Annotated in this window: 67 protein-coding genes, 7 tRNA genes and 3 pseudogenes (1 of these 77 cut by a window edge); 37 read left to right on the top strand and 40 right to left on the bottom strand. The window is 57.9% G+C overall.

Translation table 11 applies throughout. The features are described 5' to 3' along the window. Positions 1 to 118: 118 nt before the first annotated feature. The 7 genes and pseudogenes from ACESTR_RS09245 to ACESTR_RS09215 form a co-directional block, all read right to left on the bottom strand. On the bottom strand, positions 119 to 916 hold the full coding sequence (locus ACESTR_RS09245) for a S1/P1 nuclease (RefSeq protein WP_022043879.1): 798 nt from the start codon (positions 914 to 916) through the stop codon (positions 119 to 121). Between the two features lie 92 nt (positions 917 to 1,008). Then, positions 1,009 to 2,826, bottom strand: coding sequence for a RagB/SusD family nutrient uptake outer membrane protein (locus ACESTR_RS09240; protein ID WP_373179147.1), 1,818 nt, complete (start codon positions 2,824 to 2,826; stop codon positions 1,009 to 1,011). Positions 2,827 to 2,856: 30 nt separating this feature from the next. Continuing rightward, the gene (locus tag ACESTR_RS09235) at positions 2,857 to 6,408 is read right to left on the bottom strand and encodes a TonB-dependent receptor (protein ID WP_009596383.1); all 3,552 of its coding nucleotides are present in this window, start codon (positions 6,406 to 6,408) and stop codon (positions 2,857 to 2,859) included. Between the two features lie 44 nt (positions 6,409 to 6,452). Next, complete coding sequence (locus tag ACESTR_RS09230) at positions 6,453 to 7,454, bottom strand: FecR family protein (protein ID WP_373179145.1); 1,002 nt, start codon at positions 7,452 to 7,454, stop codon at positions 6,453 to 6,455. Positions 7,455 to 7,664: 210 nt separating this feature from the next. Next, a pseudogene (locus ACESTR_RS09225) lies at positions 7,665 to 7,964 on the bottom strand (sigma factor-like helix-turn-helix DNA-binding protein); the annotation flags it as partial. Continuing rightward, positions 7,942 to 8,043, bottom strand: a pseudogene (locus ACESTR_RS09220) (RNA polymerase sigma-70 factor); the annotation flags it as partial. The pseudogenes ACESTR_RS09225 and ACESTR_RS09220, both read right to left, overlap by 23 nt. A gap of 383 nt (positions 8,044 to 8,426) precedes the next feature. After that, positions 8,427 to 9,056 (bottom strand): HD domain-containing protein, encoded by a 630-nt coding sequence (locus ACESTR_RS09215; RefSeq protein WP_237958892.1) that lies wholly within the window; start codon positions 9,054 to 9,056, stop codon positions 8,427 to 8,429. A 107-nt stretch (positions 9,057 to 9,163) separates the two neighbouring features. Here ACESTR_RS09215 and ACESTR_RS09210 point away from each other — a divergent pair, with 107 nt between their 5' ends. From ACESTR_RS09210 to ACESTR_RS09200, 3 genes are read left to right on the top strand one after another with little or no spacing between them, the layout of a single operon-like run. Beyond that, entirely contained in the window at positions 9,164 to 9,931 is a 768-nt protein-coding gene (locus ACESTR_RS09210; protein ID WP_237958891.1) for a threonine/serine exporter ThrE family protein, read from the top strand. Beyond that, positions 9,928 to 10,425 carry a threonine/serine exporter family protein gene (locus ACESTR_RS09205; RefSeq protein WP_147620881.1) on the top strand — a complete coding sequence of 166 codons (498 nt, stop codon included), beginning with the start codon at positions 9,928 to 9,930 and terminating at the stop codon, positions 10,423 to 10,425. The genes ACESTR_RS09210 and ACESTR_RS09205 overlap by 4 nt, the downstream gene beginning before the upstream one ends. A 2-nt stretch (positions 10,426 to 10,427) precedes the next feature. Then, entirely contained in the window at positions 10,428 to 11,159 is a 732-nt protein-coding gene (locus ACESTR_RS09200) for a DUF6064 family protein (protein ID WP_337491201.1), read from the top strand. Between the two features lie 117 nt (positions 11,160 to 11,276). Here the strand turns inward: ACESTR_RS09200 and rny are convergent, their stop codons facing one another. The 9 genes from rny to ftsY form a co-directional block, all read right to left on the bottom strand. Then, a complete protein-coding gene (rny, locus tag ACESTR_RS09195; RefSeq protein ID WP_217729393.1) occupies positions 11,277 to 12,824 on the bottom strand; it encodes a ribonuclease Y in 1,548 nt (515 codons plus the stop codon). Positions 12,825 to 13,146: 322 nt separating this feature from the next. Then, positions 13,147 to 13,446, bottom strand: coding sequence for a cell division protein ZapA (locus ACESTR_RS09190; RefSeq protein ID WP_022043872.1), 300 nt, complete (start codon positions 13,444 to 13,446; stop codon positions 13,147 to 13,149). Positions 13,447 to 13,541: 95 nt separating this feature from the next. Further along, on the bottom strand, positions 13,542 to 13,835 hold the full coding sequence (locus ACESTR_RS09185) for a hypothetical protein (RefSeq protein WP_022043871.1): 294 nt from the start codon (positions 13,833 to 13,835) through the stop codon (positions 13,542 to 13,544). A gap of 64 nt (positions 13,836 to 13,899) precedes the next feature. After that, positions 13,900 to 15,198, bottom strand: a complete 1,299-nt coding sequence (rimO, locus tag ACESTR_RS09180; protein ID WP_244076842.1) for a 30S ribosomal protein S12 methylthiotransferase RimO — start codon at positions 15,196 to 15,198, stop codon at positions 13,900 to 13,902. Positions 15,199 to 15,301: 103 nt separating this feature from the next. Continuing rightward, complete coding sequence (locus tag ACESTR_RS09175; protein ID WP_373179141.1) at positions 15,302 to 16,147, bottom strand: hypothetical protein; 846 nt, start codon at positions 16,145 to 16,147, stop codon at positions 15,302 to 15,304. A gap of 31 nt (positions 16,148 to 16,178) precedes the next feature. Next, the gene (locus ACESTR_RS09170; protein WP_009596465.1) at positions 16,179 to 17,003 is read right to left on the bottom strand and encodes an endonuclease/exonuclease/phosphatase family protein; all 825 of its coding nucleotides are present in this window, start codon (positions 17,001 to 17,003) and stop codon (positions 16,179 to 16,181) included. A gap of 25 nt (positions 17,004 to 17,028) precedes the next feature. Continuing rightward, complete coding sequence (locus ACESTR_RS09165; protein ID WP_130062496.1) at positions 17,029 to 18,660, bottom strand: RagB/SusD family nutrient uptake outer membrane protein; 1,632 nt, start codon at positions 18,658 to 18,660, stop codon at positions 17,029 to 17,031. Positions 18,661 to 18,671: 11 nt separating this feature from the next. Next, the gene (locus tag ACESTR_RS09160) at positions 18,672 to 21,890 is read right to left on the bottom strand and encodes a SusC/RagA family TonB-linked outer membrane protein (RefSeq protein ID WP_014775703.1); all 3,219 of its coding nucleotides are present in this window, start codon (positions 21,888 to 21,890) and stop codon (positions 18,672 to 18,674) included. Positions 21,891 to 22,246: 356 nt separating this feature from the next. Then, a complete protein-coding gene (gene ftsY, locus ACESTR_RS09155; protein ID WP_009596472.1) occupies positions 22,247 to 23,257 on the bottom strand; it encodes a signal recognition particle-docking protein FtsY in 1,011 nt (336 codons plus the stop codon). Between the two features lie 85 nt (positions 23,258 to 23,342). Between ftsY and ACESTR_RS09150 the strand changes: the two genes are divergently transcribed. After that, on the top strand, positions 23,343 to 24,233 hold the full coding sequence (locus ACESTR_RS09150; protein WP_227042419.1) for a hypothetical protein: 891 nt from the start codon (positions 23,343 to 23,345) through the stop codon (positions 24,231 to 24,233). Positions 24,234 to 24,313: 80 nt separating this feature from the next. On the opposite strand, the gene ACESTR_RS09145 is transcribed toward ACESTR_RS09150, so the two are convergent. From ACESTR_RS09145 to ACESTR_RS09100, 10 genes are all read right to left on the bottom strand, one after another. After that, positions 24,314 to 26,323 carry a glycosyltransferase gene (locus ACESTR_RS09145; RefSeq protein WP_227042418.1) on the bottom strand — a complete coding sequence of 670 codons (2,010 nt, stop codon included), beginning with the start codon at positions 26,321 to 26,323 and terminating at the stop codon, positions 24,314 to 24,316. Positions 26,324 to 26,565: 242 nt separating this feature from the next. Beyond that, positions 26,566 to 26,724, bottom strand: a complete 159-nt coding sequence (locus tag ACESTR_RS09140; protein WP_009596369.1) for a DUF4295 domain-containing protein — start codon at positions 26,722 to 26,724, stop codon at positions 26,566 to 26,568. Between the two features lie 12 nt (positions 26,725 to 26,736). Further along, positions 26,737 to 26,919: a 50S ribosomal protein L33 gene (gene rpmG / locus ACESTR_RS09135; RefSeq protein WP_009596501.1), complete on the bottom strand. Its 183-nt coding sequence runs from the start codon at positions 26,917 to 26,919 to the stop codon at positions 26,737 to 26,739. A 16-nt stretch (positions 26,920 to 26,935) separates the two neighbouring features. Next, positions 26,936 to 27,169, bottom strand: coding sequence for a 50S ribosomal protein L28 (rpmB, locus tag ACESTR_RS09130; protein ID WP_009596398.1), 234 nt, complete (start codon positions 27,167 to 27,169; stop codon positions 26,936 to 26,938). A gap of 127 nt (positions 27,170 to 27,296) precedes the next feature. Beyond that, positions 27,297 to 28,841 (bottom strand): sensor histidine kinase, encoded by a 1,545-nt coding sequence (locus ACESTR_RS09125; RefSeq protein ID WP_373179151.1) that lies wholly within the window; start codon positions 28,839 to 28,841, stop codon positions 27,297 to 27,299. Next, positions 28,748 to 29,233 (bottom strand): hypothetical protein, encoded by a 486-nt coding sequence (locus tag ACESTR_RS09120; RefSeq protein WP_279064598.1) that lies wholly within the window; start codon positions 29,231 to 29,233, stop codon positions 28,748 to 28,750. The genes ACESTR_RS09125 and ACESTR_RS09120 overlap by 94 nt, the downstream gene beginning before the upstream one ends. Before the next feature lie 50 nt (positions 29,234 to 29,283). Then, complete coding sequence (locus ACESTR_RS09115) at positions 29,284 to 29,832, bottom strand: CinA family protein (protein WP_009596515.1); 549 nt, start codon at positions 29,830 to 29,832, stop codon at positions 29,284 to 29,286. Positions 29,833 to 29,844: 12 nt separating this feature from the next. Continuing rightward, on the bottom strand, positions 29,845 to 31,086 hold the full coding sequence (locus tag ACESTR_RS09110; RefSeq protein WP_130062493.1) for a competence/damage-inducible protein A: 1,242 nt from the start codon (positions 31,084 to 31,086) through the stop codon (positions 29,845 to 29,847). 16 nt (positions 31,087 to 31,102) lie between these two features. Then, a complete protein-coding gene (locus ACESTR_RS09105; RefSeq protein WP_279183164.1) occupies positions 31,103 to 32,392 on the bottom strand; it encodes a quinone-dependent dihydroorotate dehydrogenase in 1,290 nt (429 codons plus the stop codon). Positions 32,393 to 32,450: 58 nt separating this feature from the next. After that, a complete protein-coding gene (locus tag ACESTR_RS09100) occupies positions 32,451 to 33,446 on the bottom strand; it encodes a 4-phosphoerythronate dehydrogenase (protein WP_279066700.1) in 996 nt (331 codons plus the stop codon). Between the two features lie 94 nt (positions 33,447 to 33,540). Here ACESTR_RS09100 and ACESTR_RS09095 point away from each other — a divergent pair, with 94 nt between their 5' ends. From ACESTR_RS09095 to ACESTR_RS09080, 4 genes are all read left to right on the top strand, one after another. Next, on the top strand, positions 33,541 to 34,581 hold the full coding sequence (locus tag ACESTR_RS09095) for an agmatinase family protein (RefSeq protein ID WP_278714086.1): 1,041 nt from the start codon (positions 33,541 to 33,543) through the stop codon (positions 34,579 to 34,581). Next, positions 34,582 to 35,961, top strand: a complete 1,380-nt coding sequence (nhaA, locus tag ACESTR_RS09090) for a Na+/H+ antiporter NhaA (RefSeq protein ID WP_237958884.1) — start codon at positions 34,582 to 34,584, stop codon at positions 35,959 to 35,961. Position 35,962: 1 nt separating this feature from the next. Continuing rightward, positions 35,963 to 36,676: an FKBP-type peptidyl-prolyl cis-trans isomerase gene (locus ACESTR_RS09085; RefSeq protein ID WP_014775714.1), complete on the top strand. Its 714-nt coding sequence runs from the start codon at positions 35,963 to 35,965 to the stop codon at positions 36,674 to 36,676. 90 nt (positions 36,677 to 36,766) lie between these two features. After that, positions 36,767 to 37,900, top strand: coding sequence for an FKBP-type peptidyl-prolyl cis-trans isomerase N-terminal domain-containing protein (locus ACESTR_RS09080; RefSeq protein ID WP_237958882.1), 1,134 nt, complete (start codon positions 36,767 to 36,769; stop codon positions 37,898 to 37,900). A gap of 99 nt (positions 37,901 to 37,999) precedes the next feature. On the opposite strand, the gene ACESTR_RS09075 is transcribed toward ACESTR_RS09080, so the two are convergent. From ACESTR_RS09075 to ACESTR_RS09060, 4 genes are all read right to left on the bottom strand, one after another. Then, the gene (locus tag ACESTR_RS09075; protein ID WP_279183166.1) at positions 38,000 to 38,497 is read right to left on the bottom strand and encodes a GNAT family N-acetyltransferase; all 498 of its coding nucleotides are present in this window, start codon (positions 38,495 to 38,497) and stop codon (positions 38,000 to 38,002) included. 66 nt (positions 38,498 to 38,563) lie between these two features. Further along, the gene (locus ACESTR_RS09070; protein WP_276721790.1) at positions 38,564 to 38,932 is read right to left on the bottom strand and encodes a DUF3127 domain-containing protein; all 369 of its coding nucleotides are present in this window, start codon (positions 38,930 to 38,932) and stop codon (positions 38,564 to 38,566) included. 297 nt (positions 38,933 to 39,229) lie between these two features. Further along, a tRNA-Ile gene (locus ACESTR_RS09065) sits at positions 39,230 to 39,303 on the bottom strand. Between the two features lie 107 nt (positions 39,304 to 39,410). Continuing rightward, entirely contained in the window at positions 39,411 to 40,238 is an 828-nt protein-coding gene (locus ACESTR_RS09060; RefSeq protein WP_195289990.1) for a S1/P1 nuclease, read from the bottom strand. Positions 40,239 to 40,554: 316 nt separating this feature from the next. On the opposite strand from ACESTR_RS09060, the gene ACESTR_RS09055 reads away from it, so the two are divergent. From ACESTR_RS09055 to ACESTR_RS09045, 3 genes are all read left to right on the top strand, one after another. Beyond that, positions 40,555 to 40,821 carry a type B 50S ribosomal protein L31 gene (locus ACESTR_RS09055; protein WP_009596455.1) on the top strand — a complete coding sequence of 89 codons (267 nt, stop codon included), beginning with the start codon at positions 40,555 to 40,557 and terminating at the stop codon, positions 40,819 to 40,821. 306 nt (positions 40,822 to 41,127) lie between these two features. Then, the gene (locus ACESTR_RS09050; protein WP_279183729.1) at positions 41,128 to 41,985 is read left to right on the top strand and encodes a hypothetical protein; all 858 of its coding nucleotides are present in this window, start codon (positions 41,128 to 41,130) and stop codon (positions 41,983 to 41,985) included. Positions 41,986 to 42,455: 470 nt separating this feature from the next. Then, positions 42,456 to 43,184, top strand: a complete 729-nt coding sequence (locus ACESTR_RS09045) for a helix-turn-helix domain-containing protein (protein ID WP_039939562.1) — start codon at positions 42,456 to 42,458, stop codon at positions 43,182 to 43,184. A gap of 107 nt (positions 43,185 to 43,291) precedes the next feature. On the opposite strand, the gene ACESTR_RS09040 is transcribed toward ACESTR_RS09045, so the two are convergent. Beyond that, positions 43,292 to 43,813, bottom strand: a complete 522-nt coding sequence (locus ACESTR_RS09040) for a GNAT family N-acetyltransferase (RefSeq protein WP_227042416.1) — start codon at positions 43,811 to 43,813, stop codon at positions 43,292 to 43,294. A 338-nt stretch (positions 43,814 to 44,151) separates the two neighbouring features. On the opposite strand from ACESTR_RS09040, the gene ACESTR_RS09035 reads away from it, so the two are divergent. The 13 genes from ACESTR_RS09035 to rpoC all read left to right on the top strand — a co-directional run bounded on the left by ACESTR_RS09035 (position 44,152) and on the right by rpoC (position 57,363). Beyond that, positions 44,152 to 44,225: transfer RNA gene (locus ACESTR_RS09035), tRNA-Thr, on the top strand. A 125-nt stretch (positions 44,226 to 44,350) separates the two neighbouring features. Next, positions 44,351 to 44,433: transfer RNA gene (locus ACESTR_RS09030), tRNA-Tyr, on the top strand. 97 nt (positions 44,434 to 44,530) lie between these two features. Beyond that, positions 44,531 to 44,603 (top strand) — tRNA-Gly (locus ACESTR_RS09025). 132 nt (positions 44,604 to 44,735) lie between these two features. Next, positions 44,736 to 45,923, top strand: coding sequence for an elongation factor Tu (gene tuf, locus ACESTR_RS09020; protein ID WP_009596396.1), 1,188 nt, complete (start codon positions 44,736 to 44,738; stop codon positions 45,921 to 45,923). A 48-nt stretch (positions 45,924 to 45,971) separates the two neighbouring features. Beyond that, positions 45,972 to 46,045, top strand: a tRNA-Trp gene (locus ACESTR_RS09015). A 21-nt stretch (positions 46,046 to 46,066) separates the two neighbouring features. After that, the gene (secE, locus tag ACESTR_RS09010) at positions 46,067 to 46,264 is read left to right on the top strand and encodes a preprotein translocase subunit SecE (RefSeq protein WP_009596332.1); all 198 of its coding nucleotides are present in this window, start codon (positions 46,067 to 46,069) and stop codon (positions 46,262 to 46,264) included. A 14-nt stretch (positions 46,265 to 46,278) separates the two neighbouring features. Then, positions 46,279 to 46,839 carry a transcription termination/antitermination protein NusG gene (gene nusG / locus ACESTR_RS09005; protein ID WP_009596421.1) on the top strand — a complete coding sequence of 187 codons (561 nt, stop codon included), beginning with the start codon at positions 46,279 to 46,281 and terminating at the stop codon, positions 46,837 to 46,839. 16 nt (positions 46,840 to 46,855) lie between these two features. Then, complete coding sequence (gene rplK, locus ACESTR_RS09000; protein ID WP_009596474.1) at positions 46,856 to 47,296, top strand: 50S ribosomal protein L11; 441 nt, start codon at positions 46,856 to 46,858, stop codon at positions 47,294 to 47,296. A gap of 6 nt (positions 47,297 to 47,302) precedes the next feature. Next, positions 47,303 to 48,001: a 50S ribosomal protein L1 gene (gene rplA, locus ACESTR_RS08995; protein ID WP_195289993.1), complete on the top strand. Its 699-nt coding sequence runs from the start codon at positions 47,303 to 47,305 to the stop codon at positions 47,999 to 48,001. 17 nt (positions 48,002 to 48,018) lie between these two features. Then, entirely contained in the window at positions 48,019 to 48,543 is a 525-nt protein-coding gene (gene rplJ, locus ACESTR_RS08990; protein ID WP_009596430.1) for a 50S ribosomal protein L10, read from the top strand. A 41-nt stretch (positions 48,544 to 48,584) separates the two neighbouring features. Next, positions 48,585 to 48,962, top strand: a complete 378-nt coding sequence (rplL, locus tag ACESTR_RS08985) for a 50S ribosomal protein L7/L12 (protein WP_009596324.1) — start codon at positions 48,585 to 48,587, stop codon at positions 48,960 to 48,962. A gap of 244 nt (positions 48,963 to 49,206) precedes the next feature. After that, positions 49,207 to 53,067: a DNA-directed RNA polymerase subunit beta gene (rpoB, locus tag ACESTR_RS08980; protein WP_195559517.1), complete on the top strand. Its 3,861-nt coding sequence runs from the start codon at positions 49,207 to 49,209 to the stop codon at positions 53,065 to 53,067. Between the two features lie 36 nt (positions 53,068 to 53,103). Continuing rightward, the gene (rpoC, locus tag ACESTR_RS08975; protein WP_195559518.1) at positions 53,104 to 57,363 is read left to right on the top strand and encodes a DNA-directed RNA polymerase subunit beta'; all 4,260 of its coding nucleotides are present in this window, start codon (positions 53,104 to 53,106) and stop codon (positions 57,361 to 57,363) included. Between the two features lie 517 nt (positions 57,364 to 57,880). Here rpoC and ACESTR_RS08970 read toward each other — a convergent pair. The 5 genes and pseudogenes from ACESTR_RS08970 to ACESTR_RS08950 form a co-directional block, all read right to left on the bottom strand. Continuing rightward, entirely contained in the window at positions 57,881 to 59,086 is a 1,206-nt protein-coding gene (locus tag ACESTR_RS08970; protein WP_130062488.1) for an L-serine ammonia-lyase, iron-sulfur-dependent, subunit alpha, read from the bottom strand. A 296-nt stretch (positions 59,087 to 59,382) separates the two neighbouring features. After that, positions 59,383 to 59,454 (bottom strand) — tRNA-Arg (locus tag ACESTR_RS08965). A gap of 176 nt (positions 59,455 to 59,630) precedes the next feature. After that, positions 59,631 to 61,097 (bottom strand): OmpP1/FadL family transporter, encoded by a 1,467-nt coding sequence (locus ACESTR_RS08960; RefSeq protein WP_022043431.1) that lies wholly within the window; start codon positions 61,095 to 61,097, stop codon positions 59,631 to 59,633. 226 nt (positions 61,098 to 61,323) lie between these two features. After that, positions 61,324 to 62,520 carry a pyridoxal phosphate-dependent aminotransferase gene (locus ACESTR_RS08955; protein WP_009596435.1) on the bottom strand — a complete coding sequence of 399 codons (1,197 nt, stop codon included), beginning with the start codon at positions 62,518 to 62,520 and terminating at the stop codon, positions 61,324 to 61,326. Between the two features lie 31 nt (positions 62,521 to 62,551). Continuing rightward, a pseudogene (locus ACESTR_RS08950) lies at positions 62,552 to 62,821 on the bottom strand (HU family DNA-binding protein); the annotation flags it as partial. A 158-nt stretch (positions 62,822 to 62,979) separates the two neighbouring features. Here ACESTR_RS08950 and ACESTR_RS08945 point away from each other — a divergent pair. After that, positions 62,980 to 63,067 (top strand) — tRNA-Ser (locus ACESTR_RS08945). Between the two features lie 102 nt (positions 63,068 to 63,169). Here ACESTR_RS08945 and ACESTR_RS08940 read toward each other — a convergent pair. After that, positions 63,170 to 65,131 carry a DEAD/DEAH box helicase gene (locus tag ACESTR_RS08940; RefSeq protein ID WP_302576093.1) on the bottom strand — a complete coding sequence of 654 codons (1,962 nt, stop codon included), beginning with the start codon at positions 65,129 to 65,131 and terminating at the stop codon, positions 63,170 to 63,172. Between the two features lie 191 nt (positions 65,132 to 65,322). Here ACESTR_RS08940 and ACESTR_RS08935 point away from each other — a divergent pair, with 191 nt between their 5' ends. Next, positions 65,323 to 66,192 carry an enoyl-ACP reductase gene (locus ACESTR_RS08935; protein WP_309458739.1) on the top strand — a complete coding sequence of 290 codons (870 nt, stop codon included), beginning with the start codon at positions 65,323 to 65,325 and terminating at the stop codon, positions 66,190 to 66,192. Positions 66,193 to 66,253: 61 nt separating this feature from the next. On the opposite strand, the gene ACESTR_RS08930 is transcribed toward ACESTR_RS08935, so the two are convergent. Genes ACESTR_RS08930 through ACESTR_RS08920 form a run of 3 tightly spaced genes read right to left on the bottom strand, consistent with a single transcriptional unit; the run spans position 66,254 to position 69,206 of the window. Continuing rightward, the gene (locus ACESTR_RS08930) at positions 66,254 to 67,405 is read right to left on the bottom strand and encodes a cytochrome d ubiquinol oxidase subunit II (RefSeq protein ID WP_288298870.1); all 1,152 of its coding nucleotides are present in this window, start codon (positions 67,403 to 67,405) and stop codon (positions 66,254 to 66,256) included. 6 nt (positions 67,406 to 67,411) lie between these two features. After that, the gene (locus ACESTR_RS08925) at positions 67,412 to 68,983 is read right to left on the bottom strand and encodes a cytochrome ubiquinol oxidase subunit I (RefSeq protein WP_244076789.1); all 1,572 of its coding nucleotides are present in this window, start codon (positions 68,981 to 68,983) and stop codon (positions 67,412 to 67,414) included. Between the two features lie 10 nt (positions 68,984 to 68,993). After that, a complete protein-coding gene (locus ACESTR_RS08920) occupies positions 68,994 to 69,206 on the bottom strand; it encodes a DUF4492 domain-containing protein (protein WP_022043570.1) in 213 nt (70 codons plus the stop codon). 457 nt (positions 69,207 to 69,663) lie between these two features. Between ACESTR_RS08920 and ACESTR_RS08915 the strand changes: the two genes are divergently transcribed. The 11 genes from ACESTR_RS08915 to ACESTR_RS08865 all read left to right on the top strand — a co-directional run. Next, positions 69,664 to 70,692 (top strand): phosphodiester glycosidase family protein, encoded by a 1,029-nt coding sequence (locus tag ACESTR_RS08915; RefSeq protein ID WP_022043571.1) that lies wholly within the window; start codon positions 69,664 to 69,666, stop codon positions 70,690 to 70,692. Between the two features lie 15 nt (positions 70,693 to 70,707). Beyond that, positions 70,708 to 72,018, top strand: a complete 1,311-nt coding sequence (locus ACESTR_RS08910) for an alpha amylase family protein (RefSeq protein ID WP_130062484.1) — start codon at positions 70,708 to 70,710, stop codon at positions 72,016 to 72,018. Positions 72,019 to 72,066: 48 nt separating this feature from the next. Beyond that, entirely contained in the window at positions 72,067 to 72,375 is a 309-nt protein-coding gene (locus ACESTR_RS08905; protein WP_244264961.1) for a carboxypeptidase-like regulatory domain-containing protein, read from the top strand. A 7-nt stretch (positions 72,376 to 72,382) separates the two neighbouring features. Then, positions 72,383 to 75,259 carry a SusC/RagA family TonB-linked outer membrane protein gene (locus tag ACESTR_RS08900; RefSeq protein WP_373179127.1) on the top strand — a complete coding sequence of 959 codons (2,877 nt, stop codon included), beginning with the start codon at positions 72,383 to 72,385 and terminating at the stop codon, positions 75,257 to 75,259. An 18-nt stretch (positions 75,260 to 75,277) separates the two neighbouring features. Next, entirely contained in the window at positions 75,278 to 76,942 is a 1,665-nt protein-coding gene (locus ACESTR_RS08895) for a RagB/SusD family nutrient uptake outer membrane protein (protein WP_373179125.1), read from the top strand. Positions 76,943 to 76,963: 21 nt separating this feature from the next. Then, positions 76,964 to 78,625, top strand: a complete 1,662-nt coding sequence (locus ACESTR_RS08890) for a DUF5018 domain-containing protein (protein ID WP_009596496.1) — start codon at positions 76,964 to 76,966, stop codon at positions 78,623 to 78,625. Between the two features lie 64 nt (positions 78,626 to 78,689). After that, a complete protein-coding gene (locus tag ACESTR_RS08885) occupies positions 78,690 to 80,075 on the top strand; it encodes an alpha amylase family protein (RefSeq protein ID WP_014775729.1) in 1,386 nt (461 codons plus the stop codon). Positions 80,076 to 80,077: 2 nt separating this feature from the next. Continuing rightward, on the top strand, positions 80,078 to 80,743 hold the full coding sequence (locus tag ACESTR_RS08880; protein ID WP_227042410.1) for a GDSL-type esterase/lipase family protein: 666 nt from the start codon (positions 80,078 to 80,080) through the stop codon (positions 80,741 to 80,743). A 12-nt stretch (positions 80,744 to 80,755) separates the two neighbouring features. Beyond that, complete coding sequence (locus tag ACESTR_RS08875) at positions 80,756 to 82,156, top strand: DUF5009 domain-containing protein (RefSeq protein WP_302575019.1); 1,401 nt, start codon at positions 80,756 to 80,758, stop codon at positions 82,154 to 82,156. 23 nt (positions 82,157 to 82,179) lie between these two features. Further along, positions 82,180 to 83,115, top strand: a complete 936-nt coding sequence (locus ACESTR_RS08870; protein ID WP_227042408.1) for a DUF4434 domain-containing protein — start codon at positions 82,180 to 82,182, stop codon at positions 83,113 to 83,115. A gap of 6 nt (positions 83,116 to 83,121) precedes the next feature. After that, positions 83,122 to 84,176, top strand: partial view of a DUF4434 domain-containing protein gene (locus ACESTR_RS08865; protein WP_227042407.1) — the 5' portion only. The gene runs 43 nt beyond the window's last position; only the first 1,055 of its 1,098 coding nucleotides appear in the window; it begins with the start codon at positions 83,122 to 83,124; its stop codon lies beyond the right edge, outside the window.

The raw sequence follows: 84,176 nt of genomic DNA, 5'->3' as shown, positions 1-84,176 counted from the left end.
TTCTAAATCATTACCTCATAAAAAAGCAATGCCGTAACTCATTCAGTTACAGCATTGCTTTGTAAATCCCCGGAAACCGCTGCGAGTGACGGCTCTTTTATTCGCTGCTCCGGCCGCGTCAGTCGAAAAGCTCGTTCAGGACGGCCGCCAGCCGGTAACCGGCATTGCGGATCTGGTGTTCGACCAGCGGCAGGGCCTTGTTCAGGAAGTCCTGTCCCAGCCGCTCGTCGGGCTTGGCCCACTCGAACTGCACTTCGCAGGTCACGGCGCTGTCGTGCAGCCAGTCGCGCGGCGTACCGGCCTGCACGGCGGCCTTCTCCCGTTTCGATGCGCGGTCCAGCTCGTCGGCCCACTCGGTGACGGACCAGATACGGGTCGTGGTGATGATCTCGTTGTCCCAGACGTGGTGGACGTAATACTTGTGGGGCTTGTGGTACTTGTCTTCGAACAGCACGTCGTACTTCGTGTTGTGGGTCGTGTATTTGATATGCGCAGGGCAGTGCATGTCGCCGACCAGATGGATGACGTATTTCAGATTGACCGCTACGGCCGAGTCGGTCAGGCTGCGGTAATCCCTGAGGTTGCGGATCGCCAGCTCAAGCCCGTAAACGGCGTTGCCCTTTCCCGGCTTGAGCAGTTCGTCGCCGTAGCGCAGGTCCGCACCCACGGGCGCCGTGTGCCAGTCGTTGGTGAAGGCGTATTCGGGCGTCTGGCGGTATTCGTCCATCCATTTGGCGTAGTAGACGACGGAGTGCCCGCCGAGATACTTCTCGATCCGTTTCTTGGCCCGTTTGGTGAGGTTGCGTTCGGCGATCTTGGCGATCGTTTCGTGGCCTTCGCGGCCCCACGCCCGCGCAGGTTCGGAAGCGGAGAGGGAGAGAGCTGCCGCAAAGAGCAGCAAAAGCAGTTTTTTCATGGTCTCGATGGTTTTGGTGAGTCTGTTTTTTCGAAGAAGAGGTATCCCGGTCACCGGAATACCTCTTCTTTGTGTCGCGGAGCAAAGGGGCGTCAGAAGCTCAGTCCGTCTTCGTAGCCCGGATTCTGGCTCAGTGCGCCGCCCGTGGCCACGCGCTGGTCGGTCGGAATCGGCCACAGATAGTCGCGGCCCTCCTCCCATTTGTAGGTGCGGCCCCGGAAGCAGACGATATAGCCGCTCGTGCCGTCGGTCAGCTGGGCGTCCTTGCCTTCGCCGATTTCGAGCATCGCGTCGCAGGTCGTGGCGGGCTTGGTGCCGCTCCAGAGGCAGAGGTCCATCTTGCCGTCGCCGTTCATGTCGTATTCGCCCAGCGAGGGGAAGTAGCAGCCGAGGAAGCCATCGAGTCCGTTCGACGAGGGAACCAGCTGGGCGCCCTCCTTCCAGCGGAGCATATCCCACTGGCGCAGGCCTTCGCAGGGAAGTTCGACGGTGCGTTCGCGGCGGATTTCGAGGATCACGCCTTTGTTCGCTCCGGAATTGACGTTGGGGTAGTAGCTGGCCATCAGGGGATCGGGATTGTTGTTGGCGGCCGCCATGTCGAGGACCGGCATGCCCACGCGGTCGCGGACGACGTCCACGGTCAGGGCGATGTCTTCCGGGGTCAGCGTGCCCAGCTCGGCCTTGGCCTCGGCGTAGGTGAGCAGGATTTCCGGATAGCGGAATACCGGCCAGTCGGTGGTCGAGGTGGTGGCGCCGTTATGCGTGTCGTCGCTCACGAACTTGATGAAGCGGTAACCCGTCATGTCGTAGCTCTTGCAGTCCTCGATCACCTCGTCGATGCCGTTCAGGTCCACGTATCCCGGAGCCATGAGCGTCTGCGCCATGCGCGGGTCGCGGTTCTGGAACTGCTGGTTGTAGGTCATGGTCTCGTATCCGGGCTGGTCCTGAATCTTCGAGCCGTCGGCCATCAGGTAGTGGTTCACCAGCCGCTGCGTGGCGCTGTGGCGCATGTTGCGGAACGTGAATTGGATGCCGTGGCGTACGAGGATGTCGGCGTTGAAGCGCATCGAGAGGATCGTCTCCTTGGCGTCGCCGTCTTCGAGGATGAAATATTCGCGGTAGGGGGCGTCGAGTTTGAGCGTATTGCCTTTGTAGAGCGAATATTTGTTCTGCTCCATGACGGCCCATGCGGCGTCGGCGGCCAGTTGGAGGAAATAGTCGGCCGAGATGGTCACCCCGTCGATCGTCTCGTCGGCGATGCCGTGGTATTTGCGGAAGGTGCCTTCGTAGAGCGCGGCGCGGGCCTTCATGGCGCGGGCGGCGTTTTTGCTCAGGCGGTAGAGCGCGTCGCTCGGCCAGTTGTCGGGCAGGTCCGTGATGGCGCGGTCGAGGTCCTCCATGACCTTCTTCATCACGAATCCGCGGCTGTCGCGCGGCCGTTTGAGCGAAGCCCAGTCGTTCGACGGAATCACGAAGTCGTAATAGGGGATGTCGCCGTATTTGCGCACCTTTTCGAAGTAGAACAGCGCGCGGAAGAAATAGGCCACGCCGTCGTAGCGCTGGCGGATCGTCTCGTCGGGGCAGTTGCCCGAACGTTCGAGGTAGTAGTTGATGTAACGCAGGTAGGCCCATGCGCTTGTGCCCCAGTTTTCGGTGGCCGGGGAGCGCGTGCCCTGCTGTACGGAGCTGAGGTTCTTGGCGATCTGGATGTCGGAGACCTGAATGGCATCGGTGTCGGGACCTGCGAAGAGACTGTAGAAGCGGTTGGTCCAAAGCTCCAGCTCCGCTTCGCTCGAAAAGAACGTATTGGGCGAAAGGTTCGTTTCCGGCTCCTTGGTCAGGAAGTCGTCGCAGCCCGACAGCGCCAGACTCATCGAAACGAATATCAATATTTTGCTGATAGTTTTCATGGTTGATCGAAATAATGCTTTCCGGTTAGTTTAGAAGGTGATGTCCACGCCTACGGAGAAGGTCCGCGAATAGGGATACAGACAGTCGTTGGTGGCGCTGGTCGTGGCTACTTCGGGATCGACCGTCTTGCTGTAGCGCTTCAGGGGCGACCAGTAGGCGAGGTTCTCGCCCGATACGTATACGCGGACCTTTTCGAGGATGCGCTTGTTGATCGGGATGGTGTAACCCAGCGTGATGTTCTTCAGGCGGATGTACGAGGCGTCCTGCAGGTAGCGGTCGGTTTTGACGTTCATCGAACCTGCGCTCGAAGTCTGGTAGCTGCGCCGGCGGGGGAAGTAGGTGTTGCGGTTGTCCTCGCTCCACGCCAGCCGCTCGAAGTCCTTGGCGATGAACGTGGTGGTCGGGAAGCTGTAGGGTCCCCAGAAGTAGTAGCAGTTGGCGCTGGGCATCCAGTCGATCTTGCCGACGCCTTGGAAGAAGACCGCGAAGTCGAAGCCGTTCCAGTTCAAGTCGCCGCGGATCGAGTAGGTGTAACGCGGCAGGCTGTTGCCGATGACGCGCATGTCGCCCGGATTCTTGACCGTACCGTCGCCGTTGTTGATGATGTTGTTGCCGTCGAGGTCGCGGAAACGGACGTCGCCCGCCATGAGGTGCGCCGCCGAAGCGTCGGAGCTGGTGTAGACGCGGTTGTTGACCGCCTTGTCGTTGATCTGCGCCTGATAGCGTGCCGCCTCCTCGTCGGTCTTGAACAGTCCGTCGGTGCGGTAGCCCCAGAGTTCGCCGAGCGTCTCGCCCACGTAATGGTCGGTGAGCAGCATGTCGTCGTTCTTATACTTGGTGATCTTGGACTTGTAGTCGCCCAGCGATGCCGAAATGCCGTAGGAGAAGGGTTTGCCGGCCACCATGTGGCGGTCGCGCCAGCTGACGGTGATTTCGTAGCCCTTGGTGCGCAGGTCGGCGCAGTTCTCCTTGGGCGAGGGCGCTCCGAAGACGTCGGGCAGCGTGAGCGACGTGGTGAGCATGTCCTTCGTGTCGCGGATGTAGAGGTCGGCCGTGACGTTGAGGCGGTTTTTGAGGAAGCCCAGATCGAAACCGAGGTTGTAGGTTACGACCGTCTCCCACGTAAGTCCGTCGCTGATGGGGTTCGACGCCGAGGCGTAATTGGCCTTTTCCGTGCCGTTGAAGGTGTAGCCCAGCTGGCCGGTCGAGATCGTTTCGATGTAGTAGTAGTTCGACACCTGCTGGTTGCCGAGCGAGCCGTACGAGAAGCGCACCTTGGCGTTGTCCCACCAGTTGCGCATCGGCTCCCAGAATTTCTCCTCCGAGATGCGCCATCCGGCCGATGCCGAGGGGAAGAAGCCCCAGCGGTCGTTGGCGGCGAAGCGCGACGAACCGTCGTAGCGTGCCGACACTTCGAAAAGGTACTTGCCGGCGTAGTCGTAGTTCGCACGGGCGAAATAACCCAGCGTCCGGTAGGCCGTATTCGACTCGACGCAGCGTTCGATCTCGCCCTGCGCCATGTTGATGAAGCTCAGCTTCTCGCTCAGCGACCCTTTCTGGCGGACGCTCAGTTTCGACGAGCGGAAGTCCTCGAAGTTGCCGCCGGCTACGGCCGAGAAGTTGTGTTTGCCCCACGAGTGGCCGTAATCGAGGTAGGCGTTGACCACATGGCCGTTATAGTAGTAGCGGTCCTCCTGATAGAAGTCGTAGATCGAACCGTTGGTGAAATCGACCACGGCGGTCTGCGTCGCGTTCCATGTGTTGGCCGTCGGATAGGAGCGGTAGGCTCCGAGGTTGTCGCGGCGGCGGTAGGTGTAGTCGGCGTTGAGTTTCAGATCCTTGTTGCGCGTGAGGTCGAACGTCACCCGGTTGGTGATGATGTAGTAGTTGTTCTTGCGCGAGTTCTTGTTGCGTCCGTCGGCGAATACGCCGCCGCGTCCGCTGGCGATCGGCGAGTTGGCGAACTGGATGCCGTTGGAATAAACGAACGTGGTGCCGTCGGGGTTGACCGGAACGAACGTCGGGCTGATGTTGTTGGCCACGTTGAAGAGGATGCCGTTGGAGTTGAGCTCTTCGGAACCGTCCTGCTCCCAGTAACCGCCGTATTTGTAGTCGGTCACCTCCATGCTGATGTTGTTCGAGTAGTGCATCCACGGCGTTACTTCGGCGGCGATCTTCGTGCGGAACGAGTAGCCGTTGTAGATATCCTCGGCGCCATGGTTGAACAGGCCTTCACGGTAGAGGTAGCGGCCGCTGACGTAGTAGTTGATCTTGTCGTTGCCGCCCGTGAGCGAAATGTTGTGCTCGGTTTCGGGACGGCTGCGCTTGAACATGTAGTCGTACCAGTCGAAGTTGCCCAGATAGCGGTATTTGCCGTTGCTGTCGGTGATGACCCACGGGCGGTCGGGATGCTCGGTCTTGTCGTTGCGGCGGTCGTAGAGCATCTGCATCTCCTCGTCCGTGTAGTTCCAGCCCACATAGCCTTTCGATGGGTAGCAGAATTCGTTGGTGAGTTTCACGTAGTCGTATCCCGACGTGATGAAGTCGGTCGAGGTGGTGTTCCACGACACGCCGTAGCGGCCGTTGTAATTGACTTTCAGCGTGCCGGCCTTACCGCTCTTGGTGGTGATGAGCACCACGCCGGCCGAAGCCTTGGCGCCGTAGATCGAGCAGGCCGAAGCGTCCTTGAGCACCGATACCGATTCGATGTCGTTGGGGTTGACCTGCGCCAGCGACGCTTCGATGCCGTCGACGAGCACCAGCGGGCTGCCACTGTTGAGCGATACTGCGCCGCGGATCTTGACGTCGTAGTTCTTGCCTTCGATCGAGCCGCTGCCGAGCGTCAGCAGCAGCGACGGATCGGCGCCCTGCAGGGCTGCGGCCGTATTGGTCACGGGACGGTTGTTGAGGTCCTTGCCGCTGATGGTGCCCACGGCGCCCGTGACGTTCACGCGCTTCTGCTGGCCGTAGCCGACCACGACCACCTCGTCGATGGCCGCCGAGCTTTCCACGAGGGTAATGTCGATGGCGGCGTAGGAGTTGACTTCGACCGTCCGGGGCTGGTAGCCGATGAACGAGATGACGAGCTTCGCCGGAAGCTTGACGTTCTCCAGCGAGAAGTCGCCGTTGCTCATCGTGGTGGTGCCGTTGTTGGTGCCGTCCACGATGATCGTGGCACCCGGAACGGGCAGCCCCAGATTGTCTTTCACCACGCCTTTGAGCTGGTTCTTATCCGCGGCGAGGCTCTTCGGAGCTGCCTTGGTTACGGAGATGCTTTTGCCCGTAATCGTGTAGGTGATGTCCTGATCGGCGAAGATCTGGGCCAGAACCTCGTCGATCGACGCGTTCTGCGCCGAGATGCTGACGCGGCGCTGCATGTCGACGCCGGCCGATTTGATGGCCACGGAGTAGTTCTCCCGCTGATTGAGGGCTTCGATGGCCTCCTTGACCGTTACATTCGTGAGTTTGAGGTCGATCGCCTGCGCCAGAGCCGGGCTGGGAAGCGCCAGCAGGCAGAGTGCGAACAAACCCACGATCGCACGCGCATGGAAAAGTGCGGTTCGATTGTAAAGTTTTTTCATAGGTTGAAGTTTTAATGTTGTAGTTTTTTGTTGCTGTTTCGCGGTTATTTCTTTCGGGATATGTAGATCACGTCGTTGCGTTCGCGGATGGACATCGATTTGTCGGTGTTGAGCGTGCCGAGGATCTTGAGCAGCGACTCGTTGTTGGTGAAGAAGGCGTAGAAGCGCACGCCGGCCAGTTCGGGATCGGTGATGATGATTTTCTGGTCGAAGCAGCGGGCCAGCTGTGCGGTGATGCCGTCGAGCGACTCGTTGAAGAAGTAGAAGCCGCCGCCCGTGGCGCGCGATTTATAGTTTTCGCTCTGGAAAGAGGTCATTTCCAGCGCTCCCGTCAGGCGGTCGTACTGCGCGACGTCGTTGCGGACCATGACGACCTCGTCGTCGCATTTGTCGCTGTTCACGTCGAAACGCACGCTGCCCTCGACCAGCGCCACTTCGACCAGCTGGTCGCTGTTGTAGGCCCGCATGTTGAATTTGGTGCCGAGGACTTCGACCTCGACGTCGCCGGCCGAGATGACGAAGGGATGCCGCTTGTCGTGCATGACTTCGGCGTAGACCTCGCCGTCCACGAAGATTTTGCGCTGGCGGCCGTTGAAGTGGGTCGGATAGGTTACGCGGGTGCCCGAATTGAGCCACAGGAGCGTTCCGTCGGCAAGGCGCAGCTCGCTGCGCTGGCCCGCCGGCACGAGCACCTCCTCCCATTCGGGAGTGTGCGCGGTCTTGGTGTAGAGGAGCGAGACGGCGATCAGCAGCGGGACGATCAGCACGGCGGCGATCCGCTGCGTCCACCGGACGACGGTCGTCAGACGGCGCGGTGCGGTGCGCGCCGGAACGGAATGGCCGATGCGGCGGCAGAACTCTTCGAACGCAGCCTGCGCCAGCGCGGGGTTTTCGCTCCGCACCTCGTCGAGCAGGGCGCCGAGCAGCCGGTCGGCTTCGGACGAATTGCCGTTGTCGGCGAACCATTGCTGGAGACGGACCTCCTCGCCGTCGTTGCAGCGGCCGTAGAAGTAGTCCCGGACTTTATCTAATGTCGGTTTGTTCATCTCTTCATGCGTTTTATCGGCAGCCCGATGCTGCCGGTTACTACATAAAGAACAAACGAAAGCCCCGCACTACGTAACGGGGCCGGAAGATTTATCGGGGAAATTTCAGGGCAGGATGTCCAGAAAGACGATGATGGCCGGAATGATGTTGAGGTATTTGCGCAGCTCCTTCAGCGCCAGCTCAAGATGCTTGTCCACGGTGCGTACCGACAGATTCAGCTGTTCGGCGATCTCCCGGCTCGGCATGTGCTCGAAACGCGACATGCGGAAAATCTGCTGCCGCTGCGGGGGCATCTTTCCGACGATGGTCTCGACCTGCTCGGCGGTCTCCGCCAGATCGAGCTTCTCCTCGATTTCGTTTCTCGGAGGCTGAATTCCCCCCCCCCTTGCTTTCGGCCTGCGCGATAGCCTCCTTAAGTGTGGTGAACGTGCGGCTCTTGGTGCGGAAGTAGTTGTATATCTCGTGTTTGGCCAGTACGAAAAGGTAGTTGCGGATGGATTTGGCCGCATCCAGCCTTTCGCGGTTCAGCCATACTTTCATGAAGATATTCTGCGTGATGTCCTCCGCCACGACGGTCTCCTTGGTCATGCCCTTGATGAAGGCGAAGAACGTCGGGTAGTATTTGTGGAACAGCACCTCGTAACCCGCGATGTCGCCGCGGATGAGCTGCCTGAGCAGCTCCTCTTCATGCGGATCACCACTGACGAAGGATTTATAGACGGATTCTTTCATTGTCGGGACTACGTTCCGGAAACAGCATGTCTTTTCCTGCAACACTCGGATCTGCTCTGAAGAAAGAGGGTGGGTGCGGAAGATGCTATGACGAAGATAAGCATAATCTTTCGAAAAACAAGCGGCAATCCGGGGAATTAACACCCCGGTCGCCGAATTTTAACGGCGCTGCAACAATTCCCCGAAGATACCTATTTTTATATATAAAAGGGCCGCGGGAGCGCGCAGTGCGGGGCGGTTTATCGGGCGGTCTCTTGGTCGAAGACCGCATCGAAGGCTGCGCGCAGGCGGGCTTCGTCGCGGATCAGCGCCCGCAGCTCCTCCTGTTTGCGGGCGTTGTCCGATTCGGGAATCCAGAGCCGGAGGTAACCGCTTTCGGCGTACTTTTTCCGCAGGTGTGCAAGACAGCGTTCGAAGTGTCCCTCGCGGTCGAGTGCGGGGCAGTGGGACAGACCGTACTGCACCGTACGGCGGAGCACTGTCGCGGGGTCGATGCAGCGGTCGGCCTCGGCGACGATGCGTCCGTAGATCGTGCGGGGAGCATGGTCGGACGAGGCCCGGTGGTCCTCGACGGCGTCGCGCATGACGGCCAGCTGCTCTGCGGTGAACCAGCGCCGCAGCTCCGTGTCGGCGAGCAGGATTTCGCCCGAATGGATGTGGTGCAGCTCCCGACCGCGGGCCAGCCCCGTGTCGTGATAGGCGGCGACGGCGTAGATCATGTCCGCATCGACGTCGTAATGCCGCGCCAGATCGAGACTCTGGGCGATGACCGTGCGGACGTGGTCCGTGCCGTGCGCCGCGTCGAAGGATTCGTAACGGGGGATGATCTCCGTTTCGATATGGTTTTTCAGCTCTTCGGATGGTTGCATGGTGCAAAAATAAGCATTTGGCGGGAAGTGGGGCATTGGAAAGATATTAAAAATTTTTAGTTTTGTTCGGGCTTTTCATTATCTTTGCAGCGGTAAAGTTAGGGAAAATGAAGTCGGAAGCGGAATTGAAGGCTGTCACGCAGTTCGTTGCGGAGTATGCCACCCGGCTGATGGGGTCCGGAGTGCATACCTCGCGTGTGGTGCGCAATACGAAACGTCTGGGCGAGGCGCTCGGCGTGCGCGTCATGGTGTCGGCCTTTCAGAAGGTGGTGACCTTCTCGGTTTACGACGACGAGAGCGGACGGGTTTACAGCGAGGTGGCGGACATTCCGCCGCTGCCGATCAGCTTCGAGCTGAACTCGGAGCTAAGCGCCCTGAGCTGGGACGCCTGCGACCTTCGCCTGCCCCTTGCCGAGATTCGGCGCCGCTACGACGAGATCGTCGCCCGGCCGCGTCTGGACCCGATTTTCACACTGATTCTCGTCGGACTGGCCAACGCATCCTTCTGCCGGCTTTTCGGCGGGGAGTGGTGTGCGGTAGGCATCGTCTTTACCGCCACGCTGCTCGGATTCTACCTCAAGCAGCGGATGCAGGCCAAGGGATTCAATCACTATGTCATCTTTATCGCGTCGGCCTTCGCGGCTTCGATGTACGCTTCGGTGGCGATGATTTTCGATACGACTTCGGAGATCGCCATTGCCACGAGCGTGCTTTACCTGATTCCGGGGGTGCCGCTTATCAACGGCGTGATCGACATCGTCGAGGGGCATGTGTTGAACGGTATCGCCCGCCTGACGTCGGCGCTGATGCTGATCGTCTGCATCGCCGTCGGATTGTCATGTACCCTGATGATCGTTAAAAACGGATTGCTATGACGCTGCTCGCCATTCTTTCGGACGGATTTTTCGCCGCGGTGGCGGCCGTCGGATTCGGAGCCGTGTCCGATCCTCCGATGCGGGCCTTTCCGGCGATCGCCCTGCTGGCCGCCGTGGGGCATGCCCTGCGTTTCTGCCTGATGGACACAGGCGTGGATATCGCTTCGGCGTCGCTGTGCGCTTCGGTGGCGATCGGTATCGGAAGCCTGCTGCTGGGAGGCCGCATCCACTGCCCGATGACGGTGCTGTTCATCCCCGCGCTGCTGCCGATGATCCCCGGCATGTATGCCTACAAGACGGTCTTTTCGATGATTATGTTCATGCAGAATCTCGACGATCCCTCCGCCGCGGGGTATCTGGCGGCCATCGTCCGCAACGGATTCGTTACCTTCAGCGTGATTTTCATGCTGGCCGCGGGAGCCGCCGCGCCGATTTTCCTCTTCAACAAACGCGCACATTCGCTGACACGCAATAAAAAACAGATTCGCAGCTGATTATGGAACTCTTTTGGCAAACTATCGCAGACTACAATACGATGACTTGGCCCGTGCAGGCGCTCATCGTGCTGGCGGCCGTCGTCCTGACGGCGCGTCTCTATCTGCGCCCGACGCACCGGGTGAAAACCGCAATGAAATGTTTTCTGGCGTTTCTCAATGCGTGGATCGCCGTCGCCTATTACCTCGTGTCGTGCGATGCGCGGGCTTACAGCGGAGTCATGGCGTTTTTCTGGGGCGTCATGGCCGCCGTGTGGATTTATGACGCGGTCGTCGGTTACACGACGTTCGAACGGACGTACAGACACGACAAATTCGCTTTTGCGCTCTACCTGATGCCGTTCCTCTATCCGCTGATATCCCATCTGCGGGGACTGGATTTCCCGATGACCACTTCGCCCGTCATGCCCTGCACGGCGGCGATCTTCACCATCGGACTGATGCTCTCGTTCTCGAAGCGGATCAATCTGTTCGTCGTGCTGTTTCTGTGTCATTGGTCGCTGATCGGCTTTTCGAAGGTTTACTTTTTCGGCATTCCCGAAGACCTGCTTTTGGCGAGCGCGCTGGTGCCGGCGCTCTATCTCTTTTTCAAGGAGTATATCGACGTCAATTTCCGCCGCAAAGCCAAACCCGATCTGCGGGTGATGAATATGCTGCTTCTGGCGATGTGTTCGGGACTCGGCGTCTTTTTCGCCGCGACCATCTGGCAGCAGCTCGCCGGAATGGCCGGATAATGCCGGCCGCCCGAAGGTCTTCACCGGACCGGGGATAAAAAAATCCCTCCTTTGGTAAGGAGGGATTTGGGGAAGAGTGTCGGAATGGCCGGTAGGAGCTGTCCCGCCGACATCCGGTTATTTCGCGTACGAAACGGCGCGGGTTTCGCGGATGACGGTGATCTTCACCTGACCGGGATAGGTCATTTCGTCCTGAATCTTCTTGGCGATATCGTGCGAGAGTCCTTCCGATTCCTGATCCGAAAGTTTGTCGGCTCCGACGATCACGCGCAGTTCGCGGCCGGCCTGAATGGCATAGGTCTTGACGACGCCGGGGTATGACAGGGCGATGTCCTCCATCTCTTTCAGACGCTTGATGTAGCTCTCGACCACCTCGCGGCGTGCGCCGGGGCGTGCGCCCGAAATGGCGTCGCAGACCTGAATGATCGGTGCGATCAGCGAAGTCATCTCCACCTCGTCGTGGTGGGCGCCGATGGCGTTGCAGACTTCGGGTTTCTCCTTGTATTTCTCGGCGAGTTTCATGCCGATGATTGCGTGCGGCAGTTCCGGTTCGTCGTCGGGCACCTTGCCGATGTCGTGCAGCAGGCCTGCGCGGCGGGCGATCTTGGGATTCAGACCCAGCTCCGCGGCCATGATGCCTGCGAGGTTCGCCGTTTCGCGGGCGTGCTGCAGCAGGTTCTGGCCGTAGGACGAGCGGTATTTCATTTTGCCGATCATGCGGATCAGTTCGGGATGCAGGCCATGGATGCCCAAGTCGATCGTGGTGCGTTTGCCGACCTCGACGATCTCCTCCTCGATCTGTTTCTGGACTTTGGCCACCACCTCTTCGATACGGGCAGGGTGGATGCGACCGTCGGTCACCAGCTGATGGAGCGCCAGACGTGCGATTTCGCGGCGCACGGGGTCGAAACCGCTCAGGATAATGGCTTCGGGCGTGTCGTCCACGATGATTTCGATGCCGGTTGCGGCTTCCAGCGCACGGATGTTGCGGCCTTCGCGGCCGATGATGCGGCCCTTGACCTCGTCGCTTTCGATGTTGAATACCGTCACGGCGTTTTCGATCGCCGTCTCGGTCGCCACGCGCTGGATCGACGCTACGATGATGCGCTTGGCCTCTTTGGTGGCGGTCATCTTCGCCTCTTCGATGGTCTCGTTTATGTAGCCGGCGGCTTCGGTCTTGGCCTCGGCCTTCATGTTCTCGATCAGGATGTTCTTGGCCTCCTCCGAGCTTAGGCCCGAAATCTGCTCCAGACGGACGTTCTGCTCGCGCATCATCTGATCGACCTCCTCTTTCTTGTGTTCGAGGATTTGCAGCTGGTTCTGCATCTGCTCCTTCAGCCGGTCGTTTTCGCGGAGTTTGTTCTCCAGATCGCGCTGTTGGTTCTGCAGGTTGTTCTCGATCTGCTTGGCCCGCTGTTCGCTCTGCGCGATTTTCTGGTTGCGTTCGTTGACCTGCCGGTCGTATTCGCTCTTAAGCTGTATGAACTTCTCTTTTGCCTGCAGGATCCGCTCCTTCTTGATCATCTCGCCTTCGGCCTCGGCCTCCTTCAGGGCGGCTTCGCGGCGCTTGCGGATCGAGTTCTTGGTCACGAGGTTCGTAACGGCCATGTAGATCCCGATCGCCGCAATGGCTGAGATGCAGGCAACTAAAATAGTGGTATACATGATTTTGTTGCTGTTTTGAGTTGTTATTATAAAGGGTTTGTTGTTGCATAAAAAAACCGCATAGGATTCCTTAGTCTTGTTTGACGAATCTGCAAGATAAGTCACGTGTGGGGGCTCCGACAATCGCAATCGTCCAACGGTACGCCGCAGCATACACCCCGAAGGGTCAAGGCCTGATTTTGAAGCGCCGTGAGTTGCCCCAATTTAAAAAGTGTTCAGTTTCGCAAAGCTGTAAGGAATCTATGCGGGTAGATTTTTTCCTTCGTATGTTAAAGAACGCTGTTCCGGTTTCAGGGCGCCGTTACGCGCTCCTGCATGTTGTCTATCCTTTCAGGGCGTTGAGGTAGGCGTCTATCTCTTCCCCTAAGTGTCCCAGCCGTTTCAGGTCTTCGTCGCTCAGTTCGCGGCTTTGCCGCATATCGACGTTCGCAATGGCGAATTTCAGCGCCGCCATAGACAGATAGTCCTGATCCGTCCAGTTCTTGAAGTTGTTTTGCTTTATCGCGGCGAGGTAACTGTTCACCTCCCGTTCGGCCAGACGGTACATCTCCTCTTTTTCGCTGTCGATATTGAGCGAATAGCTTTTGCCTGCCAGTTTGAGTGTTATCGCCTGTTGTGCCATTGTTCTCGTTTCGTTTTTCTTGCTGCCTCCTGTGCGTCCTGCGGCCTTCCGGAGCCTCTGCCGTAACGGTGGGGTCCCCTCCCGCTGCGGCTTTGCTATTCGGGCCTTCCGAGCAGCGCGATGCACTTGTCCACCTCCCGCATAAGACGGTTGACGCGGGCCCGCGCTTTGTCCCGGTTACGGCTTCCGCCCGCCAGCCCTTCTGTCAGTTGCATGCGTGACAATTCTCCGTCGAGTTCGCGGATCCGCTCCTGCAGGGTGCGGTTTTCGGCTTTCAGGCTGTCGCGCTGCGCCGTCAGTTCCGCACATTGATCCGACAACCGTTTGTGGTCGTCCATGAGCTGCCGGATGCGGTTCTCGATATTTGTTATCACACTTTTTTCGGCCATCGGGTCACGGGTAAAGTCCGTTTTACATCTCAAAGGTATGAAAAGGAACGCTAAAAAGCAAATTTTATTTCCCGGCGGCCCGGCCGTAGAGGTCGTAGTCGGCGGCGGAATCGATGCGAACGTCGTAGAAACGACCGCGCAGAAGCCGCTTTTCCGATGCCGGAATCAGGATCTCCTGATCCACTTCGGGCGAGTCGTACTGCGTGCGTCCCACGTAGTAATCGCCCTGCCGCGAGTCGATCAGCACCCGCTCGGTCCGGCCGACGCGGCGCAGGTTGTTTTCGAGCGATATTTCGTTCTGAAGCGCCATGATCCGTTCGACGCGCTGCTGTTTGACCTCCTCCGGAACGTTGTCCTGCAATTTTTGCGCCGAATAGGTGCCTTCCTCCTCCGAATAGGCGAAGACCCCCAGCCGCTCGAAGCGTACGTCGCGCACGAACTGTTCCAGCTCGGCGAAATCAGCCTGCGTCTCGCCGGGATAGCCGACCAAGAGCGTGGTGCGCAACGCCAGATCGGGGATGGCTCCGCGCAGGCGGCCGATCAGCGCATAGGCGTCGGCTTTGGTGTGGCGCCGCTGCATGGCCGAAAGCTGGGCGTCGGAGATGTGCTGGAACGGAATGTCGAGGTACTTGCAGATTTTGGGTTCCGAGGCCATGACTTCGATCACCTCGTCGGGGAATGCCGTGGGATAGGCGTAGTGCAGGCGTATCCACTCGATGCCTCCGATGCGGCAGAGCCGGCGAAGCAGTTCGGCCAGCATCCGCCGGCCGTAGAGGTCGAGTCCGTAGTAGGTCGTATCCTGCGCGATCACGATCAGCTCCTTCACGCCGCCGGCCGCGAGTTTGCGGGCCTCCTCTTCGAGCCTCTCCATCGGGACGGAGACATGTCCTCCGCGGATGAGCGGAATGGCGCAGTAGCCGCATTTCCAGTTGCAGCCCTCGGAGATTTTCAGGTAGGCGTAATGCTTCGGCGTGGTCAGGTGCCGCTCGGTCTCCAGCGCCGGGTCTTCGGCCGCGCCCAGCGCCCGGACGATGCCGTCCCACGTGCGGGCGCCGAAGAATTCGTCCACTTCGGGCAGTTCGGCCCGCAGCTCGTCGGCATAGCGTTCCGAGAGACAGCCGACGACGAACAGCCGTTCGATCTTTCCGGCGTTTTTGGCCGCGGCCGCCCGCAGGATCATGTCGATCGACTCCTGCTTGGCGTCGCCGATGAAACCGCAGGTGTTGATCACGACGACCTTGGCGTCGGTGCGGTCGCTGTCGAAGAGCACCTCGTAACCCGCCGCGGCGAGCCGGGCCATCAGGTGCTCGCTGTCCACGGTGTTTTTCGAACAGCCCAGCGTTATGACGTTGATTTTTTTCATGCGTTTCGTGTTTCCTCCGCAAAGGTATGGATTATTCCCGGATTTATCGCAAAAAGAGCGGCGCACTTTCGGTGCGCCGCTGCTGCAGGGAGTCGGTGGGATACTACCACATCACATGGATGCCGTATGCTTCGATGCCGTTGCCGAGCGAGGTCGAAGCGACGTCGACATAGCCCCAGAAGCGCGAGTCGGCCAGCATGAAGATCGTATAGGCCGGGCCTTTCACGATTTCGCGGACCTGAATCGCCTCGTTCGTATTCGCGGCTGCGGACTGCAGCGCGCCGAGCAGGTCGTTTTTCACGGTGCCGATCATCAGCAGGTTCTGCTTCTTGTAGTGGAGTCCGCTCAGCACGCCGTTCTTGCCGCCGAAAGCGTTGATCTGGTCGGCATTTTCGAAACGCGCCGTGTTGAAGCTGATGGCGAATGATACGTTGGTCGTTCCCGTGACGTTGCCGTCCTCGTCCTTGTCGGTGCGGGTGCCGTTGAGCGTCGGTGCGAAACCTGTGACGTAGCATCCCGAACCGGAGGGAGTGCCCTTGACCTCGGTCGTGGGACCGTTGAAATAGAGCATGCTGCCCTGATAGGAGCTCTTGTTGGCGATACGGTTGAATGCGAACGCCGTCCAACGCTTGGTGTTGAGGGCCGTCTGCATTGTTTTGGGCTGGTTGGCGCCGTCGGCGCGGTCCAGCACCGTCAGCCACGACTTGCCGTGGCCTTCGAGCGTATTGACCATGTAGTTGTCGATGGCGGCGTAATCCGCATCGCTGCCGGCCAGTGCTCCGTCGGTCAGACGCGATACGAACTGGATTTCGGCTTTGAACTTGTCCGAAGGGGGAGCGATCGTCTCTCCCGACTTGTACTCGTCCAGACCGTTGTCGCAGCCCGTGAAGACCGGGGCGGCAAGGGCGAGCGCCAGAAAAATGGATAAATATCTCTTCGTGTTTTTCATCTCTGTACTTTTTTAGCTGTTTGATACGCGCTTAATTCTTCAGTACGGCCGTGCCTGCGATGGGGTAGTGGTCCGAAATGACATTGAGCCGGTCGCCCTTGACGACTTTGTAGTCGCTGCAGCTCCATTTGCCCTGCGGGAAGCTGATGAAGTAGTCCAACTTGCTGTAACCGCCGAACGTGCCGTCGTTGTTGCAGAGCCGGGTGCCCGTCTTCTCATACTCGCGGATTGCGCTGGAGCTGGGACCGCAGTTCATATCGCCCATGATCAGCACGGGGATGTTTTCGGCAACGGCCGGAGCGATCGCGTGTTCGATGACCTCTTTGGCCTGACCCAAGCAGGTCTCGTCGCCGCCGAAAGCGTCGAGGTGGGTGCAGACGATGCGCACCTTCACCCCTTCGGGTTTGGAGTCGGTCGGAACCAGAATGTCTGCCCAGCCCGCCGAACGCTGGTCGGCGCCGGTGTACATGCCCAGCAGTACCGAAGCCGAATTGACGATCGGGTATTTCGACAGAATGCCGTTGCCGTAGGCGCCGTTGTCCTTGTTGTAGGAGAAGACGAAGAACGGGAACATGCCGAGCGACTGTGCGCATTCGGTCAGCTTCTCGACCGAACTCATGCGTCCGGTCGCGGTTTCGAACTCGTTGAAGCAGACGATGTCGGGGTTTTCAGCCTTGATCTTTTCCATGGCCTCGGCGATTTCGAAATAGACTGCATTGGAGTTGTCGTCGTATTCGAACGACTTGATGTTCCACTCCATGCACTTCAGCTTGACGTCCTGTGCCTGTGCCGACGCGGCCGGGAGCATCATGCAGAGCAGTGCGCCTGCTCCGAGGATATATTTGTTGATTTTCATAATCGTTTCTGTTCTTAAATATGGTTTAATAACCCTTGTTCTGCTTCAGGTAGACCGTGCCGGTGAATGCCCGCTGCGGAATGGGGAACACCTTGTTGTAAGTCGGATTGAAGGTGCGGCCCGGATAAACTTCCACCTCTTCGGCAACGATCTGGCCGTTGACCTTCTTCGAAATGACGCTGTACAGCGGCTTGGCGTAGGTCGTCGTGGCGATGCCCCAGCGGACTACGTCGATATGGCGGCTGGGCTGGAACTCGAAGGCCAGCTCGCAGCGGCGCTCGTTCATCAGCTGGGCCTTGGTGGCCTGACTGTTCTGCGGCAGACCTGCACGGTCGCGGATCTGGTTGAGCAGCTGCTTGGCCTCGGCGTCGCCCTCGCCTTTGGTCCAGATCAGGGCTTCGGCCTTCATCAGCATCACGTCGGCATAGCGCAGCAGGCAGCAGTTGAGCGAGTTCCAGAGTTTGTCGCGCAGCGCGGACACCTCTTTGCCCTTGCAGTCGGCGCCTTCCCACGGGGAGATGAACTTGCGGCAGATCAGACCTGCCGATACGTGGCCGGTCGTGTAGTCCGAGACGCTTCCGTCGGTGTTGTAACCGCCGAAGGTGATGTCACGGCCTACGAATTTGACGTGCTGGCCCGGATAGAGGATCGTTACGTCGCGGCGCTGGTCGCCCTCTTCGAACGCATCCCACAAATTCTTGCTCGGCGTGAAATACCCCCACGTGTTGTAGAGGCCCCAGCCTGCGTTGACGAAAGTTACGCCGTGGTAGCGGGCACCGTTGGTATAGTCGCCTTCCAGCGAGAAGATGTACTCCTTGGAGTGGTTCTGCTCCTTGCGCCAGAGGTTGGCGTACGAGTTGAGCTTGTTAGACGGATCGATGTAGAGTTCGCGTTTGTCCGAACCGGTAAGCGCCATGATCTTGTTGCACATCTCCAGTACGATGTCGTAGTATTTCGCGTCGTACTGCGCTGCATAGAGGGCTGCGCGGGCTGCGTATCCCCAAGCTGCGGCCTTGTGCGGAAGTCCGATCTGCGAGGCGTCGAGCTGCGAAAGGTAGGGAAGCATCTCGCCTGCCGTGCGCATGTCGGAGATGATCTGGTCGTAGTTCTGCAGTACGTGCGCCGGACGCGGGGAGTCGATTTCGGCGGCGGGAGTCGTGTCGAGGATGATCGGAATGCCGCCGTTGGTGTCGTCGCCGTAGTAGGGGACCATCCAGAGCATCGAGAAACCGCGGAAGAAATAGGCGGTGCCTACGGCTTGGCTTTTGTATCCCTGATCCAGTTTCATGTCGGGGACCATCTTGATGATGTTGTTGGCCTTGGCGACATTCTGGTACATCACCTCCCAAACACGCGAGACGTCGTTGTCGTTGGACGGCGACATGCGGAATTCGCGGATTTCATCGACCGACGGACGGGCGCGGCCGATCAGTATGTTGTCGCTGGCGCATTCGAGCCACATATGGCCGCGGCCGCAGATCTCCTCGCTCCAATAGGGCGAGACGAAGTGGTAAAGGGCGTAGATAGCTTGGTCTACATCCTCTTTGGTCTTCCAAGTAGCGTCTTTGCCGTAAGGCTCCCTGTCGAGGAAATCGGAACAACCCGAAAGGCAGAAAGCGCTTATGGCCAGACAGAGGCTGAATATGGTTTTTTTCATGGTCGTAGTTGTTAGAAGTTGATGTTTACACCGAAGTTAAAGAAGCGCGACGTGGGATAGATACCGCTGTCCAGACCGTAGTTGCCTACTTCGGGGTCGGTGCCGGAGTAGCCGGTGATGGTGGCCACGTTGTCGATGCTCAGGTAGACGCGGACCGAACCCTTCTCCATGCCGATGTGGCGGCTGATATGCTTGGGCAGCGTGTAACCCAGCGTGATGTTCTTCAGACGCAGGTAGTCGCCCTTTTCGAGGAAGATGTCCGAAACCTTGAGGTAGTTGCCGTTCATGTCGTCACTGAGGCCGAGTCGCGGATATTTGCTGGTCATGGGTTTGAAATCCCATGTGTTGTAAACATCGGTTGTTAGGTTACCCAAGTCTTGACGACCGTTCATTCCCAACTGTTTCGTGCCGTTGTAGACATAATTGCCTGCGACGCCCTGAAACATAAAACTGAAGTCAAAACCTTTCCAATCGAGCGATCCTCCAAAAGAGTAGGTTTGTTTCGGAGTATAGGAGCGGGATAATACGCGGTCGTTGTCGTTGATTACGCCGTCGCCGTTGGTGTCGATGAAACGCAGGTCGCCGACCTTGGCATCGGGCTGCAGCATCTTGACCTCGCCGGTGTCGGGATCCTTACTGATATGACGGTCGATCTCGTCCTGCGAGCGGAAGATACCGTCCGTGCGGTAGATATAGTAAGAGTACCATGGGTGTCCTGCTCCTGAAGCAAAAAGCTGAATGCCGTTGAATGTGGGGTATTTGTGCATTACAATGGGCTGGGGGCCGTAGTCCTCTACATAACCTTTGTTGGTCGAGAAAGTGCCCCAGACATTGTAGTTGAACTTGCCTTGTGCGGCGCTGTTCCGATAGGATACGGAGAACTCCCATCCCTTGTTGATTACGTGGCCCATATTACCCAGCGGCGCATTCTCTACACCCATCTGCGGCGGAATCGTGAGGTAATCGACGAGGTCCTTCGTTTCCTTGTTGTAATAATCGACGCTGACTTCGAGCGTGTTGTGGAGCATTGTCAGGTCCAGACCGGCACTGGTCTGGACGGTGGTCTCCCAGCGTGCGTCCGTATTGGGGATGGTCGCCAGATAGGTTCCGTAATGGGTCGTGCCGCCGATAAGCGAACCGTCCGGGTAGATGGAGAGCGGAATGCTGGTCGGGTTGGGCAGGTTGTAGAGGTCTACGTTGCCGACCTTACCCCAGCCTGCACGGAATTTCACGAGGTCGAAGACCTTGTTGAGACCTGCATTCTGGAAGAATTTCTCCGAGGAGAGTTTCCACGATCCCGAAATGGCCGGGAACCAGTCGTAGTTCTTTGCTGCGGGCAGTTTCGACGATGCGTCGCGGCGGATGCTGCCGGTGAGGAAATAGCGGTCGTCGAACGAATAGCCGAGACGGGCAAGGAACGAGACCATCGAGTAGTCTACTATATCTTCGTTCGGGTTCTTGGTCCATGAGCCTGCGGCGCCCCATACCAGATTGTGGTCTTCGTTGGAGCCGTAGCCCTGCGTGCGGAAGTCGCGGAAATGTAGTTTCTTGTAGTCGGTGGTGAAACCCGCCATGGCGCTGATGTGGTGGCGTCCGAAGACTTGCGCGTAGGTAGCCGTCGTTTCCCAAAGATAGTGGAAGTTGTTGTAGTTGAACTGCTCGCGGCTCGAAGTGCTCGATCCGCCCGGCACGTCGATGACGGGCGAGAATTCGTCCTCCTCGCGCATGTCGAGGTCGGCCGTGAACTCCGATTTCAGGGTCAGCGACGTGATCGGCTTGATTTCCAGCGAGGTGGTCGAGAATATCTTGGTGCGCGGGTAGCGGCGGTGCATGGTTTCGAGCTGGGCGACGGGATTCACGATGTTGGGACCCTCGACGCCGCTGGCCATGTCGGCCGACGAAGCGATACCGCCCCATTTCGGTTTGCCGTCGTTTCCGTAGACGATGTTGCCGTTTGCGTCGCGGTCATAAACCGATGCGGAAGCGGGAAACCACATGGCGCCGTAGATGGGGCCCGTGTGCGAGGTGCTGATGTTGCCCTGTCCGTTGGAGTATTCGAAGTTTACGCGCTCCGACAATTTCAGCCATTTGACCGGCTTGAATTCCGTATGGAGTTTCGCACCCAGCGCTTGGCTCCATGTGTTGAGCAGGGTGCCTTCCTTTTTGTCGTAGGTTACCGAGAGGATCGACGAGAGCGTCTCGCTGCCGCCGGTAATCGACACGGCATAGTGCTGCGTCAGACCCGTGCGGAAGATTTCGTCGAGCCAGTCGGTGCGGGTGACGTTGGCGCCTGCATAGACCTGCGGGTTGGCCAGATTGGGCAGCGAGCTGCCCGGCGAGTTCTCGACGGCCTTGCCCCAGACGTCGCAGAACTGCTGCGCGTTGAGCATCGTCGGGAGGTTCATGGAGCGTTCGAAGCCGACCGATACGTTGACGTTGACGCGGGCTTTACCTGCCTGCGCCTGACGTGTGGTGATCAGAATTACACCGCTCGAACCTACCGAAGCACCGTAAATGGCGGCCGAGGCGGCATCTTTCAGGATAGTGATCGTCTCGATATCTTCGGCCATGTAGGGAGCGCCGGGGACACCGTCCACAACGACCAGCACGCCGTCGCCCGAAGTCGGGCCGATATTGTCGCGGCTGTATGCGGCGCTCTTGTCCGTGCCGTCGTCGTTGCCCTTCGAGCCGCGACCGCGGACGGTGAACGACGCTTTCTGCAGCGGGTCGCCCGACTGCTGGATCGTAACGCCCGGCATGCGGCCCTGCAGGAGGGTTCCGAGGTCGGCGGCGCGGCTGCGGGCCGCGTCGTCCACTTTGACGGTGGAGACGGCCATCGAGAGGTCCTCTTTACGCTGCGAGCCGTAACCGATGGCAACGACTTCGCCGATCATCGTGGCGTCTTCTTCCATCGTGACGTTGATTTCCGTGCGGTTCATGACGGCCAGCGACTGCGGTTTGTAGCCGATGAACGAAAAGTCGATCACGCCGTCCGGTTTCACGGAAATCTGGTAGCGGCCGTCGGCATCGGTGGTGACGCCGTTGGTCGTGCCCTTTTCTATGACCGAAGCGCCGATGAGCGGAGTCTGGCTGCTGTCGGTCAGCTGTCCGGACACCGTGACCCGATCCTGCGCATGGGCCGGAAGAATGAGTATGCTCAGCAGCAGACTCATCAGAAGAAAGCGGACGAAGCCCCTGTTCTTCTCCGAAGTTGTCAAATTCATTTTCATAGAGTTAAGGTTAATATTAATAGTAATTGTGTAGAGAGGCTCGGTAATTCTCGGTTTTGGCAGATATTTATTTAAATATTTTAAAAATAGGCGCGGTTTTGGTGTCGATTTGCAGTATGTGCAAAATCGATATTCAAAATTATGTATCTGTAAATTGTTGGTGGGCGTGGTTTGCGTATTTGAATCCTCAAATTGCGTATAATTGACTGCCGCGCCGGAAAAAACCGGACGATACATATATACAAAAAAGCTCCGGACTCTGTCGGGGAGTCCGGAGCGCGATGTTTGTGCTTTTAATATATAGGTGTCGTTCCGATATGGCCGTCCGCCTATTGTGCGGAACCGCCGGCGGCCCGTCAGCTTTGGCCGGAGCCGTCGCCGAAGAGCGCCTTGACGAACTCTTTGCGGTCGAATATGCGCAGCTGGTCGATGCCTTCTCCAATGCCGATGTAACGGACCGGGATGTGGAACTGGTCGCTGATGCCGATTACCACGCCGCCTTTGGCCGTGCCGTCGAGTTTGGTGATGGTGAGCGAAGTGACCTGCGTCGCCTGCGTGAACTGCCGGGCCTGCTCGAAAGCGTTCTGTCCGGTCGAGCCGTCCAGCACGAGCATCACCTCGTGCGGCGCGCCGGGGATCACCTTGCCCATGACGTTGCGGATTTTGGTCAGCTCGTTCATCAGGTTGATCTTGTTGTGCAGACGGCCCGCCGTGTCGATCAGCACCACGTCGGCGCCGTTGGCCTTGGCCGAGGTCAGCGTGTCGAACGCCACCGATGCCGGGTCAGAACCCATCTCCTGACGGATCATCGTGGCTCCCGCACGGTCGGCCCAGACCTTGAGCTGGTCGATGGCGGCGGCGCGGAACGTGTCGGCGGCGCCGATCCAGACCTTTTGTCCGGCTTTGGTGAGCTGGGCCGCGAGTTTGCCGATGGTCGTGGTCTTTCCGGCGCCGTTGACGCCCACGACCATCACCACGTAAGGTTCGCCCTCTTTGGCGTCGAGTCCGAAATGCTTTTCGGAGCCGTGCGACTCCTCCATCAGCGCGGTTACCTCTTCGCGCAGAATGGACTGCAGCTCGGAGGTGCCCATATACTTGTCGCGCGCCACGCGCTCTTCGATGCCCCGGATGATTTTGACGGTGGTTTCCACGCCTACGTCCGACGAGATCAGCACCTCTTCCAAGTCGTCCAGTACGTCGGCATCGACCGTCGAACGGCCTGCAACGGCGCGGGCGAGCTTCGAGAAAAGTCCCGTCTTGGTCTTCTCCAACCCGGCGTTAAGCTCTTCCTGCTGCTGTTTGCGCTCTTCGGAAGCCTGCGCGGCGGAGTTGTCCTGCTTCTTTTTGAAAATATCGAAAAATGCCATGTCTAATATCTCTATATCCGTACAAAGATAATAAGAATGTTTGGAAAAAAACGTTATATTTGCACTATATACATTTTCAACGATGATGAAAAAAACGATTCTGCTGCTTGTGGCAGCGCTTTGCGGCGTATTGACGGCCGCGGCTCAGGACCTGATCGTCAAGACCGATGCGACGAAGGTCGAGGCCAAAGTAACCGAAATAACACCCGATGCGGTACGGTATAAGCGTTTCTCCAATCCCGACGGACCGACCTATGTGCTGCCTGTCGCCGATATCGACTACATTCAGTATGCCAACGGCGAAAAGGAGCGCTTCCGGGCTGCCGAAACCGTGCCTGCGGTGCCGCTGACCCCTGCGACGCCGGTCGCAGCGGCTCCCGCTGCGCAGGCGCCTGTTCAGCAGGCTGCGCCGGTGCAGTATGTGGCCAAGGAGTATCAGATCGGCGAGTTCTACGACCAGAACGGCGTCAAGGGCGTGGTCTGCATGCTGACGGAGGACCGTCGGCACGGACTGATTATTTCGCTCGACGAGATATACCTGCCGTGGAGCGAATTCCGGAAGCCCGACCTGCGGGTTGCGGGCGCCGACGACCGGATCGACGGCATGGGAAATATGGAGAAGGTCGCCGCCTATATCGCCGAAAACAACCTTTCGTGGGATGATTTTCCGGCTTTCAAGTGGTGCCGCGACAAGGGCGAGGGCTGGTACCTGCCGGCCATCGACGAACTGCTGACCATCGGACACAACTACAACGGCGGCACGCGCATACATTCCAACCGTCAGGCCCGCAACCGTTTCAACGACGCGCTCAAGGATAACGGCGGCAAGCGCATGGACCGTCTGGTCTACTATTTCTCCTCGACCGAGAAGGACGAGAAGGAAGCTTATACGACCCATACGGGCATCGAACCTCCCTATGTGATCGAGATTCCCAAGTATAACAAATTCCTCGTGCGGGCGGTGCGGAAGTTCTGAAGCAGGAGTGTTGAGCATACGACAAACGGTGCGTCCTTGGGGGACGCACCGTTTGTCGTATCCGAAGAATTTGCAATCGGCTATTTGTGGGCCAGATCGTGAATCAGTTTTCTCATGTGCTGTTGGAATTTATGCACCGGGTGGATTTCCCGGATGTATTCAACAGCCTTGCAGGATAGTTTTTTGCGCAGTCCCTCGTTTTCTATCAGCTCTTCGATGGCGCTGGTGAAGAGCGGCACTTTGTCGAAGCCGTCGCCGAGTACGGGACCGGTGTAGCGTCCGAATTTCGAAGTCAGATCTTCCGGATTGCGGCAGCTGACCAGCAGTGTGCCGTAGGCCAAAGCTTCCAGAAACGTGATCGGCAGCGCTTCGTGGATGGAGGTGTTGACCAATATTTTGGCTTCGCGGATATATTTCATTTTTTCTTCGCCTTCGACGTGCCCGACGAAATGAAGGTTCGGGATGTCGCGGTATCCGGCCATGATGCTCTCGTTCTGGGATTTTTCCCGGAAAGTCTGGCCCAGCATGAAGAATTCGTATTGCGGAAGTTGCTTCGCGATTTCGCAGAAAAGCCAGCCCCGCTTGATGGATTCGATGCGTCCGATGAAGAGGATATGGTTCTTTTTGGGGTAGCTCTCCGGATCGAATCCGTAGTCGATGTCGATGGGGTTGGGCATATAGGCAATAGGAGCGTCTCCCGGAAGCCGGTACAGCTCTATCGCCTTGTCGTTGAGAAAATATCCCTGAGAAACGAATGTAACCAGTCCTTTGCCGTAAAGTTTGTTCACGCTGTCGTAGAGGCTCGAACTCCAGTAGGAATTTTCGGGAAACAGTTTTACGGTCTGTATTTCCAGCCATTCGCTCCACGGGCGAGGATCCTGTATCCAGTGGATGATCGGTTTGCTGCGACGTTCGTATTTGAGAATATTGTGTGTCAGTTCGACTGTAAGATAGATGTCGTATTTTTTCTTTTTCAGCCACTGCCGGGCAAAAAAGCGTCCGGGAGGGACAATTACCTTGCGGTTGTCGACTTTTTCTGTCAACGCATTGGGGGCGAACTTCCACCGGTGTTTGTTCGAGAGTAAAACTTCCACCGAGATGTTCGTATCGGGCAGGTATCGGGCGATATAATTGCGTGCCAGAAACCCGTAGCCTCCGTATGCCGTGCCGCAGGCTCCGAAATATTCATCGACGATCAGGGCGACTTTGACTCTGCTGGGGTATACGTCGATGCCTGCCGCTTTCTTTAATGTGCGCACTATTCGGCTTCGGACGAACTCCGAGCGGAATTTTCTGTAAGGCGTGAGCCGCAGGTATGCAAAATAGCGGGATGCCATGGTGTTGGGGCATCTGCGTTCGGTGGACCATGGTTTGACGTCCCCGTTGTAGTGGATGATGACCGGATCTTTTACCGTATGGAATTTGTCGTCGGTGGCGGTGTAGTTGTAAATGCCGGGAAGCTCTTTGATTTTGCCGCCTCTGAACGTCGTATTTATCACATCCTGATCCTGATATTCGAACTGCGTTCCTTTCTGGGTCGCAGTCTGCAGGAGCTGGTCCGCCGCCTGATCTTTGCGCATCTGCTCCAAATTCATCAGAATGACGCCTGCGTTTATGTAAAGTTCCGCTTGTGACATTCCGAGCCGATATTTGTAACTGATTTGCTCGATCCAGCTGTCTTTGACGCCCGCGCAGTAGTATCCGTCGAGAGAAGTCTCCCACAACGGGCGCAGAGGACCGTTTACGACCAAATCCGAATCGAGGTACAATATCCGGTCGAGTTCCGGCAGCAGTTCCGGCAGCAGGAACCTGTAATAGGTGTGGTGTGTGATATAGCTGATGTTGAGCCGCAGCTTTTTCAAGGCGCTGTCTTCGACGATTATGAACGAGAGCCGGTTGCCGTCGCCGTAACGCCGGACCGTTTGTTCAAATAATTGTCTGTTCCGATCGGAAAAATAATCGGTAAATATGTAGATGTCCAGAAATTCCGATTTGTTGTTTTCCAGAGCCGAGGCCATTGCTACACAGCAATGTTGGGCGTAAGAGTCGTTGACCGTAAAAGCTATGGCGATCCGTTGAGATTCCTGCATTGTTTTTAGTCGAGAATATTGTTGTTTCAAAGGTAGGAATTTTTCAGCGGATAACAAGCGGTCTTTCCTATAATTGATTTTGCGCACTTGCGGAAGGGGTGTTTCCCTTGATGCAGGATTCGCGGTCTGATCGTGCGCCGACCGCTCTGACCGGGCGATGGTCGCGCTTGCGCGTCTCTTCTGAGACACACAAAGGGCACCCTGTCGGATGCCCTTTGTATTTAAGATCGCTCTTAAAATACTTATTTCTTCTCCTCGAAGAATTCTTTGACTTGGTCGTTGGGGATGATGCCTTCCTTGAACATGTAAGCACCGGTTTTGTCCGACTTGACCATCTTGATGCACTTCGTAAAGTTCTTACCCGTGCCGGTTTTCAGTGTTGCGACTACTTTCTTTGCCATAGAGCTTCAAAACTATTTAATTTCACGGTGAACGGTGACCTTTTTCAGAAACGGGTTGTACTTTTTGCGCTCCAGACGGTCGGGGGTGTTCTTCTTGTTTTTTGTCGTGATGTAACGGGACATTCCCGGAACTCCGCTCTCTTTCTGTTCGGTGCATTCGAGGATGACCTGAACTCTGTTGCCTTTCTTTGCCATTTGTTACTTCGGTGTTTTAGTAAACGGACTTAGGTGCGGCAGCCTCGCGCAGAGCGACTGCAAGACCCTTCTTGTTGATTGTTTTCATGCCGGCAGCCGATACCTTCAGGGTAATCCAGCGGCCCTCCTGCTCAGACCAGAAACGCTTGGTTTTCAGATTGGGACTGAATTTGCGTTTGGTCTTGTGGTGCGAGTGCGAGACGTTGTTGCCCACGATCGCCACCTTGCCTGTGATTTCGCAAACTTTCATTTTTGTTTTCGATAATATTAATATTATTCCCGTAAGGGAGTGCAAATATAAGGAAAAAATGAGAACTAAAGATTAAGTTGCCCGATTAATTTTTAATGTTGAATGTTATTGTATTGATAGTCAGTGTTTAAACGATTGGAATCGTGAGCGTGAAACGCGCCCCTTCCGTGTAGGAAGTGTCGAGTTCGACCCCGCCGCCCAATGCGTCCGCGATCAGCCGGCAGACGGCCAAGCCCAGTCCCATGCCCTGCGAGAACGGGTCGAGTTTGACGAAACGGTCGAAGATGCGGTCCGCTTCTGCGGCGGGGATGCCCGGTCCGCGGTCCGTAACCGTGAAGGCGATCCGCTTTTTGTGCGAGATCAGGGTGTAGGCGAGCGTGATCCGGCCGTCGGGGGCGAAGCGTGCTGCGTTGCGCAGCAGTTCGGTCAGGGCCTTGGAGAGCAGCAGGCAGGAGGTGTTGACCGGAAGTTGTGCGCATTCGGGTTCGAAGCGGATGTCGAGTTTGCGGAGACTGTAGTCCCTGACGGTCTGAATGCACTGCATGCAGCAGACGTTGATGTCCACCGGACCCAATGCGGGCGGGGTGTCGGAGGATTCGAGGCCCGCGATATAGAGCACATCGTCCACGAGCTTCTGGAGGTAGCCGCTGTTTTCCCGGATGATTTCGATGTAGGACTGACGCTCTTCGTCGTCCGCGTCCGGGGCCGCGGCCAGCTCGGCGAAACCTACGATGGAATTGAGCGGGGTGTTGATCTCGTGCGTGATGTTGCGGATGAAGACGCCCTTCATCCGGCTGCTCGCCTCCGCGGCCCGTTTGGCGTGCGCCAGACGGCGGTTCATGCGCGCCGTGAAGAGGAGGAAGAGAACCGTCAGCAGCAGGATGACGCTCAGCGCCGCGATGCCCAGCTGCGTGCGGTGCAGGCGCACTTTCTGCGTCTGCCGCTGCAGCTCCGCCTTTTCGACGTCGAGACGGCTGACGTCGAGCAGCGTGGCGAATTCGCCGAGGTTTCTTTCGTTGTCGTCGCCGACCTTTTTCCGGTAGAGGTCGAGGTAGTGTTTCTGACTTTTGTAGGCGGCTTCGTAATTGCCGGTTTCGGCATAGGTTTCCGCACGGGTTTGGAACAGTTCGTAGAAATAGGTTTCGCTGTGCCCGGTCTCTTTGAACAGGCCGATCAGTTTGTCGAGTGTGGTCAGCGCCCTGCCGAATTCGTGCTCGGCGAGGTTGATGGCAAGCTGCGCTTCGGTGAGGCTGGCCGTCGTAAGGTATCCGTCGTGTCCCTGCCGGATCTGGTCGAACAGCGTGCGGGCTTCGGCGCTCCGGCCGGTCCGGCTGTAGAGGATCACCTGTTTGAGTTTCAGCGGCCAGATGTATTCGGGCAGGGTGAGCCGCGCCTTGCCTTTTTCGAGCTCTTCGGCGGCTTCTTCGTACCGTCCGGTGTCGATGAGGACGGTGGCCAGCTCGGAATAGAGAATAGGCAGCGAGAATTTGTTGAGGTTGTTCTCTTCGATGAAGCCGATCGCCTTGCGGTAGTAGTCGGCGGCGGTCTCTTTGAGTCCGCGGGTTCGGTAGATGTGGCCTAACTGCTTGTAGGCTTCGGCGATGGCGGGCTTGTAGTCGTCCTGTCGGCCTGCGCCATGTAGCGTTCCAGCTCGTACTGCGCCAGCGTGTATTGCCCGTGTTTCGTGTAGTAGAGAATAAGCCGCGACCAAGTGAAAAAATAGTAGGTCGGCTGCTCGTTTGCGCGTGCGAAGGCCTGCACGCGGGGAATCCACGCCTTGAGAGAATCCAGTTCGTTGTTGAAGTAATAGTGGTCGGCCTTGAACGAGAGGGCGACGGCCTGCATGCGGATGTCGTTTTTTTCGCCCGCCAGCCGGAACAGCGGGTCGGCCTTGAGCAGGACGACCGAATCGCGGATGTTGTTGTTGCACCAGCGGTAATAGGCGTAAAGCGTGCTGTCTACGTTTTGTAGGTTTCGGTCTGCGCGTGGCCGGACGGAATCCGGATAAACAGCATCAATAAAAGCAGAGCTTTTTTCATTAGTTTTTGGACTGAATAGTTGCAAAGATAAGTAAATATCTGCTGTAAAACAAACTATTCAGTCTTTTGAGAGGGCTATTCGGCTTTATTCGATGCCTGCAGTTCCTTTTCGAGCAGTTCGATGGCCGCCGTTCCGGCTTTTCGGATGACGGCGTTGCGGCTGCCGCCGGCACGGATCAGGCGGGTTGTGGTGCGTAGCGGGGAGCTGACGGCGATCCATACCGAGCCGACGGGATATTCGGGCGTTCCGCCCGTAGGGCCTGCGATGCCGGTAGTGGCGACGGCATAGTGCGAATTCGAAGCCCGGCGTACGCCTTCGGCCATCTGACGGACGACCTGCTCGCTGACGGCGCCGTAGCGGGCGATCGTGTCGCAGCTGATTTGCAGGATCTCCTGCTTGGTGTCGAGGCTGTATGCCACGACGCCGCATTTGAAGTAGGCCGAAGCGCCGGGCAGGGCCGTGAAGCGCGCGGCGATCGTGCCGCCCGTACAACTCTCGGCGACGGCCAGCGTCTGGATGCGGTCGGTCAGGATGCGGTGCACCCGTTTTTCCGGAGCGTGGCTGCTGCAGGCGGTCAGCGAGAGAATGAATGCGGTTGCGGTTGAGAGCAGGATTTTATTCATCGGGGCGTCGTTTTATTTTCCGTTGAGTTCGTCGCGCAACAGGCCGAGGGCGAAGGCGCCGGCGCGGTCGATGATCTGTCCGCGGTCGGAGCCGCACTGTTTGAGCAGGGCGACCGTGCGGCGGGGGCCTGCGACGGCGATCCATACCGTGCCGACGGGCTTTTCGGCCGTACCGCCCGCGGGGCCTGCGATGCCGGTGGTCGAGACGGCGTAGTCGGCGCCGCTGATGCGTCGCGCCCCTTCGGCCATCTGTCGGGCGACCTGTTCGCTGACGGCGCCGTAACGGGCGATCGTGTCGGGATCGACGCCCAGCACAGCCTGCTTCGACGCGTTGCTGTACGAAACCACGCCGCAGAGGAAGTAGGCCGAAGCGCCCGGCATGGCCGTAAAGCGCGCGGCGATGGTGCCGCCCGTGCAGCTCTCGGCCGTGGCGAGGGTTTGTCGCCGTTCGGTGAGCAGCTGGTGTATCAGCTCCTGCATGGTGGCCGTTTCGTAGCCGATGATGTTGTGGGGAATGATCCTGCGCAGCGCTTCGAACTGCCGTTCGATCTCCTTCGATACGCTTTCTCCCTCGACCTCGTAGGCCGACAGCCGGAGCCGCACGGCGCCCGGATTGGGCAGGTAGGCCAGCTTCAGGTAGGGCGGCAGGGCGTTTTCCCACGCTTCGATCGCTTTGGCGAGCATCGATTCGGGCAGTCCGGCGGTGATCATCGTGCGGTGTACGATCTGGCGCAGTTCGAAGTGCGCCTTGAGCCGCGGCATGACCTCGTCCTGCATCAGATGCTCCATTTCGTAGGGTACGCCCGGCAGCGAAACGACCACTTTGCCGCCGCGTTCGAACCACATGCCCGGCGCCGTGCCGTGCGCGTTGAACAACACCGTGCAGCAGGCCGGAACCAGAGCCTGTCCGCGGTTGAGGTCGTTGAATTCGATGCCCCGCTCTTCGAGCATCCGTTTTACATGGTCGGAGACGGTTTGGTTCGGGATGAGTTCGCTGCCGAACATTTCGGCCAGCGTCTTTTTGGTGATGTCGTCCTTGGTGGGGCCGAGTCCGCCGGTGATGATTGCGATGTCCGACTGGCCGAGGGCGCGTTCCACGCACCCGACGATCTGCGCGCTGTCATCGCCGATCGAGACTTTTTCATGCACGACGATGCCCGCGGCGTTGAGGTGGCGGGCGATGGATACGGAATTGGTATCCACGATCTGACCGATGAGGATTTCATCGCCGATAGTGATGATCGTTGCTTTCATAAGCGGTGTTTTTGACTCAGGACTCCGGCTGTTCGGAGTCGGGACCGGATTGCGCCGGAGTCCGGGATTCCGCAGGCGCCGGTTCGGCGTTTTCGGCTTCCGGCTGTGTTTCGGCAGATTGCGGCGCGGGCTGTTCTGCTCCGGCTTGCTCTGCGGAAGGCTGTTTTGTCGCGGGCTGTTCTTTTGCGGGTTGTTCCGCCGCTGCCTGCTGCACTGCGGGCTGTTCTGCTGTCGCCTGCGCCGCTGCCGCCCTTTCCGCTGCGGCTTTCGCTTCGGCGTCGGCGATGAGGGCGCGGCAGATGTCGCGCACCAGTCCGGGACCGTTGTAGATATAGCCGGTGTAGAGCTGCAGCAGGTCGGCTCCGGCGTCGAGCATCGCTTTCGCGTCGTCGGGGGTCATGATGCCGCCCACGCCGATGATCGGAAAATTGCCGCCCGAACGGGTGTGGATGCGGCGCACGACCTCCACGGCCCGCTGCGTGAGCGGTGCGCCGCTCAGCCGGCCGCTGCCGATCTTGTCGAGCGTCGTGCGGCTGGTGTGCAGCCCTTCGCGGTTGTGCGTGCCGTTGGTCGCCACGATGCCGTCGAGGGGCGTTTCGAGCAGAATGTCGCTGATTTCGTCGATCACGGCGTCCGGCATGTCGGGCGATACCTTGAGCATGATCGGGCGGTATTGGTTCTGTCCCCGGCGGAAGTCGAACAACGGGTCGAGAATCCGCAAGATATGTTCGCGCGTATGCGTCGCGCCTTCGCGGCACGAGTTGTCGCAGCTGATGTTCACAGTGAAGTAATCCGCGTACTGGTAGAGGTTGCGGAAGAGTTTGAGGTAGTCGGCCGCGGCGTTTTCGGCGAGGGTCGCGGTGTTGCGGCCGATGTTGCAGCCGACGATGAATCCTTCGTGGGGCCGGCGCAGGTGCTGGATGGTCTTTTCGAGACCGCGGTTCGAAAGCCCGATGCGGTTGATGATCGCCTCGTCCTTCGGGAGCCGGAAGACGCGGGGGCGGGGGTTGCCCGCCTGCGGGCGCGGCGTCACGGTGCCGACTTCGACGAATCCGAAACCGAGGGCCGCCAGTTCGCGGAACGCCTCGCCGTTGCGGTCGAAACCTGCGGCCAGCCCGACGGGGTTGGCGAATTTGATGCCGAAGACCTCGCGTTCGAGCGCGGGGTGTTTCACGGCGTAACACTTGCGGAGCAGCCACCGTCCGCCGGGAATCAGCCCGATGGCGCGCAGCAGTATCAGTACGGCGCGGTGCGCCCGCTCGATGGTGAGCGAGAAGAGGATGGGCTTTATGATGCTACGGTACATGGTCTCAAGTGGCGGTTTCGCTTATGGCCGCAAAGGTACTAAAAAAGAATTGATTTCGCTAAAAGTATTCGCGGCGGTAGCGGTAATGGTCGCGCATCGGCTCGAAATCCTCCGGCCGGGCCTTCAGGCTGCGGCTCTGGGCCTCGATGTCGAACGCGCCCCCGATGGTGGTGCAAAGCTCCTGCCACGAGATCGGCCGGGGCGTCGAAGGGGCGGCCTGAGGCGGGTACCATCCGGCGAGGGGCAGGCCGAAGAAACGGGCCAGCGTATCGACCGACATGGCCGTGGCATTGGCTTTGCCCTGCTCGGAATAGCCCGCGATGTGCGGCGTGGCGAGCAGTGTGCGGGCGAGCAGCCGGCGGTCGATGGCGGGTTCGTGCTCCCAGACGTCGAGTACGCAGGCAAGGCCGCTGCGCAGCAGGGCCGCGCCGTCCACGACCTCGCCGCGCGAGGAGTTCAGGATTACGGCGCCGGGTTTCATCCGTGCAAAAAGGGCGTCGCCGGCCATGCGGCGCGTCGTGTCGTCGAGCGGCGTGTGGAACGTCAGGATGTCGGCTTGGCGGGCGACCTCCTCCAGCGGCAGGAAGCCGCAGCGTTCGCGCGCCTCGCGCGGCGGGTCGCAGCAGAGGACCCGGAAGCCCCATGTTTCGGCATACTCCTTTACGAGCGATCCGACGTGTCCCACGCCGACGACGCCCAGCGTACGCCCGGCGGGCTGCCAGCCCTGCGTGCGGGCGAGGTGGGCCAGCACCGCCCCCGCCCATTGGAGTACGCCTCTGGCGTTGCAGCCGGCGGCCGTGCAGACGCGGATGCCGTGCGCCGCGCACCACGCCGTGTCGATGTGGTCGAAACCGATGGTCGCCGTGGCGATCAGACGGACGCGGGAGCCGCCGAGCAGCCGCTCGTCGCAGCGGGTGCGCGTGCGGATAAGGAGGGCGTCGGCATCGCGCACCTCCTCCGGCGCGATTTCCGACCCCGGAAGATAACGCACCTCGGCCCAAGGTTCGAGGACCCCCTGCAAAAAGGGTATGGCGCTGTCGGCGATGATTTTCATGGCTGATGGCTTTTTCCTGATTTCTACTCTTTACGGGAAGCAAATATAGGGAAAAATTAAAATTTTTGTACCTTTGACATTTAAAACGGATCTTATGGAACAGAAAACGTTCGATCCCGACGGGGTCGGTGTGGATAACGGGACCTATTTCGGGCTGCCTTTCGAACCGGAGACGGCCGAGCTGGTGATCGTCTCGGCGCCTTGGGACGTGACGGTGTCCTACGGAGCGGGGACGGCTTACGCCCCCGATGCCATTATCGAGGCCTCGACGCAGCTCGATTTCCACGAACCGCTGGCTCCCGGCGCATGGCGCCGCGGCATCGCCACGGCCGACGTGGACTATTCGCTGCTGGACGAATCGCAGCGCCTGCGCGGCGATGCGGCGAAGGTGATCGACCACCTCGAAGGGGGCGGCAGTCCTGAGGACGACTATGTGGTGCGCAAAATCTGCCGCGTGAACGAAGGGTGTGTGGCCATGAACGCCAACATCGGGGCGCAGGCCGCGCGCTGGCTCGATGCGGGAAAACTCGTCGGGCTGGTCGGCGGCGACCATTCGACGCCTTACGGCCTGATCCGCGCGCTCGGCGAGCGGCATGCGGAGTTCGGAATCCTGCATATCGACGCCCACTGCGACCTGCGGGACGCCTACGAGGGGTTCGAGTTTTCGCACGCTTCGATCATGTTCAACGTGCTGCGCGACGTGCCTGCGGTGACGAAGATCGCCCAAGTCGCCGTGCGCGACTTCAGCGAGCGGGAGGCGGCGCTGGCCGCGTCGTCCGGCCGCGTCCTCCTGTTCGACGATCTGTCGCTGGCGGCCGCCGGGTTTCGCGGCGAAACGTGGGATGCGCAGTGTCTGCGTATCGTCGAAACGCTTCCGCAGGAGGTCTACGTGAGTTTCGACATCGACGGACTCTCCTACGAGAACTGTCCCCACACGGGGACTCCCGTTGCGGGCGGACTGGGTTTCAACCAAGCCGTCTGGCTGCTGGACACCCTCGTGCGTTCGGGCCGCCGCATCGTCGGGTTCGACGTGGTGGAGGTCACTCCGGCCCGCGAGGAGCGGATCGACGCCATAACGGGCGCACGGGTATTGTGGAAGTTGTGTAATTTAACTTTAAAATCAAACGTTCGATAAATGCGACTATTTTCGATGTACCGCTGGGTGCGCGAGCGCCACATGATCGGTATACGCGGCCGTAATTTCATGGAGGCCCCTTGGGCCGGAGGCATCGTGCTGCTCGGATGCGTGATCATTGCCATGCTGCTGGCCAATCTGCCTGCGACTTCGCTCTATTACCGTCATCTGCTGGAGACCGACCTCTCGCTGATGGTGCATAGCCCCGACGGGCTGATCGACTGGGTGTTCCCGCGCGGGATGACCGTCGAGAAACTGATCAACGACGGCCTGATGGTGATTTTCTTCTTCGCCGTGGGGCTTGAGATAAAACGCGAGATCGTCTGCGGACAGCTTTCGTCGGCCAAAAAGGCGCTCCTTCCGGTGCTGGCCGCGGCGGGCGGCATGCTCTTCCCGGCGATCATCTTCACCGCCTTCAACCACGGTACGATGGCCGCCAACGGCTGGGGTATTCCGACCGCCACCGACATTGCCTTCGCCATCGGCATTCTCTCGATGCTCGGCGACCGGGTCCCCGTGTCGCTCAAGATATTCCTCACGGCGCTGGCTATCGCCGACGACCTCGGAGCCATTCTGGTCATCGCGCTCTTCTACGGTGGGCAGGTGCAGATCGGATGCCTGCTGGCGGCGCTGGTCATCATGCTCGGCGTCTACTTCATGAAGGAGATGGGCGAGAAGCGCATGTTCTTCTATCTGGTGCCGGCCGTGGTGGTGTGGGGGCTGTTCTACTATTCGGGCGTCCACTCGACCATTTCGGGCGTGGCGATGGCCATGCTGATTCCGATGACGCCACGCTACAGCAAGGAGTATTTCGTGCACAAGATGCGCCACCTGAAGGCGCTGATGCTCGCCGCCGGCACTTCGGGCGACGATTTCCCCAACGAAAACCACCGGTTCTACCTGCGCCGCATGCGTAATCTCGCGGCCGACTCGGTGGGCATGAGCTACCGGCTGGAGCATGCGCTGGCGCCTTCAGTGACCTTCCTCGTGATGCCGATTTTCGCGCTGGCGAACGCCGGGGTCGAGATATCGTCGCTCGAATACCTCAATATTTTCCATATGTCGCCCGATATCGGATCGGTGGGGATGGGCGTCTTCTTCGGACTGCTCGTGGGAAAACCGCTGGGCATATTTCTTGCGAGCTGGGGCGCCGTGAAGTCGGGGCTGGCCGAACTGCCCGAAGGGGCGACGTGGCGCATGCTCTTCGCCGTGGGGTGTCTGGGCGGTATCGGATTCACGATGTCGCTGTTCGTCGATGCGCTGGCCTACACCGAACCCGACCTGATCGACCGGGGCAAAATCGCGATCCTGATGGGCTCGACGGCCGCCGCCGTCGCGGGCAGCCTGCTGATACTGATTTTTTCGAAAAAACGAACCTGATATGCGTAAGACATTAGTTGTCCTCATGGCTGCGGCGTTGCTGGCCGGGGCCTGCTCCAAAAAGACGGGCGGGGGCGTGAAGCTCAAGACCGACACCGATTCGGTGGCCTATGTGATCGGCATGAACGTGGGCATGAACCTGATGAAGATGGATTCGACGATCAACGTGAACGCCGTATGCGAAGGCATCCGCGACGTGTTCCGCCAAGGGACCAGATTCTCGGCTGCCGACGCCGAGGTTTTCTACCTGCGCTATATGAATTACGCGCTGCCGGAGAAAGCCCGCGCCTACGAGGAGCAGTTCCTGCAGGATATTCTCAAGGCCAACCGCAACTACGCCCGCACCGCATCGGGCGTGACCTATACGGTCGAGGTGCTGGGCGATCAGGAGCAGATACCCGCTTCGGACCGCGACAGCATCGCGCTCCGCTACCTGATCCGCACTGCCGACGGACAGGAAGTCTACTCATCCTACGAGCGGGGCGATACGCTGCGCACGACGCTCGGCGGCCTGCTCAAGGGCATGAAGGAGAGCGTCAAACTGGTCGGCAGGGGCGGAAAGATCAACGCGTGGATTCCCTCCTCGGCGGCTTACGGAACGCAGGGCGACAAAGAGCTGGGAATTCAGCCGAATACCACGCTGTACTACGAAATCGAGCTTGTCGATGTCGATAAATATGCGAATTGGTCGCGGCGCAGCAATTTACGCCGTTAATTTTAAACCATTATTCCAAATATTTTATAACTTTGCGCAGGTAAACCCCTAACAGGCACAAACGATTAAACATATTTGAAAAACAAAACAATGAAAAAAATTCTTTTTGCAGCGGCACTTGCAGGTGCTGCGTTCATGACTGCCTGCGGCGGCAAGGACGGCGGCGTTCGTATGGGCAGCCTTTCGGATTTCGACTCGCTTTCGTATTCGCTGGGCGCCAATATCGGCTACGGCATGAATCACGAGATGAGGGACATTCCCTTTGATTTCAAGGCCATCGACAAAGGTATCAAGGAGGGCGCCATGGGTAAGGCCACGCAGGAGCACGACAAGTCGCTCGACATGCTGCGTGAGTATTTCATGAGCAAGCGCGGCGAGCGTGCGCAGGAGATCGCAGCCAAGCGTGCCGAGCAGGACAGCATCCGTCTGGCCGGCGGCGACACGACCAAGGTCGAGTATCCCGCAGCCGATCCCGCCATGTTCGAGAGCGAGGAGGAGCGTGCCGAGATTTCGTATGCGTTCGGTAACGACATCGGTTACAACATCAGCCAGAGCGGCATGCCCATTCAGCTCGTATGGATCGGTCAGGCCATGCAGGACGTGCGCGACGGCAAGGCGAAGATGGCCGAGGATGCCGTGAACCAGTATCTGCAGTACTACTTCATGGTGAAGCGTCCGGCCGAGAACGCCGAGGCTTCGAAGGCATGGCTGGAGAAGATCGAGAAGAAGTCGGGCGTGAAGAAGACCGAGTCGGGTCTGCTTTACAAGGTTACCAAGCAGGGCGACGCTTCGATGATGCCGAAGGATCCGCGCGACGTGGTGAAGGTGCATTACACGGGCCGCACGCGTGAAGGCAAGGTCTTCGATACTTCGAAGTTCGCAAACCGCTCGAAAGAGCAGCAGGAGATGATGCGCAAGCAGAATCCCGACGGTTTCAACGAGGACGGCACGCCGAAAGAGGCCGATACGGAGGCTGAATTCCCGCTCAACCGTGTGATCAAAGGCTGGACCGAGGGTCTGCAGTTGGTAGGCAAGGGCGGCACGATTATGCTCTGGATTCCCGCCGATCTGGCTTACGGCCCGCGTGGCGCCGGCCGCGACATCGGCCCCAACGAGGCGCTTGAGTTCGAGGTGGAGCTGATCGACGTCGTTCCTTTCGAGGAACCCGCTCCGGCGGATTCGACGGCCACGGCCGAGACTCCTGAGGCAGCTCCCGCGAAATAAGCAGGTGTGATTCCGAATATGACAGGGCGGACCCCGTGCGGGGTCCGCCTTGTTTGTCATTGTGCCGGCATTGGGAGGAGGCGTCCGCTGCGGCCGCTGTTATAATAGGTATGTCATCGGGGTAAAACGGATTCCGTCCGTGACGCGTTCGGCGTCGGTTGCGGTGAATCCCAGTCTGCGGTATATTTCGACGGCATAGGGCGACGAGTTGACGGTGATGCGGGAAACCGCCGGATCGGTGCGGCAGAAGTCGCGTACTGCGTTGAACAAGGCGCGGGCGATGCCCTGCCGGTGACAGGATGCGTCCACGAAGAGCAGGCTGATGTGGCTACGGTTTCTGACCGCGGCGACGCCGGCCAGCGTATCCTGCCGGAATGCTCCCCATAGCATCAGCGCGCCGGTGCGAAACTGTTCCGTCAGGGCTTCCGGGGCAATGAACCGGTGAAAGACGTCGATGCCTTCCTGCGCGTAATCGGGGGCTTCGAATTCTGCGAAAACGCGGCGGACGAGCGCGGAAGCCGCCCGGATTTCCGCTTCGCGGAGCGGCCGGATGTCGGTTGCAGGCGGGGGGGGCGTGTCGGGAACGGTCGGTTGCATGGCGGTGATTTTGAAATGAAAAAGGCGGCTGGAGATCCCAGCCGCCTTGTATGTTTTCCGTCCGCTTTAGAACGGCAGGTCGTCCACCTCGGCGGGCGACGATGCATAAGAGGGCTCCTCGGCGATGGGCGGCATGTCGGGCATCGGGCCTGTGCCGGGAACTTCGGCCTGTTTGGGCTGGAGGCGCCATGCGCGGATGTCGGTGTACCAGCGGCCGTTGTATTCGCGCGACTCGATATTGACCGAGACGGTGTAGGCCGCACCCTCTTTCAGACGGGCCACGTCGTCGGGCTTGTTGAAAAACGTGACGCAGATCTTGCGGGCGAACGAACCTTCGTTCATCTCGAAGACCACGTCCTGACGCTGCCATTCGCCGCGTGCCGACGTTCCTTTTGTCACGGGCATTATTTTGTAAACTGTTCCTTCGAATTCCATGGTGATGCTGTGAATGGATTAATAATCTTATTTTCCGCAAAGGTAACAAAAAATCGGAAGAATCCCTGCACCCGCCGGCAAAATTCCCGCGCAAATTTCTCCGGCGGGGAGCTTCGGGGCGCCGCGATTTTTTGTATTTTGCGTCGCCGGACGGGAAAAACTGCGCAGGCATGTGCCCGGAGAATTCTATGGATGCCGAAATCGGGGATTCCACACATGCCGATTGGCTGTTCGGTCGGATGTGCCCTGCAAATAAGACAAAAAAGACCTGCATTTCTGCAGATCTTTGATTTTCAGTGGACCCAGAGGGGCATGATCCCACGACCTTCGGATTATGAGTCCGCTGCTCTAACCGACTGAGCTATGGGTCCGTCCGGCGGCTGTGTGCCCAAACCGCAGGCACAAATATAGCAAAACAAATCCGAATTCCCAATATGACGCGGAGATTTTTTAGGTCCGGGCAGGCCGCGGCGGGGGCTTACTGACGGTCGAAAATGTCGTTGAGGACCTTGGCCAGCCGGTAGCCGGCTTTGGCGAGCTGCTCTTCGGCCAGCGGTTTGTATTTCAGGATGAAGTCGTGTCCCAGTTTGTCGCCCGGCTTCACGTCGTAGATGCATTTCGAGTTTGCGGCCGACTCGCGGCCCCAGTCGTAGATGTCGCCGGCGATCGCCGCCCGCTGCTGTTCTTCGGTGTAGCGGTCGAGCAGGAAGGCCAGATCGGAGAAGCTCCACGGGTGGGTCGTCGCTACTATCGGGGTGTCCCAGATCGTGTGGTAGCGGATTTCGCTGCCTTTGAGGACGACGTTGAAGTAGCCGATTTCCTGATTGTCCGGCCAGCGGACGTGTCCGGGGCAGTGCATGTCGCCCAGACAGTGGACGATGACCTGAATGCAGGCCAGCCGCGTGGAGTCGTTCATCTCGTGCATGCGGTTTTTCAGCTGGTCGGCAGCCCGCTCGACGTAATAGAGGCAGTTGGCCAGATATTTGTCGCCGGGCAGCCGGTTACCGCGGATTACCTCGCCGCTTTCGTCCACCGAGAAGGTGTGGGGCAGCATGTGCATGCGGGGACCGTTGGTGGGCGTATAGCCCAGATCGACGAGCATTTGGGGCTTGTAATCGTCCATCCACGAAGCGTAATAGACGATCGAGCGGCCGTCGAGCAGTTTGTCCAGATTGGCTTTGGCCTTTTTCGTCAGGTGTTGCTCGGCCAGACGGGCGACGGCGGCGTGTCCCAGCCTGCCCCATGCGAAGGCGCCCTGAGCGGACGTCAGTGCGGCGAAGGCCGCGATGAGAAGGAGTCTCTTCATGTTTTAAGGTGTTTTGTTGTTTTGTCTCTCCGCCCCTTGCGCGGCGCGGAAGCTTGTCATAATATAATACCGTGCTGCGGGGCGAAACACCTATCCGGCGGCGGGAAATTTTCGGGATATTTTGTCGCGGGCCTTTGGGAGCCTTTCTGCGGGCTGTTTTTATCCGTCCGGCGCGGCCTTCGGCACGGGGCGTTCTCGCTGCGGAGGTAATGCGGAGATAAAAAGTTTCGCGGAAAATCGGGCGGAGTATTGTTTGTTGCAAATAAATTCGTACCTTTGTCCCGCTTAAGCAATCAATTAAAACAAAAACAACGAAATGAAAAAGGGTATTCATCCGGAGAATTATCGTTTGGTGGCGTTCAAGGACATGTCCAACGACCACGTGTTTTTGTGTCGGTCCGCCGTTTCGACAAAAGAGACCATCGAAGTGAACGGCGAAACCTATCCCGTGTATAAGATGGAAATTTCCAACACGTCGCACCCGTTTTACACCGGTAAGATGAAGTTGGTAGACACCGCCGGTCGCGTCGATAAGTTTATGAGCCGTTACGCAAAACGCTACGATAAGAAAGGCGCGAAATAGGCGCTTTCCGCACTGAGAGACAACGGGCTGCACTTGTGTGCGGCCCGTTTGTTTTTGGTGCGGTTTGTTGCAGGGAGAGCTATTTTGCGGTCGAGGGAGTGTCTGCGTGTAGGAACGGTCCTGCGGTCGAGGGCGTGTTTGGCGGTTGTAGAAACGTTTCTGCGGCCGGGGCGCGGATATGCCGGGGAAGGGTCGGCAGGTGCGGCCGGAATTTTCGTTCTGGGGCCGATTTTTTTGCACACGATATCGTTTTTATGTATATATTTGCCGCCGTAAGGCAAACAATGACTTAAACGTTAGAAAGTTATGAAGCATGTAATTGTCATGGCGCTGGGGGCTGCGCTGGCTCTGGCGTCGTGTGTGAGCAAAGGGACGGTCGTCAAGGTCGAGGAGCAGCGCGATTCGCTTTCGGTGGTCGTCAGCGCGAAAGACTCGCTGATCAATGCAGTTTTCGAAGATATCGGCTCCATTTCCGAGAATCTTGCGCTGATCAGGACGCGTGAGAATCTGATCTCGGTGGCAGGCGACGCCGAAGGCGGCCGCCGTCCCGTGGAGGAGATCAACAACGATATTGCCGCCATCGACCGGCTGCTGCGGGAAAACAAAGTCAAGATCGCTTCGCTGCAGAGCGCTGTCGCGCAATTGCGGAAAGCCAATCTGCGTCTCGACGGACTGGAAAAGATGATTCGGGACATGAGCGAGCAGCTTACCGAGAAGAAAAACGAAATTGCCCAGCTGCGGGAGAATCTCACCAAGATGGGCGTCGAGGTGGAGACCCTGACCGAGCAGGTGGCCGTGCGGAGCGAGCAGGTCGAGACCCTGAACACCGAGAAGATCGAACTGGAGAACCAGCTGAATACGGTGTATTACATCGTCGGGACCGAGAAAGAGCTGCGTGAGGCGCAGATCATCAACAAGCAGGGTTTCATCGGGCGTACGCTGACGGTCAATAAGACCGATAATCTGGCCAGTTTTACCAAGTCCGATTCTCGGTTGCTGTCGGAGGTGCCGATCGGGCAGAAAAAGGTTTCGGTCGTGACGACGCATCCCGAAGAGTCGTACGAGTTGGTGACGGATGCCGACAAGGTCGTGCTGAAACTGCTTATTACCGATCCCGTCCGCTTTTGGGAATCGTCTAAGATTCTGATCGTAAGCTATAAATAACGGGCGGAGGGCCGGATGATCCGGCGCCGCGCGGAAATGAGAGAGGCATCCCGGAATATTCCGGGATGCCTCTCTCGTTTGGCGAGCGAGTGAGTTCGGCAAGGAAACCGAGATGGGGCGGATAATGGATGTATTTTGTCAGAGACGGGCGGTGTATGGCATGCCGGACACGTTTTTTGATTCGGATCGGAATGGAGACGAACCGTTATTTGCGATGCGCGGTGTTCTGTTTTGTCATTTTTATTTTTTTTACGTACATTTGGACAATAAAAAATATACATAGTTGTAATATGGATTATCAAATCAAACCGCAGTTTGTGGAGGCCGGTTTGAAAGAGAATTGCCCTGCGGATTGTAGTAGTTGTCCTACGTTTCCTGCGCCGTTTCGCCGCATAGGCGATTCGAATTACTGCCGTTTCGCGCAAATTTCTTTTTCAGCAGGAGAAGGGGTGACTTTTCCCGCAGACCGCATGGTGCGCATTCTTTTCGTGATGTCGGGTTCGCTGATGATGGAGCATGGGGATACGGTGCGGCTTGTGACGTCGAAACAATACGTATGTCTGGCGAGGGGCGAACGTTTCGTCACCACGGCGCAGGACGACGCCCATGTCGTCGTGCTTTCGCTGATTCACCGCATCGAGTTCTGCGAACAGGATATTTTCGATAAGGTGATGCCCTACGATACGGTCATCCCGACCGAAGCGGTGCCGCGGCTTTCGATGCATCCTACGATCGAACGCCTGCTCTGCGATCTGTTCGCCGTTCCGGAGCTGAGCGAGTGCGCCCGTTACCACAAAATGAAGGCTACGGAGCTTTTCATGATGATCAAGGTGCTGTATACGCCGACGGAGCATGCTTATTTCTTCCAGTCGATGATTCAGCCGCAGGATAACTTCCGCGTGTTCGTGTGCAACAATTACGACAAGGCGCAGGGCGTGGCGGAGCTGGCCGCGCTTGCGGGCATGAGCCTTTCGGTCTTCAAGCGCCGTTTCGCCGAGCACTTCAACGACAGCGTCTATCATTGGATGATGCGCCAGAAGGCGCTGAAGATCTTTACGGATATCCGCGACGGCGAGGACAGTACGAAGGTGCTGATGAACAAGTATGGATTCCGCCATTATACGCAGTTCAGCCGGTTCTGCAAGAATTACCTGCAGGCGACGCCCGCGCAGCTGATCGCATCCATAAAGGAGGGGTAGTAGGGGATTTGTCCCGTACCGTCCGCAGACGGAGAGTATATGCCGGCAGCTTGGGTTTGTTGTCGGATTGTGGAAACGGAGAGGCTGTGGGCTTCTCCGCTTCTTTTTCAGCGCTCCAGCAGGTAGATGTTCAGATCGACGAACTCCCCGTCGGAGAGTTGTTCGCCCCGGACTTCCACCCGGTCGAGCCGGAATCCGAGCCGCTGGGGAATACGGTTGCTGCGGAGATTGCCCGGCGCGCAGCGTATTTCGATGCGTTCCATGCCCATCTCTTCGAAAGCGAGCCGGCAGAGCGCCTGCACGGCGGACGTCATGATTCCCCGGCCCTGAAACTCGCTGCGGAGCCAGTAGCCGATTTCGATGGTGCGCGTCGTGCCGTCCGCCGATTTGAAGCCGATCAGTCCTGCGAACGCATCTCCGCTCCGGATCGTGAAGACCGGGTTTGCCGTGTCGTTCAGCATCCCTGCGACGACCTCCTGCGTCTGCTCCACGCGGTGCGTCGCCGCCACGAACGGGAGCCAGCGTCCGAGGTGTTCGCGCTGGGTGTCTATGGCGCCGAAAATCGCCGGTGCGTCCCCGCTGCACAGCGAACGCAGCGAGAAGTCGTCGAACAGTGGAATCGTTTTCATGGTATATGCCGGTTTTGGCTGCAAAGGTAGTGAAAAATCGGGGAAGCTGTTTTTTTATATATTAAATAGGTGTCGGAGCGTTTTGCACCCGCAGGAACTGCGGTTTCGGAGCGTGCAGGGGCGGAACGGTAATAACCTTGGGTGCGGAGGGTGATATTTTTTGCAGAAGCTGTTGTAAAATATAAAACTTTTCCTATCTTTGCACCCGATTTCACCCCTGTAAAAAAGGCGGTAGACCGACGTTCTTTGAGAAGAGTAAAAAAGTGAAAAATTTATTGGAAATAATTTGGCCGGTAAATTTTTTATGCCTACTTTTGCAATCCAAAACGGTTGATTTTGCCGATGTAGCTCAGTTGGCCAGAGCAGCTGATTTGTAATCAGCTGGTCGGGGGTTCGAATCCCTCCATCGGCTCGGACAGCCGATGCGAGAGAAGCGGAAAGACGAAGGTCTTCCGGAACACGAGCAGCGGCGCAACGAAAGCCTCACGGGGAAGACCCGCGCAAAAAGCGAGCCGATCTTTCAGGGGCAGACAACTTGGGAAGTTACCAGAGTGGCCAAATGGGGCAGACTGTAAATCTGCTGGCTTACGCCTTCGGTGGTTCGAATCCATCACTTCCCACTAAGAAAGAGTGCCGGTTGGAGTTGCAAGATCTTCGGCGGTGTCCGATCGACGGACGGCGCGGAGGAAAGGGTAGACTCTGATACGGTATATTTTTGCGGAAGTAGCTCAGTTGATAGAGCATCAGCCTTCCAAGCTGAGGGTCGCGAGTTTGAGCCTCGTCTTCCGCTCAAGACGCAGAAGCGTGTGATACGGACGTCTCCTATCGGTTGATAGGGGAGTTTGTGTCGCCCGCTCGTTCTGCGAAATGAATTTTTAAAACTTTAAAGCAATTTTTAACAATACTTTAAATACTTAATACTATGGCAAAAGAAAAATTCGACCGTTCGAAACCGCATGTGAACATCGGTACCATCGGACACGTTGACCACGGTAAGACCACCCTTACCGCTGCTATCACGACCGTTCTGGCTAAGAAAGGTCTGTCGGAGCTTCGTTCGTTCGACTCCATCGACAACGCTCCTGAGGAGAAAGAGCGTGGTATCACGATCAATACCTCGCACGTTGAGTACCAGACGGCCAACCGTCACTATGCTCACGTAGACTGCCCCGGACACGCCGACTATGTGAAGAACATGGTTACCGGTGCCGCTCAGATGGACGGTGCCATTCTGGTAGTTGCCGCAACGGACGGCCCGATGCCCCAGACCAACGAGCACGTGCTGCTCGCCCGTCAGGTGAACGTTCCCCGCATCGTTGTTTTCTTGAACAAGTGCGACATGGTGGACGACCCTGAAATGCTCGACCTCGTCGAGATGGAGGTTCGCGACCTGCTTTCGAAATACGAATATGACGGCGACAACGCTCCCGTTATCCGCGGTTCCGCACTCGGCGGCCTGAACGGCGAGCCGGCATGGGAGGACAAGATCATGGAGCTGATGAACGCTGTTGACGAGTATATTCCGATCCCGCAGCGTGAGAACGAGAAGCCGTTCCTGATGCCTGTCGAGGACGTGTTCTCGATCACCGGCCGCGGTACCGTTGTAACGGGCCGTATCGAGACCGGTATCATCCACGTAGGCGATCCCGTCGAGATCGTAGGTCTTGAGGAGAAGACCCTGACTTCGACCTGTACGGGTGTCGAGATGTTCCGCAAGCTGCTCGACGAGGGCGAGGCCGGCGACAACGTAGGTCTGCTGCTCCGCGGTATCGACAAGAAAGAGGTTAAGCGCGGTATGGTAGTCGCTAAACCCGGCTCGATCACCCCGCACACCGAGTTCGAGGCTGAGGTCTACATCCTGAAGAAGGAAGAGGGTGGCCGTCACACGCCGTTCCACAACAACTATCGTCCCCAGTTCTATCTGCGTACGATGGACGTGACCGGTGAGGTTCACCTGCCCGCAGGCGTAGACATGGTTATGCCCGGCGACCACGTGACCATCACCGTGAAGCTAATCTACCCGGTAGCTATCAACGAAGGTCTGCGTTTCGCAATCCGCGAGGGTGGCCGTACGGTAGGTGCAGGTCAGATCCTGAAGATCGTGAAATAATTTTCACAACCCATAGGGAAGCGGTGTTCCGCACCGCTTCCCGCTTTTAGGAGCATAGTTCAAGGGTAGAATAGCGGTCTCCAAAACCGTTGATGGGAGTTCGAATCTCTCTGCTCCTGCCAAAGAGTAAAAGAAAAAAAGGTATGTTCAATTACGTTAAAGAATCCTACAACGAGCTTGTAAACAAGGTGACGTGGCCCACGTTTCCCCAGCTCCAAAGCTCTACGATCGTCGTGATGGTGGCTTCGGTCATTTTCGCCATTGTCGTGCTGGCTATGGACCTGACGTTCGAGAACCTGATGGCCGTCATTTACAAGACACTGGGTAATCTTGGCCGTTAATTGTTGCTGAAACGATGAGCGAGATTAAGAAGCAGTGGTATGTCGTCCGGGCTATCGGCGGTAAGGAAAACAAGGTCAAAGAGTATATCGAGGCCGAAATCCGCCATAATAATCTGGAGGAGTATATATCTCAGGTGCTGATTCCCACCGAAAAGGTATACACCATCCGCAACGGAAAGAAAGTTTCCAAGGAGAAGGTTTCTTATCCGGGCTACGTATTGGTGGAGGCCGCGTTTGTAGGTCAGATTCCGATTATAATTCGTAACACTCCCAATGTGCTGGGTTTCCTCGGCGATACCAAGGAAGACAGTCGCAAGATGAATGCCACGCCGCTGCGTCCGCAGGAGGTGGCCCGCATCCTCGGCCGCGTCGACGAGATGAATGCCATGGAGGAGGAGAACGAAATACCATTCTTTGTCGGCGAGACCGTCAAGGTCACCGATGGCCCTTTCTCAAGCTTCCAGGGTACCATCGAGGCCGTCGACAACGAGCGCAAGAAACTCACGGTATCGGTGAAGATATTCGGGCGCAAGACTCCTATGGAGTTGGGTTTCACACAAGTAGAAAAAGAATAATTAACCAAGGAAAACTATGGCAAAAGAGGTTGCTGCATTTATTAAATTGCAGATCAAAGGTGGTGCCGCCAATCCTTCGCCCCCGGTTGGTCCCGCATTGGGTTCTAAGGGAGTCAATATCATGGACTTCTGTAAGCAGTTCAATGCGCGTACCCAGGACAAGGCAGGGAAGGTTCTCCCGGTCATCATCACGGTTTACAGCGATAAGTCGTTCGACTTTGTTGTAAAACAGCCGCCTGTAGCTATTCAGCTCAAGGAAGCAGCCAAAGTGCAGAAGGGTTCCGCACAGCCTAACCGCGACAAGGTCGGTCAGGTGACGTGGGATCAGGTGCGCGAGATCGCTCAGGACAAAATGCCTGACATGAACTGCTTTACCTTAGAGGCTGCTATGCGTATGATCGCTGGTACCGCTCGCAGTATGGGTATCAACGTCGTCGGTGAATTTCCTAATATGTAATCGAAGATGAGTAAGTTGACAAAAAATCAAAAGATCGCCTACGCCAAGGTGGAAGCCAATAAGGCTTACAAGCTCTCGGAGGCTGCCGCTCTTCTGAAGGAGATTACGTTCACGAAATTCGACGCTTCGGTTGATATCGACGTGCGTCTGGGAGTCGATCCCCGCAAGGCCAATCAGATGGTCCGCGGCGTTGTGACGCTGCCCCACGGTACGGGTAAGCAGGTGCGCGTGCTGGTGCTCTGTACTCCTGAGAAGGAGGCTGAGGCTCAGGCTGCCGGCGCCGATTACGTAGGTTTGGACGAGTTTGTTGATAAGATCAAGGGCGGCTGGACCGACGTTGACGTTATCATCTGCACGCCGAACGTAATGGGCAAGGTAGGTGCGCTGGGCCGTATTCTGGGTCCCCGCGGCCTGATGCCTAACCCCAAGACCGGTACGGTTACGATGGAGGTGGGCAAAGCCGTTCAGGAAGTGAAATCGGGTAAGATCGACTTCAAGGTCGACAAATTCGGTATCATTCACACTTCGGTAGGTAAGGTTTCGTTCTCGGCCGAGCAGATCGTGGACAACGCGAAAGAGGTGCTGAACATGATTCTCAAACTGAAACCGGCTGCTGCGAAAGGTTCTTATGTGAAGAGTATTTATCTCTCGACCACGATGAGTCCCGGCTTGCAGATTGATTCCAAATCAGTAGAAACCAAATAAGAAGGAGGAGAGAAGAGATGACAAAGGAAGAAAAACTGGTCGTTATTAACGCCATTGCCGAGCAGCTCCAAGCTTATCCTCACTTCTATATCGCCGACATCGCGGCGCTTGACGCAGAGCAGACCGCTGCCCTGCGCCGCAAGTGCTTCGAAAACGACGTCAAACTGGTAGTCGTGAAGAACACGCTGCTGGGCAAGGCGCTGGAGAAGGTGGAGAAGGCTGACGCTGATCTGGTAAAAGTATTGGAGGGTCCGACCTCGATTATGTTCGCCAACGTTGCGAAGGCTCCTGCGGTCCTGATCAAGGAATTCCGCAAGAAGTCCGACAAACCTGTTCTGAAGGCGGCTTTCGCCGAAGGATGCGTTTACGTGGGCGACGATCAGCTGGACGCTCTGTGTAACATCAAGTCGAAGGAGGAGCTTATCGGCGATATCATCGCACTGCTCCAGTCTCCTGCGAAGAATGTTATTTCTGCATTGCAGGCTAATGCAGGCCAAAAGATTGCGGGCATCGTGAAGACGCTCGAATCGAGAAACAACTAATCACAATCAAGAATTAAACAAAATTTAATAAGCTTACAACTATGGCAGACGTAAAGAAACTTGCTGAAGAACTGGTAAACCTCAAGGTTACCGAGGTAAACGAATTGGCTACCATCCTCAAGGAGGAGTATGGCATTGAACCGGCTGCTGCCGCTGTTGCCGTTGCAGCTCCCGCTGCTGGCGCAGGCGAGGCTGCTGCCGCCGAGAAGTCGACTTTCGACGTGATTCTGAAGACCGCCGGTCAGGCAAAACTTCAGGTTATCAAGGTCGTTAAGGACCTCGCCGGTCTTTCGCTGGGCGACGCTAAAGCTCTCGTTGACGGCGCTCCCAAGGCTGTTAAAGAGGGTGTCTCCAAGGAAGAGGCCGAGTCGATCAAGGCTCAGCTTGAGGAGGCTGGTGCTGAAGTTGAGCTTAAGTAGCATTGCTGCTTAAGTCGTTTCAGACGATTCAGGTATAGGGCTTACCGGCGTGTAAGCTCTATGCCTTTTCTTGGTCTAAAGACTGGAAGTGCCGAGCAGGAGCTGTGTCCACTCTTTGGAAGAAAGGATGCTCCCGGGGCGAAATACGCCTGCAAACGGGGGCATTGGCGGGATAATAAATACCCGGCAACGCGGGGGAGCGTAACCCACCAGAATTACACTTCAACATAATTTGGATTTTACGATGTCCACAGCAAAAACACAACAAAGAATTAGCTTTTCGACAGTCAAGAACCGGGTGCCTTATCCCGATCTGCTGGAGGTACAGCTTAAATCATTCCGGGACTTTTTCCAGATGGACACCACGGCCGAAAATCGTAAAAACGAGGGGCTGTACAAGGTGTTTCAGGAGAATTTCCCCATTACGGATACCCGGAACAATTTCGTTCTGGAGTTCATCGACTACTATATCGACCCGCCGCGCTACTCGATCGAGGAGTGTCTGGAGCGCGGGCTGACGTACAGCGTTCCCCTGAAAGCCAAACTCAAGCTTTACTGCACGGACGACGAGCACGAAGATTTCGGTGTCGTCGTTCAGGATGTGTACTTCGGTACGATTCCCTATATGACCGAACGCGGTACGTTCGTCATCAACGGTGCGGAGCGTGTCATCGTATCCCAGCTGCACCGTTCGCCGGGCGTGTTCTTCGGACAGAGCATGCACACCAACGGCACGAAGCTCTATTCGGCGCGTATCATTCCTTTCAAGGGTTCGTGGATCGAATTTGCAACGGACATCAACAACGTGATGTATGCCTACATCGACCGTAAGAAGAAGCTTCCCGTCACCACGCTGCTGCGCGCCATCGGCTACGAGGCGGACCAGCAGATTCTCGAAATCTTCGATCTGGCGGACGAAGTGAAGGTCACGAAGGCCAACCTCAAGAAGGCCGTGGGCCGCAAGCTCGCCGCACGTGTGCTTTCGACGTGGGTCGAGGACTTTGTGGACGAGGATACGGGCGAGGTGGTTTCCATCGAGCGCAACAACGTTATCGTGGACCGCGAGACGGTCCTCGAAGAGGAACATGTGGACCAGATTCTCGAAAGCGGCGCCAAGACGATCCTCCTGCATAAGGAGAGCCTGTCTGGCATCGACTTCTCGATCATATACAATACCCTGCAGAAAGACCCCTGCAACTCCGAGAAGGAGGCTGTCGTTTACATCTACAGGCAGCTGCGCGCTTCGGAGCCGCCCGATGAGGCGACGGCGCGCGACGTCATCGAGAAGTTGTTCTTCTCGGACAAGCGCTACGACTTGGGCGACGTGGGCCGCTACCGCATCAACAAGAAGCTGGATCTGGATACCGATCCGGCCATTCGCACGTTGACGCGCGAGGACATCATCGCCATTATCAAATACCTGATCCAGCTGATCAACTCCAAGGCCGACGTGGACGATATCGACCACTTGTCGAACCGCCGCGTGCGCACCGTGGGCGAACAGCTGTCGAATCAGTTCTCGGTAGGTTTCGTGCGTATGGCGCGTACGATCCGCGAGCGTATGAACGTGCGTGACAACGAGGTGTTTACGCCGGTGGACCTGATCAACGCCAAGACGTTGTCTTCGGTGATCAACTCGTTCTTCGGCACTTCGCAGCTCTCGCAGTTCATGGACCAGATCAACCCGCTGGCCGAAATTACGCACAAGCGCCGTCTGTCGGCCCTCGGCCCCGGCGGTCTGTCGCGTGACCGCGCCGGTTTCGAGGTGCGAGACGTACACTACACGCATTACGGCCGTCTCTGCCCGATCGAGTCGCCGGAAGGCCCGAACATCGGTCTGATTTCGTCGCTCTGCGTTTATGCGAAGATTTCGCCGATGGGATTCATCGAGACTCCCTACCGGAAGGTCGAGAACGGACAGATCGACATGAACAACGACGACATCCGCTACTACTCGGCCGAAGAGGAGGAGGGCAAGATCGTCGCGCAGGCGAACATGCCGATCGACGACGAAGGCCACTTCCTGCAACCCGACCGTATCAAGGCGCGCGAAGGCGCCGACTTCCCGGTGGTTACCGCCGAGGAGGTGAATCTGATGGACGTGGCTCCGAACCAGATCGCTTCGATCGCCGCGAGCCTTATCCCGTTCCTCGAACACGATGACGCCAACCGCGCCCTGATGGGTTCGAACATGATGCGTCAGGCCGTGCCTCTGGTGACTACGGACGCTCCTATCGTCGGCACGGGCATCGAGAAGGACATGATCTCTGACAGCCGCATCCAGATCGTGGCCGAAGGCGACGGCGAAGTGACTTTCGCCGACGCGACGAAGATACAGATCAGGTACGAGCGTACGGAAGACGAGATTCTGGCGTCGTTCGAGCCGGAAGTGACCACATACGAGCTTCCGCGCTACCGCCGTACCAACCAGAATACTTCCATCACCCTGAAACCCATCGTACTGACGGGCGACAAGGTCGTGAAGGGACAGATCCTTACCGAAGGCTATTCGACGCAGCACGGTGAGCTGGCTCTGGGCCGCAACCTGAAGGTGGCGTTCATGCCTTGGAAGGGTTACAACTTCGAGGACGCCATCGTGATTTCGGAGCGTATCCAGCGTGAGGACATCTTCACGTCGGTGCACGTTGACGAGTACATCATGGAGGTGCGCGACACCAAGCGCGGTGTCGAGGAGCTGACTTCGGACATTCCGAACGTGAGCGAGGACGCTACCAAGGACCTCGACGCGAACGGTATCATCCGTATCGGCGCCAACGTGCATCCGGGCGACATCCTGATCGGCAAGATCACCCCGAAGGGCGAAAGCGATCCTTCGCCTGAGGAGAAGCTGCTCCGCGCCATCTTCGGCGACAAGGCCGGCGACGTGAAGGACGCCTCGCTCAAGGCGCAGCCTTCGCTGCACGGCGTGGTGATCGACACGAAGCTCTACAGCCGCGCCAACAAGGAGGGCAAGAAGGGCAAGAGCGCCGAGAAGGTGCAGATCGAGAAACTCGACGAGAAGTTCGCAGCCGAGATTGCGGAGCTGACCAAACGGCTGGTGGCCAAGTTGTGGACCCTGCTTCAGGGCAAGACCACGACCGGCGTCACCGACTACTTCGGCGTGGAACTCTATCCCGCAGGCACGAAATTCTCGCAGAAGATGCTGGAGGAGATCGCCCGCAAGACCACGGACGAGAAGACCGGCGTGGTGATGGGTTATCTGAATCTCGGCACCTGCAAGTGGACGGGTGACGCCCACACCGACGCGCTGATCGAAGCTACCATTAACAATTATACCATCGAATGGAAGAAGGCCGACGCCGCCATCAAGCGTGAGAAGTACAACATCACCAACGGCGACGAGCTTCCGCAGACGGGCGTCATTCAGATGGCCAAGGTCTACATCGCCAAGAAGCGCAAGCTCAAGGTGGGCGACAAGATGGCAGGACGCCACGGCAACAAGGGTATCGTAGCCCGTATCGTGCGCGACGAGGACATGCCGTTCCTCGAAGACGGTACGATCGTCGATATCTGTCTGAACCCGCTGGGCGTGCCTTCGCGAATGAACCTCGGACAGATTTACGAGACCGTGCTCGGATGGGCGGGCCGTGAACTGGGCCTGAAGTTCGCAACGCCGATCTTCGACGGTGCGTCGCTCGACCAGATCAACGAGTACACGGCCAAGGCGGGTATTCCGCACAGCGGCCGTACGTACCTCTACGACGGCGGCACGGGCGAAATGTTCGACCAGCCGGCGACGGTGGGCATGATCTACATGCTCAAGCTCGGCCACATGATCGACGACAAGATGCACGCCCGTTCGATCGGTCCCTACTCGCTCATCACGCAGCAGCCGCTCGGCGGTAAGGCCCAGTTCGGCGGCCAGCGTTTCGGTGAGATGGAGGTTTGGGCGCTCGAAGGCTTCGGCGCCGCCAACATCCTGCAGGAGATCCTGACCATCAAGTCCGACGACGTGATGGGCCGCGCCAAGGCTTACGAGGCGATCGTCAAGGGCGAGAACCTGCCCAAGCCGGGTATTCCGGAGGCTATGAACGTGCTGCTGCACGAGCTTCGCGGTCTGGCCCTGTCGGTCAAACTCGAATAAGGTATAATTTGAGGATAAGAAAAACGAAGAACAAATATGTCAATTTCCAAAGACAATAAGACGAACAATGGTTACAGCCGCATTTCGATTGGCTTGGCCTCCCCTGAGGAGATTTTGGCCCAGTCGAGCGGTGAGGTGCTCAAGCCCGAAACCATTAACTATCGTACCTACAAGCCTGAGCGCGACGGTCTGTTCTGCGAACGCATTTTCGGTCCCGTCAAGGACTACGAATGCCATTGCGGCAAGTACAAGCGTATCCGCTACAAGGGCATCGTCTGCGACCGCTGCGGTGTGGAGGTGACCGAGAAGAAGGTGCGCCGCGAGCGTATGGGCCACATTTCGCTGGTCGTGCCCGTGGTTCACATCTGGTACTTCCGTTCGCTGCCCTCGAAGATCGGTTACCTGCTGGGTATTCCGTCGAAGAAGCTGGAGGCGATCATCTATTACGAGCGTTACGTCGTGATCAACGCCGGCGCCGCCGCCGGGCAGGGCATCGAGCGTCTGGCCACGCTTTCGGAGAAGGAGTATCTCGACGTGCTGGCCGCGCTGCCGAAGGGCAATCAGGCGCTGGATGACAGCGATCCCAACAAGTTTGTCGCGCAGATGGGCGCCGAGGCGATCTACACGCTTCTGAAGACCGTGGACCTCGATTCGATGTCCTACGCGCTGCGTCACAAAGCTTCGACCGAGACTTCGCAGCAGCGTAAGAGCGAAGCCCTCAAGTGCCTGAACGTCATCGAGTCGTTCCGCGCGTCGGAGGGTAAGAACAAGCCCGAATGGATGGTGCTGAACGTCATTCCGGTCATTCCGCCCGAACTGCGTCCGCTGGTGCCGCTGGACGGCGGCCGTTTCGCCACGTCGGACCTGAACGACCTCTACCGTCGTGTCATCATCCGCAACAACCGTCTGAAGCGGCTCATCGAGATCAAGGCTCCGGAGGTGATTCTGCGCAACGAGAAGCGCATGCTGCAGGAGGCCGTCGATTCGCTGTTCGACAACTCGCGCAAGAGCAACGCCGTGAAGAACGAGTCGAACCGTCCGCTCAAGTCGCTGTCGGATTCGCTCAAGGGCAAGCAGGGACGTTTCCGTCAGAACCTGCTGGGTAAGCGTGTCGATTATTCGGCCCGTTCGGTCATCGTCGTCGGCCCTGAGCTGAAGATGCACGAGATGGGTATTCCGAAGGACATGGCGGCCGAGCTTTACAAGCCGTTCGTGATCCGCAAGCTCATCGAGCGCGGCATCGTGAAGACGGTGAAATCCGCGAAGAAGATCATCGACCGGAAAGACCCCGTGATCTGGGGTATTCTGGAGAATGTCATAAAGGGACACCCCGTGCTGATGAACCGCGCCCCGACCCTGCACCGTCTGGGTATTCAGGCGTTCCAGCCCAAGCTGATCGAGGGCAAGGCAATGCAGCTCCACCCGCTGGCATGTACGGCGTTCAACGCCGACTTCGACGGCGACCAGATGGCCGTGCACCTGCCGCTGGGCAATGCCGCCATTCTGGAGGCCCAGCTGCTGATGCTCGGTTCGCACAACGTCCTTAACCCGGCCAACGGCGCGCCTATCACCGTGCCGTCGCAGGACATGGTCCTCGGTCTGTACTACATCACCAAACCCCGCAAGGGCGTGAAGGGCGAAGGCCGCGTATTCTACGGTCCTGAGGAGGCTATCATCGCCTACAACGAGCGTCAGGCGGACCTGCACGCCATCGTGAAGTGTCTGGTGGACGACATCGACGAGAACGGCAATCCGATTACCGAATTGAAGGAGACGACCATCGGCCGCATCCTCTTCAATCAGGTGGTGCCCAAGGAGGTCGGTTATATCAACGAAATCCTCACGAAGCGTTCGCTGCGCGACATCATCGCCGTGGTGATGAAGAAGGCCGGTGCCGACAAGGTGGCCGCTTTCCTCGACGATATCAAGCATATGGGTTACCAGATGGCCTTCCGCGGGGGTCTGTCGTTCAACCTCGACGCCGTGATTATCCCCGAAGAGAAGGAGAAACTCGTGCAGGAGGGTTACGAGCGTTCGGACTCCATCATGGAGGACTACAACATGGGTCTGATCACCAACAACGAACGTTACAACCAGATCATCGACGTCTGGACGAACATCAATACCAAGCTCACGAAGGTCGTGATCGACACGCTGATCAAGGACGACGACGGTTTCAACCCGGTATACATGATGCTCGACTCCGGCGCCCGTGGTTCGAAGGAGCAGATTCGTCAGCTGAGCGGTATGCGCGGTCTTATGGCCAAGCCGCAGAAGTCGGGCGTCGAGGGCGGTCAGCAGGTCATCGAGAACCCGATCCTCTCGAACTTCAAGGAGGGACTTTCGGTGCTGGAGTACTTCATTTCGACGCACGGTGCCCGTAAGGGTCTTGCCGATACCGCGCTTAAGACCGCCGACGCAGGTTATCTGACCCGTCGTCTGGTGGACGTTGCGCAGGACGTGATTATCAACGAAGAGGACTGCGGTACGCTCCGCGGCCTGACGGCTACGGCCATCAAGCGCAACGACGACGTCGTGCAGACCCTCTACGACCGCATTCTCGGCCGTACGGCCCTGAACGACGTGATCCATCCGCTTACGGGCGAAGTGATCTGCAAGGCCGGCGAGGAGATTACCGAGTCGATCGCCGAAGCGATCGAGAAGTCGCCGCTGGAGTCGGTCGAGATCCGCTCGGTGCTGACCTGCGAGGCGCGCCGCGGCGTATGCGCCAAATGCTACGGCCGCAACCTTGCCACTGCCCGCATGGTGCAGAAGGGCGAAGTGGTCGGCGTGATCGCCGCTCAGTCGATCGGCGAGCCGGGTACGCAGCTTACGCTCCGTACGTTCCACGTCGGCGGTGTGGCCGGCGGTACGGCCGTCGAGACCAATGTCGTTTCGAAATACGAAGGCCGTCTGGAAATCGACGAGCTGCGCACCGTCAAGGGCAAGAACGCCATGGGCGAGGCGATTGACATCGTTATCTCGCGTCAGTCGGAGTTCCGCATCGTCGATCCCAAGACCGAAATCGTTCTTTATACGCACAACCTGCCTTACGGCGCGACGCTCTTCATGGCGGACGGCGCCGAAGTCAAGAAGGGCGACATGATCTGCGAGTGGGACCCCTACAACGCCGTTATTATTTCGGAGTACGAGGGCCGCGCCGTTTACGAAAACATCATCGAGGGCGTTACCTACCGCGATGAGCGCGACGAGCAGACCGGACTTTCGGAGAAGGTGGTCACCGAGTCGAAGGACAAGACCAAGAACCCCGTCATCAAGATCGTCAACAAGGAGGGCGAGGAGGTCAAGCAGTACAACCTGCCCGTTTCGGCCCACGTCGTGGTGAAGGACAACGCCAAGATCAAGGCCGGCGATATCCTCATCAAGATCCCGCGTGCCGTCGGCAAGTCGGGCGGCGACATCACCGGCGGTCTGCCGCGTGTTACCGAGCTGTTCGAAGCCCGCAACCCGTCGAACCCCGCCATCGTTTCGGAAATCGACGGCGAGGTGTCGTTCGGCAAGATCAAGCGCGGTAACCGTGAGATCATCATCACCTCGAAACAGGGCGATATGAAGCGTTATCTCGTGCCCCTGTCGCGTCAGATCATCGTGCAGGAGAACGACTACGTGAAGGCCGGAAGCCCGCTGTCGGACGGCGCCATCACTCCGAGCGACATCCTCAATATCCTCGGCCCGACGAAGGTGCAGGAGTACATCGTCAACGAGGTGCAGGAGGTGTACCGCATGCAGGGTGTGAAGATCAACGACAAGCACTTCGAGGTCATCGTCCGCCAGATGATGAACAAGGTGCGGATCGAGGATCCGGGAGACACCCGTTTCTTCGAGGACCAGACCGTCGACAAGTGGGAGTTCATGGACGTCAACGACGAACTTTACGACAAGGTGGTCGTTACCGACGCCGGCGATTCGACGTCGCTGCAGCCCGGACAGATCGTTTCGCTGCGCAAGCTCCGCGACGAGAATTCGAGCCTCAAGCGCCGCGACATGAAGCCCGTGCAGGTGCGCGATATTATTCCCGCAACCTCGACGCAGGTGCTGCAGGGTATTACCCGCGCTGCGCTGCAGACTTCGAGCTTCATCTCGGCCGCATCGTTCCAAGAGACCACCAAGGTGCTCAACGAAGCTGCCATCCAAGCGAAGGTCGATCCGCTGGAGAACCTCAAGGAGAACGTCATCTGCGGTCATCTGATCCCCGGCGGTACGGGTCTGCGCGAGTACGACAACCTCGTGGTCGGTTCGAAAGCCGAGCTGGAATCGCTTCAGCAGGCGCAGTAAACCTACGTTATATATACGATTCGAAAGAAGCCGTTCCAGAAGGAACGGCTTCTTTTTTACCGTGTCCGGATTATTTCATTGTCTTTATCACGTCACTGTCCCGATAATTATGCGTAAATCGAAATGGTTCATAATCCCGGCGGCTTGGCTGGCTGTTTTCTTATCGGTCGGATGCGTTGGCCGCCCCAAACCGGGTGTTTCGGCGCAAGCGGAGATGACCGCTGACGGAGTTGCTGCGAATAGCTGAAAACCCTGTACGCTGCAGCGAAGCGTGCTTGGCGCTGTTCGAACTTACGGGACCGGCGAAAACCTGCCAAGAGAGCTGGCAGACCGGAACTGCCGAAAAAGAGTGCGAGGAGTGGAGAGGATGCGCAGGCCGGGATGTCGGCGTTGCTGCCCTGTGATACCGCAGGCCGGATCGTTATTTTCATACGATGACGCCGGGCGGCTGACGCGGACCCATGCGAATCCCGGCCCGCAAAAACTGCGGGTTCCCGCCGGGGAGAGCCTGTCCGGGTTATTTTTTGTCGTTGTAACGCTTGGCGAGACCTCCGGTCGATGTTTCGCGGTAGAGACTCGGCAGGTTGTGGCCGGTTTCGTTCATCACCTCCACGACCTTGTCGAAACTGACCATATGCGAACCGTCGGAGAGCGTGGCGTAGGCGTTGGCGTCGAAGGCTCTGGCCGCGGCGATCGCGTTGCGTTCGATGCAGGGGACCTGCACAAGTCCGCAGACGGGGTCGCAGGTCAATCCCAGATGGTGTTCGAGTCCCATCTCCGCGGCGTATTCGATCTGCGCAGGCGTGCCGCCGAACAACTGGCAGGCCGCGGCGGCAGCCATGGCGCAGGCCACGCCGACCTCGCCCTGACAGCCGACTTCGGCGCCCGAAATCGAAGCGTTGGTCTTGGCGACGTTGCCGAAGAGTCCCGCCGTGGCCAGCGCCCGCAGGATGCGGATGCGCAGGAAGTTGCGCGAATTGGCCAGATGGTAGAGCACCGCCGGGACGACGCCGCACGAGCCGCACGTCGGGGCCGTTACGACGGTGCCGCCGGAAGCGTTCTCCTCCGAAGTCGCCAGCGCATAGGCGTAAATCTGGGCGCGGGATTTCAGCGAGTCGGTGTAGCTCTTCGATTTGACCCAGTAGGTGCTGGCTTTGCGGGCGACTTTAAGCCCTCCGGGCAGTACGCCGTCGTTGTTCAGGCCGCGCTGGATCGTCTCGCACATCACGGTCCATATCTCGTCGAGGTAATCCCAGATTTCGGGACCTTCGCAGTCGGTTACGTATTCCCAGTAAGTCTTGCCTTCGTGGCTGCACCACGCTTTGATCTCGCTGACGGTAGTCAGCGGGTAGATGCTGTGCGGCGTTTCGAGACGCGACGTCTCGTTTGCCAGCGCACCTCCGCCGATGCTGTAGATGGTCCAGCTGTCCGTGACATTGCCTGCCTTCAGCCCTTCGAACAGCATGCCGTTGGGGTGGAAGGGCAGCACGACCTCCGGTTTCCAAACGATTTCGGTTGGAGCGAGAGGTTCCAGCACCGAGAGGATCGCGGTGTCGGTAAGGTGGCCTTTGCCGGTGGCAGCCAACGACCCGTACAGCGTCACGCGGTAGGCGTCCGCATCGTGACAGCGTTCGGCGAAACGTTCGGCGGCTTTCTTGGGCCCCATCGTGTGGCTGCTCGACGGGCCGTTGCCTATTTTGTACAACTCCTTGAGTGATTCCATCGTATCGTTGTTTTCGGGGCAAAGACAGTGCAGGCCGGGGGCAGAGACGAATTTATTCGAACCGTACCGGGACGCCCGCCTGTCTAAGCGGAGGTTTATCCGCCCCAAAGATAATGTAAATGTCGGAATTTTCTCTTCCCGAAAGAGATTTGAAGAGATCGGAGGCCTGCCCGGCGGGTTTGAATGTGGTTGGCATGGCGCGGTTTTTTGACAACTATTTGACAACTCTTGCGGGCAAATATACAAACGAAGTGTGCTAAAGTGAACGAAGCGACGGAATTTTCCGTCGCTTCTTGTACCCTCGCCGGGAATCGAACCCGGATTTGCGGTTTAGGAAACCGCCGTTCTATCCGTTGAACTACAAAGGCTTACAACTGCTCTATATAATCCGGCGAAAAAGTCGTATATAATTTCGCGCGAATGTTTTATCTCGCTCTGCCCCAAGGTTAGGAAACCCTCGTTCTATCCCTTGAACTATGAGACCCTGAAAAAAGCGGTGCACCTCCGATGAAGCGCACCGCAAAGATAATAATTTTTCCCGTTTTTAGAAACTGAAACCTACGCCGATCGAGAACGTGTGGGCGCGGGCGGTGTAATTACCCGAAAAATCGGCGATCGGGCTGGTGAGCTGGCTTTCGGGAACGCCTGCCGCCGTCAGTTTTTCGTTCACGATGCCCAGCACCGAATTGGTGTAGGGATAGGAACCCGTGCGCTCCGGATCGGCCGAATTGACATAGCCGTAGGCGATGTCGATGTTCATCCATTTGATCGGGCGGAAGGTGACGCCGGCCGTATAGGCGAGCTTGGTCATCGACGGGGTTTCGGGATTGAGGTAGTCGCTGCGCACGGGGCTTTCGTCCACGTACATACCCATGCGGGCCGTCAGCCAGTCGAGAGCGTGGTACTGGCCGCCGAAACGGAACGCCAGCGTATTGGAGTATTTCTTGTCGCTGACCGGAATGTTCAGCACGGGAGTATTGCTGTCGGGGTCGAGAATCCGGACGTCGAGCTGGTCGTAGGCGCTCCAGAGCACATATTGCAGATCGACGGCGAATTCCCACTTCGGAACGGGGCGGAAGCTGACGCCCCACGTCAGCGACGCCGGCAGGGGCAGTTCGGTCTTCACGACGGCCGACGTGAGTTTGGCGGGGTCGAGACCCAGCTGGGGCAGGAGCTGGCCGATTTCCTGAGCGATCTGGGCGTTGTCGATCATACGCAGGTCGATCGAACCCGAATCCACCTTCATTTTGAGTTTCGAACGGTAGGTGAAGCCCAGCGACCACTGTTCGTTGATGTCCCACATCATGCCGAGGTTGACGCCGACGGCCATCTTGGCTTTGCCTTCGAGGCCCAGCGACATCAGATTTTTGTCCCCGGCCATTTCGAAGAGGTTGGGCATTTGCGGATTGAGCATTTGCAATGCGCCCATGAGCGCCTTGTTCTGTGCGTTGTCCGGACCGATAGGCAGCAGCGAACGCGAAAGGTCGAATTTACCCCACGTCATCATCAGACCGCCGCCGACGGAGAGGTGCTCGCAGAGTTTGAACGAGACGGTCGGCTGGACGTTGTATGCCTTGAGATTGATCGACTGCACGAGCTGTGCTCCCGGCCAGTTGTTGCCCCAGTCCATCGAGGAGCCGAACGGCGTGTTGAAGGCCAGACCGACCGACATCCAGTCGAGGGGTTTGTAGTTGAAGTAGGCGTAAAGCGGAGTGGCTATGCTGTTGTCCGAGGTGTAGTGCTGCGGTTTGGTCTTGCCCGTATAGTCGGGGAGCGACGTATAGGTAGCCTTCGAAGCGATACCCGTGATGCCGACCGAAATGTCGAACTCGGAGTCCTGAAACGAAGCGGCGGCGGGGTTGAACCAGATCGATTCGGAGTTGAGTTTCATGGCTGTACCCACATGGCCCATACCGTTCTGCTTCGAGGAGAGGTTGTTCACCTGATATCCTTCGGCGTATGCTCCGGAGGCGGCGGCAGCGGCGGCCAGAAGTAGGAAGATTTTTTTCATAACGTATTGGTTTGGTTTATACTGTCCGCACTGCGGAGTGCGAAAAATCGAGGGCAAAAGTATAAAAACTATTCCCGCTGCCCAAACTTTTTGGCCTAAAATTCCTGAAAATTGACCTGAATGGTATAGGATTGGCCGAAAGGACGGGTGGGGCGGGGGATGCGCTGCCGCATGAAAAAAGTGCGGCATGTGTCATGCCGCACCTGAGTCTTCGTTCCATGCCGGATTATTTCCGGTTGTTGTACGCTTCGAGCGCTTTGCCCAGAATGAGCAGCGAGCGTTCGAGGTCCTCTTTCTTGAGGACATAGGCGATGCGGACCTCGTTGCGGCCGCGGGTCGGGTCGGAGTAGAAGCCCGAAGCCGGGGCGAGCATGACGGTCTCTCCCTCGTATTCGAAATCCGAAAGACACCATGCGCAGAAGTCGTCGCTGTCTTCGACCGGGAGCCGCGCCACGGTGTAGAAGGCGCCCATCGGAATCGGCGAATAAACGCCCGGAATGCGGTTGAGACCGTCGATCAGGCACTTGCGGCGTTCGATATACTCTTCGTAGACTTCGGTGCTGTAGGAGCGCGGAGCGTCGATCGAAGCTTCGGCGACGATCTGGCCGATCAGCGGCGGCGAGAGCCGCGCCTGACAGAATTTCATCACCGCGTCGCGCAGTTTTTTGTTCTTGGTGATGAGCGCGCCGATGCGGATGCCGCATTCGGAGTAGCGTTTCGACACCGAGTCGATCAGCACGACGTTCTGTTCGACGCCTTCGAGGTGGCAGGCCGAAATATAGGGCGAACCGGTATAGATGAACTCGCGATAAACCTCGTCGGAGAAGAGGAAAAGATCGTATTTCTTCACCAGATCGCGGATGCGCTCCATCTCCTTGCGGGTGTAGAGGTAGCCCGTGGGGTTGTTGGGGTTGCAGATCAGGATGCCGCGCGTGCGCTCGTTGATCAGTTTTTCGAACTCCGCGACGTCGGGCAGCGCAAAACCCTGTTCGATCGACGAGACGACCGGACGGATCACGGCGCCCGCCGAGATGGCGAAAGCCATATAGTTGGCGTAGGCCGGTTCGGGCACGATGATTTCGTCGCCGGGGTTCAGGCACGACATGAAGGCGAACAACACCGCTTCGGAACCTCCCGTGGTGACGATGATCTCTTCGGGCGAAAGTTTGATCTGGTATTGCTGGTAGTAGCCCGCCAGCTTTTCGCGGAGCGACCGGTAACCGTCGCTGGGGCTGTATTCGAGTACTTTGCGGTCGATCTTCTTCAACGCTGCGAGTCCCGTCTGGGGCGACGGCAGATCGGGCTGGCCGATGTTGAGGTGGTAGATTCTGATTCCCCGCGACCGGGCGGCTTCCGCCAGCGGAACGAGTTTGCGTATCGGAGATGCCGGCATCAGCTCGGCGCGTTGTGAGATTTCGGGCATGCGTGAAAAGGTTTTTGAATGACGCAGGAGACTATTCAAGCTCGATCGTCGGACGGAATTTGACGGCCTTGCGGGGCGGGATCTTCACGGCCGCACCCGTGCGGGGATTGCGGCCTATGCGCGCGGCTTTCTGCTGCACGCTGAACGTTCCGAGACCCGTGAGGGTAAGACGCTCCCCTTCGCGGAGCGACTGTACGGTCACCCGGATAATGGCATCGACGGCTTTGCGCGCGTCGATTTTCGAAATGTTCGCATCGAGAGCGATAGCCTCGACCAACTGCGCTTTGTTCATATTATTTGAGTGTGAAAGTTGCGTCTCTTCCTAACCTATTGGCAAAGATATGCAATTTTCCTAAAAGTCAAAAATTATAGTGCGGAATTGGAACTTTGCCGCCCTCCGTCGGGAATAAACGGGATAAAGATTTGGCAGAATGGAAAATCCGTGCTACTTTTGTCCCCGGAAAGATGGCAGAGTGGTCGATTGCGGCGGTCTTGAAAACCGTTGAGCTGCGAGGCTCCGGGGGTTCGAATCCCTCTCTTTCCGCCAAGGAAGAGTGCGACAATTTAGGTTGCACTCTTTTTTTATATGTTTCAATTCGGAGGGGGGGGGATGAACAAGCCCCGGATTCCGGGGCTTGTTCTATTGCGGTTATTTGCGTTTCTTGCCTTTGGCGGCGATTCGCTGGGCGGCCGTGACGGTCCGTTTGGGTGTCTTGCGGACGCTTTTGGTGCCCTTGCCTTTGCCGTTCTCGTCGCGGCCCCATGCCGTGCCGTCGTCGAATTTCATGAAGGCCGACCAGTCGAAACCTTCGTTCGACATTTTGCTGAAATCGGGGATTTCCGGACGGGGTTCGGTTTGGATCTTGGTTTTGAGCTTGCGGCGCGGCGCGGCGGATTCGTCGCCGGCAGCCGGGGCGGTTTGTGCCGGGGCGGCCGGTTTCTCCCTGCGGACGGATTTTTTCGGGGCCGGAGCGTATTCCTCTCCGCCGGCGTCGGCCGTTTTCGCGCGCCGGGGTTTGCGGGCTGCGGCTTCCTCGCCGTCGCGGGCGATTTCGGCTATCGGCCGGCGGCCCCGGTTCAAGCGGTTGAGCTTGCGGACGATCTCTTCGGCATCGTGGAACGGCACGCTCACGAACGAGAAGTTGTCCGAGATCTGGACGTCGTTGATGTATTTGTCGCGCAGGGCGCACTTGAACTTGAGCATATCGACCAGCTTGCGCGCCGTGTAGCCGTCGCGTCTGCCCACGGCGAGGAACAGCCGCGCCGTGCCTTTGCGGTCCACCGAGAACGAACGGATTTCGGGGTAGTTGCTCTGGTCGAGTTCGCTGCGGAACGCCAGACGCAATAGGGCGCCCAGCGCCACGTCGGGCGTGTATTCGGCCAGCAGTTCTTCGGCGAACTCCCGGTATCCGTCGTAACTTTCGTTTTCGACGATCTCCTGCATCTCATCCTTGATCTTCAGCCGTTTCATCTCGACGATGTCCTGCGGCGAGGGGAGGGTTTCGCGCTTGATCTCGACCTTGATGTCGCGCATCAGGTTGTTCAGTCCCCGGAATTCGGAGGGCGAGACGAAGGTGATGGCCGTGCCCTGCTTGCCGGCGCGGCCCGTGCGGCCGATGCGGTGCACGTAGCTCTCGGAGTCCTGCGGCAGCGAGTAGTTGATGACGTGGGTCAGATTGCCCACGTCGATGCCGCGCGCCGCCACGTCGGTGGCGACGAGGATATTGACCGAGCGGTCGCGGAACTTGCGGAGTATCTTTTCGCGCTGGGCCTGCGAGACGTCGCCGTGCAGCACCTCGGCGGCATAGCCGCGGGCGGCGAGCCGCGATGCGGTTTCGTCGGCCCCGATCTTGGTGCGGGCGAAGATGATGCCGTAGAATTCGGGCTCGACGTCGATGATGCGGGTCAGGGCGTCGAACTTGTCGGCTTCTCGCACCTCGAAGTAGATCTGCTCGGTGAGGTCGGTCGTGAGCTGCTTGTTCTCGACGCGCACGATCTCCGTGTCGCGCATGTAGGTTTTCGAAAGCCGGATGATGCGTTCGGGCATCGTCGCCGAGAAGAGCAGCACGCGCCGCTCCTCGCTGGTGTGGCTCATGATCTCCTCGACGTCCTCCACGAAGCCCATGTTGAGCATTTCGTCGGCTTCGTCCAGTACGAGGTAACGGACGTTTTCGAGTTTCAGCGTGCCGCGGCGGATGTGGTCCCGCACGCGGCCCGGCGTGCCGACGACGATATCGACGCCTTTGGCGAGCCGGCGCAGCTGTTCGCTCATTGCGGCGCCGCCGTAGATGGCGGTGATCGAGAGCCGTTTTTCGCGGTTGTAGGAGAGCAACTCCTCGGCGGCCTGCAGCGCCAGTTCGCGCGTCGGCACGAGGATAATGGCCTGAACCGGTCCGCGGGCGGGTTCGAGTGACTGGAGTATCGGCAGGCCGTAGGCCGCGGTTTTACCCGTACCGGTCTGCGACTGGGCTATGATGTCGTTGGTTTTGGTAAGCAGGTGGGGGATTGTGAGCTTCTGGATTGCGGTGGGCGTCTCGAATCCCTTGGCGCGGACTGCGGTGAGCATCTGCTCGGAAAGCCCCAGTGCGCTGAAATCGTCTGTAATGGTCATGTGCATATTTTAATCGGGGGGGGCAAAGGTACGATAAATAAAGCAGATAGATACTGCGGCGCGCGAAAAAAGATGAAAGTCCGGCGGCGGGCGTTTGCCGGGATACAGCCGATTTATACCCGATCCGGGCGGTCGGCGCGGTCGATTGAAATATTTTTCGTATATTTGCCCGAATTTTTAATCTAAATAGGATGGCATACAATTTATTGAAAGGCAAGAAGGGCCTTATTTTCGGAGCACTCAACGAGCAGTCGATCGCATGGAAAGTGGCGGAACGCACCGTTGAAGAGGGTGCCGAAATCGTCCTCACGAATACTGCCGTATCTATTCGCATGGGTACAATCGGCCGGCTGGCTGAAAAATGCAATACGATCGTCGTTCCGGCCGACGCCACGAGCGTCGAGGATCTGGAGAATCTGATCGACAAGACGATGGAACATTTCGGGGGCAAGTTCGACTTCATGCTCCACTCGATCGGCATGTCGCCAAACGTCCGCAAGGGCCGCACGTACGACGATCTGGATTACGATTATCTCTCGAAGACGCTCGATATTTCGGCCATTTCGTTCCACAAGGCGATTCAGGTGGCACGCCGCAAGGACGCCATCAACGACTGGGGTTCGATCGTGGCGCTGAGCTATATCGCCGCGCAGCGTACGCTTTACGGCTACAACGACATGGCGGACGCCAAGGCGTTGCTGGAGTCGATCGCGCGCAGTTTCGGCTATATCTACGGCCGTGAGAAGCACGTGCGCATCAATACCGTATCGCAGTCGCCGACCCCGACGACCGCCGGAAGCGGCGTGCTGGGACTGGGCGACCTGATGGAGTTCGCCGAGAACATGTCGCCGCTGGGCAACGCTTCGGCGGAGGACTGCGCCGACTATGTGCTGACGCTCTTCTCGGACCTCACGCGCAAGGTGACGATGCAGAACCTCTACCACGACGGCGGTTTCTCGTCGATGGGTATGAGCCGCCGCGCCATGAAGACCTACGAGAAGGGACTTCGTTTCGACGACGTGCACCAGAATCACTATCCGTTCGGCGATGGCGAAAAATAACCGGCGGAAAAGATTGGAATAAAAAAAGGGGGAAAGTCTCGAACTTTCCCCCTTTTTCGTGTCAATACATATGGTCGTTCCCGCGTATCTCTTCGCGGGTGATCGGTTTGCGGTTCATGGCCCGCCATGCGTACCAGATATAGGCTGCGACGAACGGGATTATCAGCGAGACGACGCTCATCACTTTGAGCGTGAATTCGCTCGACGACGAGTTGTAAATCGTCAGCGACGACTGCATCTCCGCCAGCGACGGGTAGTAGGCCGTGTTGTTCCATCCGGCGCACAGCAGCAGGGCCAGTACCGTCAGCACGGTGCCCGCGCCGCCGAACCAGACGGCGTTGCGCTTCCCGCGCCAGCCCGAATAGATGCTCCACAGCACCGATACCACGCCGATCAGCAGCGCTGCGGCCACGTAGGGCATTTCGAGCATGTTGTGCAGGTATTTATAAGGTTCGGCCGAAATGCGGCCTGCGGCATCGACCGCCAAGCCGTCGGAAAAGAGCAGCCAGACGAAGAACGTCAGGAAGAAGACGAGGAACGGGGCGGCGAGCGTCAGCATGCGCCTGCGGGCGCGGGCGAAGAGCGTCTCGTCGGCGATGTTGTTCATGAAATACTGGCAGGCCAGCATCCCGGCGAGGAACATCACGGCCAGCCCCAGCGCCACGTTGCGCATGTCTCCGAGCGCTTCGAGACCGTGCCACGGCGTGGTCCACTGCGAGATGACCGTTGCGCTGCCGCTGCCTGCGCCGTTGGCCAAGTTGAGGCGGTCCACCGTGAAGTTTGCACCCGTGAAGAGCGTCCCGACGGCCGTGCCCAGCAGCAGGGGACCTGCGATGCCGTTGATCGTCAGGAAGACGTCGAACGTCTTTTCGCCGAAAACGTTGCCCGCCTTGCGGCGGAACTGGTAGGCGACGGGCTGTATGACGAAACTCAGCAGAATGGTCATCCAGACATAGTAGGCGCCGCCGAACGAGGTGGAGTAGAAGAGCGGGAACGAGGCGAAGAACGCGCCGCCGAACGTCACGAGCGTCGTGAAGGTGAACTCCCATTTGCGGCCCAGCGAATTGACCAGCATGTTGCGTTCCTCCTCGGTCCTGCCGAGGCAGTAAAGCAGTCCCTGTCCGCCCTGCACGAAGAGCAGGAAGACCAGCAGCGCTCCCAGCAGGGAGATGATCAGCCACCAATAATGTTGCAAGAGTGTTATAGTTTCCATAGTAGTTTATTCTTTTTCTTGTTCGGGACCGATTTTAATCTGACGGAACAGAATGCTCAGTTCGGCGATCAGCAGCGCCGTGAAGAGCGCGAGGAAGATGAAGAAGGTCGCCGTGACCGACGTGCTGCCGATCTTCGACGCGGCAATGCCCACAGGCATCAGGTCCTGAATGGCCCACGGCTGCCGGCCGACTTCGGCCAGCACCCAGCCCGCCTGCGACGCGAGGTAGGCCAGCGGTACGGACCATACGGCGATCCATAGCAGCCAGCGTTTGTCCGCCAGCCGGTCCTTGCGGTTTAACCACCAGACGACTCCCAGCAGCAGGATGAAGAAGCATCCGGCGCCCACCATCACGCGGAACGAGTAGAACAGCAGCGGCACGTCGGGAACGATGTCCTGCGGTGCGTCGAGGTAGCCGTAGCCGAAGTAGGCGAAGTATTCGCGCAGGAACTCCTCGCCTTGGGGCGTCGCGGGATCGAATTTGGCGGTTACTTCGTCGATCGTGGCTTGGTCGCCCTCGTCGAGCGCCTTGCGGTAGCGGGCCAGCTCGCCGACGGCTACGCGGCCGCGTTCGATTTTCTCGCCCGCCGACATGACGCCGTACCGCTCGTTGCCGTTCACCAGATCGTTGATGCCCGCCACATAGGCGTCCGCATCGCGGAAACTCATGATGGAGAGCAGCTTCGGAATGTCGATTTTGAAGTAGAACGCGTCTTCGTTCGACGTGCGTTCGGCTTCGGGCTTCACGATGCCGATCGCTGTCAGGGGGGCGCCTTGCGAACCGTCGTAGAGGGCCTCCATGGCCGCGAGTTTCATCGGCTGCACGCGGGCGATGACCGCGCCGGACCGGTCGCCGGTCGTGGCCGTGACCAGCGCGAAGATGAAGCCGAAGGCCGAAGCGATGGCGATGCTCTTGCGGGCCATCTTCTGCTCGCGCCGCCTGAGCAGGTACCATGCGCTGACGCCCACGACGAACAGCGACGCCAGCACGAACGACGAGGTGACGGTGTGGAAGAACTTGTTCATCGCCACGGGCGAAAAGAGCACGTCCCAGAACGAGGTCATCTCGTTGCGCACCGTTTCGAGGTTGAACGTACAGCCTACGGGATACTGCATCCATGCGTTGGCGACCAGAATCCACAGGGCCGAGAGGTTGGCCCCGATGGCCGTGAGCCATGTCGCCGTGAGGTGGAAGCCCTTCGAGACCTTGTTCCATCCGAAGAACATGATGGCGATGAAGGTGCTCTCCATGAAGAAGGCCATGATGCCCTCGACAGCCAGCGGGGCGCCGAAGATGTCGCCCACGAAATGCGAGTAGTTGGACCAGTTGGTGCCGAATTCGAATTCGAGGATGATGCCCGTCGCCACGCCGATGGCGAAGTTGATGCCGAACAGGCGCATCCAGAATTTGGTGGTCCGTTTCCAGAATTCGTCGCCCGTGCGGACGTAGAGGGTCTCCATGATGGCGAGGATGAAGCCCAGTCCCAGCGTGAGCGGCACGAAAAGCCAGTGGTAGATGGCCGTCATGGCGAACTGCGCACGCGACCAATCGACTGTTTGCAAGTAATCGGATAGCATAGATACGGAGTTATTTTTCGGGGGTTAGTTCCTTCATCACCGAGCGGCTGCGCTCTTCGGGGCTTTGGCCGGCCAGAAAATCGGGAAAGAAAAAGAGTTTGAGGACGGCGAACATGATGAACAGCTTGACCAGAATGATGGCCCAGAGCGTCTTGCCTACAGTCATGCTGCGGAAGCCGTCCACATAGAACCGAAACACTTTTTTGAGAGTCTGAACTGCCATTGTGTCTGCATATTTAATCAAAAATAGATAAAAAATCGGAAATAAAAAAGAATGCCGCCCCGAAAAGCCGCACCCGTATATTATCCGGCCGGAAATGCTTATCGCCGGTCATGCCGCAGGCGCTTTTTCGCCCGTCTGCGGGGAGTGTCGTATTTGCTGGGCGCCCGAATTGATTCTGGAAAACGATAAATATTTTCTATATCTTCGGTTGAAAGAAAATTTATTTACTAAGCATTTTGGGGTGGTGTTTTGGGTTAGTCGTCAGATATTCAATATGTTTGTGTTATTGCGCTCTGTAAAAATATTTTATTTGTGTTTATTTTAAAGTAAAAAATATTATTATAAAAGTTTTGTATAATAATTTTAATTATTACATTTGTTGGCGAACATACAATAAATCTGTTCAGAATATATATAAGGTATCCGAACCGAACCAAAACCCAATGCTGACTGAAATATGAAACTAAAATTTCTTGGCTTCGCCCTGCTTGCTGTCTGCGTCTGCGCCGTGTGCTGTATGTGCGGCAGCGATTCGAAAACGCCCGACTATGAATTTCCCGACGGACCTGATCCCGATCCCGACCCTCAGCCGGGCGATTATCCTGCCGGCCTGACCGTAACCGAGTTTACGGACGATCTGGGCGGCGGAAAACAATGTCTCGGATTCGTGGCCGTGGCCGACCTGAAAGCCAATCCCAAACTGCGCTTCAACGCCGTGCATCTGCCGCAGCAGAAAATCCCGTCGCGCATTCATGCCGAATTCGCTTCGGCCAACCGGGGAACGGCTTGTGTGACGATCAATGCCGGGTATTGGTGGGCCGGGAACTCGCTGAGCCTGCTTGTTACCGGCGGTGCCGTCAAGTCGATCGAGAATCAGACGGTGACGCGTAACAATCAGACGGTTTACCCCGTGCGTTCTTCGTTCGGGCAGATGTCGTCCGGCAAGTTCGAAACACACTGGATTTACTGCGTTCTCGACGACGGCAACAAGCCTTATGCCTTCCCGTCCGCACTCGACAACGACGAACGTACGAATACGTATATGTCCGCGCCGCCGACTTCGAAGACGCCCGGCGCCGTGCTCTGGACGCCGCAGGAAGCCGTCGGAGGCGGTCCGATGCTGGTCAAGGAGGGGAAGAACGTCGCCGTGGAGAATTATTGGAAAGAGGTGTTCGACGGCGGCGGCATCGCCGGGACTTCGCGTCAGCCGCGTACGGCGGTCGGCGCCACGGCCGACGGAAAACTGATCCTGCTGGTGTGCGACGGACGCAATATGCGGGGCAGCGCCGGGTTTACGCTGGCCGAACTGGCCGACAAACTGATCGAGCTGGGTGCCGTCGATGCGGTCAATCTCGACGGCGGCGGATCTTCGACCATGGTCGGCAGCGATGGCAAGGTGCTCAACCGTCCCAGCGACACGGGCAGCGCCGAGGTGATCGTCGAGCGCAAGATTTCGACGGCGGTCGTCATCTCCGAAGTGAACTAATCCATAAAGAATCATATGAAGAAACTTCTCTTTATCTGTCTCGCGGCCTTTGCAGCCGCCTCCTGCACGCAGGAAAAACAGCAGTCGAAACCGCTTTACATGTGGTTCGACTGCGAAGGCAATTACGCTACGCTGAGTCATCCCGATTCGATCCGTTATTACGTGTCCAAAATCCACGACATGGGCTTTACCGATGTGGTGGTAGACGTGAAGTCGATCATGGGCGAAACGCTCTACAAGAGCGACATTGCGCCTTACATGGGCGAATGGGACGGCGTGACCCGTCCTGAGAACTACGATCTGCTGGGCTATTTCATCGAGGAGGGACACAAGCTGGGCATGCGCGTGCACGGTTCGCTCAACGTGTTCGCCGGCGGTCACAACTTCTTCGACCGGGGAATCATCTACGGCGATCATGCCGACTGGCAGTCGCAGGTCTACACCGAAGGGAAGATCGTGCCGATCAGCGAAATAAAGAGCAACTACAACGGCATGCTCAACCCGGCTAATCCCGAAGTGCAGGAGTACGAGCTGGCGATTCTGAGGGAGTTCGCCGAGAAGTATCCCGACGTGGACGGCATCGTCTTCGACCGGGTGCGTTTCGACAATATCACCTCCGATTTCAGTCCGCTGTCGAAGGAGCTTTTCGAAGCCTATGCCGGAACGAAAGTCGCCGATTATCCCGATGACATTCTCCGCTGGACGCAGGATGCCGACGGCAAGTGGGACTGGTCGCAGGGCCCGCTGTTCCGCAAGTGGATCGAATGGCGCGCATCGGTTATCAAGGACTTCGTGACCGAAGCCCACAGGCAGCTCAAGGAGATCAATCCCCGGCTGCTGATCGGGGACTATACGGGCGCATGGTACCCGACCTATTATTACGTGGGCGTCAACTGGGCCAGCGAACAGTTCGATCCCGCCCGCTATTTCGATTGGGCGACGCCCGAATACAGGAATACGGGTTATGCCGACCTGCTCGACATCTATATGACCGGGCTTTACTATACGCTGGTTACCAAAGCCGAAGTCGACAAGGCAAACGGAGTCGTCGGGCAGCGTACCGAAGCGGGAATGTCCGACGAGCAGAATTACTGGTACTGCATCGAGGGCGGCGCCGAATGGGCGAAGAAAATCACCTGCGGCGTGGTTCCCGTGACGGGTTCGATCTACGTCGAGCAGTACGAGGGCGACGCAGCGCAATTCACCCGCGCCGTGGCGCAGGCGCTCCGCGACACCGACGGACTGATGATCTTCGATATCGTCCATATCATCAACCGCGGCTGGTGGTCGGAGCTGGCGGCCGGAATCGCCGAAGGGAGCAACTGATCTGCAACCAATATAAAACACTAAAAACTTAACCTTAAATGTAATTCTATGAAAGAGTTCTTCTCTAGATTCAGAGATTCTCTGGCGGCGAGGACGTGTCTGTGGACATTGTTCCTGCTGTTGGCGGGGGCCGGGACGGCCTTTGCGCAGCCTACCGTCGGGGGTACGGTTACCGATGAACAGGGCAATCCGCTCGTCGGTGTGACCGTGGTGGTCGTGGACTCGAACAAGGGTACGACGACCGACATAAACGGACAGTATTCCATTGCGGTTCCCAAAGGCGGTATACTGGAATTTACGTATATCGGAATGTTCTCACAGAGAATAACTTGTGGGGGGGGGGATTTCCAACCTTGACGTTACGATGAAAGAGGATGCCGCCCGTTTGGACGAGGTCATCATCCTCGGTTACGGCTCGCAGCGCCGCGCCGACGTGACGGCGGCCGTGTCGCAGATCGACGGCAAGGAACTTCAGAAGATGCCGATGTCCAATATCTCGCAGGGACTGGCCGGCCGTCTGCCGGGGCTTATCTCCGTGCAGAATTCCGGACAGCCCGGTCAGGACCAAGCCAGCATGACCATTCGCGGCGCGAAGTCGGGTATTCTCTATATCGTCGACGGCGTGCAGCGTTCGATCAATGACATCGACCCCAACGATGTGGAGTCGGTATCGCTGCTGAAGGACGGCGCCGCCGTAGCGGTTTACGGTCTCGAAGCAGCCGGCGGTGTGATGATCGTAACGACCAAGAAGGGCAGACAGGGTGCGATGAATCTGACTTACAAGGGGTCCTACGGTGCGTCGTTCAATACCTCGTATCCCGAATTCCTCGACGGTCCGGGTTATGCTTACTGGTACAACAAGGCGCTCGAACTCGACGGTCAGGAGCCGATCTTCACGGCCAAGCATGTACAGATGATGCGCGAAGGCACGAACGGCTGGGGCAACACCAACTGGATCGACGAAATTTTCGGAACCGGTACGATTCAGCAGCACAGCGTCACTTCGACGGGCGGCAGCGACCGGATCAGTTATTTCGCTTCGCTGGGCTATATGAATCAGACCGGTAATGTCAAGAATTTCGATTACGACCGCTACAACCTGCGTACGAATATCGAAGCCAAGATTGCCAAGAGTTTGACCTTTACGTTTGGAGTGGCAGGTCAGATAGGAGATCGGAAGGAACCCGGATTCCCTGCCGGAGGAACTTCCGGCACCAGCGTTTCGACGGCCCCGTGGCTCTCGATTGCCGAGCAGGCCGCCTATGCGCATCCTTATCTGCCGAAGACCTATGACGGACTTCCGACCGCGAGCCAGAATAATTACGGGAATACGATCAATCCGATTGCCGCTACCGAACTGTCGGGCTATTCGAAATCACAGACCGTAGCCGTACAGACCAACGCTGCCCTGCAATGGGATCTTCCGTGGGTAAAGGGTCTCAGCCTGAAGGTTATGGGTGCGTACGACCGCAGCTCTACGACATCCAAAATCCTGAGTACGCCTTACTTCCTCATGCTGGCCAGCACGCCGAATTCGACCAGTCAGGATATCACTTATTCCAAGGCGTCGGATCCGCGCAACAATGCGAACGTCACGACCGGCAAGAAAACCAATAACCTGACCGAAGGATTCTCGCAGTGGCGCCGAATTACCTCTCAGGCCAGCATCAGCTATAAAAATACCTTTGCGGAGAAACACAAAGTCGATCTGTTGGCGCTGATCGAAACCCGCGATTACAAGACCAATAAATTCTCGGCTTCGGGTAAGGACATTCCGTTCCCGCAACTGCCCGAACTGGACCAAGCGACGACTCCGGCAGATAAGCCGATAGGCGGTTCCAGCGACGCTTCGCGTAAGGTCGGACTGGTTTTCCGCGGACAGTACAATTATGCCGATAAATATCTGTTCGAATTCTCCGGACGTTATGACGGGTCTTATAAGTTTATCGGCAACGTTTCGGGACGCCGCTGGGGATTCTTCCCTTCGGTATCGCTCGGATGGCGCATGTCGGAGGAGAACTTCTTCGCTCCCCTGCGCAACGCGGTCGACAACTTCAAACTCCGTGCATCGTTCGGTTCCTTGGGCGACGACTCCGGCTCGGCGGCCTATGCTTTCCTGAGCACGTTCTCCAATGTCAGTACGGCACCGAGCGTCGTTCTCGGCGGCGTGGGGCAGAACGGTATCATGACGTCGCTGGTTGCGAACGAACTTCTGACTTGGGAGCGTAATTATTCCTACAACGTAGGTTTCGATCTGGCGATGTGGAGCGGAAAACTCGGAGTGGAGTTCGATGCTTTCTACAACTATATTTTCGATATTCTGGGATCGAACACCGGAAAACCCGCTTCGATGGGCGGCTATTACCCCACTTACATAAATAACAATGCGCAGGATGTAAAGGGTATCGACGTCAAACTGACTCATCGTAATCACATCGGCAAAGATTTCCAGTATGGCGTGACCGTCAATATGACTTGGGCGAAAGATCGCTGGCTCCGTTATCAGGACAGCCCCAATACGCCCGATTACGCCAAGCGCACCGGCAAGAGCCGCTACATGACGATGGGCTTTATGACCGACGGCCTGTTCCAGAGCGAAGAGGAGATCGACAATTCGCCGTGGATCTCCGGCTCGCGTCCCCGTGTGGGCGATATCAAATACAAGGATCTCAACGGCGACGGCGCCATTACGTACGATCAGGACCGCGCCTATCTCGGCCGCGGCCAGCGTCCGCAGTTCAACGGCAGTGTCAATCTCAATGCTTCGTGGAAAGGACTTGAATTCGATATTCTGTTTGTCGGGGCTGCCGTTTGCGACGTTTCGCTGACGGGTACTTATTACAACTGGAATGAGGACAATACGATTTTCACCCGTCCGTTCAAGGCCGGCGCCAACTCGCCGCGTTATCTCGTAGAAAAGGCATGGACGCCCGAAAATCCCAATGCGGAGTATCCCCGTCTGTCGCTCAATCCGCCTAACACGAACAACTCCTATGCTTCGTCGTTCTGGTACCGCGACGGAAAGTATCTGCGTCTGAAATCGGTTCATCTGGGCTATACGCTGCCCAAAAACTGGACCAACAAACTGCGCATCCAGAAGGTGAAGGTTTATATCGAGGGCAATAACCTCTGCACATGGTCGGGTCTGCCCGAAGGCGTCGATCCCGAATGGCCGGGCGTGACCAACGGTTACTATCCGCAGCAGCGTACGGTTGTGGGCGGTCTCGAAGTTTCGTTCTAACCGACAAAATTCAAAATCATGAAAAAGAAAATCATAAATATCGTTTTGCTGGCTGCTACGGTCGCCATGACGGGCTGTAACGATTGGCTCGACATGAGTCCGACCAACAAGGTGTCGGAAAAGATCGTATGGAGCGACGTCAATTATGTGACTCAGTATGTCAATGGGTTTTATCCCTACATCTCCCGGTACGGGGCGTTTGAGACCGGCGACAGTCAGGTCGGCCTGACGGACGGCTTGACCGAGACGCTCAAGTTCGGATCCGCCACGCCGGGCACGAACGTGGGGTTTGCCAATATCATCGCTTTCGCCGAGGGCGGACTGGCCGCATCGACGGCCGCTTTCCATTTCGGAGCATGGGATGATACCTACACTCGTATCCGTCGCGTCAACGAGTTCCTTTACGGACTGAAAAAATACGGAAGCAATTTCGACGGCGACACTTACAAGCGTTTCGAGGCAGAGGCCCGGTTCTTCCGCGGATTCCTCTATTTCCAGTTGCTGAAGCGCACTCCGGAGGTGATTCTCTATAACGAGGATTTGCTGGCGATTACCGAGAATAAGGCCCTCTCGACCGAGGAGGAGGGGTGGAATATGGTCGAAGGCGACCTTTCCTATGCCGCCAAGACCCTTCCGGCCAAATGGGACTACGAAGCGGGGCGCATTACTTCCGGTGCCGCGTATGCGATGCTGTCGCGCGCGATGCTCTATGCCAAACGCTGGCAGTCGGCCAAAACCGCGGCCGAAGAGGTATTCAAACTCGGTTATGTGCTGATGCCGGGCAAAACGGCCGCCGATTACGCCAAGGCGTTTACCTCGATGCGCGACGGTAATACGGAGTCGATTCTGGAATACAACTATCTGGTCGGCGGCCCGAACCATAGCTGGGACAAGCTCTTTATGCCGGGCGGCGACAATACGACCATGGGCGGACGGGCCACTCCGACGCAGGAGATGGTCGAGTCGTACGAACTGGCGACGACGGGCGGTTATCCCGACTGGACACCGTGGCACAATACGACGACCGGTACGACCGATACGCCGCCTTATGCCCAATTGGAACCCCGTTTCCATGCTTCCGTGCTTTACAACGGGTGCGAATGGAAAGGCCGTGCTCTCGAACCTTATGTGAGCGGTAAAGACGGCTATGCCGTTTACGACGACGGTTCGGCGCTCAACGGCCGTACGACCACGGGTTATTATCTGCGCAAAATGCTGAACGAAGGTTATACCGACTATTCGAAAGCCTGTACGCAGCCTTGGATCGCCATTCGTCTGGCCGAAGTCATTCTGAATCACGCCGAGGCGTGCTACATGCTGGGCGCCGACGGTGCGAACGACGACCTGCGCCAGATTCGGGAGCGCGTAGGCCTGCCTTACTCCAATAAGTCCGGCGAGGCGCTGATGGCGGCGATCCGGCAGGAGCGGAAGATCGAACTTTACTGCGAAGGACATCATTATTGGGACATGCGCCGCTGGAAACTCGCGCATACGGCTTATTCCGGTCAGAACAGCCGCGTACACGGTCTCAAAATCGAAAAGCAGGGTGCCGAGTTTATTTATACCTACGTCGACTGCGACCGTAAGGACCGCCTTTTCGAAGAGAAGCTTTACCGTATTCCGCTGCCTGAAACCGAGCTGAGCAACAATTCGGCCGTCAAGCAATTCCCTGAGTGGTTATAATCTCTAAAAGAAACCGAAACCATGAAAAATAGCATTAAATTATTTGCATTGGCGGCTCTGCTCGGCTTAGGCGGCTGCCATGAGCCGGATGAGCTGACCCCGTCGGTCGTGGATCAGGGGCTGAACACCATCTCGGCGCAGTTCGCTACCGGGGAATATAAAAACGACCCGCTGGCAAAATTCACCGCGGCGGTGACCGAGGGACAGGAGCGTATCGTGATCGATGTTCCTTACTATTATCCCGAAAATTCGTCGAATACCACTTCGATTACCCAGATGCGCGTCACGGCTAATCTGGATGACAACTGTTTCATCACGCCGATGCTTGGGGTATTGGATCTGACGAAGGAAAACTGGTTTACGCTGACGCGTGTCGACGGTTCGAAGCGCAATTTCTGCGTGACGGGCAATATCAAGAAATCGGATAAATGCGAGATCATCTCTTTCGCCACCGACGAACCGGCTATTCAGGGTGTGATCGATAACGACCGTAACACGATTTCACTCATTACGGTCGATGACCTTTCGTCGGTGACGGCGCAGGTGATTCTTTCTCCCCACGCCACGATCTCGCCCGATCCCGCCGTTGCGGCCAATTACGAGGGCGAGGGCGTGAAATTTACGGTTACGGCGCATGACGGCGTGACCAAGCGGGTTTATTCCGTGAGCAAGGAGATTCCGCCCAAGATCAAATACGGTTGGCGTGCGGGCAGCGAGACGGAGGTTTGGCAGAACGTATCGCTCGACAAACTCGGAATCGTCAATGCCGGCGGTAAGATCTATTCGCTGGCGGCGTCGGGCAACAAGCTCGTGCTTTCGACCGGTGCGGACAAGTTCCTGTTCAACCGCGCGACAGGTGATTTCTTGGGTACACACGACATGAAGGGCGTAGCGGCCGACGGCGGTATGACCTCGGACGACGCGGGCAACATCCTCTATGCGAACTTGGCTAATCCCAATGCCGAATTCAAGGTTTATGCGGCGGCATCGACGGATGAAATGCCTGCCGAGCTGCTCTCCTATACGAACGCTACGGGCGCTTCGATGGGCAAGCACATTTCGGTGCAGGGCAACGTGAAGGGCGATGCGATCGTTACGGCCGTGATCTATACGTGGAACGGTGCCGTTTGCAAGTTCCTCCGCTGGGTGATTACCGGAGGCGTGCCGGCCAAGCCGCAGATGATCTCGGTTACGGGGGCGACCGCCGGCTGGAACGGCAACGGCCACGCCGACGTGGAGGCTTATTCGGCCAATCCCGACGATCCTTACTTCCTTGCCTACTACAGTGCCAATGCGCTGTATCGTGTCGATGCGACGGGCGCTGTAACCCACAAGATCGCCACTGCGACATGGGGCGCCAACTCCAACTACAACTGTGTGGATGTATGTACGTTCAATAACGCCAAATATGCGGCGATTTATGAGGGCGCGCATTTCACCTACGGAGAGTTCAAGGCCTACATGTTCGATGTGACGACGCCCGATCAGATGACGGGTGCGTGCGACACGTCGCCGTCGAAGGTCTTCGTATCGAACGAATACAAGCCTGCCGGGGCGGTGGTCAATGCGGCCGGCGACGTGCTGATGACGGCATCGGCCGACGGATACAAGATGAATCTCTACTATACGGACGCCAATACCAATGCGCTGGTCGCTTGGGAGTTCGACTGTATCGACAAGTAACACCCCTTTTGCCTGCATCCCTCTGACCGGGGATGCAGGTCCTAAAACAAACATAATTTTGAAGATGAAAAAGAATGTTAAATGGTTTGCGGCGGCTCTGGTGGCGCTGACGCTGGGATACGGGGCTGTTTCGTGCGGCTCGGATTCGAAGGAGCCCGAATGGGAGTGGCCCGATCCCGACCCGGATCCCGATCCGCAACCGGGAGTGGAGAAACCCCGCTTCATCTGGGTCGATGCCGCGGCCAACTTCCCCGATTTCGCCAACAGCAAGGAGAATATACTGCGCGATCTGACCAAGGCCAAGGAGGCCGGATTCACCGATATCGTGGTCGATGTGCGGCCTACTACCGGCGACGTGCTTTTCCGTACGTCGGTGGTCGATCAGGTGGAATGGCTCGGCGCATGGCTGCCGGGCGGATATTCCAAGGTCGAACGCACGGCCACGTGGGACTACCTGCAGGCGTTTATCGACGCCGGAAAGTCGCTCGACCTGCGCATTCACGCCGCGATCAATACCTTTACGGGCGGCAACCAGACCTTGCTGGGCGGCGCCGGAGTCGTTTTCCGGGATGAGGCCAAGCGGGCGTGGACGACCGATCTGAATCTGGCGGGCGGCATCACGAACATCATGTCAACCTCGCAGTCCGCCAAGTTCTTCAATCCGGTATTGCCCGAAGTGCAGGAGTATCTCTGTTCGATGCTCAGGGACCTCGCGGCCTATGACGGACTGGCGGGAATCTTCCTCGACAGGGGGCGCTTCGACGGATTTACCAGCGATTTCTCGAATTATACGCGCAAGGAGTTCGAGAAGTATATCGGCCAGTCGGTTGCCGGTTTCCCCGCCGACATTCTGCCTGCCGGCCATACTTCGGGCATACCCTCGCCGGTGCCCGTGCATATGAAGCAGTGGCTCGAATTCCGGGCGAAGGTGATCCACGACTTTATGGAGAAGGCGCGCGCCGCCGTCAAGTCGGTCAATCCGTCGGTCAAGTTCGGCGTATACGTCGGAGGCTGGTATGCCAGCTATTACGACGTGGGTGTCAACTGGGCCAGTCCCAATTACGACACCTCGTCCAAATTCTCGTGGGCTACCAAGAAATACATGAACTACGGCTATGCCGACCTGATGGACCAGATGCTCATCGGCGCCTACGCCTCCCCGACGCGCGTTTACGGCACGACCGAATGGACCATGCAGGGATTCTGCCTGCTGGCCAAAGAGCGTACGATGGGAGCCTGCCCGATGGTGGCCGGCGGTCCCGACGTGGGAAACTGGGATGCCGACGACAAGGTGCCGCAGGAGGAGGAGAACCGGGCCATCACCGCTTCGGTCGCCGCCTGCATCAACGCCTGCGACGGTTATTTCCTGTTCGATATGATTCACCTGAAAAAAGCCGATCAGTGGTCTTATGTCAAGACCGGTATCGACGGCGTAATTAAAAAAGACTGATTATGAAACGCATCGTCATATTGTTTCTGGCCGCCCTTTTCGCGGCGTCCGGCGCTTCGGCGCAAAAATTCCATAACGCCTACTACGATACCCGCCGTGCGGCCCACGACGAAGAGGGACTGCAGCAGGGGGCGATCGTCTTCCTCGGCAACAGCATCACCGAACAGGGGTGGTGGAGCCTGCTGCTCAAACGCGGCGACGTCGAGAACCGCGGCATCGGCGGCGACAACACCTTCGGTATGATCGACCGTCTGCCCGACATCCTGAAAAGCAAGCCCCGCAAAATCTTCCTGATGGCGGGTATCAACGACCTGACGGGCGGGCAGCCCGTCGATACGATCGTGATGAACATTACCCGCATGGCGGACATGGTGCACGACGCCGTTCCCGGCTGCCGGCTCTATATCCAAAGCGTGCTGCCGGTCAATACCCGGCGGCTGGCCTATCCCGGACTCAAGGGGCACAATCCGCAGGTGCGGGCGCTCAATGCGCGGCTGGTGCGGTTGTGCGACGCCAAGCCGTGGTGTACGTTCGTCGATCTGGCGCCGCTGCTTTCCGACGCCGACGGCGAGCTGCGCATCGACCTGACGAAGGACGGAATCCACCTCCATCCCGCGGGATATGTGATCTGGACCGATTACCTCAAGAAACAGAAATACCTGAAATAACGTAACGTGCAGATGGAAAAACGAGCTAATACGGTCGATTTGCTGCGGGGACTGGCTATCGTGGGAATGGTGCTGTCGGGGCAGATCCTGTGGCACGCCGAACTTCCTGCGTGGCTGTTTCATGCGCAGGTGCCGCCGCCGTCGTTCCGCTTCGACCCGTCGGTGCCGGGAATTACGTGGGTCGATCTGGTCTTCCCGTTTTTCCTCTTTTCGATGGGGGCCGCTTTCCCGCTGGCCCTGCGCCGGCGGCTGGAACAGCGGGGCGAATCGGTGGCGCTGATCCTGACGGTCGTGGCGCGCAGGTGGGCGTTGCTGGCGCTTTTCGCCATCGCGCTCGCCAACCTGCGTTCCGGAGTGACGGGAACGCTGCCGGGATGGGGTTCCTCGCTGCTGCAACTGGCGGGCTGGGGCTGTTTCTGTGCGCTTTTCATGCGCTTCAGCCGGCTTTCGGACCGGCAGAACCGCATGGTCTGTCTGGCCGGCGTCGCCGGCATCGCCGCCCTGCTGGCGGCCGCCCGGTGGATCTGGGGACTGCCCGTCTCGGCGGAGCGGAGCGACGTCATCATTCTGATCCTTGCGAATATGGCGCTGTTCGGCAGTCTGGTGTGGCTCTATACGCGGAACAATCTGCTGGCGCGGTTGGGTGTGCTGGCGCTGCTGGCGGCACTGCGTCTGGGCTGCGGCGTCGAAGGTTCGTGGAACGAGGCGTTGTGGGACTGGTCGCCTGCGCCGTGGCTTTTCCGCTTCGACTACCTGAAATACCTTTGTATCATCATTCCCGGCACGATTGCGGGAGACCGTATCTACGAATGGATGACGCAGAGCGGCGAAGATGCGCCGGGGGCGTCCCGGCGGCGGGAGGTCTGGATACTCGTTCTGCTCGTGACGCTGATATGCCTGAATATGTGGGGGCTTTTCGCGCGGCAGCTGGTCGTGAATCTCGCGGCGGGCGTCCTGATCTGTCTCCTGCTCCGCCGTCTGTTGCGCGGGGACGGCTCCGCGACCGGAAGACTGCACCGTTCGCTTTTCGGCTGGGGCTTTTGCTGGCTGATGCTGGGACTGGCGCTGGAGGCGTTCGAAGGGGGCATCAAGAAGGATTACGCGACGTTCAGCTATTTTTTCGTCACCTCCGGGCTGGCTTCGTTTGTCCTGATCGCCGCCGGAATCGCGATGCGGCGGCTGAATGTGCGTTTCTCGGCGCTGGTCAAATGCGGGCAGAATCCGATGGTAGCCTATACGGCGGCCGGATTCCTCATCATGCCCCTGCTGACGCTGCTGCATCTGGCGCCTTATTTACAGACCTTTGCCGAGCTATGCCCGTGGATGGGCGTGGTGCGGGGCGTGCTGGTCACGGCCGCGGTCATGGCCGTTACGGTCTTTTTTACGAACCGCAGGCTTTTTTGGAGAACCTGATTTGAAATTTAAATAAATGAGTTATGCGAATAAAAGGAACTTTTCTCGACGAAATCAGTCATGATATTCCCCATCAGAACTGGGGCGAAGCCGAATGGGACCGCGACTTCGGCTACATGCGCGAAGCCGGCATCGACACCGTGATCCTGATCCGCTGCGGCTACCGCCGCTGGCAGACTTTTCCCTCGCGGGTGCTCACGGCCGAGGAGGGGTGTTACGAACCGCCCGTCGATCTGGTCGATATGTTCCTGCGCCTGAGCGACAAGTGGGGCATGAACTTCTGGTTCGGGCTCTACGATTCGGGCAAGTACTGGGACCGCGGCGAATACGAACAGGAGGTTGCGCTGAACAAACGCGTGATCGACGAGGTGTGGAGCCGTTACGGACATTACAAATCCTTTGCGGGCTGGTATATTTCGCAGGAATGCAGCCGCAATACCGGCAAGATCGTCGATCTGTATGCGAGTCTGGGACGCTATTGCAAGGAGGTTTCCGGCGGTCTGCCGACCATGATTTCCCCTTATATCGACGGCAGCAAGAACGTCAGCCAATACAATGCTTCGACTTCGAAGCAGAACGTCGTGACGCTCGAAAGCCATGAACGCGAGTGGGACGCCATCTTCGCCGGAATCAAGGGCGCCGTGGATATCGTCGCCTTTCAGGACGGCCATGTGGAGTACGACGAGCTGGTCGATTTTCTGAAAGTCAACAAGAAACTGGCCGACCGTTACGGGCTGGAGTGCTGGACCAATTCCGAGACCTTCGACCGCGACATGCCGATCAAGTTCCTGCCGATCAAATGGGAGAAACTGCGGCTCAAGATGGGGCTGGCGGCTCAGGCCGGTTACCAGAACGCCATTACGTTCGAGTTCTCGCACTTCATGAGTCCGCAGTCGGCCTATCTGCAGGCGGGGCACCTGTACAACCGCTATATGGAGTATCTGAAAACCTTGGAATAGAGACCGATGAACGGACATTACCCTAAACCGGGCGGTTTGGCGGCGGCGCTGGCCGTGCTGATCGCAGTCGTGCTGGCGGCCTGCTCCCCGAAGGGTGCGGCGGGCGGCGACGCGGCCTGCGGCCTGTCGGACGACGATTTCAGAACCGAAGGCATTCTCCAAGCGATTCCCGTTCGTGTGACGTTCCTCGACGAGGTGAGCTGGGACATTCCCCACCAGAACTGGGGCGTCAAGGAGTGGGACGCCGATTTCCGGGCGATGAAAAACATGGGGATCAACACCGTGGTGCTGATCCGCGCCGGGCTGGGACGGTGGATCGCCGCGCCGTTCGAGTGTCTGCTCGAAAGCGAGGAGGTGTACTATCCCCCGGTCGATCTGGTGGAGATGTTCCTTACGCTGGCCGACAAATACGGTATGGCGTTCTATTTCGGCATGTACGATTCGGGCAAATACTGGCAGGAGGGCCTCTTCCAGCGCGAGATAGACCTGAACCTGAAACTGATCGACGAGGTGTGGGCCAGATACGGCCACCACGAGTCGTTTCAGGGGTGGTATCTCTCGCAGGAGATCAGCCGCCGGACCAAGAACATGTCGCGCATCTATGCGGAAGTGGGCCGCCATGCCAAGGCGGTTTCGGGCGGTCTGAAAACGATGATCTCACCCTACATCCACGGCGTCAAGACCGATCAGGTGATGGCGGGCGACAAGGCCCTTTCGGTCGAAGAGCACCGCCGCGAGTGGAACGAGATACTGGGCAATGTCGCCGGAGCGGTGGACATCCTCGCGTTTCAGGACGGGCAGGTCGATTACCACGAGCTGTACGACTATCTGGTGGTGAACAAGGCGCTGGCCGACAAGTACGGCATGGAGTGCTGGACCAACATCGAGTCGTTCGACCGCGACATGCCGATCCGCTTCCTGCCGATCAAGTGGGAGAAGCTGCTGCTGAAGCTGGACGCCGCACGGCGGGCCGGGATGCGGAACGTCATCACGTTCGAATTCTCGCACTTCATGAGTCCCAATTCGGCCTATCCGCAGGCGGGACATCTTTACGATCGCTA

It is taken from the genome of Alistipes sp. DJF_B185, assembly GCF_964250025.1.
Classification (GTDB): domain Bacteria; phylum Bacteroidota; class Bacteroidia; order Bacteroidales; family Rikenellaceae; genus Alistipes; species Alistipes finegoldii.
This window is presented reverse-complemented; position numbering and strand designations above follow the sequence as displayed.

Bases quoted from the DNA above. Each gene is read 5' to 3' on its own strand.
- ACESTR_RS09245 (WP_022043879.1), bottom strand. From the start codon at position 916: ATGAAAAAACTGCTTTTGCTGCTCTTTGCGGCAGCTCTCTCCCTCTCC.
- ACESTR_RS09240 (WP_373179147.1), bottom strand. From the start codon at position 2,826: ATGAAAACTATCAGCAAAATATTGATATTCGTTTCGATGAGTCTGGCG.
- ACESTR_RS09235 (WP_009596383.1), bottom strand. From the start codon at position 6,408: ATGAAAAAACTTTACAATCGAACCGCACTTTTCCATGCGCGTGCGATC.
- ACESTR_RS09230 (WP_373179145.1), bottom strand. From the start codon at position 7,454: ATGAACAAACCGACATTAGATAAAGTCCGGGACTACTTCTACGGCCGC.
- ACESTR_RS09215 (WP_237958892.1), bottom strand. From the start codon at position 9,056: ATGCAACCATCCGAAGAGCTGAAAAACCATATCGAAACGGAGATCATC.
- ACESTR_RS09210 (WP_237958891.1), top strand. From the start codon at position 9,164: ATGAAGTCGGAAGCGGAATTGAAGGCTGTCACGCAGTTCGTTGCGGAG.
- ACESTR_RS09205 (WP_147620881.1), top strand. From the start codon at position 9,928: ATGACGCTGCTCGCCATTCTTTCGGACGGATTTTTCGCCGCGGTGGCG.
- ACESTR_RS09200 (WP_337491201.1), top strand. From the start codon at position 10,428: ATGGAACTCTTTTGGCAAACTATCGCAGACTACAATACGATGACTTGG.
- rny (WP_217729393.1), bottom strand. From the start codon at position 12,824: ATGTATACCACTATTTTAGTTGCCTGCATCTCAGCCATTGCGGCGATC.
- ACESTR_RS09190 (WP_022043872.1), bottom strand. From the start codon at position 13,446: ATGGCACAACAGGCGATAACACTCAAACTGGCAGGCAAAAGCTATTCG.
- ACESTR_RS09185 (WP_022043871.1), bottom strand. From the start codon at position 13,835: ATGGCCGAAAAAAGTGTGATAACAAATATCGAGAACCGCATCCGGCAG.
- rimO (WP_244076842.1), bottom strand. From the start codon at position 15,198: ATGAAAAAAATCAACGTCATAACGCTGGGCTGTTCGAAAAACACCGTG.
- ACESTR_RS09175 (WP_373179141.1), bottom strand. From the start codon at position 16,147: ATGAAAAACACGAAGAGATATTTATCCATTTTTCTGGCGCTCGCCCTT.
- ACESTR_RS09170 (WP_009596465.1), bottom strand. From the start codon at position 17,003: ATGAAAATCAACAAATATATCCTCGGAGCAGGCGCACTGCTCTGCATG.
- ACESTR_RS09165 (WP_130062496.1), bottom strand. From the start codon at position 18,660: ATGAAAAAAACCATATTCAGCCTCTGTCTGGCCATAAGCGCTTTCTGC.
- ACESTR_RS09160 (WP_014775703.1), bottom strand. From the start codon at position 21,890: ATGAAAATGAATTTGACAACTTCGGAGAAGAACAGGGGCTTCGTCCGC.
- ftsY (WP_009596472.1), bottom strand. From the start codon at position 23,257: ATGGCATTTTTCGATATTTTCAAAAAGAAGCAGGACAACTCCGCCGCG.
- ACESTR_RS09150 (WP_227042419.1), top strand. From the start codon at position 23,343: ATGAAAAAAACGATTCTGCTGCTTGTGGCAGCGCTTTGCGGCGTATTG.
- ACESTR_RS09145 (WP_227042418.1), bottom strand. From the start codon at position 26,323: ATGCAGGAATCTCAACGGATCGCCATAGCTTTTACGGTCAACGACTCT.
- ACESTR_RS09140 (WP_009596369.1), bottom strand. From the start codon at position 26,724: ATGGCAAAGAAAGTAGTCGCAACACTGAAAACCGGCACGGGTAAGAAC.
- rpmG (WP_009596501.1), bottom strand. From the start codon at position 26,919: ATGGCAAAGAAAGGCAACAGAGTTCAGGTCATCCTCGAATGCACCGAA.
- rpmB (WP_009596398.1), bottom strand. From the start codon at position 27,169: ATGAAAGTTTGCGAAATCACAGGCAAGGTGGCGATCGTGGGCAACAAC.
- ACESTR_RS09115 (WP_009596515.1), bottom strand. From the start codon at position 29,832: ATGAATAAAATCCTGCTCTCAACCGCAACCGCATTCATTCTCTCGCTG.
- ACESTR_RS09110 (WP_130062493.1), bottom strand. From the start codon at position 31,086: ATGAAAGCAACGATCATCACTATCGGCGATGAAATCCTCATCGGTCAG.
- ACESTR_RS09105 (WP_279183164.1), bottom strand. From the start codon at position 32,392: ATGTACCGTAGCATCATAAAGCCCATCCTCTTCTCGCTCACCATCGAG.
- ACESTR_RS09100 (WP_279066700.1), bottom strand. From the start codon at position 33,446: ATGAAAATCATCGCCGACAGCGCCATACCCTTTTTGCAGGGGGTCCTC.
- ACESTR_RS09095 (WP_278714086.1), top strand. From the start codon at position 33,541: ATGGAACAGAAAACGTTCGATCCCGACGGGGTCGGTGTGGATAACGGG.
- nhaA (WP_237958884.1), top strand. From the start codon at position 34,582: ATGCGACTATTTTCGATGTACCGCTGGGTGCGCGAGCGCCACATGATC.
- ACESTR_RS09085 (WP_014775714.1), top strand. From the start codon at position 35,963: ATGCGTAAGACATTAGTTGTCCTCATGGCTGCGGCGTTGCTGGCCGGG.
- ACESTR_RS09080 (WP_237958882.1), top strand. From the start codon at position 36,767: ATGAAAAAAATTCTTTTTGCAGCGGCACTTGCAGGTGCTGCGTTCATG.
- ACESTR_RS09075 (WP_279183166.1), bottom strand. From the start codon at position 38,497: ATGCAACCGACCGTTCCCGACACGCCCCCCCCGCCTGCAACCGACATC.
- ACESTR_RS09070 (WP_276721790.1), bottom strand. From the start codon at position 38,932: ATGGAATTCGAAGGAACAGTTTACAAAATAATGCCCGTGACAAAAGGA.
- ACESTR_RS09060 (WP_195289990.1), bottom strand. From the start codon at position 40,238: ATGAAGAGACTCCTTCTCATCGCGGCCTTCGCCGCACTGACGTCCGCT.
- ACESTR_RS09055 (WP_009596455.1), top strand. From the start codon at position 40,555: ATGAAAAAGGGTATTCATCCGGAGAATTATCGTTTGGTGGCGTTCAAG.
- ACESTR_RS09050 (WP_279183729.1), top strand. From the start codon at position 41,128: ATGAAGCATGTAATTGTCATGGCGCTGGGGGCTGCGCTGGCTCTGGCG.
- ACESTR_RS09045 (WP_039939562.1), top strand. From the start codon at position 42,456: ATGGTGCGCATTCTTTTCGTGATGTCGGGTTCGCTGATGATGGAGCAT.
- ACESTR_RS09040 (WP_227042416.1), bottom strand. From the start codon at position 43,813: ATGAAAACGATTCCACTGTTCGACGACTTCTCGCTGCGTTCGCTGTGC.
- tuf (WP_009596396.1), top strand. From the start codon at position 44,736: ATGGCAAAAGAAAAATTCGACCGTTCGAAACCGCATGTGAACATCGGT.
- secE (WP_009596332.1), top strand. From the start codon at position 46,067: ATGTTCAATTACGTTAAAGAATCCTACAACGAGCTTGTAAACAAGGTG.
- nusG (WP_009596421.1), top strand. From the start codon at position 46,279: ATGAGCGAGATTAAGAAGCAGTGGTATGTCGTCCGGGCTATCGGCGGT.
- rplK (WP_009596474.1), top strand. From the start codon at position 46,856: ATGGCAAAAGAGGTTGCTGCATTTATTAAATTGCAGATCAAAGGTGGT.
- rplA (WP_195289993.1), top strand. From the start codon at position 47,303: ATGAGTAAGTTGACAAAAAATCAAAAGATCGCCTACGCCAAGGTGGAA.
- rplJ (WP_009596430.1), top strand. From the start codon at position 48,019: ATGACAAAGGAAGAAAAACTGGTCGTTATTAACGCCATTGCCGAGCAG.
- rplL (WP_009596324.1), top strand. From the start codon at position 48,585: ATGGCAGACGTAAAGAAACTTGCTGAAGAACTGGTAAACCTCAAGGTT.
- rpoB (WP_195559517.1), top strand. From the start codon at position 49,207: ATGTCCACAGCAAAAACACAACAAAGAATTAGCTTTTCGACAGTCAAG.
- rpoC (WP_195559518.1), top strand. From the start codon at position 53,104: ATGTCAATTTCCAAAGACAATAAGACGAACAATGGTTACAGCCGCATT.
- ACESTR_RS08970 (WP_130062488.1), bottom strand. From the start codon at position 59,086: ATGGAATCACTCAAGGAGTTGTACAAAATAGGCAACGGCCCGTCGAGC.
- ACESTR_RS08960 (WP_022043431.1), bottom strand. From the start codon at position 61,097: ATGAAAAAAATCTTCCTACTTCTGGCCGCCGCTGCCGCCGCCTCCGGA.
- ACESTR_RS08955 (WP_009596435.1), bottom strand. From the start codon at position 62,520: ATGCCCGAAATCTCACAACGCGCCGAGCTGATGCCGGCATCTCCGATA.
- ACESTR_RS08940 (WP_302576093.1), bottom strand. From the start codon at position 65,131: ATGACCATTACAGACGATTTCAGCGCACTGGGGCTTTCCGAGCAGATG.
- ACESTR_RS08935 (WP_309458739.1), top strand. From the start codon at position 65,323: ATGGCATACAATTTATTGAAAGGCAAGAAGGGCCTTATTTTCGGAGCA.
- ACESTR_RS08930 (WP_288298870.1), bottom strand. From the start codon at position 67,405: ATGGAAACTATAACACTCTTGCAACATTATTGGTGGCTGATCATCTCC.
- ACESTR_RS08925 (WP_244076789.1), bottom strand. From the start codon at position 68,983: ATGCTATCCGATTACTTGCAAACAGTCGATTGGTCGCGTGCGCAGTTC.
- ACESTR_RS08920 (WP_022043570.1), bottom strand. From the start codon at position 69,206: ATGGCAGTTCAGACTCTCAAAAAAGTGTTTCGGTTCTATGTGGACGGC.
- ACESTR_RS08915 (WP_022043571.1), top strand. From the start codon at position 69,664: ATGAAACTAAAATTTCTTGGCTTCGCCCTGCTTGCTGTCTGCGTCTGC.
- ACESTR_RS08910 (WP_130062484.1), top strand. From the start codon at position 70,708: ATGAAGAAACTTCTCTTTATCTGTCTCGCGGCCTTTGCAGCCGCCTCC.
- ACESTR_RS08905 (WP_244264961.1), top strand. From the start codon at position 72,067: ATGAAAGAGTTCTTCTCTAGATTCAGAGATTCTCTGGCGGCGAGGACG.
- ACESTR_RS08900 (WP_373179127.1), top strand. From the start codon at position 72,383: ATGAAAGAGGATGCCGCCCGTTTGGACGAGGTCATCATCCTCGGTTAC.
- ACESTR_RS08895 (WP_373179125.1), top strand. From the start codon at position 75,278: ATGAAAAAGAAAATCATAAATATCGTTTTGCTGGCTGCTACGGTCGCC.
- ACESTR_RS08890 (WP_009596496.1), top strand. From the start codon at position 76,964: ATGAAAAATAGCATTAAATTATTTGCATTGGCGGCTCTGCTCGGCTTA.
- ACESTR_RS08885 (WP_014775729.1), top strand. From the start codon at position 78,690: ATGAAAAAGAATGTTAAATGGTTTGCGGCGGCTCTGGTGGCGCTGACG.
- ACESTR_RS08880 (WP_227042410.1), top strand. From the start codon at position 80,078: ATGAAACGCATCGTCATATTGTTTCTGGCCGCCCTTTTCGCGGCGTCC.
- ACESTR_RS08875 (WP_302575019.1), top strand. From the start codon at position 80,756: ATGGAAAAACGAGCTAATACGGTCGATTTGCTGCGGGGACTGGCTATC.
- ACESTR_RS08870 (WP_227042408.1), top strand. From the start codon at position 82,180: ATGCGAATAAAAGGAACTTTTCTCGACGAAATCAGTCATGATATTCCC.